A 114,342-nucleotide genomic window follows, 5' to 3' on the forward strand; every position below is an offset into this window, starting at 1 on the left:
GCTTCCTTCGAGACCGTTTCACCGGCCCCTCCGGGCTTTCCCTTCGTTGTCACCAGCTTATCAGACTCTTTCGGGCCCGATTCCCGCCGGCGGGGATTCTTGCTTTCCTGCTTTCCTGCTTTCGCGTTCCGGCCTTTCGACTTTCCCGCTTCACCGACTTTAGCAGATGCTTTCCGTCGGATTTACCACCCGAATACGAGGACACACGTTTCCGCAGTGACTCGTCCCGGGGGTTGTCCCAACCTAGTGGACCCGCCCGGTCGGAGCAAATCCGCTGCCCAGAGGTGTGGGGGGTCGGGAGGGGGTGGCAGACTAAGTGGTCTGGACCACTTGCAGGAGGCTTCACTATGACGACTGTTTCGGCGCCCCTGAGCGGGCGAGTCATCGGACTGGCCGCCGTGCCCGACCCCGTGTTCTCCGGCGCGATGGTCGGTCCCGGCACGGCGGTCGACCCCGTGCGCGAGCCGTCCACGGCGGTGTCCCCGGTCGACGGGGTGGTGGTCTCCCTGCACCCGCACGCGTTCGTCGTGGTCGACGCGGAGGGCCACGGTGTGCTGACGCACCTGGGCATCGACACGGTGCAGCTGGGCGGCGCGGGCTTCGAGGTGCTCGTCGCCAAGGGCGACACCGTGGCGCGCGGCCAGGCGATGGTGCGCTGGAACCCGGCGGCGGTCGAGGCCGCCGGCAAGTCCCCGGTGTGCCCGGTGGTGGCCCTCGAGGCGACGCCGGAGTCACTGTCCGGGGTCGTGGAGGACGCCGACGTGGTCGTCGGGGCCACCCTCTTCTCCTGGACGTAGCCTTTTCGGCAAGGCCACTCCCGACGCAGTTGAACAAGGAACGCGGTCGCGTACGTCCGCGACAACCGGAGACGGGTGAGATGGAGACAACGCTGCGAGGCGTCGGTGTCAGCCACGGTGTGGCGATCGGCGAGGTACGGCACATGGGCACCGCGGTGCTGGAGCCCCCGGCCAAGCAGATTCCGGCCGAGGAGGCGCCGCGGGAGCAGGCACGGGCACGGCAGGCCGTCGAGGCGGTCGCCAACGACCTGATCGCGCGCGGCAATCTGGCCGGCGGCGAGGCGCAGGCGGTACTGGAGGCCCAGGCGCTGATGGCGCAGGACCCCGAGCTGATGGCCGACGTGGAGCGGCGCATCGCGGTGGGGAGTTCGGCGGAGCGCGCGGTGTACGACGCCTTCGCCTCGTACCGGGCGCTGCTGGCGAACGCGGGTGAGTACCTGGCGGGCCGGGTCGCGGACCTGGACGACGTGCGGAACCGCATCGTGGCGCGCCTGCTCGGCGTGCCCATGCCGGGTGTGCCGGACAGCGACGAGCCGTACGTGCTGATCGCGCGGGACTTGGCGCCCGCGGACACGGCACTGCTGGACCCGTCGCTGGTGCTGGGGTTCGTGACCGAGGAGGGCGGCCCCACCAGTCACAGCGCCATTCTGGCCCGGGCCCTCGGGGTGCCCGCCGTGGTGGCGCTGCCGGGCGCGACGGAACTGACCGAGGGCACGGTCGTCGCGGTGGACGGCAGCACCGGCGACATCTTCGTCGATCCGGGCAAGGAGCGGCGGGCGGAACTGGCGAAGGCGGCGGCGGAGCGCAGGGCCGCGCTCGCGGCGTCGTCGGGGCCGGGCGCGACCTCCGACGGGCACATGGTGCCGTTGCTCGCGAACGTCGGAGGGCCGGCCGATGTCCCCGCGGCGGTCGCGGCGGGTGCCGAGGGTGTCGGTCTGTTCCGTACGGAATTCCTGTTCCTGGACGATTCGAAGAAGGCTCCTTCCGAGGAGAAGCAGGTCGAGGCGTACCGGCAGGTGCTGGAGGCCTTTCCCGAGGGCCGGGTCGTGGTGCGGGTGCTGGACGCGGGCGCGGACAAGCCGCTGGAGTTCCTGACGCCGGCGGACGAGCCGAATCCGGCGCTGGGCGTGCGGGGGCTGCGGACGCTGCTGGCCCACCCGGACGTGCTGCGGACGCAGTTGCGGGCGCTGGCCACGGCCGCCGAGGGGCTTCCGGTGTACCTGGAGGTCATGGCGCCGATGGTGGCGGACCGCATCGACGCCAAGGCGTTCGCGGACGCGTGCCGGGAGGCCGGTCTGCGGGCGAAGTTCGGTGCGATGGTCGAGATCCCGTCGGCCGCGCTGCGGGCGAGGTCGATCCTGCAGGAGGTCGAGTTCATTTCGCTGGGGACCAACGACCTGGCGCAGTACACCTTCGCGGCGGACCGCCAGGTCGGGTCGGTCTCGCGGCTCCAGGACCCGTGGCAGCCGGCGCTGCTGGACCTGGTGGCGGCGTCGGCCGAGGCGGCGCGCGCGGAGGGCAAGAGCTGTGGTGTGTGCGGCGAGGCGGCCTCCGATCCGCTGCTGGCGTGTGTGCTGACGGGTCTGGGCGTGACCAGTCTGTCGATGGGCGCGGCATCGCTGCCCTACGTCCGGGCGACGCTGGCGAAGTACACGCTGGCGCAGTGCGAGCGTGCCGCGGCGGCGGCGCGGGCGACGGACACGGCCGACGAGGCGCGCCGGGCGGCGCAGGCGGTGCTGTCCGGCGAGTGAGGTGGACGCGGTTCCGACGAGGGGCGTCCCGCCGGTGTGCGGGGCGCCCCTCGGCGCGTCGGCGGCGGCCGCGTGCGGTCAGTCCTCCGGTGGCGGGAGGGGGAAGCCGGGGCGGTGGACGACGCCCGGCTCGGGCGGGACGGGTTCGCCGGTCTCGGCGTCCGTGCAGTAGGCGTTGAAGACCTCGGCCTCGCTCAGCGGCCTGAGCCAGCCGTCGCGCAGCGTCCAGCCGCGGACCTCGTCGGGTGGCCCGTCCCCGGGGCCGCCCCGTCCCGCGGAGCCCGGGGAGAGGGCGGTGCTGCGCACGACGAGTCCGCCGGGGCTGTCCGTCGCCAGGCCGGCGGCCAGGACGGTGCAGCAGACCAGCGCCTCGGCCTCGGCGAGGTGGACCATGCCGTGCTCGTCGCAGCGGGCGTGCATCGCCGCGAGGAGGGTGGTGTCCTCGGTGGGGACGCTGCACACCACGTGGTGGCTGCCGGGGCCCGCGGTCTCCAGGAGGCGGGTCAGCGCGTGGGAGGCGCGGTCGAAGGAGGTGCGGGCGAGGTCGTCGCCGCAGCACGCGCAGTCCCCGGCGCGCGCGAGGATGTCGCCGGCGAGCTCCCAGGTCGCCTGGCGGGTCGTCTCGTACTCGATCTGCGTGACGAGGTGTTCCAGTGCCTGGCCCGCGTAGGGGACGGTGGGTCCGGAGGCGGTGACGTCCGCCGCGTAGCGCGCCCGGGCGCGGGAGGTGTCGGGGTCGCCGCCGGTGTCCGCGCAGTAGTGGGCGTACTCGCCCGGGTCGAAGACCCCGACGCGGACGTGGATGCCGCGGGAGGTCAGTGTGCGCAGCAGCCCCTCCATGCGGCGCAGGTACTCGGCGTGGTCGTGGAACCGGAAGCTGCGGTAGCCGCGCATGGCGGCGAAGTCCGCGGCGCAGGTCAGGAGTGCGACGGTGGTCGGGGCCTCGCGGCGCAGGGCGCGGCGGCCGGTCCTGACGGTGCGGCGGGCGGTCTTCGCGCGGTTCTTGGTGTGGGTCATGGCTCCCCCTGGGTGCGACGGTGCGACGCTGTGACGACCTGGCGGTCAATGCTCACTCACCGTAACCGAGGGCACTGACAGTGACGGTCCCGGCCGCGTCGGGGGCGGTGGGGGTCGCCCTGAGGCGGGCGGCCCCGGCCCGGTTTCAGCCGCGGGTGCGGGCCAGTTCCTCGTAGAACGCCAGGAGCCGGATGTCGTCGACGGAGCCGGGGTTGACGGCCTTGGCGAGCGGGGTGCCCTGGAGGAGTTTCTTGACGGGCACCTCGATGCGCTTGCCGGTGAGGGTGTGCGGGATGCCGGGGACCGGGATGATCTCGTCGGGCACGTGCCGGGGCGAGAGCTGCTCGCGGATGGTGCGCTTGACCTTGTCGCGCAGGGTGTCGTCGAGTTCGGCGCCCTCGGCGAGCTGGACGAACAGCGGCATCCAGTAGCCCCCGTCGGGCTGTTCGACGCCGATGACGAGGGACTCGCGGATCTCGGGGAGGCGTTCGACGGCCTCGTAGATGTCGGCGGAACCCATGCGGACGCCCTGGCGGTTGAGCGTGGAGTCCGAGCGTCCGTGGATGACCACCGTGCCGCGGGAGGTGAGGGTGATCCAGTCGCCGTGCCGCCAGACGCCGGGGTACATCTCGAAGTAGCTCTCGCGGTAGCGGGCGCCGTCGGGGTCGTTCCAGAAGTGGATCGGCATGGACGGCATGGGGTTGGTGACGATCAGCTCGCCGACCTCGTCGGTGACGGGTTTGCCGTACGGGTCCCAGGCCTGGAGGTCGGTGCCCAGGCAGGGCGCCTGGAGCTCGCCGATGTACACCGGGAGGGTCGGCACGCCGCCCGCGAAGCAGCTGCACACATCCGTGCCGCCGCTGACGGAGGCGATCCAGAGGTCCTCCTTGACCTCGTCGTGGATCCAGCGGAAGGCGTCCGGCGGGAGCGGGGAACCGGTGGTGGCCACACACGTGACGGCCGAGAGGTCGTGGTCGCGGCCCGGGTGCACGCCGGCCTTGCGGCAGGCGATGACGTACGCGGCGGAGGTGCCGAAGACGGTGGTGCCGGTGCGCTCGGCGACCCCCCACTGGGCGCCGGTGTCCGGGAAGCCGGGGCTGCCGTCGTACAGGACGATCGTGGAGCCGGCGAGCAGGCCGCCGACGAGGAAGTTCCACATCATCCAGCCGGTGGAGGTGTACCAGAAGAAGCGGTCCTGCGGCCCGAGGTCCATGTGGAGCCCGGTCTGCTTCAGGTGCTCCAGCAGGATGCCGCCCTGCGACTGGACGATCGCCTTGGGCAGGCCGGTGGTGCCGGAGGAGTACAGCACCCACAGCGGGTGGTCGAAGGGGACCTGCTCGTACGCCGGTTCCCGGTCGCCGGAGACCAGGGCGTCCCACTCCAGCGTCCCCTCGGGCGCCGCGGTGCCCAGCAGCGGGATGTGCACGACGGCGCGCAGCGAGGGCAGTTCGCCGCGCAGTTCGGCCACGACGGCGGTGCGGTCGTGCTCCTTGCCGCCGTAGCGGTAGCCGTCGATGGTGAACAGGACGACGGGCTCGACCTGCTGGAAGCGGTCCAGGACGCTGCGGGCGCCGAAGTCGGGCGCGCAGGAGGTCCACACACCGCCGACCGCGGCGGTGGCGAGCAGCGCGACGACCGCCTGCGGGACGTTGGGGAGGTAGCCGCTCACCCGGTCGCCGGGGCGGACCCCGAGGGCGCGCAGTTCATGGGCGAGGGAGGCGACCTGGCGGTGCAGTTCCGCCCATGTCGTCGCCCCGATGTCGTGCCGCTCGTCGAGGTGGAGCAGGGCGGGCTCACCCGCCCGGGCGGGGTCGCCGGCCGGACGCAGCGCGTGCTCGGCGTAGTTGAGGGTGGCACCGGGGAACCACCGCGCGCCCGGCATGGAGGCGTCGGCGAGCACCGACTCGTACGGGGTGGAGAAGCGCACGTCGAACCACTCGACGACGGCCTGCCAGAAGGCCTCCGGCGCGCGCACCGACCAGGCGTGCAGCGCGGCGTATCCCGCGACGGGGTCGGCGAGGTCGGCCGCGGGCGCGCCGTGGTGCCCGGCGGCCCAGGTCTGGAAGCGTGTCACCTGGGCGCCCGCGACGCGGTCGGGGCCGGGCTGCCACAGCGGCCGCACGGTCTCCGCGGGGGTGGCGGGCTCGGATGTGGTGCTCATGGGGCGGCTCCCGGACGTACGCGGCGCTGCGTGGTGTGCGGTCGGACCGCGGCGGGCGGAATGTCCCGGCGCGCGGATGGGCAGGACGATGCCACGTGATCGTCTTCGGCGCCAGGGCCCACCCCACACATTCGGGGGTGTCACCATGTGCCGGGCCCCCGCTGTGCCGGGGGCCCGCGGGCGGCGGGGCGGCCGGGAACGCTGAAAGGGTGGGGTTCATGGATGCTGGGGACCTGGTGCGGCAGGTGCGCGCGGTCGGATCGGCGAACGGGCTGCGGTCGGTGCGCGCCGCGTGGCGCCGCCACCGGACGGACGCGCGGGACCTGCCGCGGCGGGGCCCCGAGCGGGCGCGGGTGCCGGGGGCGGCCGAGGGCGCGGACCCGCTGCCGGGCGGCGGGCTGGTGCGCTTCGCCCGGTCGAGCCTGCGGGTGCGGGTCACGGCGGGCGGCGCGGTCTTCTGCGGCTGGGACGGGGCGGAGCCGGAGCCGTCGTACGCGCTGGCGGCCGGCTGCCCGGACGCGGACGTCCGGGCGGTGATGGAGCCGGACAAGGACGGCTGGCGGGTGGTGTCGGAGCGGGTCACCGTGACGGTGTCGCGGCACGGCGCGGTGGAGTTCCGCACCCCCGGGGGGCTGCTGCTGCGCAAGGACCTGCCGCCGCGCTGGTGGGACCCGATCGGTGCCCGGGAGGGCACCGAGGCGCGCTGGGTGCAGCGCTCGGAGACGGCGGCGGACGCGGCGGTGTTCGGGCTCGGCGGGCGGGCGTCGGGGCCGCGGCTGGGCGAGGGCTCGTACCGGCTGTGGAACACCGACCCGGACGGGGCCTTCGAGCCGGAGACCGATCCGCTCTACATCACCATGCCGGTGCAGTTGGTGGTGGCGGACGCGGGCAGCCACCTGGTGTTCCACGACAACACCTGGGACGGCCGGGTGACGCTGCGCGACGGCGAGGAGGGCGCGGGGTCGGGCCACGACCGCCCCGGGGGCTGCGAAGTGCGCGTGGACGGCGGCCCGCTGCGCTACTGGGTGATCCCCGGCACGCCGTCGCGCATCCTGACCGCGTGGACGGCGCTGACCGGACGGCCCGCGCTGCCGCCCCGCTGGGCGCTGGGGCACCAGCACTCGCGGTGGGGGTTCGGCTCGGCGGCCGAGGTACGCCGGGTCGTGGCCGGCTACCGGGAGCGGGGGCTGCCGCTGTCGGCGATCCACCTGGACATCGACCACTACGACGGCCACCGGGTCTTCACCGTCGACCGCGAGCGCTTCCCCGATCTGCCCGGACTGGCGGACGAGTTGGGAGCCGGCGGCGTGCGCCTGGTGTCGATCGTCGACCCGGCGGTCAAGGAGGAGCCGGGCAACCCCGTGCACGACAGCGGGGCGGCCGCGGACGCTTTCGTGCGCGACGCCCACGGCGAGACCGTCCGGGGTGTGGTGTGGCCGGGCGAGGCCGTGTACCCCGACTTCACCGACCCGCGTGTGCGCAAGTGGTGGGGCGGGCTGTACGCGGAGCGCCTGGCGCAGGGCTTCGCCGGGGTGTGGCACGACATGAACGAGCCGGTGTCCTTCGCGGCGTTCGGGGACGCGACGCTCCCCCGCTCGGCCCGGCACGCCCTGGAGGGGCGCGGCGGCGACCACCGCGAGGCGCACAACGTCTACGGCCTGGGCATGGCGCGGGCCGGTTACGAGGGGCTGCGCGAACTGCGGCCCGACAGCAGGCCGTTCCTCTTCTCCCGCTCGGGCTGGGCGGGCATGCAGCGCTACGGCGGCACGTGGTCGGGCGACGTCTCGACGGGCTGGCCGGGGCTGCGCGCCTCACTGTCGCTGGTGCTGGGCCTGGGGCTGTGCGGGGTGCCGTACTCGGGGCCGGACGTCGGCGGGTTCACCGGCAGCCCGTCGCCGGAGCTGTATCTGCGCTGGTTCCAGATGGCCGCGTACTTCCCCTTCTTCCGCACACATTCGGCGATCACGGCGGGCCGCCGTGAGCCGTGGGAGTTCGGGCCGCGGGTGCTGGAGGGCGCGCGGGCGGCGCTGCGCGAGCGGGAGCGGCTGATGCCGTACCTGTACACGCTGGCGCACGGGGCGCGGCAGTCGGGCGCCCCCTATGTGCGGCCGGTGTGGTGGGGCGACCCGGAGGACCGCAAACTCCGTTCGTGCGGGGACGCGTTCCTGCTGGGCGACGCGCTGCTGGTGGCCCCCGTGATGGAGCAGGGCGCCACCGAGCGGGCGGTGCGGCTGCCGCGCGGCGTCTGGTACGACACGGCGACCGGCGAGGCGTACCAGGGCCCCGGGCAGGTGCTGCTGCCCGCGCCGCAGGAGCGCATCCCGGTGCTGGCGCGGGCGGGGGCGGTGGTCCCGGTGGCGGAGGACGACGGGTCCGTGGTCCTGGAGGCGTGGGCCCCGCAGGCCGGGCGCACGGGCGGCGGCCTGCTGGTCACCGACGCGGGCGACGGCTGGGCGGAGCCGCGTACGGAGCGTTTCTCCTCCCGGCTCGCGGACGGCGCGGTGGTCGTGACGCGCCAGGGACACGACGAAGTGGGCCGGGCCGTACGGGTGCGAGGCGCCGCCGCTCAGTAGCGGCCGGCGAACCAGTTCCGCACGGCCTCCGTGTGCAGCGGGAAGGCGAGCGGGACGGGCGCGGTGAGGATCTGCCGGGAGTCGGTCTCGTCCGTGGGGACGTCCGGCGGCAGGTCCTCCTCGGCCCGTTCGGGCAGCAGGCCGAAGAGCAGCACATGGCCGGTGTCGCCGCTGAGGGCGTCCGCGAGCCGGACGTCGTCGACGGAGGCCTTGATGCCGGTCTCCTCGTCGAGTTCGCGGACCACGGCCTGCTGCCAGGTCTCGCCGTGGTCGACGAATCCGCCGGGAAGGGCGATCATGCCGCGTGCCGGCTCGATGGTCCGGCGGACGACGACCAGCCCCGTCGTGCCGTCCGTCCGCACGGGCAGCACCGCGATCGCGACCGGCAGCGGGTTGCGGTAGGTGACGTTGCCGCAGACGGGGCAGGTCCGCGGCCATCCGGCGCCGGGGCCGAACGCAGCACCGCAGTAGGAGCAGTGGCTGTCCTTCTGACGATTGGTCACCCGCGGACTGTACCCGGTCCGGTACGGCCTCAGGGTGTCGGCCGCCGATCCCTGTCCGACACGGCGGGTGACAGGGCAGACTGGCCTGCGTGACACCCGAATCCCTGCGAAAGGGCGCCAATCTCCCGGTGCCCGTACCGGCCGTGCGGGCCGTGCTTGACTGGTCGCCGGGCCCCGGCGTGCCCGACGTCGACGCCTCGGCGCTGCTGCTCACCGCCGAGGGGCGGGTGCGTTCGGACGGCGACCTCGTCTTCTACAACCAGCCCGTGCACGGCTCCGAGGCCGTACGGCACGTCGGGAAGCAGCAGGGCCCCGCGCTGGCGACAGACGCCCTCGACGTCGACCTCGCGCGGGTGGAGCCGACCGTCGAGCGCATCGTGCTCTGCGCGTCCGCGGACGGCGGGACCTTCGGGCAGGTGCCGGGGCTCCGGCTGCGCCTGCTGGACGCCCGCAACGGGGCGGAGATCGCGCGCTTCGACATGCGGGCGGAGTCGGAGACGGCGTTCGTCGGCGGGGAGCTGTACCGGCGTTCGGGCGTCTGGAAGTTCCGGGCGGTGGGCCAAGGCTGGGCGTCCGGACTCGCGGGGCTGGCCACCGACTTCGGCATCACCGTCGACGCGCCGGCGGCCCCCGCCGCCCCCGCGGCACCGCCGCCTCCCCCGTTCCCGGTGACGGCGCCCCCGCCCCCGCCCGCGCCGGTCGCGGCCGTACGGCTCACCAAGGGCGAGGAACACCTGCCGCCCGACATGCGCAAGCGCCTGAGCCTGCGCAAGGAGCAGGTGGCCGTCAGCCTGCGCAAGCACGGAGCGGCGGACGTCGTCGCGCGGGTGGTGCTGGTGCTCGACGCGTCCGGCTCGATGAGCGGCCTGTACGCGCGGGGCGTCGTCGCCGGGGTCGTGGAGCGCATGGCGGCGGTCGCCGCGCAGATGGACGACGACGGCGAGATGCAGGCGTGGACCTTCGCCTCCTTCCCGGCGCGTCTGCCGGACCTGCGCCTGGCGGAACTGCCGGAGTGGCTGCGGCTGCACGTGCGGGTCGGCGAGCTGAGCCTGTTCGGCCGGCCGAGAAAACCGCGCGGCGGCATGCAGCCGGGCCAGGTCGACATGCGGTTCGTCGGCATCCAGAACGAGGAGCAGAAGGTCATCGCGGAGGTCCGGGACTTCGTGCGGGCGAACCCGGCGCCGGTGCCGACCCTCGTGCTGTTCTTCTCCGACGGAGGCGTCTACCGCGACGCGCAGATCGAGCGGCAGCTGCGGGAGGCGGTCGAGGAGCCGGTGTTCTGGCAGTTCGTCGGGCTGGGCCGGGCCAACTTCGGTGTGCTGGAACGCTTCGACACATTGCCGGGCCGGCGCGTGGACAATGTGGGGTTCTTCGCCGTGGACGACATCGCGGCCGTGCCGGACGCCGAGCTCTACGACCGGATCCTGTCCGAGTTCCCGTCCTGGCTGACCGCCGCGCGGCAGGCCGGCATCCTGCGCTGAACCTCCCGCTTGTCGGCGGCGGTCGGCCCGTACGACTCCAGGACGACAGGGGCGCCCAGCGCCGCGCCGACCGCCTCCGACCAGGCGTCCGCGTCGGCGCCGGGAACGTCCCAGCGCGCGGGCCGGGCGGTCGCCAGTCGGGCGGTGAGTGCGGCCTGAGCGGTCAGGTCGCCGGTGCGGGGGACGGGCAGCCGGCTCTCCCCGGTGTCGTAGCCGCGGACGAGCCGGAGCTCCGGGCAGCGTGCGGGTGCGTCGAGGTGGGTCAGCGCGAGGGCGTCCACGCCGCCGCACACCTCGGCGGCGTAGGCGTGCGCCACGGCGTCGAAGTGGCCGACACGGAAGGCTCCCTGCCAGGCGCCCGTGCCGTTGTGGGGTTCGGGCAGGAAAGGGGCGAGCCCGGGGTCCTCGGTCATGTGCGGCCCGGGGCCGTGCCGCGTGGTGTACGCGCGGACGACCCCGAGGCGCCGCGCCGTCCGGCCCGACTCGGCCAGCAGGGCCGCGGCGTTGGCGAAGGTCGTCGTCGACCAGGTGGTGTACGGGTGGAAGCCGTGCCACTCGTCGAGGAGCACTCCCTGGGCGCCCTCGAACACCACGGGTCCGGTGCGCAGCACGCGGGCCAGGTGCGCGCCGTCGGTGAGGGTGACGGCGCGGGCGAAGGCGGTGAAGGCGTCGGCGCAGTGCTCCGGCGGCGGGGCGGGCAGGGCGCGCCCGAGCTCGTCGGCCAGGCGGTCGTGCAGGAGGCGCAGCTTGCGCAGGAGCCGGGGGCGGGAGACGCAGTCGCCGGCGGTGGGTGCGTCCTCGGGGTGCGCGAGGGCGTACGCCGCGGTCTCCCCGATGCCCATGCCGCACGAGCCGTGCCGCGCCGCCCCGCGCGCCCGCTCGCGCAGGCGGTTGGCGGCGGCGTGGTAGGGCGTGGTGAGGCGGGCCTCGCGGTCGACGGTCAGCAGGGCGTACGGCGCCGGGACGCCGAGCGCGGTGAGGTGGTCGGCCTCGGCGGCGAGCGCGAGCGGGTCGACCATCATGAAGCGGGACAGGTGCGTCGGCACCCCGTGCAGGGTGCCCGAGCCGAACTGGGCGAAGGTGTGGTGGCGTCCGTCGGCGGTGACGACGTTGTGGGCCGCCTGGGCGCCGCCGTTGAAGCGGACCACGGCGTGGACCGGCCCGGTGGCGCAGAGCCGGTCCACGACGGTGCCCTTGCCGGCGTCGCCGTAGCCGAGGTCGACGACGATGGTGTGCACGGTTCGGGGTCCCTCCGGTGGGGTGGTGCGGTTACAGGCGCGTCGTACCGCGGGAGTCGTCCGCGTCGTCGGTGCCGTCCGCGCCGTCGAGAAGCGACGTGTCCGTCACCGCCACGGCCGAGCGGTCGCGGTCCAGGGCGGCCAGGGCCTTGCCGACGGAGGCGGTGGCCGCGGAGCCGACGTCGGCGAGGTCGTCCAGGCCTTCGGCGAGGTCGATGGCCTCCTCGCCGAGACCGACGGTGAGGGCGATGGTCTCGCAGACGGCGTCGAGGTCGTCCAGCTCGATGACGTTCTGGCCGAGCAGCTTGCGCCAGGTGCCGAGGACCTCGGCGTTGCCGACGTACGAGGAACCCGCCGGCAGGATGTAGTACACGTCGAACTTCTGCCGGAGTTCGGCGACGATCCGTGTGACGGGGATGTCCTCGGGGAGGTCGTCGCCGAGCACCTCGTACACCTCGTCGGCCTTGACCTTGCCGTAGGGCAGCTCGTCGCCGACGAGGAAGAGGTAGCCGCGCCGGCCGCGCTTCTCGTGGCAGTCGAGGGAGGTGTGCCGGGCCATGGCGTAGAGGGCGAGCTCGTACGACTCGGTCATCTGGCCGCCGCCACCGCCCTCCAGAAGGATGTTGCCGAGGTCGTCGTCCATGCGGTTGTCGGACTCGAACTGGCCGAGCTGGAGCGGGACCCGGTCGCAGGTGGCGTCGCCGATCGCGCCGAAGAGGAGCTGCGGGTGCTCGGCGTAGCCCTTGCGCAGCAGCAGGCCGAACAGCTCGGGGAGCTTGGTCTGCAGCACCTGCGGGACGGTCCGCATGGAGCCGGTGACGTCGAAAAGAACGGCGATGGCCAGCGAGGTGGGGTGCTCGTCGGAGTCGCGGCTCTCGCGGACGCCGATGCCCTTCGGGTCGAGCGAGGGGTGCGCGGCCCAGGAACCGCGCGGTGCGGACGAGGTGACGCGGTCGCTGTAGGCGAAGGCGCCGGTGCCGGAGGCGGCGCGGTAGCGCGCGGCGGCGTCGTAGACGTTGGTGGACCAGCTTCCGCTGCCCATGGTGTTTCCCCCTTGGTGGGTCAGGTGCGGGTGCCCGGCATGGTGAACGGGCGGAAGGTGCGCGGGCCGTAGAGGCGTTCCAGGGCCTCGTCGAGCTCCGCGAGCAGCCGCCACGCGTCGTGCGGACGGCGGGCCTCGGCGGGGAGCGTGCAACCGCGGAGGAAGGCGCGCAGCGGCATGGGCGCCCGGTCCCCCATCAGGTGCGCGACGCACTGCGAGGCGAGGTGGATGTCGGTGGCCTCGGTGGCGGGACGCCGGCCGGTGACCTCGGGCGGGTAGAGCGCGCGATGCCGCTCGACGAGCGCCGGGACGGTCGCGCCGCGCTCGGTGGCGTAGCACCAGTCGATCAGGACGAGGCCGTGCCGCGCGGGATGGATCAGGACGTGCTCGGGCAGGACGGCGCCGTGGACGATCCCCGCGCGGTGCGCCCAGCCGAGGGCGACCAGCAGCCGGCGCCACATCCAGGCGGCGTCGCGCGGGTCCAGGCCGCCCGGGTGGAGGGCACGGACCTCGGCGAGGGTGTGGAAGCCGCGCAGCCGCTGGAGGGCGTTGACGCGGCGTTCGGTGCCGTCGGGGCCGCGGTGGCGGAACGACTCGACGAGACGGGGGGCGTAGGCGCGGTGCCGCGCCTCGGCCGCGGTGTGCAGCCGGGTGAGGGCGTCCGCCTCACGCTCCATCAGGTCGTTGTCGGCGGGGCGGCGCGGGATCTTCAGGACGGTGTCCGGGCCGCCGGCGCGCAGCACCGCCAGGTCGCCGGTGGCGAGCACACGGCCGAGCGGGTACGTGCCGCGTGCGGTGGTGAGCACGGGGCCGTCGCCGGTGTGCCGCCGCCACTGGGCGGTGAGCCGCACGAAGGCCGTCTCCGCCTCGGCCGCGCGGCCGGCCGGTGCCGTGTCGGGGTGGAGCAGCCGGGCGAGGCGGCGGTAGTGGCGGGCGGCCTCGGCGCTGTCGGAGGGGAACGGACGCCCCAGGGCGGCCAGCGCCTCGTCGAAGGTGCGCGGCCGGCGGGCGGTGGTGTTCATCGGACGCTCTCCTCCCGGTCGGGGCGGAGCAGTGCGGGATGCAGCAGGCGCGCGTCGCCCGCACGGTAGAGGCGGGCACGGGGGCCGCCCTTGGCACCGCCGCGCGCGGCGGTGGCGCCGGTCGACTCCACGAACCCGGGGACGGAGAGGATCTTGCGGTGGAAGTTCCCCGCGTGCAGGGTCCGCCCCCACACCGCCTCGTAGACGGAGCGGAGTTCGGTGACGGTGAACTCCTCGCCCAGGAAGGCCGTGGCCAGCGGGCTGTACTCGATCTTGGAACGGGCGCGTTCGAGGCCGTCGGCGAGGATCGCGCCGTGGTCGAAGGCGAGCGGCGTGCCGGTGTCGGACGGCAGGACTTCGGCGGACCGGCGGCCGGAACCACCCCCGTGGATCCCGGCCGGCCGGTCCTGCTCCATGGGACGCGGCGGAGCCGGGTCCGGGTTCCCCTCCGGGGCGAGGGACGCCACCGGGACCCACTCGGCCGCGGCGGCGTCGCTGCCGGCGCGGGCCTCGGGGAGGTCAGGGGCGAAGGCGAGATAGGCGACCGAGACGACATGCATGCGCGGGTCGCGGTCGGGTGCGCCGTAGGAGCCGAGCTGTTCGAGGTGGACGCGGCCGAGGCCGCGCTCCTCGTCCAGCCCGGTCTCCTCGGCGAGTTCCCGGGCGGCCGCCCGGTCCAGGGATTCACGGCCGGCCCGCACGAAGCCGCCCGGCAGCGCCCAGGCGCCCTCGAAGGGCTGCGCGCCGCGCCGCACCAGCAGCACGTGGAGCACTCCCTGACGCAGGGTCAGGGCGACGACGTCGACGGTCACGGCGATGGGGTCGAAGGCGCGTGGGTCATAGGCGGCGAGGAAGTCGTCCTCACCCTGCCGGTCCGCCATCCCCCGCCACCTCCGGGTCAGTTGTTCTCACTTCGAGTATTTCTCGCTTCGAGAAGAACCTAGCAGCCGGCCCCGACAGCGTCCAGCCTGTTTTCGTGCGGATTCCGGTCGATCCCGCGCGGACCCCCGCCCCCGCACGGGAGGGCGGCACGGACCCGCGCGACCCGGCGGACGTACGGCCGGACGGACGCCGGTAGGCCGCCGCGCCCGGCCGGCCCGACAGCGAGTAGCTGCGGATCACCGGCGGCCCGTCCGGGCTGGGCCGCATCCGCACGGTCAGGAACTGCCCGGGCAGCCCCGGCGGTACCGGCCGGCCGTCGGCCGCGGCGAGCGTCACCGGCGGACGTACGGCCGGACGGACGCACGGCAGGTCACGGGCGGCCGCGCGGGGGTGACGGCGCACCGGGCCCGTCCTCGACGGCGATGCCACGGCTCGTCGGTGGTCGTAATCAGGTGATCTGTCCGATAGCTTGACGGTTCATCACCCCAGGACAACACTTCCGGGTGGCGCGGAAGCCGGGCGGGAGGCGGGACCCTCTGCACCCGTGTCTCCGTGCGATTCTCTGGCCGGCGCACACCCGACACGTGCGCCCGCAGAAGGAGCCGCCATGTATTCCAACGGAGACGTCTTCGTCGGCGAGATCATCGGAACGGCGATCCTGGTCCTCTTCGGCGCCGGTGTGGTCGCGGGCGTGCTGCTCCACCACTCGAAGGCCCGGGCGTCGGGCTGGATCGTCATCTCCTTCGGCTGGGGGCTCGCCGTCCTCGCCGGCGCCTACACCGCCGGACCGCTGTCCGGCGGCCAGCTCAATCCCGCCGTGACCTTCGGGGTCGCCATCAGCTCGGGCAAGTGGACCCAGGTCCCGTACTACCTGGCCGGGCAGATCGTCGGCGCGATGCTCGGCGCCGTCCTGTGCTGGCTCGTCTACTTCGGCCAGTTCCGGGCCAACGCCGAGGAGGAGGCCCGGCAGCCCACCCTGGCGGTGTTCTCGACGATCCCCGAGATCCGCGTCTGGTGGCAGAACCTCGCCACCGAGACCATCGCCACCATGGGCCTCGTCCTGCCGATCCTGGCCTTCGGCCTGAGCAAGGGCCTCGGCGAGACCGGCACCGGCACCCTCATCGTGGCCCTCCTCGTCACCGGCATCGGCCTGTCGCTCGGCGGGCCCACCGGCTACGCCATCAACCCCGCGCGTGACCTCGGCCCGCGCATCGTCCACTCCGTCCTGCCCATCCCGTTCAAGGGCACCTCGGACTGGACGTACGCGTGGATCCCGGTGGCCGGCCCGCTGCTCGGCGGCGCCCTGTCAGGTCTCATCTACAACGCAGCGTTCAAGTGAGGCGGTCATGACCGAAACGTCCGACCAGGCCACGCGATACGTGGCAGCCATCGACCAGGGCACGACCTCCAGCCGGTGCATCGTCTTCGACTCCCACGGGTCGGTCGTCGCGCTCGACCAGCGCGAGCACCGCCAGATCTTCCCCAAGCCCGGCTGGGTGGAGCACGACGCGACGGAGATCTGGTCCAAGGTGCAGGCGGTGGTGGCTGGCGCGCTCGCCAAGGCACGGCTGCGCCCCGACCAGCTCAGCGCCCTCGGCATCACCAACCAGCGCGAGACGACCGTGCTGTGGGACCGCGCCACCGGCCGCCCGGTGCACAACGCGATCGTCTGGCAGGACACCCGGACGGCCGCGCTCTGCGCCCGGCTCGGCGGCACCGACGGCCAGGACCGCTTCCGCGAGTCCACCGGGCTGCCGCTGGCCAGCTACTTCTCCGGACCCAAGGCCGCCTGGCTGCTGGACAACGTACCGGGACTGCGGCGCCGGGCGGAGAACGGCGAGATCGCCTTCGGCACCGTCGACTCCTGGCTGATCTGGAACCTCACCGGCGGCACCGAGGGCGGCACGCACGTCACGGACGTCACCAACGCCAGCCGGACGATGCTGATGAACCTGGAGACGCTCCAGTGGGACCCGGCGATCCTCGCCGCGATGAACGTCCCCGAGGCGGTCCTCCCGGAGATCCGCTCCTCCTCGGAGGTCTACGGCACCGCGGTCGGCGCCCTCGCCGGCGTCCCGGTCGCCGCCGCGCTCGGCGACCAGCAGGCCGCCGTCTTCGGCCAGGCCTGCTACGCGACGGGCGACGCGAAGAACACCTACGGCACGGGCAGCTTCCTGCTGCTCAACACCGGCGACCGCCCGGTGCCGTCCAAGAGCGGGCTGATCACCACGATGGGCTACCGGCTGGGCAGCGAGCCGCCGGTGTACTGCCTGGAGGGCTCGATCGCCATCACGGGCGCCCTCGTCCAGTGGTTCCGCGACAGCCTCGGCATCATCAGGTCCGCCGACGAGATCGAACCACTGGCCGCCAGCGTCACGGACAACGGCGGTGCCTACATCGTCCCGGCCTTCTCCGGCCTGTACGCGCCCTACTGGCGCTCCGACGCGCGCGGGGTGATCACCGGCCTCACCCGGTACGTCACCAAGGCGCACCTGGCGCGGGCCGTGCTGGAGGCGACGAGCTGGCAGACCCGCGAGGTCGTGGACGCGATGTACCAGGACTCCGGGGTGCGGCTGACCGCGCTCAAGGTGGACGGTGGCATGACCGCCAACAGCCTGCTGATGCAGCACCAGGCGGACGTCCTGGGCGTCCCGGTGGTCCGGCCCCGGGTCCCGGAGACCACGGCGCTCGGCGCGGCCTACGCGGCGGGGCTCGCCACGGGTGTGTGGGACGGCCTCGACACCCTCAAGGCGCTCTGGCAGCAGGACGCGCAGTGGGAGCCGCGGATGGACGCGCGGACCCGTGAGCAGGGGTACCGCAGTTGGAAGAAGGCGGTCGAGCGCAGCTTCGGCTGGGAGGAGGAACCGACCGGCGCCGCGGGCGCCGGCGGGGACGACGATCTCGACGACCGTGAGGACGGCGTGCCCGTACCGGCCGTCTGAGCGGGCCGCGCGGCTCAGTTGGCGGCGGCCGCCCGCCGGACGCCCGCCTGCTGGGCCGCGTGCTCGACGACGGTGATGAGCACTTTCTTCGCCGAGGCGCGGTCCCGCGCGTCGCACATCAGCAGCGGCACCTCGGGGTCGAGGTCGAGCGCGTCGCGGACGACCTCGGGCTCGTGCTGCTCCGCGCCGTCGAAGCAGTTCACGGCGACGGCGAAGGGGATGCCGCGCCGCTCGAAGTAGTCGATCGCGGAGAAGCAGTCCTCCAGCCGCCTGGTGTCGGCCAGGACGACCGCGCCCAGGGCGCCCTGGGCCAGCTCGTCCCACAGGAACCAGAAGCGGTCCTGGCCGGGGGTGCCGAAGAGGTAGAGGACCAGGTCCTCGCGGAGGGTGATGCGGCCGAAGTCCATCGCCACGGTGGTGGTGCGCTTGGACTCGACACCGGCGATGTCGTCCACCGGACGGCCCGCCTCGCTCAGCGCCTCCTCGGTGCGCAGCGGCCGGATCTCGCTGACCGCGCCGACGAGCGTGGTCTTGCCGACACCGAAGCCGCCCGCCACCAGGATCTTGAGGGTGACCGGCTCGACGACGGAAGGACGGCGGTCAGAGCGCCCGAAGACCATCGATCACTCCTGGAATTGTCGGACGGTCGGCTCACGGCAGGGGGAACCCTACTACGATCCGACCGCCCAACTCGCCGCGGGCCCTGTGCCGTTGCGGCCCCGCTGGTTTTTCCCGGACAGCACCGTCGTCACAGAGCGCGCAGGCCCTCGATGACCTCGCGCAGCAGCCCCTCGTCGGGCAGTTCGGCCGGCGGCACCGGGCGGGTCACGTGGACGAGCCCGGCCTCCAGAACGTCACCGACGAGCACGCGGACGACACCGACCGGCAGATCGAGGTCGGCCGCGAGTTCCGCCACCGACGTCGGCTGCTCCCGGCACCGTTCCACGATGTCGACGTGCTCGGGCGACAGGGTGTGGTCGGCGTCCTCCTCGGCGTCCCCGGAACGGGACTCGGAGATCACCAGGGCGATCAGGTCGAGCCGGCTCTCGGCGGCATGGCTGGTACGCCCGCGCGTCATCGCGTAGGGCCGCACCACGGGCCCGGCGTCGTCGTCGTACCAGCGGTCCGCTTCGGAAGTCATCGCGCGCCCGTCACACCGCCCGGGCGTCTTCGTCGCGCGGCGCGGTGGCCAGGTGCACGCCCACCCGCTTCACCAGCAGCGCCATCTCGTACGCGATCTGGCCGACGTCGGAGTCGGCGTCGGCCAGGACCGCCAGGCAACTGCCGTCGCCGGCCGCCGTGACGAACAGGAAGGCCTCGTCGAGCTCCACAAGGGTCTGCCGGACCTGGCCGGCCTCGAAGTGCCGTCCGACGCCCTTGGCGAGGCTGTGGAAGCCGGAGGCGACGGCGGCCAGGTGCTCCGCGTCCTCGCGCGACAGTCCTTCGGACGCGCCCGTGGCCAGGCCGTCGCCGGACAGCACAAGGGCCTTGCGGATGCTGGCGACGCGGCCGACCAGCTCGTCGAGGAGCCAGCTCAGCTCGCGGGTCGGGCTCGATGGTGCGGTCATGGACCGTTCCCCTCAGTGGTGGTTCTGGTTGCGCTGTCTCCCCCCGGCTCCGCCGGGGCAGCCCCCGGGCGGGCGGGACGGGGGGCGTCTGGTTCGTCGAGGTGGTCCGCCCGGCCGCGCTCCCAGCCGCGCTGGAGGGAGGCCATACGGTCGCGCACCTCCTCGGGGGTCCGCTCACGGCCGCCGCCGTCCCCGGTCGCGCGGGCGGCGGGAACGGGCGTCTCCGTACTCGTGTCGGTGCGCAGTTGCGGGGCGAGGCTGGCCTGCCGCACCCGGCGCGGGAGCCCGCCGGAGGCGGCCGCGTCGGGTGCGGGAGCCTCGGCCGCGGGCGCGGGACGCTCCTTGGTGCCCGCGGCGACCGGCCGGCCGTTCTCGGAGACCAGCACCGGGGTGCGGCGGCGGCGCGGCAGGGCGCCCGGCTCCGGCGGTTCCGGCGCGGCCGCCGGAACCACGGACAGCGGCGCGGCCGCCGGGTCCGGGTCGTGCCTGCGGTGCTCGCGCGGCTCCTCGTCCGGCTCCGGGTTCAGGCCCCAGGTGCGGAAGCCGTGCTCGGTGGCGGCGGCCATGGCGTCGTCGCCCCCATCGGAGCCGCCGGGCTCGCCGAAGACGGCGTCCTCGGCACGGCCGCCCGCGCCGGCGGCGTCACCGCCGTCGGTCAGCAGCTCCGTGGGGACCAGGACGACCGCCGTGGTGCCGCCGTAGGGGGACTGACGCAGCGAGACGCGCACGCCCTGGCGCCGGGCGAGCCGGCTGACCACGAAGAGGCCGAGCCGGTCGGTGTCGGAGAGCTCGAACTCGGGGGTCTCGGCGAGCCGGAGGTTGGCCTCCAGCAGGGCGTCGGGGGTGAGCCCGAGGCCGCGGTCGTCGATCTCCAGGGTGAAGCCGTTGGCGACGGCCTCGCCGTGCACCTGGACGTGCGTGTGCGGGGGCGAGAACACCGTGGCGTTCTCGATGAGTTCGGCGATCAGATGGGTCAGGTCGGCGACGGCCGCACCCGTGACCGCGAGCCGGGGCAGCCGGCGCACCTCGACGCGCTCGTAGTCCTCGATCTCGGCGACGGCCGCGCGGACCACGTCCATCAGCTGGACCGGCTTGCGCCACTGCCGTGACGGCACCGCGCCGGAGAGGATGACCAGGCCCTCGGCGTGCCGGCGCATGCGGGTGGTCATGTGGTCCAGGCGGAAGAGGTCCGCGAGTTCCAGGGCGTCCTCGGTGCGGCGCTCCATGGCGTCCAGCAGCGTCAGCTGGCGGTGCAGCAGGACCTGGCTGCGGCGGGCGAGGTTGACGAAGACCTCGGAGACGCCGCGGCGCATCTCGGACTGGCGCACGGCCGCCTCGACGGCGGCCCGCTGGAGGGTGTTGACGGCCTTGCCCACCTGGCCGACCTCGTCGTCGGAGTAGTCCAGGCGCGGTGCCTCGGTCTCCACGTCGACCTCCTCACCGGCGGCGAGGCGGCGCATGACACGGGGCAGCCGGACCCCGGAGACCTCCTGGGCCTCCTTGCGCAGCCGCGACAGGTCGCGGATGAGGCCGCGGCCGATGCGGAAGGAGACGACGACGGAGGCGATCACCGCGACGAGGCCGAGACCGCCCGCGATCGCGGCGCTCGCCAGCAGCCGCATGGCGATCGGTTCGGCGCTCTTCTTGTAGAGGTCGCCGGCCGCGGTGCCGGTGCGGTCCAGGTCGCCGAGGGCGGCGGTGGCCGTGGACTGCCAGGAGGCGCGGTCGGCGGCCCTGGGTGCGCCGCCGGCCCCGGCGGCGATCACGGCGTCCTCGGCCGTGCGCAGGGCGCGTCCGGCCGGGCCCTCCCAGTAGTCCCGGTAGACGGCGCGCTCTGCCTCGGTCAGCAGGCCGAGGTTGTCGGCGAAGTAGGCGCGCTGCTCGGCCACGGCGAAGGTGAACGAGCGCATCTCCTGCGGGCTCATGCGGCCGGCCGTGACGGCGGCGGCCACGAGCGCGTCCTCCTGGCTGACCGCCTCGCGGGCCCGGGCGAGCTGGATGAGCGCGCGGCTCTGCTTGTCGATGGCCGCGTTGTTGAGCGGGTTGAGCGTGTCGAGGAAGTCGTAGCACGGGCGGAACAGCGCGCTGTAGGCGGCGAAGGCCTCATTGCGGCCCACGGTGCCCTTGACGACCTTGTCGCGCAGCGCGTCGACGGCGCCGAAGCCGCTGACGACGAGATCGAGACGGCGGCGCGCGTCCTCGGTCAGCGGGGCCCGGTTGGCGGGGGAGGCCGCGTTGGAGCGCAGTCGCGCGATCAGGTCGTCCGTCTCGCGCTCGCTGCGCAGCAGGACGCCGCGGGTGTCGGACCGGCGAGGATCGGCCAAGTACACCAGGGAGGCCCTGCGTTCCTGCTGAAGCGCCTGAACGGTGTCCTCGACCGGGTAGCGGAGTTCGTTGACCGTGCGCTCCACGCCGAACAGGCCCCACACCTGACGGCCCGTCAATGTGGCCGCGAAGGCCCAGATGGCCGTGAGGGACACCAGCGGAATGAGCAGCAGTGCCACGATCTTCCGCCGGATCGTCGTACCGCGAAAGCGCATGGCCTCCCCAACGTCGGACCCGGTCACGGGGCGTCCTGTTCCGGCAATAAACGGCGCGAGCCTACTACTGCAACCTGCCCCGTCCGAAAGCCCGCCTTCCTCTCTTGTCCCGGGACGACCCGATTCGTACGGATGAACGGCGGCCGTCGCTGGCCGAAATGCAGCGCATCGGGAACCACGGGCACCTGTCGTTCGTGATCGGGGCGGGGAGGGGCGCTCCGGAATGCGGGGGGCATTCATCGGCGGATACCGGGCAGCCACTCTGGAGTCGGACATCGGGGGTCCGGCACCGCACCACCCGGATCCCGCGAGGGAGCAGATTTCGTGGACGACCTTGTCGAGGACGCATTGGATCGGGACATTCCGGAACGCCGGAAGCGGCGCTCACTGTGGGTCGAGGAGCCGGTCGGGCGGCCACGCATGCCCGATCCGGTCCGCGTCTCGGCCGTGCGGGCCGTGCTCGTCGTGTCCTTCACGCTCATCGCGGCGGTGGTCGCGACACTGGGGGCGGCCGGACACTCGTGGATCGCGGCGCCCGCGACGCTCGCCGCGATAGGCAGCACCGTGGTGGCGACGTGGGCGGTGCTGGACGTGTGGATCACGCGCCAGGTGTGGAACCAGCGCAACGGCGTGATCTCCAGCCCCAGCAGCGCCGCCCGCGCGCTGCGCCGCGAACGGCGGCGGGAGCGGCGCCGGGCACGCCGCGGGACCCGCGGCACGGGCGGTGCCCGGACACTGCCTGGGCACCGGGCGCGGGTGGCTTCCTAGACCGCGGCTCCGACGGGCCCCGCGCTCAGCCGGCGTCCTGCGGGGCGGGCTGCTCCGCGGGGCGGCGGAACATCCGCGTCGCGGTGATCTCGCCGTGCACCGGCTCGGACTCCGGGTCCCGCTGCGGCAGTCCGGGGCGCAGGTGCTCCTCGACGCTGATGTACTTCAGGCCCGCCCGCAGGTCGGCGTCATTGCGCAGCCGGACCACCAGCGGGAACTCCGCGAGAGCGGTGGTGTCGAACAGGCCGGTGGTGTAGATCAGCTGGACGCCGAGCGCGTCGGCGACGGCGCGCTGCAACTCCAGCAGGTACGTGGCGTTGGCGCGGCCGATGGGGTTGTCCAGGAAGAGCGTGCCCGCGTGCCGGTGCCGGTCGCGGCCGCGGTCGTTGCTCCGCAGGGCCGCCATGGTGCAGTAGAGCGCGATGGCCGCGGTGAGCAGCTGGCCGCCGGAGAAGACGTCGCCCATCTGCCCGACGGGTACGCGCTCGGCGCGTAGCACGGCGTCCGGCTTGAGGATCTCCACGGCCACGCCCTTGGGCTCCAGCGCCGCGGCGACCGCGCTCAGCAGCAGGGACATCCCGTCGCGCCGCAGATCGGAGTTCTTGCGGACGGCGGCGCGGGTGGCCTCGTCGATCACCGCGCCGAGCCGCTCGCCGAGTACGGCGTGGTCCGGGTCCTCGAAGCGGATGCGCAGGAACTCCTGACCCGACCACTCCCCCAGCCCCTCCGGCAGCCGGGACAGCCGCTGCGCGGAGCGCAGGGTCGTCAGTGAGGACTCCACGAGGCCCCGCAGCCGGTCCACGATGCTGTCGCGGTTGCGCTCCAACTGCTCCAGCTCGTCGGTCAGTACGCGCAGCCGCGGCTCGAACGCCGTGTGCCACGCCGCCGCGTGCTCCGGCAGCGCCGAGGCCGGCAGCTCCCGGATCTGCTGCCGGGCGGGGGTCCTGACCTGCTCGTAGCGGGCGGCGTTGGCGTGCCGCACGAGGACGTCGCTCGCCTCGCGCAGCTGCGCGTCGGCGCCGGACAGGTCGGCGGCGCAGCCGCGCAGGCCGCGGCGGGCCTCGGCGGCGGCCGTCCTGGCCTCCTCCAGGGAGCCGGGGTGCGGCTCGGGCTCGTCGTCCTCCTCGTCCGCCTGGCGGTCGCCGTCGCGGAGCAGGTCCCGCAGGAGCGCGGCCAGTTCGTCGAAGCCGCTCGCCGCGTCCTCGGCGCCGCGGTGCGCGCGGACGAGGTCGCCGTGGGCGGCACGGGCCACCTCCAGCGCCTCGGTGCGCGCGGCGAGTTCGACGTTGGCGCCGCGCAGCAGTTCCTGGGCGTGCCCGGCGTCGCGGGGCTCCAGCTCCCCGGGCAGCGCGGTGTGCGCCTCGCCGTCCGCGGGGGCGTGCCGCTCCGCCTCGCCGCGCAGCCGGCCCAGCTGTTCGCTGGCGGTGGCGGCCCGGGAGTCCAAGGTGCCCACGAGTTGTTCGGCACGGGAGGCGGCGGCCTGCCGGGACGGGCCGTCGGCACCGTCCGGTCCCTCCAGCAACTGGGCGGCGCGGGTGCGGACCTTGTTGCTCAGGCGCTCCAGCTCGGTGAGGGCCGACTGCTCGCTGCTCTCGGCCCGCGCCTGCTCCGCGCGCAGGTCCGCGCCGACGCCGACCTTCTCGTACAGCTGCGAGGCCGCCCGGTACGCCTCGCGCAGCGCGGGCAGCGCCCCGGCGGGGCCCTCGGCGTCCCGTTCGCCGTCCGCGGCCGCGTCGTCGGGGGCGCCGGTGATCTCGGCGCGCTCCGCGCGCAGGACGCGGGCGGTACGGCGGGCGTCGTCCGCGGCGCGCTGGGCGGCGCGGCGGTCCTCGTCGGCGGCGCGGGCCCGTTGCAGGCACACCTCGGCGCGGGTCTCCGCCTCGGTGGCGTCCTCGGCCAGTTCGCGGGTCCGGCGCTGCCAGGTGGCGCGTTCGCGCAGCCGGAACGCCAGGCCGGCCAGGGCGTCGGCCGCGCGGCGGGCCAGCTGGGCCGCCTCCTGCCGCTCGTCCCGCAGCCGGGTGGCCTCGGCGGCGGCCTCGTCGGCCTCCACGCGCCGGCCGCGGGCCTCGGTGAGTTCGTCGCGGGCGGTCACCGCGGCCGTCCGGGCGGTCTCCACGGCCTCGCCGAGTTCGCCGAGGCGGCCCGGCGGGCAGCCGTCCCGCCACGACGACAGCCGCGCGGCGAGCGTACGGTCCTCGGCCAGCCGGGCGGCCAGACCCCGGATGTCCTCCTCGCGGGCACCGGCCCGCGCGCGCAGCGTGCGGCGCTCGCCGTCGGCGGCCAGCTCGTCGTGCATCGCCGGGTTCGGCGGCACGAGGAAGACCTCCGGCTCGGGACCGGCGGGGGCGGGCGGCGCGAGGAGGGCGGCGGAGGTGCCGACCGCCACCGTGGACCGGGGCAGCAGCGCCGCCTGCGCCAGCACCTCGCGGGCCCGTGCGTGGGTGCCCGGGTCCGTGACGACGACCCCGTCCACCAGCTCCGGCCGGGCGGCCAGCACCGCGGCGTGGTCCACGGGGTCGACGGCCTGGGCGAGGTAGCGCCAGCCCGGGAGGGCGGGGATGCCGTGCTCCCCCAGGTACTCCACGGTGGCCAGCACGTCCGGGCTGGGCGGCAGCAGACCGCCGTCGCCGAGGGCCGCCAGGATGCGGGCGTCGTCGGCCGCGGCGGTGCGCAGGTCGAACAGCTGGCGCTCGGCGGAGGCGACGGCGCCCTCCAGCATCTCCCGCAACGACTCGGCGAAGCCGTCGAGTTCGGCGGCGCTCAGCGGGCCGTCGGCGGGGTCGCGCGGTACGGAGTCCTCCGGGGCGGGGCGGCGTGCGCCGGTCGCCTGCGAGGGGATCGCGGCGGCCGGCTCACCGGCGGGACGGCCGCCGTCCGCGGCCGGCGGCAGGCTCAGCAGCTCCGCGAGGCGCGGCTCGGCGGCCAGCGCGTCGGCGACCCGCGTCTCGGCGGCGTGGGCCGTCTCGGCGGCCGCGAGGGCATCCGCGGCGCGGGCGGCGGCGAGTTCGGCACGGGACTCCGCGGCGGCGGCGACGCGGGCGAGGTCGCCGGTGCGGCGAGCGGCCTCACGGGCCGCCTCGGCGGCGCCCGCGGCGGCCTTCTCGGCGTCGGAGGCCTCCAGCGCGGCGCGGGCCGGATCGGCGTCGGGGGCGGAGTCGTCGAGCCATCCGGCACGGACCGCCTCGGTGGTCTCCTGCTCCACCTCGGCGAGGCGCTGCGCCAGGTGACCGGACTCGCTGCGGGCACGCTGGGCGGCGGTGGCCGCGTCGGTCGCGTCGCGATGCGCCGCCTCGGAGCGCGCCTGCAACTCCGTCGACCGCTCCTCCTCCGCGTCGGCGCGCTCGTCGGCGGTGTCGGCGGCGGCGTGCAGCGCCCGCACCAGGTCGCCCGCGGCCCTGGTACGGGCGGCGAGCGCGGGCGCGGCGTCGCGTTCCGCCTCGCGGATGGCGGCGGTGACGCGTGCGAGGCGGTCGGCGGCGGCGCGGTGCCGCAGCACGATCTCGGCGGCCTGCCAGGCGGACTGGAGCGTGCGGGCGTCGCCCAGTTCACGGCGCAGTGCCGCGGCGCTCTTCTCGCCGACGGCGAGCGCCAGCGAGGCGTGCCGGTAGGCGAGTTCGGCGGCGATCAGGGAGCCGCGGCCCCGGGCGGCGTCGGCGTCGGTGACGGTGTGCGCGGCCCGGGCCATCTCCTCGGCGAAGTCGGCGGCCCGGCCGCGTTCCTCGTGGGCGCGGGCCGACAGCCGCCGGGCCAGGCTCCGCGTACGGCGCTCGGACTGGACGTGCACGGCGCGGGCCCGGTCGCGGGCGGCCGTGGCGTCCACGATGCGGCCGAGGAGTTCGAGGGAACCCGCGGTGAAGTCGCGTTCCGCGGTGAGTTCGGCGCGGCGGCCGAGCTTCCCGGCGAAGCCGTGCACGAGGTCGGCGAGCCCGTCGGTGTCACGGGTGTCGGTCACGGCCCGCAGCAGCAGATCGGTGAAGTCGGAGTCCTTCTTGACCGCGAAGAGACCGGCCGCCTCGCCCTCGTCCGCGTTCATCTCCCGCTGGTAGCGGAAGAGTTCGGGGTCGAGGCCGAGCAGCCCCAGGTGCTCGTTCCAGCGGTCGTGGATCTCCTCCCACACCACGTCGAGGTGCGGGTAGAAGCGTCCGGCGTCGGTGAGGGCGTCGCGGAAGCCCTTCATCGTCCGGCGGCGGCCCCGCGCGCCCGAGGTGCCCTCGGCGGACGGCCGCACCGCGGTGGACTCGGCGACGGGCAGCGAGTCCAGGCCCAGACCGGGACCGGGCCGGAAGGAGTACCAGGCCTCGGCGAACCGCCGCGGGTCGGAGGAGACCTGGCGCCCCCGCCACTCGCTGACCTTGCCGACCACGACCAGTTCGCCGGTGACGGTGTGCTGCCACTCCAGCGCGACGTGCCCGCAGTCGTCCGCGAGCAGGAACTTGCGCAGCACGCCCGAGCTCGCGCCGCCCAGGGTGTTGCGGTGGCCCGGCAGCATGACCGAGAAGATCAGCTTCAGCAGGACCGACTTGCCGCCGCCGTTCTCCAGGAAGAGCACCCCCGCGGGCGCCGGCCGGCGCGGCGGCCCGGCCGGCTCCTCCTCGAAGAACTCCGCCTGGGCGGGGGCCGGCTGGGGCACGGGCTCGCCCACGCCGCGCAGATCCAGCACGGTGTCGGCGTAGCGTGCGCCGGCAGGCCCGATCGAGTAGAGGCGGACCCGGGACAGCTCGTACATGGCGGACTCTCGTGGTGGTGGTCAGGGATCGGGGACGGGGCGACGGAGGTCGGGGTCGGGGTCGGGGTGGGTGCGCGGGACGGGGCGGCGGCGGGGCTCAGGAGTGGAAGGGCAGACCCGCACCGGCGACGAGGTCCAGGTCCTCGCCGTCCTCGGGCGGCAGTAGCGCGGCGGAGCCGTCGGCCACCGGGACGATGCCCAGGTCCAGGAGCTCCGCCATCGCCGCGCTGCCGGCCATGTCGCGGACCTGCAACTGGTAGCGGGCGGTCGTGCGGAACGTGCCGCCCGACTCGTCACCCGTGCGCTGCAGGAAACCGGAGTCGACGAGGAATGCCACCGCCTTGCCGACGATGCCGGTCGTGGAGCCGGCGAGCCGGCGGGCGTCCTTGGTGGCGCCGGTCGAGCTGCGGCGCACATAGACCCGCCAGGCGGCCTCCAGGCCGGGGGCATCGCTCGCCGGGTCGGTGTTCTCGCCCTGCTCCTCGGCGCGTTGCTCCAGCCTGCGGCAGGCCTGCCGCAGAAAGCCGTCGATGCCGTTGACGGTGACCCGGCCGATGTAGGCGTCGTCGGCCAGGTCCTCCGGGCGGGGGAACGCCATGGCGGCGGTGGCCAGATGGGCCAGGCCGTGCAGGAAGCGGTCCCCGGCGTCGGAGGCGGCGCGGCGCGAGTAGTCCCCTATGCGCACGGCGAAGACCGAGTCCTCGCCCGCGGCCATCGCCATGCCCGCGCGGGGCGAGACCTCGAGCACGACGAGACCGAGCCCGGTGGCGACGGCGTCGGCGAGCCGGGCGAAGGGGGGGTCCTCGCGGTAGCGGCGGATCAGCTCGGCGTACTCGGCGTCGCGGGCGGGCAGCAGCTTCGGCTGGAGCCCGAAGGCCGCCAGGCGGGCGGCGTCCGCGGCGTCCGCGGGGGTGACGCCCCCCGTGCCGGCGGAGGGTGCGGGCTGGGGCGCGCTCTCGCCTTCGCGGTGGTCGCTCACGGGGTGGTCTCCTGGGGACGGACGGTCGTGCGGTGTGCGGTCGTTCGGGCGCCGGTGCGGCGCACGGGGGTGCCGGTCGTCACGCCACCTCCGAGCGTTCCGCCGCCATCCCGGCCGCGTCCAGCCGGGCGGTGCCGACGATGAGGTCGGCGCCGCCGAACTCGGGGTCCTCCAGCCGCGTGCCGTCGTCGACGGCGAACAGCAGGCGCTCCTCGCCCTGGCGGTAGGCGGTGCCGACCGGGGGGCTGGCGGCGTGCACGGCCAGCAGCGCGACCAGATAGGGCAGTTCGGGATCGCGGCGGCGGGCCTCGGCCAGCAGGCCGGACAGCCGGCGCGGGGCGTCGTGCGGCAGGTCGAGCAGATCGAGGGCGGACTCCAGCTGCTCGTCGCTGAAGCGGCTGTCGTCCGGGGTGGCGATCAGGTCGGGCTCGGGCATCTCGGCGCCCAGGTGCTCGCGTTCCACCGGCGGGGTGAGCAGCGCGTCCACGAGGTCGGTGACGCGTACGCAGGACGCCGTACGGAAGCCGGTGCCCCGGGCGAACCAGGCGTCCGTGACGCGCAGCGCACGTTCCACGGGGAGCGGGAGGACGGGGGCGACCAGCTGCCCGTACAGGTCGAGCACACCGACGAGGGCGCTGCCGCGCGGGGCGGCGAAGGCCTGGCGGTCCTGCTCGGCGCGGAAGATGGGCCCTGCCTCCAGCAGCCGCGACTGGAGCTGGGTGTGGCGGCGGATGCAGTCCTTGACGATGTCGACGAGCTCGGCGGCGCGGCGCTTGTTCTCCGGGTCCTCTGCCTCGTCGCGGGCCTTGCGGATGTTGGTGAGGATCGCGTTCTCGTGGCGGTAGCGGTCGGCGACGTGGGCCAGCGCCTCGTCGATCATGTCGGGCACGGTGCGCAGCCAGTCGACGGCGCGCACATTGCGCCGGGTGGCGTCCAGGGCGCGGCGCAGCGACTCGGCGTACTGCACCGTGCGGTAGCGGGCCTGCTCGGCGGCGAGCTGGGCGTCGGCGAGGCGGCCGCGGTTGACCAGCACCTCCAGCTTGACCTCGGCGGCGATCTGGGCGCTGGTGACGTCGGTGTCGAGGGCGCCGACCAGGACGTTGACGGCCTCGTCCGTGGTGCGCAGGTAGACCGTGCCGTCGCGGCCGGCCACCTCCTCGACGAGCTTGAAGTCGTAATCCCTGCGGACATAGGACCCGTCGGGCCCGAAAGTGCCGTAAACGGCTCGGAAGCCGCGGTCGACACTGCCGACGTTGATCAGGTTCTCCAGCACCCAGCGGCCCACCCGCTCGTGCTCGGCGGCGGAACGGCCGGGCGCCTGGGCGGCGACGCGGGGCAGCAGCCGGGAGATTATCTGGTCGTGGTCGGCCCCGGTGTCGAAGTCCATGTTGAGCGTGACCAGGTCGATGGCGGCCAGGGCGATCTCCGCCATCGCGTACACCGAGTACTCGCCCGCGAGGTTGGCCTTGCGCACGTCGAGGTCGTGCAGCGGCGCTGTGCAGGCCAGGGCCTTGAGCCGACGGGCCAGGCCCTCGTCGGCGGCGGGTCCCGGCGCGGGCCGGACACCGCCGCTGAACTGGTGCGGAACGGTGGTGGTCACGACGACAGACTAGGCGGTCCCACCGACATCGGCCGAAACGACGCGGACCGGCCGGTCCGTCCCGCTGCCGACCCCCTTGTCCCCTGTGCTCCTCACCCCGCCCTCGTGGTCTCCCCCGTCCCTCCCCGTGGCCCCGCCTTTCGTACTCACCGCCGCAGCCCGCGAACCGGCCCGCGCCCGCCCGGACGGGGGGCGCGGTCCCGGGTCACGTCGTCGTCGGCGTCACGCCCGAAAGGCGGGAGAGCGCCAGCTCGGTGGCGTGCCGGGACCGCAGGTCCAGCAGTCCGTCGGTGCCCGCGAGGCGGTGCCTCGCCTCCTGGCCGGCCAGCCGCATGAGGTCGGGCAGCAGGTCCGTGCAGCGGGCCACCACCCAGCGCGTGCCCTTGGTGGCCATCCACAGCACGCTCGCCGCGGTGCTGGGCCCAGGACCTCCGGGGACCGTGGACGGCGGCTCGCCGACCGGCAGTCCCTCCGCGACCAGCAGCTTGTGGAACTCGCGGGCCAGGAGGCGGTGTCCGAGCTCGCTGGGGTGCAGCTTGTCCGCGCTCCACGACGTGCGGTCGGCGACCCACGAGTGGCGGGCGGCGTGCAGATGCACCGTGCCGTACCGCTCCGACAGGGCGTGCACGACCGCGTTCAGTTCGGCCATGCGCCGTCCCAGCGGGCGGGCCAGCGGCCACGGCAGCCCCAGCATGCGCCCGGGGTCGGGCAGGCAGGCGGTGAGCACCACCGCTCCGTGGGCGCGCAGTTGGCTCACGACCACGTCGAGCCGCCGGGCGACGGTGCCGATGTCGAAGGAACCGCGGAGGGTGTCGTTGGCGCCGACCACCACGGACGCGATGTGCGGGCGGTGGCTGAGCGCCTCCTTCAGCTGCTCCTCGGCGACGTCCTTGGTGAGGGCGCCGCTGCGCGAGCAGTTGATCATCCGTACGTCCGAGGGCTCCGCCGCGAGACTCGTGGCCAGCAGCGCGGCCCAGCCGCGCCATCCGCCGGGGACGGGGTCGCCGAGTCCGGCGGTGAGGGAGTCGCCGAGCGCGACGAAGCGCACCTCGCGCGTGCCGAGTTTGGACACCATGGACGGTACGGACGTCCGCGCGGGCGGCGCGGCGGGGCCCGCCGGGACGGCAGGCGCGACCGGCGGGGCGACCGGCACGACGGCCGCGACCTGGGCGGCCGGCGTGCCCGGCGCGGCCGTCACGGAAGCCACAGCGGCCACGGGAGCCGGGGGTCCGGGCAGCTCGGCGGCGAGCGGTACGTCGGTGCCCGCCGCGGTCATGTCGCGACCTCCGGGCTGTACACCGGAGCGGCGTCGTGGGCGGCGAGGAAGGCGTTGACCGCGGTGGGCCAGCCGTACCGCTCGGCCTGGGCACGGGCGACGGCGCGCCGGATGTGCTCGGGCCGGGACAGCAGGTGGCTGACCGCGTCGGCGAAGGCGGGGCCGTCGTCCGTGGCGGCGGCACCGGCCGGGCCGAGGATGTCGGGCAGCGCGGACAGGGCGCTGGCGACGACCGGGGTACCGCAGGCCAGGGCCTCCAGGGCGGACAGCCCGAAGGTTTCCACGGGGCCGGGCGCCAGGACCACGTCGGCGGTGGCCTGGAGCGCGGACAGCGAGTGCCGGCCCGAGACGTGCCCGAGGAAGGAGACCGGCAGCCGGGCCTCGCGGGCACGCGCCTCCAGCCGTTCCCGCATCGGGCCCTCGCCGGCGACGACGAGCACCGCGTCGACGCCCTGGCGGCGCATGTACGCCAGCGCCTCCAGCGCGCGGCCGGGACGCTTCTCCGGCGACAGCCGCGAGCACATCACCATCAGGATCTCCGCACCGCCCGCGTACCTGGCCCGCAACTCCGGGTCGTGGTGCGAGGGGTGGCAGTTCTCCAGGTCGACGCCGAGCGGTGCGCGCACCACATTGCGGGCGCCGATCCGCTCGAACTCGGCGGCGGCCCAGCCCGTGGTGCACACGATGCGCGAGTAGTGGTGCGCGCTGCGCCGGTTGATGCGGTCGGCGGCGTTCTGTGCCATGGCGCTGGGCATGCCCCAGGTGCGCAGAACACCGTCGACGCTCTCGTGGCTCACCATGACGGCGCGCACCCGGCGGCGGCGGGCCCACTCGCCGGTCCAGCGCAGCGTCGTACGGTCGGAGACCTCCAGGCGGTCCGGGCGCAGCGAGTCCAGGAGCTGCTCCAGGCGCGGCCGTCCGGTCAGCACGCGGTAGCCGCCCGTGCCGGCGACCAGCGGGCCGGGGAGGGTGATGACGCGGCCCTGGGAGGTCATCTCGTCGGAGCCGGTGGCCCCGGGGACGATCAGGACGGATTCGTGGCCGGCGGCGACGTAGCCCTCGCCGAGGTGGCGCAGCGCGGTGCGCAGGCCGCCCGAGGTGGGGGTGACGAAGTTGGCCAGCCGGACGATGCGCAGGGGGCGGTTCACGCGGCCACCGCCGCACGGGCGTCGATCACCTGGGCGTAGTGGTCGAGCAGCATGTCCCCGACGGCGTCCCACGTGCGGGCGGCGACGTCGGCCCGGCCGGCGGCGCCGAACTGGTCGCGCATCGCGGGCGCGGACGCGAGGGTCCGTACGGCCTCGGTGAGCGCGTCCATGTCGCGGGGCGGCACCAGCAGGCCGGTGCGGCCGTGTGTGACCAGGTCCAGCGGACCGCCCACGGCGGGGGCGACGACCGGCAGGCCGGATGCCATGGCCTCCTGCACCGTCTGGCAGAAGGTCTCGAACGGGCCGGTGTGGGCGAAGACGTCCAGCGACGCGTAGATGCGTGCCAGGTCGTGGCCGGTGCGCCGGCCGAGGAAGACCGCGCCGGGCAGTGCCTCGCGCAGGCTCGGGGCGCTCGGCCCGTCGCCGACGACGATCACCTTCACACCGGGCAGCCGGCACGCGCCGGCGAGCAGCTCCACGTGCTTCTCCTGGGCGAGGCGGCCGATGTAGCCCACCAGCACCTCGCCGTTCGGGGCGAGCTCACGGCGCAGCTCCTCGTCGCGGTGCCCGGGGTCGAAGCGCGAGGAGTCCACACCGCGCGGCCACAGGTGGACCCGCGGCACCCCGTGCTCCTCCAGGTCGCGCAGCGACGCGCTCGACGGCGCCAGCGTGCGGTCCGCGGCGGAGTGCACGGCGCGGATGCGGCGCCACGCGGTGCTCTCGCCGAGGCTCAGGTACGTGCGGGCGTAGCCCGCCAGGTCCGTCTGGTAGACGGCCACGGCCGGGAGGTGCTGCCGGGTGGCGGCGGCCATGCCGCGCACGCCCAGGATGAACGGGCTGGCCAGGTGGACCAGTTCCGCACGGTGCGCGGCGATCGCCGCGGCGGTCCTGCGGCTCGGCAGCGCCACCCGGACCTGCGGGTAGCCGGGCAGCGGCAGCGACGGCACGCGGACGACGGGACACGGGTCGTCCCCGGGTGGTACCTCGTGCGGTCCTGCTGGCGCGATCACCAGCGGTTCATGGCCCTTTCGGACCAGGTGCTCGGCCGTACGCAGGGCGCAGTGGGCCACTCCGTTGACGTCGGGAGGGAAGGACTCGGTGACGATGGCTACTCGCATACGGACGTTGTCGGCTCTCTGGGCGTGTTCCCGGCCACGTGGATCTTTCACCTTGGGGAACGGGCCGTGAGCGTTGGCCCCTCACTGGGCCTTCCGCCCGAAGCGCCGGTCCCCGGGCGAACCGGGCCCAATTGATCGACTGCCCCGAAAGGTGCCGTCCTGCGGCTGTCATGCGGCGCTGCGAGTGCCGTCCGTGCAGGGAGAACGCCGCCGGTTCCCGGCGAGTTCCCGCACCTCGCGAATGTGTCCGAAAACCGGTGCGTGCCACGTCTGTTGCCGTGCCGCCCGCGACGGGGGACGGCCGACGGCCGTCAGTATCCGGCCGGGGGCCGGCGGCCCCGGGAGCCGGTCAGCCGGCAGGCTCGCCCGAGCGGGCCGCGGACAGCCGTCCGGACCTCCGCATCCTCCGCCGGGTCGGCGGCGAGCCGGCGAGCCGGCGAGGCTGGACGAGCACACGGACGTCGGTAGTCGTGGCCGCACGCGCGGCCTCTGTTGGAACGGTCGTCAGCATCCGGCCAGGGGCCGGCGGCCCCGGGAGCGGGTCAGCCGGCAGGCTCGCCCGAGCGGGCCGCGGGCAGCCGTCCGGACCTCCGCCCCCTCCGCCGGTCGGCGGCGAAGCTGGACGAGCACGCGCACGTCGCCAGTGATGGCCGCACGTGCGGCGTCTGCTGCTGGGCCGTCCGCAACGAGGAACGGCCGACGGCCGTCAGTATCCGGCCGGGGGCCGGCGGCCCCGGGAGCCGGTCAGCGGGCGGGCTCGCCCGAGCGGGCCGCGGACGGCCGTCCCGACCTCCGCCTCCTCCGCCGGGTCGGCGGCGAGCCGGCGAGGCTGGACGAGCACACGGACGTCGGCAGTCGTGGCCGCACGCGCGGCGTCTGCTGCCGGGCCGTCCGCGACGAGGAACACCATCCGGCCGGGGGCCGGGAGCCGCGCCCCCGGGAGCGGGTCAGCGGGCAGGCTCGCCCGAGCTGAGGCGGCCGCGGACGGCCGTCTGGACCTCCGCCTCCTCCGCCGGGTCGGCGGCGAGCCGACGAAGCTGGGCGAGCACGCGCACGTCGGCGGTGGTGGCCGCGCGCGCGGCGAGTTCGCGGGTGGTCTCCTCGCAGTCCCAGAGGCACTCGACGGCCAGGCCGGCGCCGAAGCAGGGGTCGGTGGACGCGAGGGCGTGGGCGGCGACGCCGCGCAGCTGGGAGGAGGAGGTCTCGCGGTAGATGTGGCGCAGCACGGGGGCGGCGCAGTCGATCCTCAAGCGGCCGGTGCCCTCGACGAGTTCGGCCAGTCCGTCGGCGTCGGCCCCCTCGTGCTGGACGAGGCGGCGCAGGGCGCCGAGGACGCGGTCGGCGTCCTCCGCGCCGCCGCGGCAGGCGAGCATCCGGGCCGCGGCGGCACCGAGCGCGTCCTCGCGGGCGGACCAGACGCGGGCCCGGGTGACGGCCGCGACGCTGCGCATACGGGCGAACGACTCGAGCGCGGCGCGGGCGACGATGTCGGAGGGACCGGCGGCGGCCGCCTCCACGAGATCGAGGGCGGCGCGGTCCTGGCGGTCGGCGAGGTGCCTGAGGGCGGCGGCGCGGGCCGCGTCGGGACCGCCGCGGGCGGCTTCGAGGAGCTCGTCGCGGTCCTCGGGTCCCGCGACGGCGGCGAGACAGCGGGCGGCGGGCGCGTCGCGGTGCTGCGGCGGGTTCTCGGCGAGGCCCTCCTCGGCCCAGTCGAGCACGGCGCGCACGCTCCACCCCGGGGTGGGGCCGGCCGGCCGCAGTTGGCGTTGCCATCGGTCGAAGGCGGTCTGCTCCGAGGCCTTGCGCACGCGTTCGGAGACCTCGGGATCCGCGTCCTCGGCCCACAGCCGCCAGGGCCGGGGCTCGTACGCCTCGCGCAGCGCGGCGGCCAGTCGCGCGTCCCCCTCGGGGGTGCGCGGGAAGCGGGCGAGGACGGCGGGACCGAGCGCGCGCAGCGCCTCGTCGTCGTCACGCACCGCTAGCTCGTCCAGGGCCCATTCCCAGTTGCCGCCGGAGGCGGCGTAGCGGCGGAGCAGCAGCACGGCGTCGCGGCGGCCGTAGCCGGCGAGGTGGCCGAGCACGGACAGGGCGAGGCCGCAGCGGTGCTCGTCGGGACTGCCGGTCCCAAGGGTCGCGTCGGTGCCGTCGGCCCCAACAAGGTCTTCCGGGGCGAAGAGATGCTGTTCGATGCCGTCGAGCGGACCCTCGAGTTCGGAGTACAGGCGCGCGTAATAAAGGGAGCGTGACTCCACGCGCCAGTCGTGGCGGGGGTCGCGCAGGACGCACTGCTCCAGCGCGGCGAGCGCGTCGGCTCGCTGCGCCGCGAGGGCATGCAGGGTCCCGTCTCCGCGTCCTCGCTGGAGGAGGCCGAGAAGGGTACCGCTGGGCGCTATGTCGGGGTCGAACATGAGGTCAGCATCCGGTGCGGGGGGTAGGTTGGCAACGGGATTTTCCGTTGCCGGCTGCGAGGTATCTTCGCAGATCGTCCCGGGTTCAAACCCTTCACCCAGGCCCGGGGCGGCCCGCGGGGCCCCCGCGGTCGACGGGCCGCAGCTTACCCGGACCGGGCGATTCCGCGGAGGGTGAACACGTCACGGTCCGCAAGGCTCCCGGCATATGTCGGAAGCACCACCGGATCGGGTATCGCCGAAACCCTTACGGGCCCTCACGCCTTGTGCAACAGTCGTGACCGGACCATCCGTACGGCCCCAGTTCGGCCGGCGTCCGCATCGGAGACATGTTCGGAGAGCGTCATGCCGCCCCATCTGCATGAGGATCGTGCCACCACGCAACCGGAGCCCGGTGCCGTGGACGCGCTCATCTCCCAGGCACGTCAGTTGCGTGGCAAGGTCGACGCCGTGCGCCGCGACGCGGCCGACGACACCGAGGACCCGCGACAGCGCTGGCAGCGCGCGCTGTGCGACCTGGCCGTCCACCAGCTGGACGACCTCGGCGAGCACCTCGGCCAGCTCCGCGAGGGGTTCCCCGAGTCCGACGCGGACTCCGACACCGCGACCGGACCCGGCGCCGGGACCGGCACCGCCGCCGCGCCGCCCGAGACCTTTCTCTCCGTCCCCGCTCCCGGGCGCGCCGCCGTGCAGGCCCTCGGCCGGGCCGGCAGCGCGGAGTGGGATCTGGTGACGGACGGTGTCGAGTGGTCCGAGGAGCTGTACCGCATCTTCGGGCGTCAACGCCACGAGGGACCGCTCACCCTGGACGAGCTGCCCACCTTCCTCTTCGCCGAGGACCAGGCGGTCCTCAGCACCGCCGTCACCGGCTGCCTGGTGGACGCCCGGCCGATCGACTGCGAGTTCCGCATCGTCCGCCCGGACGGTGCGGTGCGCACGGTGCACATGGTGGGCGAGCCGGTGCTCGACGCCGCCGGCGCCACCGCCTCGATGTGGGCGGTGCTCCGTGACGTCAGTGAACTGCGCCGCAGCCAGCGAACGCTGCGCGAGACCCGTGACTCGCTGCAGCGCGAGCGGCAGATCGCGCAGACCGAGCACCGGCTGGCGGTCGAGCTGCAGGAGGCCGTGCTGCCGCCGTGGCGGGGCTCCCTGCGGTTCCCGCAGAACGGCGGCCTGCCCGCGGTCGATCTGGCCGCGCACTATCTGCCCTCCGCGACCAGCGCCCTCATCGGCGGCGACTGGTACGACGCGCTGCAACTGCCCAACGGCTCGGCGCTGCTGACCGTGGGCGATCTCACCGGGCACGGGGTGTCCGCCACGTCCGGTATGGCGATGCTGCTCGGCGCGCTGCGCGGCATGGCCGTGGCCGGGCTGGAGCCGGGCCCGCTGATGGGGTGGCTCAACCAGATGCTGGACAGCTCCGCCCAGCCCGCGCTGGGCAGCGCGCTGTGCTGCCGCTACGACCCCGCCGACCGCAGCCTGCTCTGGTCGCAGGCGGGCCACCCCGCCCCGTTGCTCTTCCGCGACGGGACGGGGCGGCAGTTGGAGGCGCCGGAGGGTGTGCTCCTCGGCGCCACCGCGGGCGCGCAGTACGGCCAGGCGAGCCTGCGGGTGATGCCCGGCGATCTGCTGGTGCTGCACACCGACGGGCTCACGCCGCGCCGCCCGGGTCGCGGGTCGGCCACGGACGTCCCCGTCGGGGTACGCCGGCTGCTGGAGCTCGGCCCGAGGTTCGCCCAGGCCCGTACTCCTCAGGAGTGTGTGCGGATCGTGGTGGAGGAACTCGGCGCCCCCGAGCGCGAGGACGACGCCTGCGTGCTCATCGCCAAGTTCCACTGACCGACCCGGCCGTTCCACAGGGGACGGTCACGGCATGCGGTCACCCATTCCTCTTCACATGGACGCGCGGCCCGTTCCTCAGGGATGCCGGAAGCGCTCGGGAGAGCCGGCTCGTTCGGCGTCGAGTCGGCTGGTCCCGGTGCGGGGCACCCGGTCGGACGGTACGGGAGTCACGGCCGGATCAGATGGCGGTGCCACGGCGCTTCGGGGCCGGCAGTGAGTTCTCGATCTCCTCGCGCAGATCCTGGATCTTGGTGAAGTCGGCGTAGCGCGCCGTGAGCCGGTACATCTCCCGCAGCCGGTCCCAGGTGCGCTGCGAGGAGTTCTGCTGGATGGTGAGCAGCGCGAGCCGTGCGTAACGGTCCGCCTGCTCCGGGTCGTCGGCGATGAAGCAGGCCGAGGCGAGCGAGATGTAGTCGAAGATGTTGGAGCGCTCGCGGCCCTTGCCGCGCAACTCCAGTGCCCTGCCTGCGTGCATCTGCGCCTGCCGGGCCGCGAGCGGCTCGTACTCGGCGAGGGTGCGGTACGCCAGCGCCTGCATGCCGTGCAGGTCGGCCTCGTCGAACATCTGCATCCAGCTGGGCGGCGGGACGTCGCCGCGGTCGGAGGCGAACAGGTCCTCCGCCTCGCCCAGGGTGCGGCGCATCGCCTGGCCCCGGCCCATGGACGCCTGCGCCCAGGCCTCGATGGTGCAGAGCATGGCGCGGGTGCGGGGCAGGGTCTGCTCCCCCGAACCCGACTGCGCCAGCTTCATCAGGTCCAGCGCGTCGTCGGGACGGCCCAGGTGCACCATCTGCCGGGCGGCACGGGACAGCGCCTCGCCGGCCCGCGGCCGGTCGCCCCCCTCGCGGGCGGCGTGCGCCGCGATCACGAAGTACTTCTGGGCGGTGGGCTCCAGGCCCACGTCGTGGGACATCCACCCGGCCAGTACGGCCAGGTTGGCGGCCACGCCCCACAAGCGGCGTGTGAGGTGGGTCGGGTGGTCGTAGGCGAGCATGCCGCCCACCTCGTTGAGCTGGCCCACGACCGCCTTGCGCTGCAGCCCGCCGCCGCGGGCCGCGTCCCAGGCGCGGAACACCTCGACCGAGCGCTCCAGCGCCTCGATCTCCTGGGAGCCGATGGGGGCCGCCTCGTACCGGTCGTAGGAGGCGGCGTCGGCGGCGAAGGGGTCGCCGCTGGTCCGTGCTCCGGCGCCGGGCGCCGGATCGGTGTGGAGCCAGTCGTACATGGCGTTGCTGATTGCGGAGCCCGCGGCGAGCGCGGCGCCCGCGCCCACCAGACCGCGTCGGTTGAGCATGAGGTCCATTCCCGTGAATTCGGTGAGGACCGCGGCTGTTCGCTCCGGTGGCCAGGGCAGTCCGTCGGCGCTGACGGACTCCTTCTTTCCTGTACGCCGATGCCGGCCGAACCCGAGATCCTCGATGGTTACGACACGGCCGAGGCGCTCGGTGAACAGTGCGGCCAGCACGCTCGGGACGGGTTCGCGCGGGGATTCCCCGGTCTCGATCCAACGGCGCACGCGCGACGTGTCGGTCGCCAGCTGCGGGTGGCCCATGGCCGCCGCCTGCCGGTTGACCAATCGCGCGAGCTCCCCTTTGGACCATCCGGTGAGTGCGAACAGGTCCGCGAGCCGTGTGTTGGCTTCCTTGTCCATTCAAGCCCCCAGGTTCCTCGGCACTCTTGACACTAATGGCCGGTCACGGCCGCCGCGAGCATTCGCCAGGGTTCGCCAGGGTTCGCCAGATGGTCTGCCACCCGCGATCAGTGGTCAAGTAAGAACGCGCCACCCGGCCCGGCACCCGCCGGCTCGCGAACGGTCGCAATCGAGCATCTTTCGAAAAACGCCGATCAGCGTTGAACACCTTGAGATGCCGGTGCGTACTTGTCCGCGAGGGGGCACGGCGCGTGGAAGGAACGGACCGCCGGCCCGGACCCGCATTCCCCAGGATGCGGGAACGGCCCCGGCCCGGACCCGATCCGCTCCACGCGCCGGCCCGCCACCTCGTCAAGAGCTCGTTGGCACACGAAGGGATCTGTCTCCCCCTCATGTATTCAGCATCGTCCTCCGTGTCCGCACCGCCCCGGCCGACTCAGTTCCCGGGGTTCGCCGGGACAGGGACCGCCGTACGTCCGCGACCCGTGCTTCCCGCCCCCCGACGGGGCGCCCCGGGCGGTGTCTCCCATCCGCTCAGCGGGAGGCTCGACTTGACCGGCCCACAGGGCGCGCAGCTGCGCTCGGCCATCGCCTCTGTGCAGCGCATCGCCCCTGAGTTCACCCCCGTCCAGATGCTGCGCCGCAGCAGCCGCTCGGTGCTGCTCGTGGGCACCTCCGGGCGGGCGCCCGCCGTGGCCAAGTGCCTGCTCGACCACTCCCCCGGCTGGGTGGAGCGGTACCGGCACGAGATCGCCGCGTACCGGGCGTTCGTGCGGCACCGCCCGCCGGTCCGGGTCCCCCGGCTGATCGCCGCCGACCCCGAGAGCTGCACGCTGGTCCTGGAGCGCATGCCCGGACGCGTCGCCGCCCTCCAGCGGCACCCCTCCGAGGCGCCCCCGCGCGCCGACGTACGGATGGCGCTCGGCGCGATCTCCCGCCTCAACACGTGGCGGCCGCCGGCCGGTGTCTTCGACGCCCCCGTCGACTACGCGGCCCGGCTGTCCCGCTACCACGAGCTGGGGCTGCTCACCGACCGCGACATGGGCGATCTGCAGAAGATGCTGCACGGTCTGGCCCACGTCCAGGGGCAGTTCAACCACGGCGACGCGCTGCTGTCGAACGTGCTGCTCTCCCCGGCCGGCCCCGTGCTGGTCGACTGGGAGCACGCGGGCTGGTACCTGCCCGGCTACGACCTCGCGGTGCTGTGGATGATACTGGGCGACGACCCGATGACCCGGCGTCAGATCAGCCAGATGGCACAAGCCGCGGGACCCATCGCGCGTGACGCCTTCCTGGTGAATCTGATGCTGGTGATCACGCGGGAGATCCGCACCTACGAGACCGCCATGCAGCGCACCATGCGCAGCACCGTCCCGGCCGGTCCGGGCGCGGCGGAGGCCGGTGAGGAGCAGCGGTTGCTGCTGCGCCGGCTGCACGACGACGCCGGGCTCGCCCGGAGGGCCGTACGGGCCGCCGTCGGTACGAGGTGATCTGCGGGGCGGTTCGGGGCCGTTCCGCCCCCGCCCGGTGGCCGTGTGCCACCGTGCGACGGGGGCACACGCCCCGTCAGCCGGGACCGAACGGGCAGCGGCGGACCACTCCGCCGGCCCACCGCAGGCCACGGCGCCCGTGTCAGCGAGGACGTCGACACGGGCGCTGACATGCGCGAATGCACTTCTCCTCCGGTAGTTGACGGATGATCGGACGCGGGACACCGCTGTGGTTCCCGATCGGCCCCGTGCGTCACACAGGAGGCTTCAGTGCGAGGAGTCACCCCCCACCCCGCGAGACGCCCGCACCGGAAGACCGTCGATGCGGCCACGGCGCGTGTCACCGTGGGTGCCTTGGTGTCGGCGTTTTCGGTGGTCTCGGCGCTCTCGCCCGCGCCCGCCGCAGGGGCGACACCGCCGGAGCCACGCTCCCCGCTGCAACACGCCTTCGCGACGGCGGCCGAGCGCTACCACGTGCCCGAGAGCGTGCTGCTGGGCGTCTCCTACCTCGAGTCGCGCTGGGACAGCCACCAGGGGCTGCCCAGCGTCAGCGCGGGCTACGGGCCCATGCACCTGACCGACGCCCGCACGGCGCTCGCCGGCCTCCCTCAACGAGGTGACGGCGGGGAGGACCCGCGCGGCGACGAGCAGCGACCGCTCCACGACGTCGGCCTGCCGGCCCCGGCGACACGACCGCTGCCCCCGGCGCTCACCACGCTCGACCGCGCGGCCCGGCTCACCGGCCTGCCCGCCGCCGATCTGCGCGAACGCGCCGCGGCCAATGTCGAAGGCGGCGCGGCGCTGCTCGCCCAGGCACAGAAGTCCCTGGGCGCGCCGCTGAGTCGGGACCCGTCGCAGTGGTACGGGGCGGTCGCCCGCTATGCGGGCGCCGACGACACCTCGACCGCGGCGGCCTTCGCCGACGAGGTCTTCGAGCTGATCCGGGACGGTGCCCGCCGCACCACCGACGACGGCCAGCCGATGGCCCTGGAGGCGCACCCCGGACTGACCCCGGACAGCGCCCAGGTCCACACGCCCGGACGGCACGACGCCGACCGGGACGGCACCGACTGCCCGCTGACGGTGGCGTGCGCGTGGCTGCCCGCGCCCTACACGGAGTACGGCGACAAGAACTACGGCAACCACGACCTCGCCGACCGCCCCCACGACCAGTCGATCGACTACATCGTCGTCCACGACACCGAGGCCACGTGGGACACCTCGCTCCAACTGGTGCGCAAGCCCGACTACCTGGCCTGGCACTACACCGTCCGCTCGGCGGACGGCCGCATCGCCCAGCACGTGCGGACCAAGGACGTCGGCTGGCACGCCGGCAACTGGTACGTCAACGCCAAGTCGATCGGCGTCGAGCACGAGGGCTTCCTGACCGAGCCCGGCACCTGGTACACCGAGGCGATGTACCGGGCGTCGGCGCGCCTGGTGCGCTATCTCGCGCACCGGTACGACATCCCTCTGGACCGGCAGCACATCCTCGGGCACGACAACGTCCCCGGGGCCACGTCCGCCTCCGTCGCCGGGATGCACACCGACCCCGGTCCGTACTGGGACTGGGCGCACTACTTCTGGCTGATCGGCGCACCGTTCCACGCCACCTCGGGCCCCACGGGCGGCCTGGTGACCATCGCCCCCGACTACGACACCAACCGCCCGGCCTACACCGGCTGCGCGACCACGGGCGGCACATGTCCCGTCCGCGGCTCCGAGGCGTTGCGGCTGTACACCGAGCCGCGCGAGGACGCCCCCCTGGTGAAGGACATCGGCCTGCACCCGGCCGGCGACACCACGACCGGGGTCAACGACACCGGCGCCCGGGCGTCCACCGGCCAGCAGTACGCCGTCGCCGGGCGCCGCGGCGACTGGACGGCGATCTGGTACCTGGGGCAGGAGGCGTGGTTCCGCAACCCGCGCACCGATCCGACCGCCTTCGACGGCCGCGGCTGGGTGATCACCCCGAAGGACGGGCGCACCGAGATCCCGGTGTACGGGCGTGCCTACCCGGAGGCCGCCGCCTATCCGGCCGGGGTGCCGGTGCAGCCGGACGCACCGCTGCCTTACAGGCTTCTCGCGGGGCAGCGGTACGTGGTCGGGGGGACGACGCGCGGCGAGTTCTTCCGTACGACGACCTTCGACACCGCGCAGCACGTCGTGGTGCGCGGCCGACAGCTCTTCTACGAGATCCAGTTCGGCCACCGGGTGGCCTATGTGAAGGCCGAGGACGTGACCGTGCTGCCGTCCGAGGCGGGGCTCAGCCCTGCTGGAACATCTCCGCCGGGAGGGGCTTGAGCAGCTGGTAGAGGTCGTCGGTGATCGGCCGGTCCCAGGTGGCGATGGTGACCAGCACACCGTCGCTGCGGTCGAACTGGGTGCAGGACACACGCCCCTCGGAGAGCTTGATCCTGCGGACGATCAGCAGGTTGTCGCCGTGCATGACCGGGGTGTCCTCGGTGCCGACGACCTCGACCGGTTCCTCGTTGCCGAGCGCGTCGAGCAGCTGGGCCACCTCGAAGGGGGGCTGGCCCTCTTCGAGGTCGCGGGCCGGCGAGCCCTCGGGGAGGTTGCCGATCAGCATGGCGGGACCGCGGCCGCCGAACAGGTCGTAGCGCAGGAAGATGCCCTGGCAGGTGCCGTCCTCCCCGGGCAGCAGCCCGGCGCCCAGTTCGCCCGGCCAGTCGCCCGGGTCCATGGCCAGGACGTCGAATTCCGGCCCTGTGGGCGTTGCGGCATTGCGGCGGCGGAGGAACGACATGCGCCCATCGTACGGTCCCCGGGCCACGCACGTGCCCGGGGCCGCCGACCTACACCGACAAGGCCCGCGGCAGGCCCGCCAGGTCGGTGCCGATCTTGCGGTAGACCGCGGAGAGCAGGCGGGTGACGGTCTCGTTGTCGACGCCGAGTGCCGCCGCGACGCCGTCCTCGTCCATGCCGCGGGCGGCGTGGGCGGCGGCCGCCCGTTCCTGCGCGGTGAGGGCGTCGGTCTCCGTGGCACGCAGCCGGCGCGGTCGCAGCCCGGCGGCGGCCAGTTCGTCGCGGGCGCGCTCGGCGAGGGCGTCGGCACCGCAGTGGACGGCCGTCTCCAGTCCGCGGTAGAGCTGCTCGGCCGCTTCCTGGAGGTGGGCCTCGCGGCGCAGGGCGGCGCCGTGGTCGACCAGGGCACGGGCCAGTTCGTAGCCGGCGGGGGAACGCTCCAGGTGGCTGACGGCCTCTTGGAGCAGCTTGAGCCGTTCGGGCTCGGGAGCGACCTCGGCGGCCACCCGCAGGGCCTGGCCGATGGCGGAGGCGGTGCCGTACTGGCGGGCGCGTTCGACGGCCTCCGCGGCCGTGGCGCGCGCCCGGTCGGGGGTGTCGTGGGCCTCGGCCACGGCGAGGTGGAGCTGCCAGGGGCTCCACGCGGGGTTGCGCATGCCGCGCGGGTCGAGGCGGCGTCCGACGGTGCCCAGCTGGGTGATGGCGTCCCTGACCAGGCCGCGGGCGAGCAGGAGCTCGCCGTAGACGGTCTGGGCGTCGGGGAACGTGACGGCCGCCGGGAACGGCTCGCCGAACTCGTACTCCTCCGCGAGGGCGGTGGCCTCCGTCACCCGGCCGCGGGCCACCAGGATCGTGATGAGGATGGCGACGCTGTACCAGAGCACGGGGGTGCCCCGGCCGACGCGGTCGGCCAGGCGCAGTCCGTCGCGGGCGAAGTCCTCGGCCTCGGCGAGGCGGCCGCGGCGGTAGCGGACGTAGCCCAGCAGGGAGTAGCCGAAGGCGAGGTGGGCGCCGCGCCAGCCCTGGCGCTCGTAGTCGCCGATGCCGACGGCGAAGAGTTCCTCCGCCCGGCCCGGCCGGTCGGCGTACATGTACGTCATCGCGACCAGGACGGGCACCTCGAACCCGAAGTCCTCGCTGGCCCAGGGCAGGATGCCGGTCAGGGCGCGGTCGGAGTGGGCGAGGGCGCTCTCGGCGGGCTCGCCGCGCAGGGTGGCGTCCCAGGCGCGCAGGCCGATGATGTACCGCTCGGTGAGGTCGCGTCCGGTGAGCCGGTCGGCGAGGCGGGCCAGCCGGCGGGAGCGCGCGGGCGAGTCCTGCTCGTCGCTGCGGAAGGCGTCCCACATGAACTGCTCTTCCTGCATGCGCAGGCGGGTCCGGGTGTTGCCGGCCGTGCGGGCGGCCTGCCCGACGGTGTCGGCGGCCTCGCCCAGCCGGTCGGAGTGGGCGAGGGCCTGCGAGAGCCGGTAGATGATCGCGTCGCGCAGACCGGCGTCGGCGATGGGTTCCTCCAGCGCCGCGCGGAGGTGGTTGACGGTGGTGGCGGGCTCGCTCAGCAGTGAGGAGCAGCCGAGTTCGAAGAGGACCGCGGCCCGGTCGTCGTAGGCGGGGGGTTCCCGCAGGGCGCGGGCCAGGTAGCGGCGGGCGGCGTCCGGGGCGCCGGCGCGCGTGGTGTCGCGGGCGGCCTGACGGAGCTGCGCGACGACCCAGGGGTCGCCCTCGGGGTGCGTCTCCAGCAGGTGCCGTGCGGCCGCGGAGGGACCGAGGCCGGCGTCGACGACCGCCCAGGCGGCCTGCCCGTGCAGGGCGACGCGGATCGCGTCGGGGATCGCCCGGTAGACGGCGGTGGCGATCAGCGGGTGGACGAACTCCAGGGTGTCGCTGCCGGTGAGGATGCGGGCCTTGCGCAGCCGGTCCGCCGCGTCGGCGGCCTCCTCGCCGCCGAGGCCGGCCACGCCGGCGGCGATCGCCGGGGAGATGGACGTGCCCAGGACCGCGGCGGCCCAGGCCATGCGCACGGTGGAGGCGCCGAGCCGTTCCAGCCGGGAGATGAGTCCACTGCCCTTGGCGGCCGCGGCCAGGTCGCGCAGCAGGTGGGCGCTGGACTCCTCCGGGTTCAGCCGCCGGTCGACGACCTTGGCGGTGAGCTCGACGGCCTCGAAGGGGTTGCCCGCGGTGACGGCCCAGCACTCGCGGCAGAAGGCGTCGTCGGCGTGGTCGCCGACGGTGGCCCGCACCAACTGACCGATGGCCGCGGCACTCAGCGGCTCCAGGCCGATCGGACGGCTCCCGGAGCGGTCCGGCAGACCGCGGAACGCCTCGGCGGTGGCGGGCAGTTCGTCGGGCCGGTAGGCGACGACGACCAGCATGGGGAGCTCCTCGGCGCGGGGCGCGAAGGAGGCCAGCCAGCGCAGGGACTCGGGGTCGGCCCAGTGGGCGTCGTCGAGGACCAGGACCACGGGGGCGCGCCGCACCGCGATGTGGGTGAGGACCCAGTCGAGTCCGTCGCCGATGCCCTGGGGGTCCGGGGTCGCGCCGCCCTCGGCGGTGCACAGGCCGAGCGCGGGGCCGACGATGCCGTACCAACTGCCCAGCGTGTTGCGGAGTTCCGCCTCGCCGGCGCCGGCGAGCTGGGGCTGCAGCAACTGGCGGGCGACGTGGAAGGCGACGCCCTGCTCCTGGTCGCCGCCGCGCGCGAAGAGCACGGTGCAGCCGAGCTCGGAGGCCCGGCGGCGGGTCTCGGTGAGCAGGGTCGTCTTGCCGAGTCCGGCGGGGGCGGCGAAGGCGAGCAGCCCGCCGCGGCGCGGGCCGGTGTGCTGCCGCGCCCCCGGCTCGCCGTCGTCGGCCCTGATGCCGGTGAGTTCGGCCAGCGCCTCGTCGACGGCCACGAGTTCCGCTTCGCGTTCCAGCAGTGGCCGCCGGGACTTCGGCGTGCGCTGAGTCATGTGTGCACCCCCTGGCCCTGATGGCCCTGGCCCGGCGCGCGCCGGAGCGCGCCGTTGACGTCCGGACGCCTGTCCGGTGACGTCTCAGCGTACGCCCACGGGGACGCTGGGTGAGTGGATACATGCGAACTGGTGCTGCCTGTTCGCAAACGTTCGCGCCGCGACCGGCTCCGTCCGGGAGCGCGCGGGCGGCGGCAGCATATGACGCTCAAAGGCGCGTCACGCGGGGGCAGTTCGGACGGAACGCCACGTTGTGAGCGTATCGACGACATGACGGTCCGTCAAGGACGGCGCACCGTCCGGGCCCGCGGCCCGCCGGCCCGGACGGTGGTGTGCGCATGCGGGGGTCCACAGCGGACCCCGGGGGCGTACGGGCGCGGCGTGCGCGCCGCGGGGACCGTCAGGTCAGGTCGAACTCGCCGTCGCGGGCGCCGAGGACGAAGGCGCGCCACTCCGCGGGGGTGAAGACCAGGGACGGCCCCTCGGGGTTGCGGCCGTCCCGCATCGCGATGTAGCCCTCGACGAAGGCGATCTGGACATCGCCCGTCCCCTGGCTGCTCGACTGCCACTCGGCGTTCGCCAGATCCAGCTGCGGCTTCGTACCACCCGACAACGGCGATCCGATCGTGCTCTCGGCCACGTCCGTGCTCCTCCCGACTGCGTCGTCCGGGCCAGCCTAGCGAGGGTGCCGGGGCCCGGACAGGTCATGGGAGAACCTGCCCGGCCCCGGTACGGGTTCATGCCCGCGTCACCCTCCGGGGTGGCCGGATCCGACCGGTCGCCCGCGCCGGAGAGGGGTTCCGCCGCCCCGCGCGTGTCGCGGAAACCGCCCCTCCACCCCGCGCGCGGACGGGCGTACGCCCCGCGGGCCGCGGGCGGGGCTGCGGGCCCGTCACCACGGAATACGTGCCTCCGGCAGCCGATTCCCGGTTCGCCTGGTCAGGCCGCGGCGCGGGTGCCTAGGGTGTGCCCATGACGCGTCTCGACCCGCAGCGCACGGCACTTGTCGTGATCGACCTGATGGACCGCATCGTGGGGCTGCCGTTGGCCCCGCACTCCGGGCAGGAGGTCGTCGCCGCGTCCTCGGCGCTCGCCGCCGCGTTCCGCAAAGCGGGGGCCCCGGTCTTCCTCGTACGGGTCGAACGCCCGGGCGTCGACGAGCAGCCGCCCGGCAGCGACCTGGTGGCCGGCCTCGCCGAGGACGGCGACACCGTGGTGGTCAAGCGCTCGGTCGGCGCGTTCCACCGCACCGGCCTGGACGAACTGCTGCGCGGGCAGGGCATCGACACTTTGGTGCTGTGCGGTGTCGCGACCAACATGGGCGTGGAGTCCACCGCGCGGGCCGCCTCCGACCACGACTACGAACTCCACTTCGCCGAGGACGCGATGACCGCGCTGACCGCCGAGGAGCACAGCGCCGCCGTCACCCAGGACCTGCCGCGCTTCGGAAAGGTCGCCACCGCCGCCGGGCTCGCCGCCGCGCTGTGGAACTGATCGGCCGCGGCCGGGACGCGGACGTCTTCGCCCTGGACGGATTTCGTGTACTGCGCCGCTACCGGGACGGCGGCCCGGCGGGCGAGGAGGCGCGCCTCATGGCGTACCTGGCCGAGCACGGCTGCCCCGTGCCGCGGGTCCACGACGTGAGCGGCGCCGACATGGTCATGGACCGGCTCACCGGCCCCACCATGGCGCAGGACCTCGGGCGCCGCCCGTGGCGCGCGTACGCGCACGGGCGCACGCTCGGCCGTCTGCAGGCGGCGCTGCACCGCGTCCCCGCCCCCGGCTGGCTGCCGCGGCGCTTCCCCACCGGACGTACGGGCGACGAACGCGTCCTCCATCTCGACCTGCACCCCGAGAACGTGGTCCTCACGCCGGGCGGACCGGTGGTCATCGACTGGCGGAGCGCCGCGGCCGGCGATCCGGCGGCCGACGCGGCGCTGACCGTGGCCGTGCTGCGCGGCGTCGTGCTCGGCGGGATGCAGCGCGCCGGGGTCCGGGTGCTGCTGCGCGGATTCCTCCGGGACTGCGCGGTGGACCCGGCACCGCGCCTGGCCGAGGCGGTCGCCGCGCGGCTCGGCGACCCCAACCTGCGGCCGGAGGAGGCCGAACGGCTGCGCCGGCTCTCCCGCCGGGCGCCGGACGGCAATTGAGTCGCCGCCCGCGGTGGGCGGCGCCTAGCCTGGCACCATGGCTCCCCGCGTGATCGTGCTCAACGGCGGTTCCAGTTCCGGCAAGTCCGGCATCGCGCGCTGCCTTCAGGCGCTGCTCCTGCCGGACACCTGGCTCACCTTCGGCATCGACACCCTGATCGAGGGGATGCCGGCGGCGCTGCGCGCCTCGGACTCCGGCCTCGGCATCGCCTTCGGCGCGGACGGCGAGGTCACGATCGGACCGGGCTTCCGGGCGCTGGACGAGGCATGGGCGCGGGGCATCGGCGAGATGGCCCGAGCGGGGGCCAGGGTGATCGTGGACGAGGTGTTCCTCGGCGGCGCGGCGTCGCAGGACCGCTGGCGGCGGGCGCTGAACGGGCTGGACGTGCTGTGGGTCGGGGTGCGCTGCGCACCGGAGGTGGCCGCGGGGCGCGAGACCGCGCGCGGCGACCGCGTGCCGGGGATGGCCGTCGCGCAGTCCGGCCTGGTGCACCGCGGAGTGATCTACGACCTCGAAGTGGACACGACACACACGGAGTCCATCGACTGCGCGCGCACGATCACCGGTCGCGTCGTGCCCCTGTGACGAGTGCGCCAAGGGGCGCGACGCGGGCCGCGTCCTGTGGTTTCATGGGCTCATGCGCACGAACATCTGGAACCTGGGGCCGCTGTGGCCGGGCCGTCGTGCGCACCATTTCGACCAGAGCTGTCGCCGGGGCTGACGTCCGCCCCCTCCACACCGACCCCCGCGACACCTTCCCGCCGCGTGCGGGGCGTCGGGCGACCACTGCTCCGGAGCGATTCCCATGGCCCTGCACGACAGGGCGAGCGGTCCCACGCCGCTCGTCCTCCCCCAGTTGCGCGCCCTTGTCCGCGGCTACGCGCAAGCCGTCGAGGACGGCGCGCACCGGCCCGTCCACCTGCCGGAGGGCCGCTGGTACACGCGGCTGCACCAGGACCCGTACGTCGACGTCTGGCTGATCACCTGGCCGCGCGACACCTCCACCGAACTCCACGACCACGCGGGGTCGCTCGGCGCGCTCACCGTGGTCAGCGGTGTGCTCACCGAGCACCGCTGGACGTACGACCGCGAGGGCCGCGGCCGGATCACCGGCCGCGAACTGGCGGCGGGCCGCGGCACGGGCTTCCCCCTCGGGCATGTCCACGACGTCGTCAACGCCTCCGCGGCGCCCGCGGTGAGCGTGCACGCCTACTCGCCGCCGCTGACGGCGATGGCCTACTACGCGGTCGACGACACCGGCTCGCTGCGCCGTACCCGTACGGTGCTGACCGACGCGCCGGAACCGGCGGCCGTACCCGCACCGCTCCCGACCCCGTCCGCAGTCCTCCGGGAGGCCGTCCGATGACCGGGCCCGAACAAACCCCTGTCCCGTCCGGCATCGACCGGATGCTCGCCCGCGCCCGGGAACGCCTGCACAGGATCGGGCCCCGGGAGGCGGCGGCCGAACTCGCCGCCGGCGAGGCGCTGCTCGTCGACATCCGGCCGGCAGCGCAGCGGGCCCGGGAGGGCGAGTTCGCGGAGGCGCTGGTCATCGAGCGCAATGTGCTGGAGTGGCGGCTCGACCCGCTCAGCGACGCGCGCATCCCGCAGGCGACCGGGCACGAGGTGCGCTGGATCGTGGCCTGCTCCGAGGGCTACACCTCCAGCCTCGCGGCGGCCTCCCTCCACGACATCGGGCTGCCGCGCGCCACCGACCTCGAAGGCGGCTTCCAGGCCTGGCGCGCCGCGGGGCTGCCGGTCAGGGGCGGCGAGGATCCGCCAGGAACGGACTGACCTCGGCGAGGAAGCGCTCCGGGTCGGCCTCATGGACCAGGTGCCCGGCTTCGGTCGCCACCAGTCGCGCGCCGGGGATCCGGGCGGCGATCCGCCCGATCCCGTCCTGGGAGACATGGCTGCCCGGGCCGCCGGCGATCACGAGTGTGGGGCAGGCGATGCCGCCCAGCAGGTCCCACCAGCAGGGTTCGGGCGCGTTGATCCACCGGTTGACGGCCGCGATCACGCGCCAGTCGAAGGCCTCCCCGCCCTCCGGGCCGGTGGGCACCGCCCGCGGCGGCACCGCGGGGTCCGGCGGCACGGGCTCCTCCAGGACGAGTGCGGTCAGCCGCTCCGGGCGGGCGGCGGCCAGCAGATAGGCCACGACGGCGCCCATGGAGTGCCCGGCCAGGGCCACCGGTCCGGGGCCGAGCGAGTCGAGGAGCGCGGCGACGTCGTCCCGCATCGCCTCGAAGGCGTACTCCCCGGGCCACTCGCTGCCGCCGTGCCCACGCAGGTCGGGCGCGTACACCCGGTGGGTCCGCGCCAGCGCGGGGGCGACCGGCGCCCAGTCCGCGCCGTCCGACCCGCGCCCGTGCAGCAGGACCAGGGGCGGGGCCCCGGGGTCGCCCCAGGTGCGGTAGGCCAGCCGGACGCCGTTCACGTGTGCCGTACGGAGATCGTCCACGCGCCCGACGCTACCCCGGGCCCGCGGGCGTCATTCGTACGGGACCACGGCCACCGGGCAGGGCGCGTGGTGCAGCGCGGCGTGCGCGGTCGGCCCGAGGCAGGCGGGCTGGTGGCTGCGGCGGCCGACGACCAGCAGGCCCGCGCCCGCGGCGGCGTCGACGAGGGCCTGCGCGGCGTTGCCGGCGACGACCTCTTCCGTGATCTCCACGCCCGGCGCCTTCTCCCGCCAGGGCTCCATCGCGGCCGCCACCGCGTGCTTCTCGCCCGCCGCGATCTCCGCGCCGCAGGCCGGGTCCATCGCCGCGGGCGCGTACCGGTAGATCGGCGGGTACGACCAGGTGTGGACCGCCCGCAGCGGCGTACCCCCGCGCTGCGCGGCCTCCACGGCGAAGGCGGTCACGTCGGCGGCGCCCTGCCGCAGGGCCAGTCCCAGCACCACCGGCCGGGGGTCCCGCACCTCGGGGGCACCGCCGTCGCGGACCACCACGACGGGGCGGGTCGCCCGGGCCAGGGTGGCCTGGCCGACCGTCCCCACCACGTAGCCGGACAGCCCGCTCAGCCCCTGCGAACCCAGCGCCAGCAGCTCGCTCCGCCCGGCCTCCGCCACCAGCAGCTCCGCCGGCGGCGCGTCCGCCACGTCCGTGGTCACCGTCAGCCCGGGATGCGTGGCCGCCAGCTCCTCCGCGGCCTCGCGCAGCATCCCGTCCCCGTACGGATGGCCGCCCGCGTGCACGACCCGCAGCGGCACGTTCCGGCGCACCGCCTCGCACGCCGCCCAGCGCACCGCCGCACGGCTCTCCGGCGACCTGTCCAGGCCCACGGTCACGGGTCGGATCATCGGACGCGCCTCCCTCCACCCACCCCCAATGTAGGCGCCCCCGCCCCGCGGGGCGCTCCGGCGACGGCCCGCTCAGTTCGCAGGGGGGCTCCCTCCCAGTGCGGCGCCGTGCGTCCTGCGGCCCGGGGCCTCGCGGCGGGGGATCCGCGCCCCGGGGCGCGCGGCCCGCGCACCCCGGGCGCCGCCGCTCCTCGGCCGCGCTCGGCACTGCGCTGCAGGGCGTCTTCCTCGACCTCGCCCGTCTACGAGGAGGGGGATAGCCCGGGAGACCGCCCGCGCGGCACCGGCCGCCGACCGCGCAGGCGCCCGAACCGGTCCCGGCCCTGCTGCTCATCGATGCGGATGGCCTGCGCCCATGAACCGCGTTCCGGCCACGCGCGGTTCTGTGTCCCGCCGCGCATCCAGCGGCCCGGGGCCTCGCGGCGGGGGGGACCCGCCCCCCAGGGCGCGCGCCCCGCGCACCGCGGGCGTCGCCGCTCCCCCTTGCCGTCGCCTGCGTGCTCCGCGCCGAGCGCCCCGCCCCGACAGGCAACCGTGTTCCGCCGCACCGTCAGTCGGACTGGCCGACCGCGCTCCTCACGGCACTACTCCCCCCTCGGTGCGGCTGTCCTGCGCATCGGAACGGCCGACGCCCACGACACATTCGCGTGCAGGCGTCGGGCTGACACAAAGGGACGAACGTCGCCTGAGGTCCCGTCAGGTGACTTGGTCGCCCGCACGGAACGCCCGAACCGCTCACGGTGTGCGACTGGCTGTACGCCAGGACGGTCGGCCCAGGACATGTTCGCCCACCGACGCCGGGCCGCTCACGGCGACGTTCCTCGCCCGCACGCACGGCGGCGCCTTCGCGCGCCAACGCGGACCGGCGCGAAGGGGCGGAACACTTCCTGATGGATCGTCAGTTCATCTGGCCCGCCGCGGCACCCGCCGCCGACCGGGCGGGGCGGCCGAGCCGCTCACCGCACTGCTGCTCGTCGGCGCGGCTGGCCTGGGTGTCGGGGTGGGCGGCGCCCAGGACGCGTTCGCGTGCCGCCGCCACCTCTCCGTGCAGGGCAAGGGCCTCCTCCCACTGCCCGAGCCAGCCGAGCGCAACGGCGGCCTCGCGGCGGCTGACGAGGGTGTCCCGGTGGTCGGCGCCCAGCACCCGTGCACGGGCTTCCGCGACCGCGCGGGCCTCGGTCAGCGCGTCCTGCCAGCGCCCGAGGCGGCCCAGGTTGAGGCCGAGGCCGTGCCGGGCGCGCAGCGTGTCGGGGTGGTCCGGGCCGCTGACCCGGGCACGGGTCGCCGCCAGATCGGCGTAGAGCGCGCATGCCTCGGCGTACATGCCCATCCGGCCGAGGCAGGCGCCCAGTTCGTGCCGCGCGGCCAGGGTCTCGGGGTGCTCCGGGCCGAGCGCGCGGGCACGCGTGGCGGCGATGCGGTCGTACTCCAGGCGGGCCTCCGACCAGCGGCCCAGCAGGTCCAGCAGATGCGCGGTCTCGCCGCACGTGGTGAGCGTGTCGGGGTGGTCCGGGCCCAGCACGCGGGCGCGGGAGACGGCGACCTCGGCCGCCAGGGTGTGGGCGTCGGCGGTGCGGCCCAGGCGGCCCAGCGTGACGGCGAGGTTGTGCCGGCAGTGCAGCGTGTCGGGGTGGTCGGCGCCCTGCCGCCGTTCGCGGGCGGCGAGCACGGTGGTGTACGCGGCGTGCGCCTCGGTGTGGCGGCCGAGCCGGCCCAGGGTGTACGCCGCCTCCTGGAGCGCGGCCAGCGTGTCGGGGTGGTCCGGGCCGAGGCTGCCGGCGCGCGCGGCGGCGACGTCCTCGTAGGTCCGCAGCGCCTCGGCGGCGCTCGCCGGCGGCCGGTCCGCCGCCGCCGCCCGGGGAACGCGCGGGCCCGGCCGCAACCCGGCCTGCCGCGCCCACGAGGGAAGTTCCGTCCGGGCCTCCGTAACGGCGACGGCCACAGGAGCGGGAGCGTCCCGCAGCGGCGCCAGGCGCCCCGCCACGTCCGCCGCGCTCTGCGGCCGGTTCCCGGGCTCCTTGGCGAGGAGGTCGAGGATGAGCCGGTCCAGCCCGGCGGGGAGGTCGCTTCGGTGCTCACGCGGCGGCACGGGCGCCGTGTCGCGGTGGCCGACCAGCACGGCCCAGGCGTCGTCGAGGTCGAACGGGGGTGCGCCGGTGGCCAGTTCGTAGAGCACGCAGCCGAGGGAGTACAGGTCGCTGCGGTGGTCGATGGACTCGTCGGCGCCGATCTGCTCCGGCGACATGTAGTGCGGGGTGCCCATGGCGACGCCGGTCCCGGTCAGCCGGGAGGTGAACCCGATGTCGTGGCCGAGCCGCGCGATGCCGAAGTCGCAGATCTTCACGGCGCCGTCGGTGAGCCGGACGACGTTGGCCGGTTTCAGGTCGCGGTGCACGATGCCCCGGGCATGCGTGTACGCGAGCGCGTCGGCGATCTGCAAGGCGATGTCGGTGATGTCCGGTACGGGCAGCGGCTCGCCGCCGTTGTCCTGGAGCAGCCGGCGCAGGTCACGCCCCTCCAGCAGCTCCATGACGAGGAAGAGCACGCCCTCGTACTCGCCGAAGTCGTGCACGACGGTGATCCCGCGGTGCGGCAGCGCCGCGGCGACCCGGGCCTCGCGGCGGAACCGCTCCTGCAGCACCCGGCCCATCGACGGGTCCATGGCGGGGCTGAGCTGCTTCAGGCACTTGACGGCGACCTCCCGCCCCAGCGCCTCGTCCTCCGCCCGCCAGACCTCGCCCATGCCGCCGCGGCCGATGCGTTCCAGCAGCCGGTACCGTCCCTGCAGCACGGTGTCGCCTTCGTGTACCGCCTTCATGCCGCGCGCCGCCCCCGTCGTTCCCCGACTCTCCCCTCCCCCAGTATGGCCGCGCGGGCAGCCGATGGGCATATCGCCGCAGAGGGTATCGCCGTGGGGCCGGTCAGCTCCCGGCGCGTGCCCGCTCGCGCAGCCGGTACGCCGAGGGGTGCGTCCCGGGGCCCAGCCGGCCGACTGCCTTGAGGATGTGGCCGGGCGGCAACTGCCAGCGCAGGTACGACGGGACCGCCCGCAGTACGCGTCCCGTGGCGCGCAGCCGCCGCAGCGTCACCGGCACCGACGGCGCGGGCCGCCCGTACAGTTCGTGGGCGAAGGGCGGCAGCGCGCCGTACGCCAGGGCGGCCGCCTGCCCCCACAGGACCTCGCGCACCGGCAGCAGCGCGGCCGGCACGGGGGGCCTGCGCAGGAAGGCCTGGACCTCCAGGGCCTCGGGCGTGAGGGCCAGTTGGGGCCGGATCTTCTCGAAGTACGCGGACAGCTCGGCGGTGTCGGCCGGTACGCCCGCCGGGTCCAGGCCCACCAGGCGCGCCGCCTCGCGCTGTTCGTCGACGTAGGCGTCGGCCTGTGTGTCGCTCAGCCGGTAGCCGGAGCCGCGGGCGACCGACAGATAGGAGTCGATCTCCGCGCAGTGCACCCACAGCAGCAGTTCCGGGTCGTCGACCCCGAACCGGGCGCCGCTGTCCGGGTCCCGCCCCCTGAGCCTGCGGTGGATGCCGCGCACGCGTGCGCCGGCCCGCTCGGCCTCCAGGGTCGTCCCGTAGGTGATGGTGCCGACGAAGTCCGCCGTCCGCAGCAGCCGGCCCCAGGCGTCCTTCCGGAAGTCGGAGTTCTGCGTGACGCCCCGCACGGCCCGGGGATGCAGTGCCTGCAGATACAGTGCCCTGACTCCGGCGACCCACATCATGGGATCCCCGTGCATCTGCCAGGTGACCGATGCGGGCCCGAAGAGCCCGGGGTCCGTGTCGCGCATGGCGCTCTCCCCCTTCCGGATGGGGCCAGCATAGGACCGCGCGGTCCGTTCGGCGCGCTCCCGCACCGGGCCGCGGCCGGGCCGCGGCCGGGCCGCAGCGCCGCCGTCCCGGTTGCGGGTCCCCCGGGAGCCGGGAGAATGGGGCAAGGTATGTCCTTTACGTCACCATAAGCAACGCTCCGTGACGATCCGCCTCTCCGGCCGCGGCGCGGGCTCCCCGCCCGTCACCGCCCCCGGGGCGGCGGCGCCAGAAGGAAAGAGACCCCATGCCCAGCACCGTGATCCAGCACGTCCTGAACCGGCTGCACGACATCGGCGTGCGTCATGTCTTCGGCGTCCCCGGCGACTACGCGTTCCCCGTCAACGATGCCATCGCCCAGCATCCGGGCATCGAGTGGATCGGCAGCTGCAACGAGCTGAACGCCGCCTACAGCGCCGACGGGTACGCCCGGATCCACGGCATCGGCGCGGTCTGCACCACCTACGGCGTGGGCGAGCTCAGCGCCATCAACGGCATCGCCGGCGCCTACACCGAGCACCTCCCGCTCTTCCATCTGGTCGGGATGCCCAAGATGCCGGTCCAGGCGCACCACTCGCTGGTCCACCACACCCTGGGCAACGGCGAGTTCGACCTCTTCCGGAAGATGTCCGAGCCCGTGGTGTGCGCGAGCGCCATCATGACGCCGCAGAACGCCGCGGCCGAGACCGAGCGCCTGATCGCGGCGGCGCTTTACCACCGCCGCCCGGTCTACATGGCCTTCCCCGCCGACCTCGCGGAGATGCCCGTGGTCGGCGAGGCCCACCCGATCCCCGCGCCCGCCAGCGACCCGGCGCAGCTGAAGGCGGCCGTCCGGGCCGTGAGCGACATGCTCGGCCAGGCGGACAGCGCCTGCGCGCTGCCGGGCATCCTCACCGAACGCTCCGGCCTCGGCGCCGAGCTCCAGGGGTTCCTGGACGCCACCGGGCTGCCCTTCGCCACGATGATGGCCGACAAGGGCGTCCTCGACGAGGACCAGCCCGCGTACGCCGGCATGTACGACGGCAAGCTCATGAACGAGAGCGTCCGCCGCTTCGTCGAGGACGCGGACGTCGTCGTGATCGTCGGCGCGCTGATGCACGACTTCAACTCCGGGGCGTTCACGGCCCACCTGGATCCCGGCCGCACGATCAGCATCTGCCACCACCACGTCAGTGTCGACGGCATGACCTACCAGAGCGTGGAGATGAAGGACCTCCTCGACGCCCTGGCCCGCGAACTGCCCCGCAAGCAGTGGCCGCGCCCGACGTCGGAGGTCTCCCGCATGGCCCCGGCGGGCGGCTCGGCGGGCGACCCGATCACCGCGGAGAACCTGTATCCCCGCTGGGAGAGCTTCCTCAAGCCCGACGACATCCTCGTCGCCGAGACCGGCACCGTCTCCATGGGCCTGGCCTTCGCGCGGCTGCCCCGCGGCGCCACCTTCCAGAACCAGACCCTGTGGGGTTCCATCGGCTGGGCCACCCCCGCGGCGGTCGGCGCGGCCGTCGCTGCGGACGGCAGGCGCGTTGTGCTGATCACCGGCGAGGGCTCCCACCAGCTGACCGCGCAGGAGATCAGCCAGTTCGGGCGGTACGGCCTGCGGCCGGTGGTGTTCGTCCTGAACAACCACGGCTACCTGATCGAGCGCATGCTCTGCAAGCACCCGGACATCGCCTACAACGACCTGGCCAACTGGCGGTACTCCGAGCTGCCGAAGGCCCTCGGCTGCGACGACTGGTTCACCGCCCGGGTGTCCACCCTCGCCGAGCTCGACCGGGCCATGGAGGCGGCGGACAAGGCCGGCACCGGCTGCTGCATCGAGGTCATGACCGACACCTACGCCGCACCGCCGCTGGCCCACCAGCTCCACGACAATCTGGAGACGCTCTACTCCACATGAGCCCCACCGCTCTGCGCACACTCCTCAGTCAGCGCAGGAGGGTGAACCGCACCGGCAGGCCCGGTGCGGCTTGCGCCGCCGGCGCCAGGTGGCGTTCGGGGACGACACCGACGACGGGATAGCCGCCGGTGGTCGGGGAGTCGGCGAGGAACAGGACGGGCCTGCCGTCCGGGGGCACCTGGACCGCGCCGACGACCATGCCCTCGCTGGGCAGTTCACGTGCCACGGCCCGCTCCAGCGCGGGGCCGGCCGTCCGCAGCGCGATGCGGTTGCTGTGCGGGGAGACGGTCCAGTGCCCCGCGGTGAGGGTGCGCAGCGCGGCAGGGGTGAACCAGTCGTCGCGCGGGCCGAGGAGGACCGGCAGCACCAGTTCGCCCGGCGGCCCCTGCCAGGGCGGCAGATCGGTGTGGACGGGCGGGCCCGCGGGCGCGCCGAGCGGCAGCACGTCGCCGTCCGCGAGCGGCGCGGGGCCGAGTCCCGACAGCAGGTCGGCGGAGCGGCTGCCCAGCACCTCCGGTACGGCGACGCCCCCGGAGACGGCGAGATAGCTGCGCACGCCGCTCGTGGCGGGGCCGATGTCCAGGACGGCGCCGGCCGGGACGTGCACGGGCTCGGCCCACGCCGCCGGGCGGCCGTCCACCCGGACGGCCGCGGGGGCGCCGGTGACCACGGCCGTCAGGGGGCGGCCGGCCCGGACGGCGACCCCGGTCAGCGTGGTCTCCAGGCCGGCCGCTCCGGCGGGGTTGCCGGCCAGGCGGTTGGCCAGCCGGTGCGCGGGCGCGTCCAGGGCCCCGGAGCGGGCCACGCCGAGCGCGGCGTGCCCGTACCGGCCCAGGTCCTGCACCGTGGTGAGGGCCCCGGCGCGGACGACGACGAGGGTGCCGTGGCTCACGCGTCCGTCTCCCCCTGCGCGTCCCCGACCGGGGCGAAGCGCACGCGCGTCCCCGGTACCAGCAGGGCCGCGGGCTCCCGGCCGAGGTCCCACAGCCGGGCATCGGTCGTGCCGATCACCTGCCAGCCGCCGGGCGACGCCCGCGGGTAGATGCCGGTGTAGTGCCCGGCGAGCGCGACGGAGCCGGCGGGGACCGAGGTGCGGGGCTCGGCCCGCCGGGGGACGGCGTAGCGCTCGTCCATGCCCGTCATGTAGGCGAAGCCGGGTGCGAACCCGCAGAAGGCGACGCGGTGTTCGGTGCCGGAGTGCAGGCGTACGACCTCCTCCCGCGACACGCCCCACGTCTCGGCGACGACGCCGAGGTCCGCGCCGTCGTACCGGACGGGGATGTCCACCAGGGGCCCGCTGCCCGGCGGCAGCGACGGCACCGGGCAGTCGCGCAGCGCGGCGCGCACGGCGGGGAGATCGGGGACGCCGTCCAGCAGTACGGTGCGGTCCCCCGGCACGATCTCGCGCACGGGCGGGAGAGCGCCTTGGTCGCGGCGGCGCAGGAGTTCGGTGTGCCAGGCCTGGGCCTGCTCGGAGGAGTCGAGGTCGAGCAGGAGCGCGTCGTCGCCGACCGGCAGCAGCCTCATGCGAAGGCCTCCAGTTCCAGGCCGGCCTCGCCGAGGGCGGCGCGGACCCGGCGGGCGAGTCCCACGGCACCGGGGGTGTCCCCGTGCAGGCACAGGGACCGGGCGCGGACGGTGACGGTCTCGCCGGTGATCGCCGTGACCTGGCCGTCGCGGGCCAGGGCGACGGCCTGCCGGACGACCTGGCCGGGATCGGTGAGGACCGCGCCCGGTGTGCGGCGCGGCACGAGCGTGCCCTCCGCGGTGTAGGCGCGGTCCGCGAAGGCCTCCGCGACGGTGGGGAGCCCGAGTTCGGCCGCCGCCTGGTGCAGCGCGGAGCCCGGCAGGCACAGCACGGGGAGCGCGGGGCCGACGAGCCGGGTGCCCCGGGCGACCGCGAGGGCCTGCCCGGCGTCGGCGACCACGCGGTTGTAGAGGGCGCCGTGCGGCTTGACGTACGCGACGCCGGTGCCGGCGGCGCGGGCGAACACCTCCAGCGCGCCGATCTGGTAGCTGATCTCGTCGGCCAGTTCCTCCGGGGGCACCTCCATCGCCCGGCGTCCGAATCCGGCCAGGTCCCGGTAGGAGACCTGGGCGCCGATCCGGATGCCGGCGGCCGCGGCGCTGTCGCACACCCGCCGCATGATGGAGGGGTCGCCCGCGTGGAAGCCGCACGCGACATTGGCGCTGGTGACCACGGAGAGCATGGCCTCGTCGTCGGTCAGGGACCAGCGTCCGAAGCCCTCTCCGAGGTCCGCGTTGAGGTCGATCACGGTGTGGGTCATGGGTGGTGCGGCTCTCCTCGCTTCTCCTCGCGACCGTACGGGTGCCGTCTCACGCGACCTGCTGGTCGACGTCCCGTGTGTCGGTGATGAACATGTACCCCGGCGCGTGCGTGATGGCGAACGGCGGGCGCGAGGCCATCAGGGCGGCCTGCGGTGTCACCCCGCAGGCCCAGAAGACGGGCACGTCGCCGGGCTCGGCCTGCACGGGGTCGCCGTAGTCGGGGCGGGTGAGGTCCGCTATACCCAGGGCGGCCGGGTTGCCGATGTGGACGGGGCCGCCGTGGACGCCGGGCATCCGCGCGGTGACCCGGACCGCGGTGCCGACGAGCCCCGCCGGGACCGGCCGCATGGAGACCACGACCGGTCCCCACAGCCGGCCGGCGGGGCGGCAGTAGCGGTTGGTGCGGTACATCGCGACGTTGCGGCCCTGGTCGACGTGGCGCAGCGGCACCCCGGCACCGCGCAGCGCGGTCTCGAAGGTGAAGCTGCAGCCGATGAGGAAGGAGACCATGTCGTCGCGCCAGTGGCGGACGACGTCCTGGGGCTCCTCGACCAGCACCCCGTTCTCCCAGACCCGGTAGCGCGGGAGGTCGGTGCGCAGGTCGGCGCCGGGGGCGAGGGCGGTGCTCCGGGCGCCGGGCCCGGTGATGTCCAGCAGCGGGCACGGCTTGGGGTTGCGCCGGCAGAACAGGGCCACGTCCTGGGCCCAGTCGGCGGGCACGGCGATCAGGTTGACCTGCGTGTAGGCGGAGCACCAGCCGGTGGTGGGCCGGGCGGTGCCGTCCCGGAACATCGTCCGGGCCGCCGACGGGGTCAGAAGGGATTCCTTCACAGTTGCCACCCTAGATTCTCGTTGAACAATCCGACAAGGAACCTGTTGTCTCGTCCCCGGGTTTTCGGTTGACTGGGGCCCTGCGAGCCCGTGAGACGAGGGATGTGACATGGCAGCCGAGCTCGATCCGGCCGTCCTGGCCGGCGACCGCGCCCTGCTGGGGCGTTCCAGTACCGCCGACCGGGTCGCGGACATCCTGCGCACCCGGATCTCCGAGGGCTTCCTGTCCCCCGGGACGAAGCTCTCCGAGGACGCCATCGGTACGGCCCTCGGGGTCTCGCGCAACACGCTGCGCGAGGCGTTCCGGTTGCTGACGCACGAGAAGCTGCTCGTCCACGAGCTCAACCGGGGCGTCTTCGTACGGGTCCTGACCGTGCAGGACGTGGTGGACATCTACCGCGTGCGCCGCCTCGTGGAGTGCTCGGTGGTCCGCCATCTCGGCGCACCGCCGTACGATTTGACGCCCGCGGAGGCCGCCGTCGAGGAGGGCGGGCGGGCCGCCGGGGAGGACGACTGGCGGGCACTCGGCACGGCCAACATCCACTTCCACCACGCGGTGGTGGACCTGGCGCACAGCCGGCGGCTGACCGAGCTGATGACCGGCGTGCTCGCCGAACTCCGCCTGGTCTTCCACGCGATGGACAACCCGCGCGAGTTCCACGAGCCCTACCTCGGCCGCAACCGCGAGCTGCTCACCGCCCTGCGGGCCGCCGATCTGGTGAAGGCCGAGCTGCTGCTGGCGTCGTACCTGGACGACGCGGAGCGGCAACTCGTGCGGCGCTACTCGGAGTCCATCGCCCTGACGTGAGCGCGGCGCGCGGAGCGGCGGGCGTGGTCGTCGTTCACGGTCGGGGGGCGGCGCGGGGTTGCTGTCATGGCGACCTCACAGGGGCAGGCGGTGCTGCGGACCGGACGTGCCCACCAATGTAAGGATTGTTCAACGATCCCTCAAGAGGGCAGGACGCACTTTCCGTTGGAACGCCCGGGGCCCATGCCGCGGCGCGGAGGTCAGGCCAGCCCCGCCGCTATGGCGCGGCGCACGGCGTCGGCCCGGTCCCGGATCCCCGCCTTGGCGAAGAGGTTGTTGATGTGCGTCTTGACCGTGGCCTCGCTGATGAACAGCTTCTCGGCGATGGCCCGGTTCGGCAGCCCCCGGCCGATGAGCGTGAGCACCTCGCGCTCACGCGGGGTGATGTCCGCGGGCAGCGGCTGCGCCGGCTCCTGCGGACCGGGGCGCACCGTGGCGAGGAGCCGGTTCTGCACCTCGCGGTCGAGCACGGACTGCCCCGCGGCGGCCGCCACGATCGCCCGGAGGATGTCCTGCCGGCCGGCGTTCTTGGTCAGATAGCCGCGGGCCCCGGCGCTGAGCGCGGCCAGGATCGAGTCGTCGTCGGCGAACGTGGTCAGCACGACCACCGCTACGTCGGGGTACTCCTCGGTCAGCCTGCGGGTCGCCTCCGTCCCGTCCATCACGGGCATGCGCAGGTCCATCAGCACCACGTCCACCGGCCCCTCGGCGACGGCGGCCAGCACCTCGGCCCCGTTCGCCGCGGCCGCGACGACGTCGATGTCCTCGGACAGCGCGAGCACGGCCGCGAGCGGCTCGCGGACGGCGGCCTGGTCGTCGGCGACGACCACGCGCAGCGGCGTCCGGTTCCCGGTCTGCTCATTCATCGGGGATCACTGCCTCCACCTGCCAGCCGCCCTCGTCCGGTCCCTCGGTGACCGGACCCGCGGTGATGGTCCCGCCCAGCAGGGCGACGCGTTCGCGCATCCCGATCAGTCCCATCCCGCCCCCGGCACCCGCGGTCACGGTACGGGTCGCGGCACGGTTGCGGATCGTCAGCGCCGTCGAGGACGGGGCGAACGCCAGCTCCACGCGGACCTCGCCGCCGGGGGCGTGCCGGGCGGCGTTCGTCAGGGACTCCTGGGCGATCCGCAGCAGGTTCTGCGCCACCGGGGCCGGCACCTCGCGGACCGCGCCGGTGACGGCGAGCGCGTCACGGTGGCCGGACGACTCGACCATCGCGGACAGGCTCTCGACCAGCGGCAGGGCGTCCTCGCGCAGCGCGTGCACGGTCCACTGCGCCTGCTTCAGGCTGTCCTTGACCATGCCGTGCGCCTTGGTGGTGGCCTCGCGGACCTTGTCCAGGTCCCCGGTGTCGAGCAGCGCGTCGGCCAGTTCCAGCTGCATGTTGATCCCCGCGAGCGAGTGCGCCAGAACGTCGTGCACGTCCCGGGCGATCCTGCTGCGCTCGGTCAGCACGGCCGTCTGCGCCTCGGCCCGGGCGGCGCGTTCGGCGGACTCGGCCGCCGAGAGCGCGGCCCGCACGGCCTGGTGGTGGCTGCGGTTGAGTATCCCCGCCAGCACCGGGGCGCCGGCGGCGAGTCCGAGGGCCCAGGGCAGTACGTCGTGGCCCTGGCCCAGTCGGTAGTACAGGACACCGCCGCACAGCACGCTGCACAGCAGCGCGAGGCCCAGCGCCCACTTGGTCTCCAGCCGGTACCCGAGGTGGCCGCTGATGAAGAAGGCGAAGAGGTAGGTCGTCCCGCGGTCGCCGGCGCCGAGCAGCGCGGCCGCCGCGACGATGCCGAGCGTGAACCAGACCAGGGCGGTCCGCTGGGACATCGTGGTCTCGGGCAGCGTCCGGATCAGCAGCGCCGCGCAGTTGACCAGGAACAGCAGGAGCACCACCAGGCCCTGGCCGGCGAGGCCCATCGGCCGGATGGTCAGCGCCCCCGCGACGACGACGGCGGCCGGGATGATCCACTGCACCCGCAGGTCCCGCCCCGGAACCTGCCGCGGGCCGTCCCCCGGGGACGGGGCCGGCCCGGGCGAGGGGGGCGTGGCGGCGGGCATGGCCCGACCATAGCCCACCGGTGTTCCGGACAAGGTCACCGTCACACCACGTGGTCGAGGGCGGGCGCGGCCGGCGCGGTCTGCCGGGTGCGGACCACCATCCGGCTCCGGACGAAGATCGTGGCCAGCCGGGTCACCACCTCGGTGAGGGCCATGAGGACGAAGGCCGCGACCCAGGCCTGACTGCTGGTGATGTGGTGGGCCATGCTGAACCGGGCGACGTCGTCCGCGCCGCCGCCGTGCTCCACCCACATCTGGAAGCCCATCCGCGCGCCCATGCCGAGCACCCACAGGACCGCCGAGACCACGCCGGCCTTGATCAGGATGTGCTCGCCGGAGGCCCGGACCCGGGTGTAGACGCCGCCGGCGACCCCCAGCACGGCACCGACGCCGATCAGGGCGCCGATCAGGACCAGGTCGTTGCCGGCGGTGGGGATGGAGTCGAGGTAGGTGTGGGCCACGAAGGCCACGATCCCGAGCGGCAGGAGGAACGTCATGGGGCGCAGACGGGCTTCCCGCAGCTGCCGGAAGACGACGAGGATGAGGGCGATGTCGGTGATCCACTCGGTTGCTGTCATGCCCCCAAGAGTGCTGACGCGGGGCCCGCGACACCTGCACCCAAGGGTGGAACCGGGGGTGGAGATCGGCTACGGCTTGCCCTCCACCGCACGGCGGATCGCCGCCGCGAAGGGCCCCGGGTACTCCACGGGGGCGAAGTGCCCGACCCCGTCGACGAGTTCGAGGGTCACGTCGGTGAAGAACTCCGCCAGCCGGTCGGACCACTCACGGGGGAAGAGCGGGTCGAACTCGGGCCAGAGCACCGTGGTCGGCACGGTGATCCGCTCCTCCGCCGGGGGTGCCTGCTCCGCGACCGCGTTGGCCACGGGCCCACCGCCCGCCCGGTACCAGGCGAGGGACGCGGTGAAGGAGCCCGGCGGGCCGTAGGAGCCGACCAGGCGGTGCAGCCGCCCCTCGTCGGGGGTGAAGGACGGCCCGGACCAGTGCGTCCAGAAGTGCCGCAGGTAGGCGCGCACCGCCACCGGGTCCCCGTCGATCAGCTCCTCCGACAGGGGGAGCCGGTGGAACCACTGGTACCAGAACTCCCGCTGCGCGCCCGGGTCGAGCATGCGCCGCCCGCTGCCTGGCAGCGGCGGGGCGACGACGAGCGCGCGCACCGCGTCCGGGCGGTCGCGCGCCACGGTCTGCGCGACGCGGCTGCCGATGTCGTAGCCGGCCAGCACCGGCCGCTCCAGGCCGAGTTCGCGGACCAGCCCGAGGACGCTGCGGGCCTGGGCGGCCGTGCCGTACTGCTCCGCGGGCTCGGCGGCGTGCTTGTCCGAGCCGCCGAAACCGCGCAGGTCGGGGACGATCACATCGCAGAAGCCCGCCAGCAGGGGGACCAGGTCGTGGTAGTCGCCGCGGTCGCCCGGCCATCCGTGCAGCAGCACGACCGGCGCGCCCGCACCCCAGCGGTCGTAGGCGAGCCGGAATCCGTCCACCGGTGCGCTGTGGGGCATGCGAGACCTCCCGAACCGAGTCGATCACCGGGTGCCACGCTACCGCCCGGCGCATTACCTCCGGTAAATCTGCACACCGCACACGCCGACGACATATCGCGCCCGACCGGCCGTCCGGTCCGCCCTCCCCCACGCGGCCTTTGATCCGGAGTGCCCGGTTCCGCCGCGGCCGGTCCATCACTTCCGCGTGAAGAACCTGGCACCAAGCCGTGGGAATTCGGGACCCGACGTGAAGTCGACAATCCGAACCACATTCGAACACGCGCACCGGCAATTGGCTGGGCCACGCGGCCCCGTGCTTGGATCCTCAGCGGTGGCGGGAGGTCCTCCCTGATTCGCCACTCGATATCTGTCAGCACGAAGGGAAGCACCATCATGAACTTCACCCCGCAGGTCGAGACCCGCGAGATTTCCGACGCCGACCTCGACAACGTCTCCGGTGGCCTGGTGGGCGGCCTGGTCAGCAACGTGACCGGCACCGTCGACTCCATCGCCCCGGTCTCGGGCACCGTCGCCGGCGTCGTCGGCACGGTCGAGGGCCTCACCGGCCTGAACACCGGCGCGGTCACCGGCCTGGCCACCGGCCTCGTCGCCGGTCTCTGAGACGGCACCGCAACCGTGGGCCCCGGCAACCTCCCTTCCGGGGCCCACGGGCGTGCCCGCGGGCTGTACGCGTACAGCCCCGACGACCGACAACGAAAAATGTGGCTGAGGGAAGAGTCCCGTGCAGTTCCGACAAAAGGCCCTCACAAAGCTGCAATCGCCCGAGGAGCTCGATCTCCCGGTGCGTTTCGCAAAACCGCGGGGCGTGCTCGTGATGTCCGTCGCGATGGTCGCGACGGCCGCCGCCGCATTCTGGGCGGTCACCGGTTCCGTCGCATCGAAAATGGACGCCCCGGGAATTCTCACGCACGGCCAGGGCAGTTATGTGCTGCAAAGCCCGGTGGCCGGACAGGTCACCCGGGTGTTCGCCGAGGAAGGCGGGCGGCTGCCCGCCGACGCGCCTCTGCTCAAAGTGCGCACCCCGGACGGCGACGTCCTGATCCGCACCGTGGACGCGGGCCGGGTGACCGCGCTGGCGGCCGCCATCGGCACGGTCGTCACCGTCGGTACGGACGTCGCGGCCGTGGAGCGCGTCGCCCACGCCGGCGACCCGCTGACCGCCACCTTGTACGTGCCCGCGGGCAGCGCCTCCACCGTGCCGGTCGGCGCCGCCGTCGACCTGACCGTCGAATCCGTCTCCCAGCAGCGCTACGGCGTACTGCGCGGCCATGTGCAGGCCGTGGGGCGGACCGTGCAGACGGCCCGGCAGATCACCGCCTACCTCGGGGACGGCCAGCTCGCGCAGGCCTTCGCCCGCGGCGGGCGCCCCGTCGCGGTCCAGGTGCGGCTGGACACCTCGCGCCGCACCGCGTCCGGCTACGCGTGGTCGTCCTCCGACGGCCCGCCGTACGCCCTCGACTCCATGACCCTGGCCGGCGGCGCCGTGCACCTCGCCGCCCAGCGCCCGCTCGATTGGCTGCTCCCGTGACCGCGACCGCTCCCCCGCCCCAGGTCGGCCACCGGCGGGGCGACACCCGCCCCCGGCCCAAGTCCCGCAGGCCGCGCCGCTACCCGTCGGTGCGCACCCCCACCGTGCTCCAGATGGAGGCGGTGGAGTGCGGCGCCGCCTCCCTGGCCATGGTGCTGGGCCACTACGGCCGCCACGTGGCGCTGGAGGAACTGCGGATCGCCTGCGGTGTCTCCCGCGACGGCTCCCGGGCCAGCAACCTGCTCAAGGCCGCCCGCGGATACGGGCTGCGTGCCAAGGGCATGCAGATGGAGACGGCCGCGCTGACCGGCGTACGCGCTCCGGCCATCCTGTTCTGGGAGTTCAACCACTACGTCGTCTACGACGGCACGGGCCGCCGCCTCGGCCGGCGCGGCGTGCACGTCAACGACCCCGACAAGGGCCGCCGTTTCGTGCCGCTGGAGGACTTCGACACCAGCTTCACCGGTGTCGTCCTCACCTTCGAACCCGGTCTGGACTTCCAGCGCGGCGGCCGCAGGCCCGGCGTGCTGGCCGCGCTGCCCACCCGGCTGCGCGGCACCGGCGGCACCCTGCTGACGGCCCTGCTGGCCAGCCTGCTGCTGGTCGGGGTCGGCGCGGCGCTGCCCGCGCTCAGCCGCACGTACATCGATCTGTTCCTGATCGGGCAGCAGACCTCGCTGCTCGGCGTGCTGTTCGCGGGGATGGCCGCCATGGTGGCGCTCACCGCCGCCCTCACCGCGGTGCAGCAGTCCAATCTGCTGCACGGCCGCGTCATCTCCTCGACGCTGGGCAGCGCCCGCTTCCTGCGCCACCTGCTCCGGCTGCCGGTCGCCTTCTTCACCCAGCGCAGCCCCGCCGACCTGGTGCAGCGCCTGCAGTCCAACGACGCCGTCGCCGAGACCCTGGCCCGCGACCTGGCCTCGGCGGCGGTGGACGGGATCGTGGTCGTCCTCTACGCCCTGCTGCTGTGGAGCTACGACCCGCAACTGACCGTCCTGGGCGTGGGGATCGCGCTGCTCAACGTCGTCGCCATGCGGGTCGTGGTCCGGCTGCGGGCCACCCGGACGCAGAAACTGCGGGCCGACAACGCCCGGCTGACCAACACCGCCTACACCGGCCTCCAGTCGATCGAGACCATGAAGGCCACCGGCGGCGAGAACGGCTACTTCCGCCGCTGGGCGGGCCAGCACGCGGTCACCCTGGAGGAGCAGCAGCGGCTGGGGGTGCCGAGCGCCTGGCTGTCGGTGGTCGCGCCCACGCTCGCCACGCTCAACAGCGCGCTCATCCTCTGGATCGGCGGACTGCGGGCGGTGGAGGGGCACATCTCCATCGGCCTGCTCGTCGCCTTCCAGGCGCTGGTCACCCGCTTCACCGCGCCCGTGACCCGGCTCAACGGTGTCGCCGGACGCATCCAGGACTTCGCGGCGGACGTCGCCCGGCTCAAGGACGTGGAGAACTTCCCCGTGGACGCGCTCTACTCGCGGCCCGAGGCCGAGGCGGGCACCCGCCGGCTCAAGGGCCACGTGACGCTGGAGGAGATCACCTTCGGCTACAGCCCGCTCGACAAGCCGCTGCTGACCGGGTTCTCGCTCTCGGTCTCACCCGGGCAGCAGGTGGCCCTGGTCGGCGGCTCCGGCAGCGGCAAGTCGACGGTCTCGCGCCTCATCTCAGGTCTGTACAGCCCCTGGAAGGGCGTGATCCGCATCGACGGACAGCGCCTGGAGGACATCCCGCGCAGTGTGCTCGCCGCCTCCGTCTCCTTCGTCGACCAGGACGTCTTCCTCTTCGAGGGCACGGTGCGCGACAACGTGGCGCTGTGGGACCCGTCCATCCCCGACGAGGACGTGGTGACCGCCCTGCGCGACGCCGCCCTGTACGACGACGTGATCGCCCGCCGTCCCGGCGGCATCCACAGCCGTGTCGAGCAGGACGGCCGCAACTTCTCCGGCGGGCAGCGGCAGCGGCTGGAGATCGCGCGGGCGCTGGTGCGCCGCCCCAGCATCCTGGTGCTGGACGAGGTGACCAGCGCACTGGACGCCACGACCGAGCAGCTCATCATCGACAACCTGCGGCGGCGCGGCTGCGCCTGCGTGGTGATCGCGCACCGGCTCAGCACCGTCCGCGACAGCGACGAGATCGTGGTGCTCGACCACGGCTCCGTCGTGGAGCGCGGGCGGCACGAGGCTCTCGTCGCCGCGGGCGGGGCCTACGCCCAGCTGGTCAAGGAGCACTGACGTGATCCCCGTACAGCCCGCCGACGCCGCGGACGCCACCGGCGACCCGGTGATCGCGGCCCTCGGAGGCCTCGGCACGCCGGTGGACTGCGCGGGACTGCGCAGCCTGCCCCTGGAGGGGCCGCACGTCCTGTGGCTGGTCGTGGCCGGCTCCCTCGACCTGTTCGCCGTCGACGCGGCCCAGCAGGGGCACTGGCACTTCCTCGGCCGGCTGGAGGCGGGCACCCTGCTGCTGGGACCCGTCGATGGGCCGCAGCACACGCTCGTCGGCCGGCCGCTCCCGTCCTGCGTCCTGCGCCGCGTCCCGCTGCGCGAACTGCACCGCCCCGGGTACGACGGCGCCTGGGCGTACGACACGCGGGACTCCCAGGAACAGGCGCTGAGCCTGCTGGAGCAGGCGTTCGCGCTCGGCGTGGGCCGCAGCCAGCGTGTGCTGTACGAGGCCCCCCTGGACGGCCGCACCACGGCGGACGAGGCCGTGGCGGACGACGACATCCTCTGGCTGCCCGTCGCCCCCGGGAGCGTCCAGTACGGAGCGGCCTACAGCACCGAGGCCGCGGGCGACCTGCTGCTCGACGCCGCGATGTGGCAGGGCATGGTCAACCAGCAGTACCGCCTGCTGTCCACGCTCGACCGCTGGATCGAGCGGCTGGAGCAGGCCCACGAGGACCGCACCGCCGCGGGCATCCGGGCCGGCGAGGCCGTCCGCGAGCAGGCCGACCAGGCGCTCCTCGCGTCCATCGCCCGCTCCCGGAAGGCGCCGTCACGCGCCACGGCGGCCTCGGACGACACCACCTGGGCCGTCTGCCGGGTGGTCGCCCGCGCGGCGGGGATCACCCTCGCGTCCCCGTCCGCGAGCGGCGCGGCCGGCGACCGCGTCGACCCGGTCGAGCGCATCGCGGTCGGGTCACGGATCCGCACCCGCCCCGTGCGGCTCGACGGCCGGTGGTGGCGGGAGAACGCCGGTCCCCTGGTCGGGCACCGGGCCGCTTCGGGCACACCGGTCGCGCTGCTGTGGCGGCGGGGCGGCTACGACGCGGTCAACCCCGCCAGCGGCAGCCGCATCCGCGTCACGGCCGGCAACGCCGCGGAGTTCGCCCCGCAGGCGGTGATGTTCTACCGGCCGCTGCCCGAACACCCCCTGCGCCCCTGGCGGTTGCTGCGTTTCAGCATGCGCGGCACCGGCTCCGACCTGCGTGCCCTGATCCTCGGCGGGCTGATCACCGTGCTGCTCGGCGCGCTGGTGCCGATCGCCACCGGGCAGGTGCTCGGCCGGTACGTGCCCGGCGCGGAGACCGGGCTGATCGTGCAGGTCTCGTGCGCGATCATCGTCAGCAGCGTGGTGTCGGCGGCCTTCATGCTGCTGCAGAACCTCACGCTGCTGCGGGTGGAGGGCCGTATCGAGGCCACGTTGCAGCCCGCGGTCTGGGACCGGCTGCTGCGGCTGCCGACGTCCTTCTTCGCGGAGCGTTCGACGGGTGAGCTGGCGAGCGCCGCGATGGGCGTCAGCGCCATCCGCCGCGTCCTCGCCGGCGTCGGGCCGGTCGCCGTCCAGTCGGGCACCGTCGGCGCGATGAACCTCGTCCTGCTGCTGGTCCTCAGCGTCCCGCTGGCCCTGGTCGCGATCGGCATGCTGATCGTGATCGCCGTCGTCTTCCTCGGCCTCGGGCTGTGGCAACTGCGCTGGCAGCGGCAATTGGTGGAGCTGGGCAACAAGCTCAACAACCAGGCGTTCCAGACCCTGCGCGGGCTGCCCAAGCTGCGCGTCGCGGCCGCCGAGAGCTTCGCCTACGCGGCCTGGGCCCGCGAGTTCGCCCGCAGCCGGGACCTCCAGCAGCGCACCGGGCGGATCAAGAACCTCACGGGCGTGCTCAACGCGGTCTACCTACCGCTGTGCTCGCTGCTGCTGTTCGTGCTGCTGGCGGGACCGGCCCGCGGCTCGCTGTCCGCGAGCGGCTTCCTCACCTTCAGCACCGCCGTGACGATGCTGCTGACCGCGGTCACCCAGCTCACCGGGGCGCTGGTCTCGGCCGCCGCCGCGCTGCCGATGTACGAGCACATCAAGCCGGTGCTCGACCAGCTCCCCGAGGTGCGGGGCGCCAGCACGCAGCCCGGCGAGCTGTCCGGGGCGATCGAGGCCCGGGGGCTCTCCTTCCGCTGGTCCGCGGACGGCCCGCTGGTCCTGGACGACGTGTCCCTTCAGGTGCGGCCCGGCGAGTTCGTGGCGATCGTCGGCCCCAGCGGCTGCGGCAAGTCCACCCTGCTGCGGCTGCTCATCGGCTTCGACCGGCCCGCGGCGGGCAGCGTGCTGTACGACGGCCAGGACCTCGCGGCCCTGGACCAGGCCGCGGTGCGCCGGCAGTGCGGCGTCGTCCTGCAGAACGCCCAGCCCCTGACCGGCTCCATCCTGGACTGCATCTGCGGCGCCGAGACCTTCACGCAGGAGGAGGCGTGGGAGGCGGCCGCGATGGCGGGCCTGGCGGAGGACATCAAGCGGATGCCGATGGGCCTGCACACCATGATCTCCGGGGGCGCGACGGTCTCCGGAGGCCAGCGGCAGCGCCTCATGATCGCCCAGGCCCTCGTCCGCCGCCCGCGCATCCTCTTCTTCGACGAGGCCACGAGCGCGCTCGACAACGAGACGCAGCGGGTCGTCATCGAGAGCACCCGCGCCCTGCGCGCCAGCCGCGTCGTCATCGCGCACCGGCTCACCACGGTCATGGACGCGGACCGCGTGGTCGTCATGTCCGACGGCCGCGTCGTGGAGCAGGGGCGCCCCGCCGATCTCCTCGCGGACCCCGGGGGCCGGCTCCGCGAACTCGTCCGCCGCCAGTTGGCGTGATCCCGCGGTCCGGGCCGCGTGGCCGATCCGGAACTCTGTGCGCAATCGGCCCTGCCCCGGAGTCGGTGGATCGTAGGCTGATGTCAGCGATTGTTCGCCATGTGTACGAATCCCGTGCCCCGGAGGGACCGTCCGATGAAGATGCTGATCAATGTCCCCGAGACCGTGGTGGCCGATGCGCTGCGGGGAGTCGCCGCCGCGCATCCGGAGTTGGCGGTCGACATCGACAACCGGGTGGTGGTCCGCAGGGACGCGCCGGTCGCCGGAAAGGTCGGTCTGGTGTCGGGGGGCGGGTCGGGGCACGAGCCGCTGCACGTGGGGTTCGTGGGGCGGGGGATGCTGGACGGGGCCTGTGCCGGGGAGGTCTTCACCTCACCGGTGCCCGACCAGATGGTGCGGGCGGCCGCGGCCGTCGACAGCGGCGCGGGCGTACTGTTCGTGGTGAAGAACTACACGGGTGACGTGCTGAACTTCGACATGGCCGCGGAACTGGCCGAGGACGAGGGCATCCAGGTCGCCAAAGTCCTGGTCAACGACGATGTGGCGGTGACCGACAGCCTCTACACGGCCGGACGCCGCGGCACCGGCGGCACGCTGTTCGTGGAGAAGATCGCCGGGGCGCTGGCCGAGGAGGGCGCGCCGCTGGAGCGCGTGCAGTCCGTCGCACGGCAGGTGAACGAGATGACGCGGAGCTTCGGGGTGGCGCTGACCGCGGTCAGCACCCCCGCCAAGGGCAGCCCCACGTTCGACCTGCCCGCCGGGGAGCTGGAACTCGGCATCGGCATCCACGGGGAACCCGGCCGGGAGCGGCGGGCGATGATGACCTCGGGGGAGATCGCGGAGTTCGCGGTCGACGCGATCCTGGACGACCTGCGCCCGAGCGGGCCGGTGCTGCTGCTGGTCAACGGCATGGGCGCGACGCCGCTGCTGGAACTGTACGGATTCAACGCCGAGGTGCACCGGGTGCTGGCGGCCCGCCACGTCGCGGTGGCCCGCACGCTGGTCGGCAACTACGTCACGTCGCTGGACGCGGCCGGCGCCTCGGTGACGCTGTGCCAGGTGGACGACGAACTGCTGCGCCTGTGGGACGCGCCGGTGAGCACACCGGCCCTGTGCTGGGGCGCCTGAGAAGCAGGAGGAGCGCGACAGATGAGTGAGGGACCGTCCGGGCCGGCGGCGATCGACGCGGCCTTCATACGCCGCTGGCTCGCCTCAGCGGCCTCGGTGATCGAGCGGGAGGCCGACCGGCTCACCGAGCTCGACTCCCCCATCGGCGACGCCGACCACGGGGCCAACATGCGGCGCGGCTTCATCGCGGCGCGCACGGCCGTCGAGAAGGAGCCGCCGGACACCCCCGGCGGCGTCCTGGTGCTGGTCGGGCGGCAGCTGATCAGCACGGTCGGCGGTGCGTCGGGACCGCTGTACGGCACCCTCCTGCGCAAGACGGGCAAGGCGCTCGGGGAGGCGGAGCACGTCACCCCCGAGCAGTTCGCCCAGGCGCTGCGCGACGGGGTCGACGCGGTCGCGACGCTGGGCGGGGCCGCGCCGGGCGACAAGACGATGGTGGACGCGCTGGCCCCGGCCGTGGAGGCGCTGTCCTTCGCGCTCGACAAGGGCGCGGGACTGGCGGAAGCCCTGTCGGCGGCCGCGATCGCCGCCGACGAGGGCGCGACCGCCACCACGCCGCTGGTGGCGCGCAAGGGGCGGGCGAGCTATCTGGGCGAGCGCAGCGCGGGTCACCAGGACCCGGGGGCGACGTCCTCGGCGCTGCTCCTCGGCGTCCTCGCGATGACGTCGCGGGAGGGCGCGGAATGACCGTGGGCGTGGTGCTGGTGTCGCACAGCGCGACGGTCGCGGAATCGGTGGCGCACATGGCTGCCGGGCTGAACGGCGGTGGCGCCAAGGTGCCGGTGGCCGCCGCGGGCGGTACCCCTGACGGCGGTCTGGGCACCGACGCGGAGAAGATCACCGCGGCGGCGCGCTCCGTCGACCGCGGCGAGGGCGTGGCCGTCATCGCCGACCTGGGGAGCGCCGTGCTGACGGTCAAGGTCCTGCTGGCGGAGGAGGACGTTCTGCCGCCCCGGACCCGCCTGGCGGACGCGCCCTTCGTGGAGGGCGCGGTGGCCGCCGTGGTGACGGCCTCGGCCGGTGCGGATCTGGACGCCGTCGTGGCGGCGGCCCAGGAGGCGTACCGCTTCCGCAAGAGCTGATCCCTCCGGGAGGTGCCCCGGGCACGGCGACGGCCGCCGCGGTGGTCCGCGGCGGCCGTCGGTGCTCCCTGCTCCCCTGCTCCCGTGGTTCCCGGTCGCGGCGGCGTCAGCCGCGGGCGGCGGCGCGTCCGTAGCGGCGCTCGAAGCGCTCGACGCGGCCGGCGGTGTCCATGACGCGGGCGTTGCCGGTGTAGAACGGGTGGCTCGCCGCGGAGATCTCCACGTCGAACACGGGGTAGGTGGTGCCGTCCTCCCAGACGACGGTCTTGTCGCTGGTCAGCGTGGACCGGGTGAGGAAGGCGTGGTCCGCGCTGCGGTCGCGGAAGACGACCGGACGGTAGGCGGGGTGGATCGCGTGCTGCATGACGCTCCTCCAGTCAGGTGCGGTGGACGGACGGCGGTGAGGCTCTGTCCGGGAAGGCCCGGCGCCGGGTCAGCGTTCCTCGCGGAAGGGGACGTGGCGGCCGACGGCCGGGTCGTACTTGCTGAGGACCATGCGGTCCGGGTCGTTGCGCCGGTTCTTCCGGGTCACATAGGTGGTGCCGGTGCCGGCGGTCGACCGGAGCCTGATCACCGGGCGCTGCTCGCTGCGGGCCATGAGCGGGTCCTTTCTGCCATCGCAATGGTTTTCATTTCCATCGGATGTCCCACTCAACGCGGGGCACCCCCCGCTCATTCCCGCACTCCCCGCCCACTGCGGCGAAGATGGAACCAGGCGCCGCCGGCACCCGCCGGCGGCGGTGACAGGAGGGCTGACACCCATGGCCCGCGGCCCCGGCACCCCGCGCCCCCGCCCTTTGCCGCTGCCCCGGTGGGCCTGGTGGTTCCTCCTCGCCTCGTACGCGCTCATCGCGGCCTGCGTCGCCGTCGACATCATCAGCGGTCCGGAGACGACCGTGTCACCGGTCCTGGCGGCACTGCCGGTGCTGGCCGGGGTCAGGGCCCGCCGGGCCCGCGTGCCGCTGCTGGCGGGCGTCGTGGCGATCGGCCTGGTCTTCCTCCTGGCCGTGGTCGACCGAGGGGTCCCCGCCCTGGTGCACGTCACCTCCGGGATCGCCGTCCTGGCCGTGACCTTCACCATCACCGGGGCCGTCGTCCTCGTCACCGCCAGGGAACGCGAACTGGCGCAGGTCCGCGGCGTCGCCGAGGCCGCGCAGGGGGCGCTGCTACGGCCCCCGCCGCCGCGGGTGGGCGGGCTCCAGGTGGCCGTGCGCTACGTGGCGGCGGAGGCGGAGGCGCGGATCGGCGGGGATCTGTACGAGGTCGTGGAGACCGGGTTCGGCGTACGGGTCCTGCTCGGCGACGTGCGCGGCAAGGGCCTGGACGCCGTCAAGACCGCCGCCGACGTGCTGGGGGTCTTCCGCGACGCGGCCCGCGCCGAACCCGGCCTCGACGCGGTGGCGACCCGGCTGGACGGCGCGCTGGTACGCCGCGGCGGAGCCGAGGAGTTCGTCACCGCCGTCCTGCTGACCGTACCCCCCGCCGGTGACACCGCCGTCCTGGTCAACTGCGGCCACCCTCCGCCGCTGCTGTGCCGCGACGGAGGCGTGGCGGAGGTGGCACCGGAGGCGTACGCGGCGCCGCTCGGACTGCTGCCGCTCACCGGCGGCCGCTACCGTACGCAGTCCGTGCCGTACCGCCCGGGCGACCTGCTGCTGCTCTACACCGACGGTGTCTCCGAGGCACGCGACCGGCGCGACCGTTTCTACCCGCTGGCCGAGCGGGTCGCGGACCTGACCCCGCAGGACCCGCAGGCGCTGCTCGACCGCCTACTGATCGACCTCCGCACCTGGACCGGCGGCGGGCTCGGCGACGACGCGGCGCTGCTGGCCCTGCGGCGCCCGCACTGAACGCGCTGACCGCGCCGCGTGACGGGCCGGTCGGACCAGATCCATCAACCCGACCCCGGCCGGATGCCGCAGCCGGTCCTCGTCGGCCACGAAGCGCGCGACCGGCGCGGCCTCTTCCATCCGCCGGCCGAGCGGGTCGCGGACCTGACCCCGCAGGACCCGCAGGCGCTGATCGACCTCCGCACCCGGACCGGTGCCGGGCTCGGCGACGACGCACCGCCCGCACCGACCGCGCCGCGTGACGGGTCGGTCAGACCAGGTCCATCGTCCCGACCTCGGCCAGCGCCTCCCGGAGCCACCGCGTCCAGAACGTCTCCAGCTCGATACCCCCGCGCAGCACGAGGTGCCGCAGCCGGTCCTCGTCGGCCACGAGGCCGGGCGGGAAGTCGCGCCGCTCGATGTCCGCGTACTCGGCCAACTGGGCCTCGTGCAGCGCCAAATGCCTGCGCAGTTCCTCCGCGAGGCCGCGGCCCCCGACCACCGCCGCCGCGCGCATGCGCAGCAGCAGCGGGTCCCGGATCGGCCGGGGTTCGTCACCGGCGGCGACCCAGCCCGCCAGTTCCTCTCGCCCGGCGGGCAGCACCTCGTACTCCTTCTTCTGCCCCCGGGCGGGGTGCGCCGAGGGCAGCGCGCGGATCAGTCCCGCCTCCTCCAGCCGCCCGAGTTCGCGGTAGATCTGCTGGTGCGTCGCGGACCAGAAGTAGCGGATGGAACGGTCGAAGCGCCGCGCCAGCTCCAGGCCCGAGGACGGTTTCTCCAGCAGGGCGGTGAGGATGGCGTGCGGGAGCGACATGCCCGCATCCTACGGACGGGGCGCGGTCACAGCGCAGCGGCCAGTTCGGTGCCCTGGCGGACGGCCCGCTTCGCGTCGAGTTCGGCGGCCTCGTCGGCGCCGCCGATGAGGTGGACGGGGTACCCGGCGGCGCGCAGGGCGTCGTACAGGTCGCGGCGCGGTTCCTGCCCGGCGCACAGGACCACGGTGTCGACCGCCAGCGTGCGGCGCTCGCCGCCGACGGTGATGTGCAGCCCGTCGTCGTCGATCCGGTCGTACGCGGCACCCGCGACCATCGTGACGCCCCGGTGCTTCAGCTCGGTGCGGTGGATCCACCCGGTCGTTCTACCCAGGCCCGCGCCGACCTTGCCGGCCTTGCGCTGCAGCAGGTGCACGGTGCGCGGGGGCGTCGGCCGCTCGGGGGCCCGCAGACCGCCCCGGCCGGCGTAGCCGGTGTCCACGCCCCACTGCCGGAAGTACGTCTCCGGGTCCCGGCTCGCGCCCTCGCCGCCGTCGGTGAGGAACTCGGCCACGTCGAAGCCGATCCCGCCCGCACCGACGATCGCGACCCGCTCGCCCACCGGGGCGCCGTCGCGCAGGACGTCGAGGTAGCTCAGCACGCTGGGGTGGTCCACGCCCTCGATCCGCGGCGTGCGCGGCGCGACGCCGGTGGCGAGGACGACCTCGTCGAAGCCGGGCTCGTGCGCGGCCAGCGTCCCCGGCGTCACGAGGGTGTTCAGCCGCAGTTCCACGCCCTCCTCGGCCAGCCGGGTGCGGAAGTAGCGCAGCGTCTCGTCGAACTCCTCCTTGCCGGGGATCTTGCGGGCGATGTTGAGCTGCCCGCCGATCCGGTCGGCGGAGTCGAAGAGCGTGACGGCGTGGCCGCGTTCGGCCGCGGTGACCGCGCAGGCCAGTCCTGCGGGGCCGGCGCCGACGACGGCGACGCGCTTGCGCAACCGGGTGGGCAGGAGGACGAGTTCGGTCTCGTGGCAGGCGCGCGGATTGACCAGGCAGGAGGTCAGGCGGCCGCTGAACGTGTGGTCGAGGCAGGCCTGGTTGCAGCCGATGCAGGTGTTGATGGCCTCGCCGCGGCCCTGCCGGGCCTTGGCGACGAAGTCGGGGTCGGCGAGCATCGGGCGGGCCAGGGACACCATGTCGGCGTAGCCGTCGGCGAGCAACCGCTCGGCGACCTCGGGGGTGTTGATGCGGTTGCTGGTCACCAGCGGCACCGAGACCGCGCCCATGAGCCGCTTCGTCACCCAGGTGTACGCGGCGCGCGGCACGGAGGTGGCGATGGTGGGGATGCGGGCCTCGTGCCAGCCGATGCCGGTGTTGATGATCGTGGCGCCGGCCCCCTCGACCGCCCGGGCGAGGGCGACGACCTCCTCCAGGGACGAGCCGCCCGGGACCAGGTCGAGCATCGACAGGCGGTAGACGATCACGAAGTCGGTGCCGAGCCGTTCGCGGGTGCGGCGGACGATCTCCAGCGGGAAACGGGTGCGGTTCTCGAACGACCCGCCCCAGCGGTCCTCGCGGTGGTTGGTGGCGGGCGCGACGAACTCGTTGATCAGGTAGCCCTCGGACCCCATGATCTCGACGCCGTCGTAGCCGGCCGCGCGGGCGAGTTCGGCGGCCCGTACGAAGTCCTCGATCGTCCGCTCGACCTCGTCGCCGGTCAGGGCGTGCGGGACGTGGGGACTGATCGGTGCTTGGAGCGCGCTCGGGGCGACCAGTTCGGGGTGGTAGGCGTACCGGCCGAAGTGCAGGATCTGCATCGCGATGCGGCCGCCCTCGCGGTGCACCGCCCGCGTGACGACGGCGTGCCGGTCCGCCTCCTCCTCAGTGGTCATCCGCGCACCGCCCGGGTAGGGGCGGCCCGGGTCGTTGGGGGCGATACCACCGGTGACGATCAGCCCGACGCCGCCCCGGGCCCGCTCGGCGTAGAAGGCGGCCATGCGCTCGAAGCCGCGCTCGGCCTCCTCCAGCCCCACGTGCATCGAGCCCATGACGACGCGGTTGGGGAGCGTGAGGAACCCGAGGTCGAGCGGGCGCAGCAGATGCGGGTAGCGGCTCATCGAGGTCTCCTCGGGCATCGGCGCAGTGGGGTGCCCGTCCTTTCTAGACCGCGGGCCCCAATTTATGCAACTAGTTGCACAAGACGGCCCACGACCCTGCTGGGCCTCGCGACACGGGACGTCCCGACCGCCACGGGGCCGCCATCCGGTCGTCCCGCCCGCCCGCCACCACGGCGGGCCACCGGCACGCGGCTTGAGGAAACGCGGCGCCCGGCCGCCGTACCATCGCCCTCATGGCCGGTCAGGACACACCGCGGCGCGACACCCGGGGCATCGTCGGCGCCCCGGAGCTCTTCGCCCGCGTGCGCTTCCGGCGGCGGGCCCCTGCGCCGGAACTGCGGCCGTACCTGGAGCACTACTGGCTCATCGACTGGGACCTGGGCGAGCCGTACGCCTCGCACGTCGTGCCGCACCCCTCCGTCAACATCGTCTTCCAGCGCTTCGCGGGCACGCCGGACTTCGGGGAGGTCGCCGGCGTCGGACTGGGCCTGTTCACGCAGAAGTTGGAGGGCGCGGGGCGGGTGTGCGGGGTGCAGTTCCGCCCGGGCGGCTTCCGGCCGTTCGCCCCGGCGGTGCCGGTGTCCCACTGGACCGGACGCCGGGTCCGGCTGGACGAGGCGCTGCCCGGCCACGCCGCCGCGCCCGCTGCCGTGCTCGGGCCGGACGAGGAGGACGACCGGGTCGCCGCCCTGGACGCCTTCCTGCTGTCGCTCGCCCCCGCACCCGATCCCCAGGCCGCCCTGGCGATGGCACTCGCCGAGCGGATCCGGCACGACCGCGACATCCGGCGCGTGGCCGGGTTCGCGCGGTCCGAGGGGCTGTCCGTGCGCTCGCTGCAGCGCCTCTTCGCCGCCCACGTCGGCGTCAGCCCCAAGTGGGTCATCCTCCGCTACCGCATCCACGAGGCCCTGGAGCGCGCCGAGTCCGCGCAGGCCGTCGACTGGGCGGGCCTGGCGGCCGAACTCGGCTACAGCGACCAGGCCCATCTGGTCCGGGACTTCACGGCGACCGTGGGGGTCCCCCCGACCGCGTACGCGGGCTGAGCGCGAAGGTCCGCGGGTGCATGCCAAGAGTGACAGGGAACGCACCCAAATAGGGTGATTTCTCCTTGCCTGACATAGTCAAGAAACTTACGCTCATGTCAGCGGGACATTCACCCGCCTGCGGGAGAGCCGGCGTCACGGCGTCCGCTCCCGGCGACCACCTCCACAGCCACGGGAGGCCACCGTGATCATCGACTCCGCCACTCTTGATCCGACATCCGCCTACAAACTGCTCATCGGGAGCATCATTCCCCGGGCGATCGGCTGGGTGAGCACCGTGTCGGTGGACGGCGTCCCCAATCTCGCCCCCATATCGTTCTTCACCGCGGTCGGCCGCAAACCGCCGATGATCTCGCTCTCGCTGCAGCCGCGGGCCGACGGTGTCACGCTCAAGGACACCTTCGTCAACATCCGCGGCACCGGGGAGTTCGTCACCCATCTGGCCACCCTCCCCCAGGCGGACGCGATGCACCGCACCGCCGCCGAATTCGACCCCGGGGTCGACGAGTTCGACGCGGTGGGCCTGGAGAAGGAGCGGTGCGAGGTGGTGCGGCCGCCGCGGGTGAAGGGCGCGCCCATCGCCATGGAGTGCAGGGTCGAGCGCATCATCACGATCGGCGACCTCAACGACCACGTCGTCTTCGGGGAGGTCGTGCGATTCCACATCCGCGACGACATCTACCTCGACAGGGGCCGCATCGACACCAACGCCCTTCCCGCGGTCGGGCGGCTCGCGGCCGAGTACACCGCGGTCGAGAACGCCTTCACCACACCGCTGGACGGCGACATCCTCGGCGCCCGGCACGGACGCCGGGTGAGCCGGCTCGACGCCCGGCCCACCGACTGGTCGCCCATCGACGGCGACGCGTGGTCCCCTTCCGGATCGGTCAGGTCCTGAGCCACGGACACCAAGGAGGTTCTTCGCATGGCGGAACGCAAGGATGTCGAGTTCCAGGCCGAGGGCGGCGTGCGCCTGCGCGGCTGGCTCTTCCTGCCCGACGGGCCCGGCCCGCACCCCGCGATCACGATGGCGCACGGTTACGCGGGCACCAAGGACCACGGCCTCGAACCGTTCGCCCGGGCCTTCGCCGACGACGGCTTCGTCGTGCTCCTCCACGACCACCGGGGCTTCGGCGCGAGCGACGGCGAGCCGCGCCAGGACGTCGACCCCTGGGTCCAGATCGCCGACTGGCGGCGGGCGGTCTCGTTCCTCGAGAGCCTGCCCGAAGTCGATCCGCGGCGCATCGGCCTGTGGGGCACCAGCTACGCCGGAGGCCACGCGATCGTCCTGGGGGCGACCGACCGCCGGCTGCGCTGCGTGGTGTCCCAGGTGCCGACGATCAGCGGCTACGAGCAGGGCCTGCGGCGCGTGGCCCCGGAGGCGGTCGCCGGACTCGAGGAGTCCTTCGCGGAGGACGAGCGCGCCCGGTTCCGCGGGGAGCCGCACCGGCGGACCGCGATCGTGAGCGACGACCCCGCCGTTCCCGCCTCCTACCGCACCAGGGAGGCGATCGACTTCTACCTCCAGCCGCTGCCCGAAGGGGTCTGGACGAACGAGGCGACGGTCCGTTCCGGACGCGCCGCGCGGATGTACGAGCCCGGTGCGTGGGTCCCCCGGGTCTCACCGACCCCGCTGCTGATGGTGGTCGCGCTGAACGACACCGTGACCGTCACCGACCTGGCACTCGCCGCTTACGAGCGGGCCCTGGAGCCGAAGCGGCTGGTGACGCTCGCCGGCGGCCACTTCGACCCGTACGTCGCCCGGTTCGCGGAGGCGAGCGGTGCCGCCCGGGCCTGGTTCCGCGAGCACCTGGGCTGAGCCGAAGGGCTGCCAGGGGCGTACGTCCCTCACTTCTGTCGTTCATGAGGAGAAGGGCTACGGTGATGGCATGGCGTGGTCGGCGAGTGAGCGATACGAGGTACGGCCCGCACCGGGCGGACTCTTCCTGGTGCAGGAGCTGCTGAACACCTCGCCCGGCGGCCGGCCGCGCATGCCCGACCTGCTGGACACCCTCGCTTCCGCGCAGCCCTGGCTCGACGGCGTCATGGACGCCTGGGCAAAGGCCTCGGGCCGCGGCCGTGAGCGTGAACGCGTGGCGCTCATCGACGGCGACCTGGACGAGCTCAAGCGGCTGCGCACCCGGCTGCGGCAGGCCCTGTCCGCGGCCGGGCCCGAGGCGGCGGCCGGGGCGGGGGACGCGCTGCTGGCCGCGGAAGCGGTGACGCTCCGGCTGGCCGCGGATGCCACCGTCAGCGTGGAGCCCCGGGGCGACGGCGCCCGGCGCGTCACCTCCGCGGTGCTGGCGGAATGTCTCGTCGCCCAGACACGCGGCGTCTGGCCGCGCCTGAAGATCTGCCGGTACGACCGCTGCGCCGTCGCCTTCTACGACCACTCGCGCAACAGCAGCGCCGTCTGGCACGACGCCCGGGTCTGCGGCAACACCGTGAACCTGCGGGCCTCGCGCGAGCGCCGCCGCGCCCGGCCGCAGGGCTGATCCCCGCCGGGGCGGGCGGTTACCAACTCCTGACCTCCGAACACGCGTCGGGGGCACCCCTGAGCGGGCACACCCCTTGTGGAGGGCGCGAATACGCCCGTTTCCACCGAGGTACGCATGTGTCGTTGCATCCTGCGACAAGGGAGCCGAGCCCCGTGGCAGAGCATCCGATCACCCCCCGACTGACCCCGATCCCCATCGACGGAACGACTCCGTGCGGGCGCCTGGAGACCGGTGCCACGCTGCCCTGCGGAGGCCGGGCCGAGTGGCACGTGCAATGGCTGCCCGGGCACGGTTCGTTCGCGTGCAATGCGCACATGGCGGAGGCCCGGCGGCTGTTCGCCTGGATCGACCGGCACCGCGTCGGCTCGGACTGCAACATGCCGGGCGCGCTGTGGGCGCCGGGGCGCTGCGCGGTGCCCCGGAGCCAGGCGAAGGCCGCCTGACACCGGGGGCCGTGCGTCAGCCGGAAAAGGCGTCGAGGATGCGCCCGGCCGCGGAGGTGGCCGTCAACGTGCCCTCGCGGACCTGGCGTTCGACCTCCGGGGCCAGACGGCGGACCTCGGGGTGGTCCCGCAGCCGGCCCAGCAGTTCGTCGCGGACCATGTTCCAGGCCCACTCCACCTGCTGGTCACGGCGCTTGGCCTCCAGCCGCCCCCCGGAGTCCAGGAGCGCGCGGTGCTGCTCCAGCCGTTCCCACACGACGTCGAGGCCGGTGTCCTCGCGGGCGCTGCAGGTGAGCACCGGCGGGGTCCAGGCGGCGTCGGCGGACTGCATCAGCCGCAGGGCGCCGGACAGTTCGCGGGCGGCGGCACGCGCGTCGCGCTCGTGCGGTCCGTCGGCCTTGTTGACGGCGATGACGTCGGCGAGCTCCAAGACGCCCTTCTTGATGCCCTGGAGCTGGTCGCCCGTGCGGGCCAGCGTGAGCAGCAGGAAGGAGTCGACCATGCCGGCGACCGCGGTCTCGGACTGTCCGACGCCCACGGTCTCCACCAGGACCACGTCGTAGCCCGCCGCCTCCACGACCACCATCGACTCACGGGTCGCCTTGGCGACGCCGCCGAGCGTCCCGGCCGACGGCGACGGCCGCACGAAGGCCGCGGGGTCCACCGACAGCCGTTCCATCCGTGTCTTGTCGCCGAGGACGGAGCCGCCGGTCAGCGTGGACGACGGGTCCACGGCGAGCACCGCGACCCGGTGGCCGAGGCCGGTGAGCAGCGTGCCGAAGGCGTCGATGAAGGTGGACTTGCCCACCCCGGGGACGCCGCTGATGCCGATCCTGCGGGCCCTGCCCGCGTGGGGCAGCAGCTCGGTCAGCAGCCGCTGGGCGAGCTCCCGGTGGTCGGGCCGCGACGACTCCACCAGGGTGATGGCGCGCGCGATCCAGGCCCGGGAGCCGTCCAGGACTCCTTTGGCGTAGACATCCGGGTCGATGGGCTGACGCATGGGCTCACAGGTCGTGGCCGAGCGCGGCGGCGAGCCGCGTGACCAGGTCGTGGGCGGAGTCCGGGATGACCGTGCCGGGCGGGAAGACGGCGGCCGCGCCGGCCGCCAGCAGTTCGGGCACGTCCTGCGGCGGGATGACGCCGCCTACCACGATCATGATGTCCTCGCGTCCTTCGGCGGCCAGTTCCTCGCGCAGCGCGGGCACCAGGGTGAGGTGTCCGGCCGCCAGCGAGGAGACGCCGACGATGTGCACGTCGGCCTCCACCGCCTGCCGGGCCACTTCGGCCGGGGTCTGGAAGAGCGGTCCGACGTCCACGGTGAAGCCCAGGTCGGCGAACGCGGTGGCGATCACCTTCTGGCCGCGGTCGTGGCCGTCCTGGCCCATCTTGGCGACGAGGATGCGCGGGCGGCGGCCCTCGGCCTCCTCGAAGCGGCCGACCAGCGCGCGGGTGCGGTCCACGGACGGCGACTCCCCTGCCTCGTTGCGGTACACACCGGAGATCGTACGGATCTGCCCGGCGTGCCGGCCGTACACCTTCTCCAGGGCGTCGGAGATCTCGCCGACGGTCGCCTTGGCACGGGCCGCGTTCACCGCGAGCTCCAGCAGGTTGCCGCTGCCGCCGGCGGCGGCCGTCAGGGCGCTCAGCGCGTCCTGGCAGGCGGTCTCGTCGCGCTCCTCGCGCAGCCGGCGCAGCTTGGCGATCTGCTGGGTGCGCACGGAGGAGTTGTCGACCTTGAGGACCTCGATCTTCTCGTCGCTGTCCACCCGGTACTTGTTGACGCCGATCACCGGCTGCCGGCCGGAGTCGATGCGGGCCTGGGTGCGGGCCGCGGCCTCCTCGACGCGCATCTTGGGGATGCCCGCGTCGATGGCCTGGGCCATGCCGCCCGCGGCCTCGACCTCCTGGATGTGCTGCCAGGCGCGGCGCGCCAGGTCGTACGTGAGCTTCTCCACGTACGCGGACCCGCCCCACGGGTCGATGACCCGGTTGGTCCCCGCCTCCTGCTGGAGCAGCAGCTGGGTGTTGCGGGCGATGCGCGCGGAGAAGTCGGTGGGCAGCGCCAGTGCCTCGTCGAGGGCGTTGGTGTGCAGCGACTGGGTGTGGCCCTGAGTGGCGGCCATGGCCTCCACGCAGGTGCGCGTGACGTTGTTGAAGACGTCCTGCGCGGTGAGCGACCAGCCGGAGGTCTGCGAATGGGTGCGCAGGGACAGCGACTTGACGTTCTGCGGCTCGAACTGCCGGACCAGCCTGGCCCACAGCAGGCGAGCCGCGCGCAGCTTGGCGATCTCCATGAAGAAGTTCATGCCGATCGCCCAGAAGAACGACAGCCGCGGCGCGAAGGCGTCCACGTCCAGGCCCGCGCCGAGACCGGCCCGCAGGTACTCCACGCCGTCGGCGAGGGTGTAGGCCAGCTCCAGGTCGGCCGTGGCCCCGGCCTCCTGGATGTGGTAGCCGGAGATGGAGATGGAGTTGTAGCGCGGCATCCTCTGCGACGTGTACGCGAAGATGTCGGAGATGATCCGCATCGAGGGCTTCGGCGGATAGATGTAGGTGTTGCGGACCATGAACTCCTTGAGGATGTCGTTCTGGATGGTCCCGGCCAGCTTCTCGGGCGGTACGCCCTGCTCCTCGGCGGCCACGATGTAGAGCGCGAGCACCGGCAGGACGGCGCCGTTCATCGTCATCGACACGGTCATCCGGTCCAGCGGGATGCCGTTGAAGAGCTGCCGCATGTCGTAGATCGAGTCGATCGCCACGCCCGCCATGCCGACGTCGCCCGTGACGCGCGGGTGGTCGCTGTCGTAGCCGCGGTGGGTCGGCAGGTCGAAGGCGACCGACAGGCCCTTCTGACCGGCGGCGAGGTTGCGCCGGTAGAACGCGTTCGACTCCTCGGCGGTGGAGAAGCCCGCGTACTGGCGGATCGTCCAGGGCTGGTTGACGTACATCGTCGGGTAGGGGCCGCGCAGGTACGGCGCGATGCCCGGGTAGGTGCCCAGGAAGTCCAGGCCCTCCAGGTCGCGTCCGGTGTACAGCGGCTTGACGCCGATGCCCTCGGGCGTCTCCCACAGCAGGTCCTCGGCGGCGCGGCCGGTGGTCTCCTTGACCGCCGCGCGCCACTGGTCCTCGGTGGCGCCGCCGCCGGCGCCCGGTCCCAGCTCGATCTCGGAGAAGTCCGGGATCCGCATCACGCCACTCCGATCCGGTCGAGCACCGAGGTCAGGACGGCGACCGCGTCGCCGCCCGCGAAGACGAACGCGTCGACGCCCGCCTCCGTGAAGGCCGCTTCCCGCTCTCCCGGCCGCCCGGCCAGGAAGACCGGGCCCGCGCCCACGGCCTTGAGGGCGGCGGCCACGCCGGCGGCCTGCTCCTCGTACAGCGCGTCGCTGGAGCACAGGCACGCCACATGGGCGCCGCTGCGGGCGAAGGCGCCGGCCACCGACCCGGCGTCCACCGAGAGCGGGTCGTGGACCGGCTCGATGCCGCCGGCCTGGAAGAGGTTGGCGGCGAAGGTGACCCGGGCGGTGTGCGCGGCGGCCGGACCGAGGGCGGCCAGGAACACCCGGGGACGGGCCCCGGTGGCGGCCAGATGGGCGTCCGAGCGGGCGCGCAGCGCCTCGTACGCCTCGTCGCGGCGGACCTTCGGCAGACCGCCGGAGAGCGCCGCGGGCGCCGGGTCGCGCTCGACCGGTGCCTCGGAGAGCAGCGGGAACTCGCTGACGCCCGTGACGGGCTCGCGGCGCTTGGCCAGCGCCTTGGCCCGCACCTGCCAGGTCGCCGCCAGCCGCTCGCCGACCAGGCCGGAGGCCAGCGCCGCGGCCTGGCCGCCCGCGCGCTCCAGTTCCTGGAACCAGGACCAGGCGGCGTCGGCGAGTTCCGCGGTGAGCCGTTCCACGTACCAGGAGCCGCCGGCCGGATCGACGACCCGGGCCAGGTGGGACTCCTCCATCAGGATGGCCGAGGTGTTGCGGGCGATGCGCCGGGCGAAGGCGTCGGGCAGGCCGAGCGCGTGGTCGAACGGCAGCACCGTGATCGAGTCGGCGCCGCCGACACCGGCGGCGAGCGTCGCGACGGTGGTGCGGAGCATGTTCACCCACGGGTCGCGGCGGGTCATCATCACCGGCGAGGTGACGACGTGCTGGCGCTGCGCCGCGGCGGCCGCGGTCGCGCCGCACACCTCGGCGACCCGGGACCACAGGCGGCGGGCGGCGCGCAGCTTGGCGATCGTCAGGAACTGGTCCGCGGTGGCGGCGTAGCGGAACTCCAGCTGCCCGCAGGCCGCGTCGACCGGCAGCCCGGCCCCGGTGAGCGCGCGCAGGTAGGCCACGCCGGTGGCGAGGGAGGCGCCGAGCTCCTGCGCCGCCGAACCGCCGGCCTCGTGGTACGGCAGGGCGTCCACGGTCAGGGCGCGCAGCCCCGGGTACTCCTCGTGGGCGCGCAGGGCGAGCCGCGCGGCCTCGGCCGTGTGCTGGTCGAGCGCCCCGGGGTCGCCCGTGCGGGCGACGTGCCCCAGCGGGTCGGCGCCGAGGTTGCCGCCGGCGGCCTCGCGGGCCACACCCCGCTCCTCGTACAGCGCGAACAGCGCGTCGGCCGCCGCCCCGGTGTCCGGGCCGGCGTCGAGCACCACGGGCGCGAGGTCGAGGAGGACTCCCCGCAGCGCGGTGCCGAGCGCGGCCGCGGGAACTCCCCGGTCGCCGACGGCGAGCCAGAGGGAGGTGACCCCGTTCTCGAGGTCGCTCAGCACGGCCTCATTGGTGCGGAGCGCGTCGGGCCGGGTGTGGCGCTGGCGTACGTCCCAGCCGCCGGCCACGGCACCCGCGGGCGCGGCGCCGCGGGTGAAGGGCGCGAAGCCGGGGAGTCCGACCGCGTCGCCGAAGGCTCCGGGCGCGTCGGGCGCGGTGTACAGGGGGCGCGTGGTGAGCCCGTCTTCGAGGGTGGTGGACAGCGCGTCCTCCACCGCCTCTCCCGACACGTCCTTGCCCGCCTTGCGCAGCACACCCTCGACGAGGGACTGCCATTGCGCGCGGCTCGCGTCCGGGAATTCGGCGGCCAGAGAAAGCCCGTCGTCAGGCAGGACCGTCATGCCTCAAAGGTTAGTGGGCGTTCGCAGGCGCGCAGCAGGGGCAACGCCTGTGACCTAGCCCATTCCGGGGCGTCTTGATCGGTTCCACTCCGATGCCCTATCCGGCGCCCGCCCCGCGGGCCGGTTCCGGCGCTTCGGGGGCGGTGCCGTGCCGCGCGCCGCCCAGTTCGGCGACCTCGCGCCGCAGCTCCTTGACCTCGCGCAGCAGTTCCTCGGTCAGCTCCTGGAGGATCCGGCCCTCCTCCTCGTCCTCCTGGAAACGGGCCAGGAACCAGGCGGCGATGTTGGCCGTGACCACACCGAGCAGGGCGATCCCGGACAGCATCAGGCCGACGGCGATGAGCCGGCCGACGCCGGTGGTGGGGGCGTGGTCGCCGTAGCCCACGGTCGTCATGGTGGTGAACGACCACCACAGCGCGTCGCCGATCGTGCGGATGTTCCCGTGCGGCGAGTGCCGCTCGGCCTCCAGGACCGCGACCGAGCCGAAGGCGAGCAGCCCCAGCACCGCGCCCACCACATAGGTCGTCAGCCGTACCTGCGCGGCCAGCCGCACCCGCTGGCCCACCAGGAAGAGCGCGGAGACCAGCCGCAGCAGGCGCAGCGGTTCGAGCAGCGGCAGCACGACCACGGCCAGGCTCAGCGGCTGGCGCCTGATGAACTCCCACCGCTGCTCGCTCAGCCCCAGGCGGACCAGGTAGTCGCCGGCGAAGAGCGCCCACACACTGCGCTCGGTCCAGTGGGCGGTGGTGATGAGCGCCGGATCTGCGCCCGGCACCAGGATCGGCAACGCGTACGCCGCGCCGAACACCAGCGCCAGCGCGAGCAGCGGCGCCCTGGTTGCCTGCTCCCAGCGTTCGAGACGGTTCATGCGGGCAGTATCCCGTGGGCTCCGGGCGCGGCGGGCGTCCGAGCGTCCGGCCGGGTGTCCACCGTTGACCTGTGGCGACGTACGGTCCGCGGGAGGCGGACGGAACGGCACGGAGCGACGCTCAACTACGCCTGTCGCAAGCGGTGTTGCCCGGCGGAAGCCGCCTCTGGCGGCAGCGGGTTGGCGCAGGCTTCGCGACTGCTTCTCCTCGCCGCCAACGGGAGTTCGTGCGGGCCTGGTGACACTGGCCACCCCTGTTACGGCCGCGGACATCCCGGGAGACAGGCCTTACATGAACGCCATCGACCGCAGACGCTTCATGCAACTGGCGGGCGGTACCGCCGCCTTGTCGGTGCTCTCCACCAGCATCGCCCGAGCGGCGGAGATCCCGGCGAACCGCAGGACGCGTTCGCTCCAGGACATCGAGCACATCGTCGTCCTGATGCAGGAGAACCGCTCCTTCGACCACTACTTCGGCACGCTGCGCGGTGTCCGCGGTTTCGGCGACCCCCACCCGGTGACGCAGCCGAACGGCAAGCCGGTCTGGTACCAGTCCGACGGCAAGAAGGACGTCCTGCCCTTCCGCCCCGACCACGACGACCTCGGGCTGGCGTTCCTCCAGGACCTGCCGCACAGCTGGAACGACGGCCACGCCGCGGTCAACCAGGGCAAGTACGACAAGTGGGTGCCCGCCAAGTCCGCCACCACCATGGCGCACCTGACCCGCGAGGACATCCCGTTCCACTTCGCGCTCGCCGAGGCCTTCACGATCTGCGACGCGTACCACTGCTCGTTCATCGGCTCGACCGACCCGAACCGCTACTACATGTGGACGGGTTACACGGGCAACGACGGCAAGGGCCGCGGCCCCGTCCTCGGCAACGAGGAGGCGGGCTACGCCTGGACCACGTACCCGGAGCGCCTGGAGCAGGCGGGCGTGGACTGGAAGATCTACCAGGACATCGGCGACGGCCTCGACGCGGCCGGCGGCTGGGGCTGGATCCAGGACGCCTACCGGGGCAACTACGGCGACAACTCGCTGCTGTACTTCGACCAGTACCGCAACGCCAAGCCCGGCGATCCGCTGTACGACAAGGCCCGCACCGGCACCGACGCCAAGAACGGCCAGGGCTTCTTCGACATCCTGCGCGCCGACGTCACCGCGGGCAAGCTCCCCCAGGTCTCCTGGGTCGTGGCGCCCGAGGCGTTCACCGAGCACCCCAACTGGCCGGTCAACTACGGCGCCTGGTACATCGCGCAGGTCCTGGACGCCCTCACCTCCAACCCGGAGGTGTGGAGCAAGACGGCGCTGCTGATCACCTACGACGAGAACGACGGCTTCTTCGACCACGTCGTGCCGCCGTTCCCGGCCGCCTCCGCCGCGCAGGGCAAGTCCACCGTCGACGTCTCCGGCGACCTGTACGCGGGCTCCGCCGCGCACCCGGCGGGCCCGTACGGGCTCGGCCAGCGCGTGCCGATGTTCGTGGTGTCGCCGTGGAGCAAGGGCGGCTACGTCTGCTCGCAGACCTTCGACCACACGTCGATCATCCAGCTGATCGAGCGCCGCTTCGGGGTGACCGAGCCCAACATCTCCCCCTGGCGGCGCGCGGTCTGCGGCGACCTGACCTCGGCGTTCGACTTCCGGCACAGCGACACCGACGCGGCGGAGCTGCCCGACACCAGCGGCTACCTCCCGCCGGACAACAAGCGCCACCCCGACTACGTGCCGACCCCGCCCGCCAAGGGCGCGCTCCCCCGCCAGGAGGGCGGCATGCGCGCGGCGCGGGCCCTGCCGTACGACCTGTCCGCGGACGGCCGGGTCAGCACCGCCACCGGAACGCTGCGGATCGACTTCGCCTCGCACGGCACCGCGGGGGCCGGCTTCCTCGTGACGTCGGCGTCGCACGCCGCCGGCCCGTGGACGTACACCGTCGAGTCCGGGCGCTCGCTGTCCGACACCTGGAGCGTCGCCGACGACGCGCAGGGGGGCTACGACTTCACCGTCCACGGCCCGAACGGCTTCCTGCGCCGCTTCGCCGGCGGGGTCACCGGCGCGGGCCCCGAGGTCAGCGCCCGCCATGACGGCGGCCTCGGCATCGTGCGGCTGGTGCTGACCAACGACGGCCCCGCCACGGTGGAGTTCACGGTGGCGGACGGCTACGGCAAGGAGAAGACGGCCACCTACAAGCTGCGTCCCGGCGCCCGCGTCGTGCACTCCGCGGAGACCAAGCGCAGCCAGGGCTGGTACGACCTGACCGTCACCGCGGACCACGACGCCGGCTTCGCGCGCCGCCTGGCCGCCCACGTGGAGAGCGGCTACACGAGCACCAGCGACCCGGCCATCGCCGCCCGCTGACGCTCCGTCACCCCGGCCCGTCCCGTCGGCCGCGGCCCGGCATCCCGCCGGACCGCGGCCGGCGCCGTCACGGCGCGGCGGGCGCGGGGCCGCCGGGGCCGCGGTACGGGAGGGTCTGCCGGTAGACCACGCTGGTGGTCGTGCTCCCGAAGCCGGCCAGTTCGTCCATGACCTTCTCCAGATGGGCCATGGAGGTGGCGGCGACCTTCAGCACGTAGCAGTCGTCGCCCGTGGTCCGCAGGCACTCCAGGATCTCCCGCCGCTCGCCGAGCAGGCGGTGCAGCGGCTCGTGCCGGCTGCCGGGGTACTTCAGCCGGACGACGGCGAGCACCGGGAAACCCGCCCGCTCCAGGTCCACCTCGGCCCGGTAGCCCGTGACGACGCCCAGCGACTCCAGCCGGCGGACCCGCTCGGTCGTCGCCGACGGGCTCAGGCTGACCCGGCGCGCGAGTTCGGTGAAGGGGACGCGCCCCTCGCGTTGCAGCTCGTCCAGGATCGCCCAGTCCGTCCCGTCAAGAGTCTCGGCCATCCACGCAGAATACCGGTGGATCCACGGCGACTTGCCCGGCAGACCGGGAGGAATGCCTTACGGCCGGCCGCCCGTGGTGGATAGCCTGACCGTTGTGCGCCTTGGTGTGAACGTCCCGAATTTTGGACCGGGTACCGACCCCGGTGTGCTGCGCGACTGGGCGCGGACGGTGGAGGGGCTCGGTTTCGAGCTGCTGATGGTCTCCGACCACCTCGTGGTGACCCCCGATGTGGCCGAGCAGTACCCGGCCCCGTTCTACGAGCCGTTCACCGCGCTCTCGTGGCTGGCCGGGGTCACCGAACGGGTGAGCCTGGGGACCACGGTGCTGATCGTCCCGTACCGGCACCCGCTCGCCGTGGCCCGGATGGCCGCCAACCTCAACGCGCTCAGCGGCGGGCGGCTGGTACTGGGGGTGGGGGTCGGCTGGGCGCGGCAGGAGTTCGAGGCGCTCGGTGTTCCCTTCGAGCGGCGCGGCCGGCTGACGGACGACCACCTGGGGGTGATCCGGGCGGCGTGGCGGAACGCGGCCGACTACGCCGGCGGCCCGATCCCGCTGTGGGTCGGCGGCAACAGCGACGCGGGCATCCGGCGGGCGGTCCGGCTGGGCGACGCCTGGCATCCGCTGCGCGCCACGATGCCGTGGCTGCGTGGCGGACTCGACCGGCTCGTCTCGGCGGCCCGGGAGGCGGAACGGCCGGTCCCGGCGTTCACTCCCCGGATCCTCCTGCGGCTCACCGACGCCCCGATCGCCACGCCCGACCGGCGTGCCGGTGAGGGCACGCTCGACCAGATCCTGGACGACCTGCGTCAACTGCGCGTGATGGGTGCCGAGTCGGTGGTCCTCGACCCCTTCGGCGGCGACCCCCGCGAGACACTGCACCCGCAAGGAGCCTGGCACGCGCTCGCGGCGCTGGCCGCCCGGCGCACGGAGACGGAGACGGAGACGGAGTGACCATGGACGACGAGACGACACGCCTGCTGCGCAGGGCCGTCGCGCTGGCTGCCGAGGCCCGCGCGTCGGGCAACCCGCCCTTCGGCTCGCTGCTGGCCGGCCCGGACGGCACGGTGCTCGCGGAGGAACGCAACAGCAGCATCACCGACGACGACATCACCGCCCATCCGGAACTCAAGCTGGCCCGGTGGGCGGCGCGGGAGCTGGACCCGGCGACCGCGGCCGCCACGACGATGTACACCAGCTGCCAGCCCTGCGGCATGTGCGCGGGGCCCTGGAGCGGTCCGGCCTCGGCCGGGTGGTGTTCGCCCTGTCCGGTGAGCAGCTCACGGGCCTGAAGTCGCCGGCCGCGAAGGCCGGGTTCCCGCGGGTTCCGCAGGAGGGCCCGGCCCTCTACGACGAGGCCCGCGTCCCGGTCGAGGGCTACTACTGACCGGGACGCGGGCAAGGGGCTCGCTGCCCGCTACTCCTGCTTCTCGCCGGAGGCGAAGCGGGAGATGATCAGGGCGACGATGATGATGGCGCCGTTGAGGAACTGGTTCCACAGCGGCGGCACGCCCGCCAGCGTCATCACGTTGACGACGAGTTGCAGGGTGAGCACACCGGTCAGCGCCCCGAACAGCGTGCCGCGGCCGCCGTTGAGGCTGACGCCGCCGATGACGGTCGCGGCGAAGACCTGGAAGATCCAGCCGCTGCCCTGGTCGGCGGAGATCGAGCCGTAGTGCCCGCTGTAGAGGATGCCCGCGAAGGCCGCGAGCACCCCGCCGATGATCAGGACGACCCAGGTGATCCGGTCCACGCGGATGCCCGCGGTGCGGGCGGCCTCGGCGTTGCCGCCGATCGCGTACAGCGCCCTGCCGTGGCGCAGCCAGGCCAGCGCGCAGCCGCCGGCGGCGAACAGGACGGCGCAGACCCAGATCGCGGCGGGCACCCCGAACCAGGACGCGTGCCCCAGATAGGTGAACGAGCCGGGCAGCTCGACAATGGAACGCCCCTCGGAGATGGCGATCTGCAGACCGCGCAGCATGGTGAGGGCGCCGAGGGTGACGATGAAGCCGTTCAGGCGCAGCTTGAGGATCAGGAATCCGTTGATCGCGCCGATCACCGCGCCGACCAGCAGGCACAGCGGGATCGCCGTCCACACGGGAAGGAGTTCCAGGCCGGTGAAGCGGCCGCCGGAGGAGGGCAGTACGAGCCATACGGCGATCACCGGGGCGACGCCGATGGTGGACTCCAGCGACAGGTCCATGCGCCCGGCGATGAGGATCAGCGCCTCGGCGAGCACCAGCAGGCTCAGCTCGGTGGACTGCTGGGCCACACCGATCAGGTTGTCGGAGGTCAGGAAGGCGGGCGAGACGATGAACCCGATGACCCCGAGCACGAAGATGGCCGGCACGAGGGAGAGTTCACGGAAGCGCGCGAGGCCGCCGGGCCCGCGGCGCGGCTCGTCCGCCGCGGAGTTCTTCGCGGCGGGCACCGGGGGTTCGGTGACGTCGGTGGTGGCGGACATGACTACCTTTCCTGCTCTGAGGGGCCGGCGTCACCGGCGGTGCCGGACGCTCCGGCGGACGGGGCGCGGGACACGCCCTCCATGGCGGCGACCAGTTCCTCGTCCCGCCAGCCCCGGTCGAACTCCGCGACGACCCGGCCGTGGAACATCGCCACGATCCGGTCGCAGGCCCTCAGGTCGTCCAGTTCGTCGGAGATGATCAGTGCCGCCCGGCCCGCGCCGGCGACCTGGCGGATCCTGCCGAGCAGGAACTCCTTGGACCGCACGTCCACGCCGTTGGTCGGGCGGACCGCCACCAGGACGTGCGGGTCGGTGGCGAGGGCGCGGGCGACCACGACCTTCTGCTGGTTGCCGCCGGACAGCGCGGCGACGGGCGTGGCGAAGCCCGGGGTCCTGATGTCCAGGTCCTCGATCATCCGTTCGGCGAAGTCCCGTGTGCGCGAGGGGAGGACGGTGCCGAACGGCCCGAGCTGGTCGGTCACGGTCAAGGTGGCGTTCTCGGCCACGCTGCGGTTGGCGACCAGTCCCTGGTGGTGCCGGTCCTCGGGCACCAGGCCCACGCCCGCCGCGAGGGCGTCGGGCACCCCGCCGGCCCGCACCGGGCGCCCGGCGACGGCGATCCGCCCGGTGTCGGCGCGGTGCAGTCCGGCGATCGTCTCGCCGAGCCGCACAGCACCGCTCGCGGTGGCTCCCGCGAGGCCCACCACCTCGCCGGCCCGTACCGAGAAGTTGACGTCCTCGTACGCCCCGTCGAGGGTCAGTCCGGCGACGGAGAGCAGCTCCGGCCCCTCGTCGCCGGCCGCGGCAGCGGAAGCGGGGGCGGTCCCGGCGGCCCACGGCTGCGCGGCGCCCGCGGACTCCCCCGTCATCGCCTCCACCAGGGCGTCGTGGCCGATCTCGGCCACGGGCGCGGTGACGATGTGGCGGGCGTCCCGGTACACGGTGACGGTGCTGCAGAGGTCGTAGACCTCCTGCAGGTGGTGGGAGATGAACAGGAAGGCGACGCCCTGCCGTTGCAGGTCGCGGAGCTTGTCGAACAGGCGCGAGATACCGCGGGCGTCCAGGCGCGCGGTGGGCTCGTCCAGGATGATGAAGCGCGCGCCGAAGGACAGGGCGCGCGCGATCTCCACGAACTGCCGCTGCTCGACGGTGAGATCGCGGGCCCGGGCGGCGGGGTCGATGTCGACCCCGTACTCGGCGAGCAGGTCCTGGGCCCGCTGCCGCAGGGTCCTCCAGCGGATGGGCCGCAGGGCGCCGGGGCTCTGCCGGTTGAGGAAGAGGTTCTCGGCCACCGACAGCTCCCCGATGACCGTGGAGCGCTGGTAGACGCAGGCGACCCGGGCGCGCCAGGCGTCGGTGTCCCCGAACGAGGGAGCCGGCGCGCCGGAGAAGCGCAGGCTCCCCGCGTCGGGCTGGTACAGGCCGGTGAGGATGTTGACGAGGGTGGACTTGCCCGCGCCGTTGCGGCCGACGAGTGCGTGCGACTCGCCGGCGGCGACCGAGATGCGGGCGTCGCGCAGCGCCACGGTGGCGCCGAAGCGTTTGCCGATCCCGGTCGCCTCGGCCACGGGGGGCGGCGCGGTGGCGGGGTCCGCCATGGTGGATTCCGTTCTGCGGATGCGGTGCGGGCGGGTGCGGTGCGTGTGTGCGTACGGGTGGGCGGCGGGCGGGGCCGGACCGGGCCGGTGCGGCCGGGCCGGCCCCGGGCCGCCGTGGATCAGCCGATGTTGTTGCCCCACAGGGCCTTGTCGTCGACGTTGTCCTTGGTCACCAAAGGCGCCGGGAGCTGGTCCTCCAGGCCGTTGGGGATGGCGATGATGGTGGAGTCGTGGTCGGTCGGGCCGGCCTGGAAGGTCTTGCCCTCGGCCGCGGCCTTGGCGTAGAAGAGCGCGTACTTGGCGTACAGGTCGGCGGGCTGGGAGACGGTGGCGTCGATCTCGCCCTTGCGGATCGCGTCGAACTCCTGCGGGATGCCGTCGTTGGAGATGATGAAGATGTGGCCCTTCTGCCCGGCCGGCTTGAGCAGGCCCTTCTGCTTCAGCAGGGCGAGGGTGGGCTGCAGGAAGACGCCGCCGGCCTGCATGTAGATGCCGCCGAGGTCGGGGTGCTGGGCGAGCAGGCTCTGCAGCTTGGCCGACGCCACGTCACCCTTCCAGTCGGTCGGCAGCTCGAAGACCTGGATCCCGGGGAACTTCTCCTTCATGCAGGCCGCGAACGCCTCGGAGCGATCGCGTCCGTTGATGGAGTCCAGGGCGCCCTGGAACTCGGCGATCTTGCCCTTGCCGCCCATCTGCTCGCCGAGGAACTCGCACGCCTTGGTCCCGTACGCCTTGTTGTCGGCGCGGACGACCATGTAGACGTCGCCCTTGTCGGGGCGGGTGTCCACGCTGACGACCGGGATCTTCTTGCCGGCCAGGGTGTCGAGCGTGGAGGCGATCGCGCCGGTGTCCTGAGGGGCCATCACGACGGACTTCGCGCCGGTGTTCTCGAAGACCTGGACGTTGGCGACGAGCTTGGTGACGTCGTTCTGCGAGTTGCTGCGCGGCAGGGCGTTCAGGCCGTCGTCCTTGATGCCCTGCTCGATGTACTGCGCGTAGGAGTTCCAGAAGTCGGAGTCGGAGCGCGGGAGGTCGATGCCGATGGCGGGCTTCTTGTCACCACCTGCCCCGGCGGTGCTGTCGCTGCCGCGGTTGCAGGCGGTGGCGAGGGCGGCCAACGCAAGTGCGGCCGCGGCAACCGCGGCGGTGGAGCGCGTACGGGCGAGCTTCATGGCCGTGTTCTCTCCTTGCCCAGGGCGGGGGCGATTCATCCGAGGTATCGCGGACGAGAAGGAAAGTAAGTCCGTCGTGCTGTCATGACAACCCCCTGTACGGACACGATCGGACGAATCCGTTGCCCATCGAGCGCGGCACACCCATCCGTCACAGACATCCGAGGAATGGATTGCCAGCCCCGGCCGATGGCGCTTACAGTCACCCTGGCGCGAGACCTCCGATGTCTCGCCCATGGCCGAGCGTGAAAGGCAGCCAGTTGTCCGCGACCTCCGCCTGTATCACCGCGATCGACACCCATGACATCCGCTTCCCCACCTCACGGGAACTGGACGGGTCCGACGCGATGAACCCGGATCCCGACTATTCCGCCGCGTACGTGGTGCTGCGCACCGACGCCGGCGACGGCCTGGAGGGGCACGGCTTCGTCTTCACCATCGGACGCGGCAACGACGTCCAGGTCGCGGCGATCGAAGCGCTGCGCCCGCACCTGATCGGCCGCCCGGTGGACGAGGTGTGCGCCGACCCCGGCTCGGTCGCCCGCGACCTGATCGGTGACAGCCAGCTGCGCTGGCTGGGCCCCGAGAAGGGCGTGATGCACATGGCGATCGGCGCCGTCGTCAACGCCGTGTGGGACCTGGCCGCCAAGCGCGCCGACAAGCCGCTGTGGCGCTTCCTGGCCGACGCCGAACCCGAATGGCTGGTCTCCCAGGTCGACTTCCGCTACATCGCCGACGCCCTCACCCCCGAACGCGCCCTGGAACTGCTGCGGCGCGGCAAGGAGGGCGCCGACGCCCGCGCCGCCGGGCTGCGGGAACGGGGCTATCCCGGCTACACCACCTCACCCGGCTGGCTCGGCTACTCCGACGAGAAGCTGACCCGGCTCGCCAAGCAGGCGGTCGCCGACGGCTTCACCCAGATCAAGCTGAAGGTCGGCGCCGACCTGGAGGACGACGTCCGCCGGCTGCGCGCCGCCCGCGCCGCCGTCGGCCCCGACGTGCGCATCGCGATCGACGCCAACCAGCGCTGGAACGTCGGCGAGGCCGTGGCCTGGGTGAACGCCCTCGGCGAGTTCGAGCCGTACTGGATCGAGGAGCCCACCTCGCCCGACGACGTCCTCGGCCACGCCGCCGTCCGCGAGGCCGTCGCCCCGGTGCGGGTCGCCACCGGCGAGCATGTGCAGAACCGCATCGTCTTCAAGCAGTTGCTGCAGGCCGGGGCGCTCGACGTGCTCCAGATCGACGCGGCGCGCGTCGGCGGCGTCAACGAGAACCTGGCCATCCTGCTGCTGGCCGCCGCCTTCGGTGTGCCGGTCTGCCCGCACGCGGGTGGCGTGGGGCTGTGCGAACTGGTGCAGCACCTGTCGATGTTCGACTACGTGGCGCTGTCCGGCACCACCGAGGACCGCGTCATCGAGTACGTGGACCACCTCCACGAGCACTTCGTCACCCCGGTCGTCATCCGGCACGGCCACTACACCGCACCCGTGGAACCCGGCTTCTCGGCGCAGATGAGACCGGAATCGATCGACGAATTCCGCTACCCGGACGGTACGTTCTGGGTGGCCGACCGGGCAGCGCAGGAAGGACAGACGGCATGAGCGAACTGGACGGGCTGAGCGGGCTCGCCGCCCTGGTGACGGGCGGCGCCTCGGGAATCGGACTGGCCACCGCGCGGCTCCTCGCGGCGCGCGGCGCCCGGGTCGCCGTGCTCGACCTCGCGCCCGGCGCGCTGCCGGAACCGCTGCTGGCCTTCAAGGCGGACGTGTCCGACGACGTCTCCACGCGGGCCGCGGTCGACGCGGCGGCGCAGGAGCTGGGCGGTCTCGACATCGTGGTCAACAACGCCGGGATCGGCGCCGCGGGCACCGTCGAGGACAACCCCGACGAGCAGTGGCACCGCGTGCTCGACGTCAACGTCCTCGGCATGGTCCGCACCACCCGCGCGGCCCTCCCCCACCTGCGGCGCTCCGCCCACGCGTCGGTCGTCAACACCTGCTCGATCGCCGCCACCGCGGGGCTGCCCCAGCGCGCCCTGTACAGCGCGAGCAAGGGCGCGGTCCTGTCGCTGACGCTGGCGATGGCGGCCGACCACGTCCGCGAGGGCATCCGCGTCAACTGCGTCAACCCCGGCACCGCCGACACCCCGTGGGTGGCGCGCCTCCTGGACGCCGCCGACGACCCCGAGGCCGAGCGCGCCGCGCTGCGGGCCCGGCAGCCCATGGGCCGCCTGGTGACCGCGGACGAGGTGGCGGCCGCCATCGCCTACCTGGCGAGCCCCGCCGCGGCCTCGGTCACCGGCACCGCGCTCGCGGTCGACGGCGGCATGGCCGGGCTGCGCCTGCGCCCGGCAGGGCAATGAGGGGAGCGGGGATGCGACGCAACACCCTGGGCCGCAGCGGCGTCCCCGTGACCGCGGTGGGCTTCGGCGCCGCGGCCCTCGGCAACCTGTTCACGCCGGTCACCGACGAGGCGGCGGCGCAGGCCGTGGACGCCGCCTGGGACGCGGGCATCCGCTTCTTCGACACCGCCCCGCACTACGGCCTGGGGCTGTCCGAGCGCCGGATCGGCGCGGCCCTGCGCGACCGGCCGCGCGAGCAGTACACCGTCTCGACCAAGGTCGGGCGGCTCCTGGAGCCCGCCGGGGACGGCGGCGCGGCCGGCGACGACCTGGCGAACGGCTTCGCCGTCCCCGCCGACCACCGCCGGGTCTGGGACTTCAGCGCCGACGGCGTACGCCGCAGCATCGAGGACAGCCTGCGGCGCCTCGGCCTCGACCGCATCGACGTCGTCTTTCTGCACGATCCCGACGACCACGCCGAAGAGGCCTTCGGCCAGGGCTACCCCGCCCTTGAGAAGCTGCGGTCCGAGGGAGTCGTGGACGCCATCGGCGCCGGGATGAACCGGACGGGCATGCTCGCGCGCTTCCTGCGCGACACGGACGTGGACGTGGTGCTGATGGCGGGCCGCTACACGCTGCTGGAGCAGGAGGGCCTGGCCGAGGTGCTGCCGGAGGCTGCGGCACGCGGGAAGAGCGTGGTGGTCGGCGGGGTCTTCAACTCCGGCCTGCTGATCGACCCGCGCCCGGACTCCCGGTACGAGTACGCGCCGGTCCCCGCCCCCGTCCTGGCCCGTGCCCGCCGACTCCAGTCCGTCACCGGCCGCCACGGCGTCCCGCTGCGCGCGGCGGCCCAGCGCTTCCCCGCCGCGCATCCTGCCGTGGCGAGCGTGCTGCTGGGGCTCCGCTCGCCCGCGGAGGTGCGCGACGCCGAGGCGATGCACAACCACCCGCTGCCGGCCGCGCTCTGGGACGACCTGCGCGCCGAGGGACTGCTCGGCGCCGATGCGCCGGTACCGGCCGGGGAGGCGTGGTGAAGGTCGCGCTGCACACCACGGTCCGCGCCGACCGGATCGAGGCGTACGAGGCGGCGCACCGCGAGGTGCCCGAGGAGCTCACCACCGCGATCCGCGCCGCGGGCGTGCGCGCGTGGACCATCTGGCGCAGCGGAACCGATCTGTTCCACCTCTTGGACGTCGACGACTACCCGGCGATGATCGCCGCCCTGGAGCAACTGCCCGTCAACATCGCCTGGCAGGCGCGGATGGCGGAACTCCTGGCCGTCGCGCACGACTACTCGGCGGACGGCGCCGGGGCGACCCTGCCGGTGGTGTGGGAGCTGTGACCGTGCCGCACGGCGTCGTGGACGCCCACCACCACGTCTGGGACCTGGCCGTCCGCGACCAGGACTGGCTCACCGGCGAGCGGCTGGCCCCGCTCCGCCGTTCGTTCTCCGTCGCCGACCTGGAACCCGAGGCGCGGGCGGCGGGCGTCACCGCCACCGTCCTCGTCCAGACCGTCAGCGTCGCCGAGGAGACACCGGAGTTCCTCGCCCTCGCCGCGCCGGGCGGTCTCGTCGCCGGGGTCGTGGGCTGGACCGACCTGACGGACCCCGCGGTCGCCGACCGGCTCGCGGCCCTGCGCGAACTGCCCAGCGGGGAGCGCCTGGTGGGCATCCGGCACCAGGTGCAGGGCGAGCCCGACCCGGAGTGGCTGCTCCGCGCCGACGTGCAGCGCGGGCTGCGCGCCGTGGCCGACGCGGGTCTGGTGTACGACCTGGTGGTGCTGGCCGGGCAGCTGCCGGCGGCCGCCAAGGCGGCGGCGCTCCTGCCGGAGCTGGTCTTCGTCCTGGACCACCTGGGCAAACCCCCCATCGCCGCAGGCACGTTGCGCCCGTGGGCGGACGACGTGCGGGCGCTGGCCGCGCTGCCCAACACCGTCTGCAAGCTGTCCGGCATGGTCACCGAGGCCGACTGGGACTCCTGGACCACCGCCGACCTCGCGCCCTACGCGGGCACCGTGCTGGACGCCTTCGGCCCGGACCGGTTGATGTTCGGCTCCGACTGGCCGGTCTCGCGGCTCGCCGCCTCGTACGCCGAGGTCGTCGACGCCGCCCGCACCCTGACCGACGGCCTCGCCCCGGCCGAGCGGGACGCGGTGTTCTCCGGGACCGCCCGCCGCGTCTACGGCATCTGACCCGGCGGGTGCGCGGCCCGGGGACCTCGGGCCGCGCACCCACCCGGTCACGGCGGCAGTGACTAGACTCCCACCCCTGGCAGGACGAGGGACGGGCGTGATCGCGTGGGCGACGACAGACCGGACGCACCCCCGCCGCACACGGCGGGTCGGCTGACCGTGCGCGACGTCCTGGACCTGGACCTCGTCACACCCTGGGGGCCGGAGGTCGTCGCCGGCTCCGCGCACCTGCACCGCGCGGTGCGCTGGCTGCACGTCGCCGAGGCGCTGGACGTCGGGGTCATGCTCAGCGGCGGGGAGATGGTGCTCACCACCGGTCTGCTGCTGGCGGGCGACGAGCGGGCCCAGCGCGAGTACGTCGAGTCGATGCAGCGGGCCGACGTCGCCGCCGTCGTCCTGGGCCTGGGCCGCGCCTTCCGCACCACGCCCGAGCCGATGCGGCGGGCGGCCGAGCGCTGCGGGGTGCCGCTGATCGTGCTGCACCGGCCCGCGCCGTTCGCCCGGCTCACCGAGGAGGTGCACGCGCGCCTGGTGCACGGCCGGTTCGCCGCCCTCGACCTGTCGGAGCGGATACGGTCCTCGCTGACCGTGCTCAATCTCTCCGGCGCGACGCTGCAACGGGTGCTGGACGAGATCGCCGCGCTCAGCGGCTGCCCGGCGCTCGTGGTGAACCTCGCGCAGCGCGTGCTGGCCTCGGCCGGTGACCAGGGGTCGCTCAACGGCCTGCTGCGGGACTGGGAGCGGGTCTCCCGGCAGGTGGCCGAGCTCGCGGGGAGCGGGGCGGTGACGGTCGGACCGGACGGCTGGATCGTGGCGCCGCTGGAAGCCCGGGGGCAGCAGTGGGGCCGGCTGGTGCTCGTCGGCCACCAGGGCACGGAGGAGTCGGGCCGGGTGCTGGGGGCGCGCGCCGCCGAGGCGCTGGCCATGCACCGCCTGCTGGGCGACCGCGACCGGGGCTGGGAGGACCAGGCCGCCGAGTCGCTGCTGCTCGACCTGGCCTCGGGCACCGCCCGCCCCGAGCAGTTGCTGACCCGGGTGCGCGCGGCGGGGCTCCCGGTCAACCGGCGCGTCTTCGTGCCCGTGGTGGTACGCCCCCTCGGTCCGGCGCCGGACGGCAGGGACGACCTTCCCGAAATGATCGAGCACGCGCTGGCCGAGCATCCGGACGTGGCGGGCCTGGTGGCCCGGATCGGCCCGGCGGGCACGGCGGTGCTGCTCAGCGTCCCGTACGGGCAGGACACCGACGCCGCCGTGCGTCGGGTCGCGGTCCGGGTGCACGAGGAACTGGCGGCCCGGGGCCGCACGGCGGTCGCCGGGGCGGGGTTCGGCTGCCGCGAACTGGACGAGGTGCGGCGCTCCTTCGTCGAGGCGGTGCACGTCGCGGACGCGGCGGTGGCCGGGCCCCCGGCGTCCCCCGTGGCCCGGCTGCGGGACGTACGGCTGCGCGGCCTGGTCCGCCTGCTGCGGGACGAGCCGGAGCTCCAGGCGTTCATCGGGCGGGAGTTGGGCCCGCTGCTGCGGAACCCGGCGCTGCTGGAGGCGCTGCGCGCCTATCTGGACACCGGCCGCAACAAGTCGGCGGCGGCGCAGATGCACCACGTCAGCCGGCCGGCGTTCTACCGGCGGCTGCAGAGCATCGAGGCCCTGCTCGGTATCGACCTGGACGACTGGGAGCAGCTGACCTCGCTGTACGTCGCCCTCCTCGCGCACGAGGCGCAGCGCGCCGCGGGGCCCGGGGCCGACCGCTGAGGCGGCCGGGCCCGGGCCCCGCGCACGGGCGGCCGGGGTCAGCTCCTGCGGTCGGGGGCGAGCCGGGTCAGCAGGAGGTAGACGACGAGGGACGCGGCCAGGCCGACCGCCCAGCCGTAGTCGGCGAGCGGCTTGAGGAACGGGATCATCCCGTCGACGGGGAACGGGCCCTGCTTGACGCCCTTGGCGTCGAGCCCGGAGTGCGAGCCGCCGATGGCGAGGACACCGCCGGCCGCGAACGCGACCAGCGCCCGCCAGTTCCAGCCGCCGTCGTACCAGTAGCGTCCCTCCGTGCGGTAAAGGTCGGCGAGTTCGAGCCGGGTGCGGCGGACGATCCAGTAGTCGGCGATGAGGATGCCGGCCACGGTGCCCAGCAGACCGCCGACCGTGCCGAGCCAGGTGAAGATGTACGCCTGCGGGCTCGCCAGCAGCTTCCAGGGGAAGATGACAACGCCCACCACGGCGGTGATCAGGGCGCCGGTGCGGAAGCTGATCCGGCGCGGCGCGATGTTGGACAGGTCGAAGGCGGGCGAGACCACGTTGGCCGCGATGTTCACCGACAAGGTGGCCACCAGGACGGTGATGAGCGCGAAGAGCACCGCGGCCCAGTTGTCGAGCTTGGCGGCCAGCGCCACCGGGTCCCAGATCGGTGCGCCGTAGACGGCCTGGGAGCCGGAGGTCACCAGCACCGACAGCAGGGCGAACAGCGTCATCGTGGTGGGCAGGCCCAGGGACTGCCCCCACAGCTGGGCGCGCTGCCCGGCGGCGTAGCGGGTGAAGTCGGGGATGTTGAGGGAGAGGGTCGACCAGAAGCCGATCATGCCCATGAGGGCGGGGAAGAAGACCTTCCAGAAGTCCCCGCCCCAGCCGAGCGCGGACGGCTGGTCGAGCAGCGGGCCCAGGCCGCCGGCCTTGTTCGTCATCCAGATCAGCAGCGCGACGGCGCCGACGATGACGAAGGGCGCCGCCCAGTTCTCGAAGCGGCGGACCATCTCCATGCCGCGCACGATGATCGCGACCTGAATGATCCAGAAGACGACGAAGGACAGCCACTGCGTCCACGGGTATCCGCCGATCGTCCCGGCGTTCGCCCACGAGTCGCCGAAGAGCTTCCCGGCGAGCAGGAAGATGCCGGAGCCGCCGATCCAGGTCTGGATGCCGAACCACACGCAGGCGACCGCGGCCCGGACCAGAGCGGGCAGGTTGGCCCCGCGCACCCCGAACGACGCGCGGGCGAACACCGGGAACGGGATGCCGTACTTGGGGCCGGCGTGGCCGGTGAGCAGCATCGGCACCAGCACGATGACATTGGCGAGGGCGATGGTGAGGACCGCCTGCTTCCAGTCCATGCCGAGGGCGACCAGGCCCGAGGCGAGGGTCCAGGAGGCGACGTTGTGGGCCATGCCGACCCACAGGGCGGTGAAGTTGTACGTGGTCCACTTCCGCTGGGCGAGCGGTACCGGAAGCAGGTCCTCGTTGGCGTAGGGGCCGGAAGGTATCGCGTCGGGCGCGAGCTCGACGCGGCCGTCGGCCCCGGCTCTGCCGGCCGGCGGTGGAGCGGTGGCTGTCATGGCAGCCCCCTTCGTTCGAGGCGGGGATCGGGGATCGAACGTGCCGTGCGGGGGGATGAAGGGGCCGGGGTCAGCCGCGGAGTGCGGGAATGACGGTGGAGCCGTAGACGTCGATCACGGACTCCTTGGCGTCCTGCATGTCGTACAGGGCGAACTGGTCGACGCCGAGGGCCTTCAGGGCGCGCAGTTTCTCGATGTGCTGCTCCGCGGTGCCGATGAGGCAGAAGCGGTCGACGATCTCGTCGGGGACGAACGCGGTGTCGGGGTTGCCGGTGCGGCCGTGGTGCGAGTAGTCGTACCCCTCGCGGGCCTTGATGTAATCCGTCAGCTCCTGGGGGACGGCGGCGGACACCTCCCCGTACTTGGCCACCAGGTCGGCGACGTGGTTGCCGACCATGCCGCCGAACCAGCGGCACTGCTCGCGGGCGTGGGCCAGGGCCTGCGGCGAGTCGTCCTCGGTGACGTAGGCGGGCGCGGCCACGCAGACCTTCACCGCCGACGGGTCGCGGCCGGCGGCCACCGCCGCGTCCTTGACCGCCTTGACCATCCACTCCGTCAGATAGACGTCGGCGAGCTGCAGGATGAAGCCGTCCGCCTTCGCCCCGGTGATCGCCAGTGCCTTCGGACCGTACGCCGCCATCCACACCGGCAGTTCGGCACCGGGGCGCACCCAGGGGAACTTCACCACCGTGCCGCCGCCCAGGTCCGCCTCGCGTCCCTCGGCGAGTTCCCGGATGACGTGCATGGCCTCCTCTATACGGGCGAGGGTGTTGGGCCTGCGGCCCGCGACCCGCATCGCGGAGTCGCCGCGGCCGATGCCGCAGATCGTCCGGTTGCCGAACATCTCGTTCAGCGTCGCGAAGGTGGAGGCGGTCACCTCCCAGGTACGGGTGCCCGGGTTGGTGACCATCGGGCCGACGACCAGCCGCTCGGTCCGCGCCAGGATCTGGCTGTAAATGACGAAGGGCTCCTGCCACAGCACGGTCGAGTCGAACGTCCAGCCGTGGGTGAAGCCGTTGCGCTCGGCGCGCCGCATCAGCTCCACGACCCCCGACGCGGGCGGGTCCGTCTGCAGGACGAGACCAAAATCCATTGCTCTGCTCCCTGGGGTGGCTGGACGGGCTAGACGAGGTACTGGCAGGTCGCGCGGGTCTGGTAGCGGCCGTGGCCGGCCCGGCCCAGGTAGCGGTCCTGGTCGACGACCACGGTGCCGCGGGAGATGACGGTGCGGGCCTTGCCGCGCACGCGCTTGCCCTCGTAGGCCGAGTAGTCGACGTTCATGTGGTGCGTGCCCGCCGACATGACCTGCTCGGCGGCCGGGTCGTAGATCACGATGTCGGCGTCCGCGCCCGGCGCGATGGTGCCCTTGCGCGGATACAGCCCGAACATCCGCGCCGGGGTGGCGCAGGCGATCTCGATCCAGCGGCGGCGGCTGATGTGACCGTCCACCACGGCCTGGTGCAGCAGGTCCATCCGGTTCTCCACCCCCGGCAGACCGTTGGGGATCTTCGAGAAGTCGCCCCGGCCCAGTTCCTTCTGCCCCACGAAGCAGAACGGGCAGTGGTCCGTCGACACCACCTGCAGATCGTTGGTGCGCAGGCCCTTCCACAGCTCGGCTTGGTGCTCCCTGGGACGCAGCGGGGTGGAGCAGACGTACTTGGCGCCCTCGAAGTCCGGCTCGGCCAGGTTGTCCGTGGACAGGAACAGATACTGCGGGCAGGTCTCGGCGAAGACGTTGAGACCGCGGTCGCGCGCGGTGGCCAGTTCGGCGACGGCCTGCTGCGCGGAGACGTGGACGACGTAGAGCGGCGAACCGGCGACCTCCGCGAGCCGGATGGCGCGATGGGTCGCCTCCGCCTCCAGCAACTCCCGCCGCACCTCGCCGTGGTAGCGGGGATCGGTCTTCCCCGCCGCGAGCGCCTGCTCCACCAGCACGTCGATGGCGATGCCGTTCTCCGCGTGCATCATGATCAGGCCGCCGTTGTCGGCACCGCGCTGCATCGCCCGCAGGATGCGGCCGTCGTCGCTGTAGAACACCCCCGGATAGGCCATGAACAGCTTGAAGGATGTGACGCCCTCGTCCACGAGGAGGTCCATCTCCTTGAGGCTGTCCTCGGTGACATCGGACATGATCATGTGGAACGCGTAGTCGACGGCGCAGTTGCCCTCGGCCTTGGCGTGCCAGGCGTCGAGCCCGGCGCGCAGCGACTCGCCCACGGACTGCACGGCGAAGTCCACGATCGTGGTGGTCCCGCCCCACGCGGCGGCCCGCGTTCCCGTCTCGAAGGTGTCCGAGGCATGGGTGCCGCCGAAGGGCAGCTCCATGTGCGTGTGCGCGTCGACGCCACCCGGGATGACGTACATGCCCGTCGCGTCGATCACGGTGTCCGCCGTCCAGCCCTCGGCGACGGTGCTGCCGGCGGCGGCCAGGGCCACGATCCGCTCGTCCTCGACGAGGACGTCGGCGTGGGTCTCCTCGGCGGCGGTGACGACCAGTCCGCCGCGGATCAGGATCCGGCTCATGTCCCGCGTCCCTCCCCTCAGGCCTCGGTCAGCGGGCCGTAGGCGTCGGGACGGCGGTCCCGGTAGAAGGCCCATTGCCGGCGCACCTCCTCGATCTGCCCGAAGTCCAGGTCGCGGACGACGAGTTCCTCCTCCTTGTCGGAGGCCACGTCGCCGACGAACTGGCCGCGCGGGTCGACGAAGTACGAGGTGCCGTAGAAGTCGTTGTCGCCGTACTCCTCCTGGCCGACGCGGTTGATCGCGGCCACGAAGTACTCGTTGGCGACGGCGGCGGCCGGCTGCTCCAACTGCCAGAGGTAGGCCGACAGCCCGCGGGAGGTCGCGGAGGGGTTGTAGACCAGTTCGGCCCCGGCGAGGCCGAGGGCGCGCCAGCCCTCGGGGAAGTGCCGGTCGTAGCAGATGTAGACGCCGACCTTGCCGACCGCGGTGTCGAAGACGGGCCAGCCCAGGTTGCCGGGCTTGAAGTAGAACTTCTCCCAGAAGCCCTTGACCTGCGGGATGTGGTGCTTGCGGTACTTGCCGAGGTAGGAGCCGTCGGCGTCGATCACGGCCGCGGTGTTGTAGTAGAAGCCCGCCTGCTCGACCTCGTAGACCGGCACGACCATGACCAGGCCCAGTTCCTTGGCCAGCGCCTGCATGCGCCGCACGGTCGGGCCGTCCGGCACGGGCTCGGCCCAGCCGTAGTGCTCCGGCTCCTGGACCTGGCAGAAATAGGGGGCGTTGAAGACCTCCTGGAAGCCGATCACCTGCGCCCCCTGGGCGGCGGCCTCACGGGCGTACCGCTCGTGCAGGTCGATCATCGATTCCTTGTCGCCGGTCCACCTGGTCTGCACGAGTGCTGCGCGCACAACTCGACTCATCGGTCTTCCCTCCGACAGCGCGGCGATGAGCGGACCCCGGAGACGGGCTCCGGGCCGCTTGTCGGCTGACATTAGGAGCCGGGGGGCGCGGGGTGGAGTACCACGCTGTAACGCGCTGGGGGCCCGGGCGTTCCGTCGCGTCACCTGCGTGGATGCCGATCAGAGCGATGTCACGGGTGCTCGCCCGTCCGGTGAAATCGGCGTTTCGTCCCTGCCTGCGCGGTGACCGGCGGGTGTCGAGGAGTGGCCGACAAGGCGATGAGTCTGGACAAAAATAATGTTCGGTGAGAGTCTGGGGCCATGTTGGACGTGACCGTGATCGAGGACTCCGCGGCCGCCGCCGCCTCCCTGGACCCCGTACGGGCCCGGCTCCTGGCCGAGCTCGCCGCGGGTCCCGCGTCGGCGACGATGCTCGCCGCGCGGGTCGGGCTGCCCCGGCAGAAGGTGAACTACCACCTCAGGGCGCTGGAGACGCACGGCCTGGTGGAGCTGGCCGGGGAACGCCGCAAGGGCAATGTCACCGAGCGCCTGATGCAGGCGACCGCCGCCTCGTACGTCATCTCACCGCTGGCGCTGGCCGCCGTGCAGCCCGACCCCGGCCGGTTCCGCGACCAGTTGTCCGCCCGCTGGCTGCTGGCCGTCGCCGCCCGCCTGGTGCGCGACGTCGGCACCCTGATCACCGGCGCGGCCAAGGCCCGCAAGCGGCTCGCGACGTACGCCCTGGACGGCGAGGTGCGCTTCGCGTCCGCCGCCGACCGGGCCGCCTTCGTCGAGGAGCTGACCCGCGGCGTGAGCGCGCTGATCGCCCGGTACCACGACGCGGACGCCGAGGGCGGCCGCGAGCACCGCATCGTCGTCGCGCTCCATCCCACCGTCAAGGACCCGGTGACCGCAGGGCAGTCCACGCCCGAAACCCCGCCGGCCGTCGAGGAACAGGCGTAGGAGCCGCGCCCGCACCGCACCGCCACAGCGCCGCACCGCCTCCGCACACCACATCCGCCCCGCACGTCCGCGGGCACGAGGAGAGAGCACCCCCATGGGCAAGGAATTCGAGATCGTCCGCGAGTTCGAGGTCGAGGCGGCACCGGAGGAGGTCTGGGAGGCCGTCACCACCGGCTCGGCGGGCTGGCTCTGGCCCCAGGAGTTCGAGCCCCGCCAGGGCGGCGCCGCGCCCTTCGGCGGTGTCCTCACCGTCTGGGACCCGCCGCACCACCTGACCGCCCGCGCGGAGTTCCCCGACGGCGTCGGGAACCAGGCCTTCAACCAGCTCGAGCACGTCATCGAGGCCCGCGAGGACGGCGGTTGCCGGGTCCGCTACGTGCACAGCGGCATCTTCGTCGACGACTGGGACAACCAGTACGACGGCGCGAGCAAGCACACCGACTTCTACCTGCACACCCTGCGCCAGTACCTGACGCACTTCGCGGGCCGCCCCGCCGCCTTCGCGACCGTCAACGGCCCCGCCGCCTCCACCGCGCCGGACGCCCTGGAAGCCGTCAGCCGCGCCCTCGGCGTACCCGACGACGCCGCCGAGGGCGCCGGCGTCCGCCTGCGGCTGCCCGGCGTGGCGGCGCCCGTGGACGCCGTTGTGGACTTCCGCAACCCGTACTTCGTCGGCGTGCGCACCACCGACGCCATGTACCGGGTCTTCGGCCGCAACCACTTCGGCGCGCCCGTCGGCATCAGCGTGCACGACTTCTCGGCGGACGCCGACGGCAAGGAGACCGGGGAGCGCTGGCAGCGCTGGCTCGACGGCGTCTTCGCCTGACGCGCGCCGCACAAAGCGAACCGCCCCGGCTGGTCCTCCAGCCGGGGCGGTTCGTTCGCGTACGAGAGGGTCGGGTCAGCCGAGGATCGCCAGCGCCTCGTTGAGCGTGGCCGACGGGCGCATGACGGCCGCGGCCTTCACGGCGTCGGGCTGGTAGTAGCCGCCGATGTCGGCCGGGGAGCCCTGGACGGCGATCAGCTCGTCGACGATCGTCTGCTCCTTGTCCGACAGCGTCCGGGCGAGCGGGGCGAAGGCCTTGGCCAGCTCCGGGTCGTCCGTCTGCCCCGCCAGCTCCTGGGCCCAGTACAGGGCCAGGTAGAAGTGGCTGCCGCGGTTGTCGATGCCGCCGAGCTTGCGGCTGGGCGACTTGTCCTCGTTGAGGAACGTGCCGGTGGCGCGGTCCAGGGTGTCGGCCAGGACCTGCGCGCGGGCGTTACCCGTGGTGGTCGCCAGGTGCTCGAAGCTGACCGCGAGGGCCAGGAACTCGCCCAGGCTGTCCCAGCGCAGGTAGTTCTCCTTGACCAGCTGCTGCACGTGCTTGGGCGCGGAGCCGCCCGCGCCGGTCTCGAAGAGGCCGCCGCCGTTCATCAGCGGGACGACCGACAGCATCTTGGCGCTGGTGCCCAGCTCCAAGATCGGGAAGAGGTCGGTCAGGTAGTCGCGCAGCACGTTGCCGGTGACGGAGATCGTGTTCTCGCCGCGGCGGATGCGCTCCAGGGAGAACTTCGTCGCCTCGACCGGCGACTTGATCTCGATCTGCAGGCCCTCGGTGTCGTGCTCCGGCAGGTACTGCTCGACCTTGGCGATCAGGTTCGCGTCGTGGGCGCGCTCCGCGTCCAGCCAGAACACCGCCGGGTCGCCGGTCGCGCGGGCGCGGGTGACGGCCAGCTTGACCCAGTCCTTGATCGGCGCGTCCTTGGTCTGGCAGGCGCGGAAGATGTCACCCGCGGAGACGGCCTGCTCCAGCACGACGTTGCCGGCCCGGTCGACCAGGCGGACGGTGCCGGTGTGCTGGACCTCGAAGGTCTTGTCGTGGCTGCCGTACTCCTCGGCCTTCTGCGCCATCAGGCCGACGTTCGGGACCGAGCCCATCGTCGCCGGGTCGAAGGCGCCGTGCGCGCGGCAGTCGTCGATGACGGCCTGGTAGATGCCGGCGTAGCTGCTGTCCGGCAGCACCGCGAGGGTGTCGGCCTCCTGGCCGTCCGGGCCCCACATGTGGCCGGAGGTGCGGATCATGGCCGGCATGGAGGCGTCGACGATGACGTCGCTCGGGACGTGCAGGTTGGTGATGCCGCGGTCGGAGTCGACCATCGCCAGCGCCGGGCCCTCGGCGAGCTCGGCCTCGAAGGACGCCTTGATCTCCGCGCCCTCGGGCAGCGCCTCGGCGCCCTTGAGGATGCCGCCGAGACCGTCGTTCGGGGTCAGGCCGGCGGCCGCGAAGGCCTCGCCGTACTGCGCGAAGGTCTTGGGGAAGAACGCGCGCACCACGTGGCCGAAGACGATCGGGTCGGAGACCTTCATCATCGTGGCCTTCAGGTGCACGGAGAACAGCACGTCCTCGGCCTTGGCGCGGGCGACCTGCTCGCCCAGGAACTCGCGGAGCACCGCGACGCGCATGACGGAGGCGTCCACGACCTCGCCCGCCAGCACCGGGACCGACTCGCGCAGCACCGTGGTCGTGCCGTCGTCGCCGAGCAGCTCGATGCGCAGGGAGCCGTCCTCGGCGATGACCGCGGACTTCTCGGTGGACCGGAAGTCGTCAGCGGTCATGTGCGCGACATTGGTCTTGGAGTCGGCCGACCAGGCGCCCATGCGGTGCGGGTGCGCCTTGGCGTAGTTCTTGACGGACGCGGGGGCGCGGCGGTCGGAGTTGCCCTCGCGCAGGACCGGGTTGACGGCGCTGCCCTTGATCTTGTCGTAGCGGGCGCGGACGTCCTTGTCCTCGTCGGACTTCGCCTCGTCCGGGTAGTCCGGCAGCGCGTAGCCCTGCTCCTGCAGCTCCGCGATCGCGGCCTTCAGCTGCGGGATCGAGGCCGAAACGTTCGGCAGCTTGATGATGTTGGCCGCCGGGGTCTTCGCCAGCTCGCCGAGCTCCGCGAGGGCGTCCGGGATGCGCTGGCCCTCCTCCAGGTACTCGGGGAAGCTCGCGATGATCCGCCCGGCCAGGGAGATGTCGCGGGTCTCCACGGCGACGCCGGCCGTGGAGGCGTACGCCTGGATCACGGGCAGGAACGAGTACGTCGCCAGCGCCGGCGCCTCGTCGGTGTGCGTATAGATGATGGTCGAGTCAGTCACCGGGTGCTCCGCTCCACGTCTGCAACATTGCAACATTGCTCGACATCAAGATATCTCGTGACCGCACCCCTCTCGACGGGACCCTGCCCACGGCGGCGGCACCCACCGCCCGGATGCCGCCGCCCGCCTCCCGGCGCCCCCTTGCCGGCGCGATTCCGGCCTGCCCCTCAGCCGTGCCGTGGTGCCCGCGCGCATATCCCGCACATTAACTATGGTGTCCCACCACATGGGCCGGTGACCTGCGTCTTCCTACGTTGTGCCGACACGGAAACGTCCCCGACAACCGCCTGGAAGTGGTGCACATGGCTTCCCCCGCAACCGCTCCCCCACCGCCGGCCGGCCTCCGGCGGATCGTCGCCGCGAGCCTGGTCGGCACGACCATCGAGTGGTACGACTTCTTCCTCTACGGGTCCGCCGCCGCCCTCGTCTTCAACAAGCTGTTCTTCCCCGGCTCGGATCCGCTGGTCGGCACCCTCCTGTCGTTCCTCACCTACGCGGTGGGCTTCGCCGCACGGCCCATCGGCGCGCTGGTCTTCGGGCACTACGGGGACCGCCTCGGGCGCAAGCGCCTCCTGGTGCTGAGCCTGCTGCTCATGGGCGGCGCGACCTTCTGCATCGGCCTGCTGCCGACCCACGCCACCCTGGGCTCGGCCGCTCCCGTGCTGCTCACCGCGCTGCGCCTGGTGCAGGGGTTCGCGCTGGGCGGCGAGTGGGGCGGCGCGGTGCTGCTGGTGTCGGAGCACGGGGACGCCCGGCAGCGCGGCTTCTGGGCCTCCTGGCCGCAGACCGGCGCACCCGCGGGACAGCTCCTTGCCACCGGCGTGCTGTCCGCCCTGACCGCCCTGCTGTCCGACGCCGCGTTCACCTCCTGGGGCTGGCGCGTGCCCTTCCTGCTGTCCGGCGTCCTGGTGCTGGTCGGCCTGTGGATCCGGCTCTCCGTGGACGAGTCGCCGGTCTTCAAGGAGGCCCTCGCGCGCGCCGAGGCCCGTAAAACCGAGACTGCGGCAGTGGAGCGGATGCCGCTGGTCGCCGTACTGCGCGACCACTGGCGCGACGTCCTGGTGGCGATGGGCGCGCGCATGGCCGAGAACATCAGCTACTACGTGATCACCGCCTTCGTCCTGGTGTACGCGACGACACAGGCGGGCCTCGGCAAGCAGACCGCGCTCAACGCCGTGCTCATCGGCTCCGCCGTGCACTTCGCGGTGATCCCGGCCTGGGGCGCGCTCTCGGACCGGATCGGCCGCAAGCCGGTCTACCTGCTGGGCGCCGCCGGGGTGGGCCTGTGGGCGTTCCCCTTCTTCGCCCTGATCGACACCAAGAGCTTCCCGGCGCTGCTGCTGGCCGTCACCGTCGGCCTGGTCCTGCACGGAGCCATGTACGCGCCGCAGGCCGCCTTCTTCTCGGAGATGTTCGCGACCCGGATGCGCTACTCGGGGGCCTCGATCGGCGCCCAGTTCGCCTCGGTCGCGGCCGGCGCCCCGGCGCCGCTCATCGCGACGGCCCTGCTCGCGGACTACGACAGCGCCACACCGATCGCCCTGTACGTCATCCTCGCCGCCATCATCACCCTGGTCGCGGTCTCCGTGGCCAAGGAGACCCGCGGACGCGACCTCGCGGCCGTGGAACCGCAGGCCGCCGACGAGACGCCGCTGGCCCGGTCGGCGCCCGCGAGCTGAGGTCGTCCTGCACGGATGAAGAGAGCCGGCCCGGACCCCGTCACCGTCGTGGTGGCGGGGTCCGCGCCACGCCGCAGAGGGGGATCAGTCCTGGCCCGCGGAGAGCCGGTGCAGGCGCAGCGCGAGCTGGATCTCCAGCGCGCGGTCCGGCGACTGCCAGTCGGGGCCGAGGAGTTGGGATATCCGCTCCAGGCGCTGGGCGACGGTGTTGACATGCACGTGGAGGGCGTCCTTGGTGCGCACCGGGCTCATGCCGCTGGAGAAGTAGGCGTCGAGGGTGCGGACGAGCTCGGTGCCCCTGCGCACGTCGTAGTCGGCGACGTTCCCGATGGTGCGGTGGACGAAGCCGTCGACGTCCCGGGCGTCGGTGAGCAGCAGGCCGAGGAATCCGAAGTCGGCCCCGGCCGCGCCCTCTCCGGCGCGGCCGAGGGCCCGCAGGGCGTCGCCGCAGCGCTGGGCCTCGGCATAGGCGAGTGCCACGGATCCGGGGCGGGCGGCCGGCGCGGCGACCGGGTTGGACGCCCCCACGGTGACGGCGGCCCGCACCGCGCTGCCGAGTTCGCGGGCGATGCGGCGCGCCGTCGACGAGGCGGTCGGTGCGGTCGATGCGTCGGTGTGCCGTTCGAGTGGGAGCAGCAGCACGGTGCCGCCGTCCCTGGCCGCCGCCAGGCCCCGGTGCGTGGCCGCGATGTGGGAGGCGGCGGACCACAGGCGCAGCCGGTCGGAGCTGCCGTCGGTCTCGTCGTCGATGCGCGCCGCCAGCACAATGTGCGGGGCGTCCAGGTCGGCGCGGAGCCGTGCGGCGCGCTCGCGCAGCAGCCGGGGGTCGCGGTGCGGGGCGTCGAGCAGGTCGTCCAGCAGTTCGCCGCGGAAGCGCTGTTCGGCCTCGGCGGCGTTGCGGCGGGCGAGC

Annotated in this window: 93 protein-coding genes and 1 pseudogene (1 of these 94 only partly in view); 42 read left to right on the forward strand and 52 right to left on the reverse strand. The window is 73.8% G+C overall.

The features are described from left to right. The first annotated feature begins 347 nt into the window (after positions 1–347). A complete protein-coding gene (locus tag ABZ883_RS30140; RefSeq protein WP_360911631.1) occupies positions 348–797 on the forward strand; it encodes a PTS glucose transporter subunit IIA in 450 nt (149 codons plus the stop codon). A gap of 80 nt (positions 798–877) precedes the next feature. Then, entirely contained in the window at positions 878–2,548 is a 1,671-nt protein-coding gene (gene ptsP, locus ABZ883_RS30145) for a phosphoenolpyruvate--protein phosphotransferase (RefSeq protein ID WP_360911635.1), read from the forward strand. A 78-nt stretch (positions 2,549–2,626) separates the two neighbouring features. Here the strand turns inward: ptsP and ABZ883_RS30150 are convergent, their stop codons facing one another. Next, on the reverse strand, positions 2,627–3,565 hold the full coding sequence (locus tag ABZ883_RS30150; RefSeq protein ID WP_360911637.1) for a hypothetical protein: 939 nt from the start codon (positions 3,563–3,565) through the stop codon (positions 2,627–2,629). Between the two features lie 145 nt (positions 3,566–3,710). Continuing rightward, the gene (locus ABZ883_RS30155; RefSeq protein ID WP_360911638.1) at positions 3,711–5,726 is read right to left on the reverse strand and encodes an acetoacetate--CoA ligase; all 2,016 of its coding nucleotides are present in this window, start codon (positions 5,724–5,726) and stop codon (positions 3,711–3,713) included. A 218-nt stretch (positions 5,727–5,944) separates the two neighbouring features. On the opposite strand from ABZ883_RS30155, the gene ABZ883_RS30160 reads away from it, so the two are divergent. After that, positions 5,945–8,299 (forward strand): glycoside hydrolase family 31 protein, encoded by a 2,355-nt coding sequence (locus tag ABZ883_RS30160; protein WP_360911640.1) that lies wholly within the window; start codon positions 5,945–5,947, stop codon positions 8,297–8,299. Here the strand turns inward: ABZ883_RS30160 and ABZ883_RS30165 are convergent. Then, complete coding sequence (locus ABZ883_RS30165; protein ID WP_360911642.1) at positions 8,293–8,802, reverse strand: NUDIX domain-containing protein; 510 nt, start codon at positions 8,800–8,802, stop codon at positions 8,293–8,295. The genes ABZ883_RS30160 and ABZ883_RS30165 overlap by 7 nt on opposite strands. 89 nt (positions 8,803–8,891) lie before the next feature. Between ABZ883_RS30165 and ABZ883_RS30170 the strand changes: the two genes are divergently transcribed. Then, positions 8,892–10,283, forward strand: a complete 1,392-nt coding sequence (locus ABZ883_RS30170; RefSeq protein WP_360911644.1) for a VWA domain-containing protein — start codon at positions 8,892–8,894, stop codon at positions 10,281–10,283. Here ABZ883_RS30170 and ABZ883_RS30175 read toward each other — a convergent pair. Genes ABZ883_RS30175 through ABZ883_RS30190 form a run of 4 tightly spaced genes read right to left on the reverse strand, consistent with a single transcriptional unit; the run spans position 10,214 to position 14,466 of the window. Continuing rightward, complete coding sequence (locus ABZ883_RS30175) at positions 10,214–11,521, reverse strand: adenylosuccinate synthetase (RefSeq protein WP_360911646.1); 1,308 nt, start codon at positions 11,519–11,521, stop codon at positions 10,214–10,216. The two genes, ABZ883_RS30170 and ABZ883_RS30175, sit on opposite strands and share 70 nt — an antisense overlap. A 31-nt stretch (positions 11,522–11,552) precedes the next feature. Beyond that, positions 11,553–12,563, reverse strand: a complete 1,011-nt coding sequence (locus tag ABZ883_RS30180; protein WP_360911648.1) for a hypothetical protein — start codon at positions 12,561–12,563, stop codon at positions 11,553–11,555. Between the two features lie 20 nt (positions 12,564–12,583). Next, positions 12,584–13,585 carry a molecular chaperone DnaJ gene (locus tag ABZ883_RS30185; RefSeq protein ID WP_360911650.1) on the reverse strand — a complete coding sequence of 334 codons (1,002 nt, stop codon included), beginning with the start codon at positions 13,583–13,585 and terminating at the stop codon, positions 12,584–12,586. Continuing rightward, the gene (locus ABZ883_RS30190) at positions 13,582–14,466 is read right to left on the reverse strand and encodes an NUDIX domain-containing protein (RefSeq protein WP_360911652.1); all 885 of its coding nucleotides are present in this window, start codon (positions 14,464–14,466) and stop codon (positions 13,582–13,584) included. The genes ABZ883_RS30185 and ABZ883_RS30190 overlap by 4 nt, the downstream gene beginning before the upstream one ends. A 608-nt stretch (positions 14,467–15,074) precedes the next feature. Between ABZ883_RS30190 and ABZ883_RS30195 the strand changes: the two genes are divergently transcribed. Next, a complete protein-coding gene (locus ABZ883_RS30195) occupies positions 15,075–15,806 on the forward strand; it encodes an MIP/aquaporin family protein (protein ID WP_360911654.1) in 732 nt (243 codons plus the stop codon). A 7-nt stretch (positions 15,807–15,813) separates the two neighbouring features. Beyond that, positions 15,814–17,409: a glycerol kinase GlpK gene (gene glpK / locus ABZ883_RS30200; RefSeq protein WP_360911656.1), complete on the forward strand. Its 1,596-nt coding sequence runs from the start codon at positions 15,814–15,816 to the stop codon at positions 17,407–17,409. A gap of 14 nt (positions 17,410–17,423) precedes the next feature. Here the strand turns inward: glpK and ABZ883_RS30205 are convergent, their stop codons facing one another. The 4 genes from ABZ883_RS30205 to ABZ883_RS30220 all read right to left on the reverse strand — a co-directional run bounded on the left by ABZ883_RS30205 (position 17,424) and on the right by ABZ883_RS30220 (position 21,517). Next, a complete protein-coding gene (locus ABZ883_RS30205) occupies positions 17,424–18,029 on the reverse strand; it encodes an ATP/GTP-binding protein (RefSeq protein WP_360911657.1) in 606 nt (201 codons plus the stop codon). 128 nt (positions 18,030–18,157) lie between these two features. Continuing rightward, positions 18,158–18,550, reverse strand: coding sequence for a DUF742 domain-containing protein (locus tag ABZ883_RS30210; RefSeq protein WP_360911658.1), 393 nt, complete (start codon positions 18,548–18,550; stop codon positions 18,158–18,160). Positions 18,551–18,560: 10 nt separating this feature from the next. Further along, complete coding sequence (locus ABZ883_RS30215) at positions 18,561–18,977, reverse strand: roadblock/LC7 domain-containing protein (protein WP_360911660.1); 417 nt, start codon at positions 18,975–18,977, stop codon at positions 18,561–18,563. Continuing rightward, on the reverse strand, positions 18,974–21,517 hold the full coding sequence (locus ABZ883_RS30220; RefSeq protein ID WP_360911662.1) for a nitrate- and nitrite sensing domain-containing protein: 2,544 nt from the start codon (positions 21,515–21,517) through the stop codon (positions 18,974–18,976). Before ABZ883_RS30220 ends, ABZ883_RS30215 begins: the two co-directional genes overlap by 4 nt. Before the next feature lie 324 nt (positions 21,518–21,841). On the opposite strand from ABZ883_RS30220, the gene ABZ883_RS30225 reads away from it, so the two are divergent. After that, on the forward strand, positions 21,842–22,285 hold the full coding sequence (locus ABZ883_RS30225) for a hypothetical protein (protein ID WP_360911664.1): 444 nt from the start codon (positions 21,842–21,844) through the stop codon (positions 22,283–22,285). A 25-nt stretch (positions 22,286–22,310) separates the two neighbouring features. Here the strand turns inward: ABZ883_RS30225 and ABZ883_RS30230 are convergent, their stop codons facing one another. The 7 genes from ABZ883_RS30230 to ABZ883_RS30260 form a co-directional block, all read right to left on the reverse strand. Beyond that, the gene (locus ABZ883_RS30230; RefSeq protein ID WP_360911666.1) at positions 22,311–27,011 is read right to left on the reverse strand and encodes a hypothetical protein; all 4,701 of its coding nucleotides are present in this window, start codon (positions 27,009–27,011) and stop codon (positions 22,311–22,313) included. Positions 27,012–27,108: 97 nt separating this feature from the next. After that, positions 27,109–27,990, reverse strand: coding sequence for a hypothetical protein (locus ABZ883_RS30235; protein WP_360911668.1), 882 nt, complete (start codon positions 27,988–27,990; stop codon positions 27,109–27,111). A 79-nt stretch (positions 27,991–28,069) separates the two neighbouring features. Continuing rightward, complete coding sequence (locus ABZ883_RS30240) at positions 28,070–29,590, reverse strand: hypothetical protein (RefSeq protein WP_360911670.1); 1,521 nt, start codon at positions 29,588–29,590, stop codon at positions 28,070–28,072. Between the two features lie 205 nt (positions 29,591–29,795). After that, positions 29,796–30,866 (reverse strand): SGNH/GDSL hydrolase family protein, encoded by a 1,071-nt coding sequence (locus ABZ883_RS30245; protein WP_360911672.1) that lies wholly within the window; start codon positions 30,864–30,866, stop codon positions 29,796–29,798. Beyond that, a complete protein-coding gene (locus tag ABZ883_RS30250; RefSeq protein WP_360911674.1) occupies positions 30,863–32,014 on the reverse strand; it encodes a glycosyltransferase in 1,152 nt (383 codons plus the stop codon). Before ABZ883_RS30250 ends, ABZ883_RS30245 begins: the two co-directional genes overlap by 4 nt. Further along, positions 32,011–33,132, reverse strand: a complete 1,122-nt coding sequence (locus ABZ883_RS30255) for a glycosyltransferase family 1 protein (protein WP_360911676.1) — start codon at positions 33,130–33,132, stop codon at positions 32,011–32,013. The genes ABZ883_RS30250 and ABZ883_RS30255 overlap by 4 nt, the downstream gene beginning before the upstream one ends. 947 nt (positions 33,133–34,079) lie before the next feature. Further along, positions 34,080–35,540 carry a HEAT repeat domain-containing protein gene (locus tag ABZ883_RS30260; RefSeq protein WP_360911678.1) on the reverse strand — a complete coding sequence of 487 codons (1,461 nt, stop codon included), beginning with the start codon at positions 35,538–35,540 and terminating at the stop codon, positions 34,080–34,082. 345 nt (positions 35,541–35,885) lie between these two features. Here ABZ883_RS30260 and ABZ883_RS30265 point away from each other — a divergent pair, with 345 nt between their 5' ends. Then, positions 35,886–37,379, forward strand: a complete 1,494-nt coding sequence (locus tag ABZ883_RS30265; RefSeq protein ID WP_360911680.1) for a SpoIIE family protein phosphatase — start codon at positions 35,886–35,888, stop codon at positions 37,377–37,379. 181 nt (positions 37,380–37,560) lie between these two features. On the opposite strand, the gene ABZ883_RS30270 is transcribed toward ABZ883_RS30265, so the two are convergent. Beyond that, positions 37,561–39,033 carry a hypothetical protein gene (locus ABZ883_RS30270; protein ID WP_360911682.1) on the reverse strand — a complete coding sequence of 491 codons (1,473 nt, stop codon included), beginning with the start codon at positions 39,031–39,033 and terminating at the stop codon, positions 37,561–37,563. A gap of 392 nt (positions 39,034–39,425) precedes the next feature. On the opposite strand from ABZ883_RS30270, the gene ABZ883_RS30275 reads away from it, so the two are divergent. Next, on the forward strand, positions 39,426–40,523 hold the full coding sequence (locus tag ABZ883_RS30275) for an aminoglycoside phosphotransferase family protein (RefSeq protein ID WP_360911683.1): 1,098 nt from the start codon (positions 39,426–39,428) through the stop codon (positions 40,521–40,523). A gap of 354 nt (positions 40,524–40,877) precedes the next feature. Then, complete coding sequence (locus tag ABZ883_RS30280) at positions 40,878–42,827, forward strand: peptidoglycan recognition family protein (protein ID WP_360911685.1); 1,950 nt, start codon at positions 40,878–40,880, stop codon at positions 42,825–42,827. Here the strand turns inward: ABZ883_RS30280 and ABZ883_RS30285 are convergent. The 3 genes from ABZ883_RS30285 to ABZ883_RS30295 all read right to left on the reverse strand — a co-directional run bounded on the left by ABZ883_RS30285 (position 42,790) and on the right by ABZ883_RS30295 (position 46,874). Beyond that, the gene (locus ABZ883_RS30285) at positions 42,790–43,290 is read right to left on the reverse strand and encodes a hypothetical protein (RefSeq protein ID WP_360911687.1); all 501 of its coding nucleotides are present in this window, start codon (positions 43,288–43,290) and stop codon (positions 42,790–42,792) included. The two genes, ABZ883_RS30280 and ABZ883_RS30285, sit on opposite strands and share 38 nt — an antisense overlap. Before the next feature lie 49 nt (positions 43,291–43,339). After that, positions 43,340–46,234: an AAA family ATPase gene (locus ABZ883_RS30290; protein WP_360911689.1), complete on the reverse strand. Its 2,895-nt coding sequence runs from the start codon at positions 46,232–46,234 to the stop codon at positions 43,340–43,342. A 400-nt stretch (positions 46,235–46,634) separates the two neighbouring features. Next, entirely contained in the window at positions 46,635–46,874 is a 240-nt protein-coding gene (locus ABZ883_RS30295; RefSeq protein ID WP_360911691.1) for a DUF397 domain-containing protein, read from the reverse strand. A gap of 332 nt (positions 46,875–47,206) precedes the next feature. On the opposite strand from ABZ883_RS30295, the gene ABZ883_RS30300 reads away from it, so the two are divergent. From ABZ883_RS30300 to ABZ883_RS30320, 5 genes are all read left to right on the forward strand, one after another. Beyond that, the gene (locus tag ABZ883_RS30300; RefSeq protein WP_360911693.1) at positions 47,207–47,728 is read left to right on the forward strand and encodes an isochorismatase family protein; all 522 of its coding nucleotides are present in this window, start codon (positions 47,207–47,209) and stop codon (positions 47,726–47,728) included. Then, the gene (locus ABZ883_RS30305) at positions 47,719–48,384 is read left to right on the forward strand and encodes a phosphotransferase (RefSeq protein ID WP_360911695.1); all 666 of its coding nucleotides are present in this window, start codon (positions 47,719–47,721) and stop codon (positions 48,382–48,384) included. The genes ABZ883_RS30300 and ABZ883_RS30305 overlap by 10 nt, the downstream gene beginning before the upstream one ends. Before the next feature lie 37 nt (positions 48,385–48,421). After that, entirely contained in the window at positions 48,422–48,970 is a 549-nt protein-coding gene (gene cpt / locus ABZ883_RS30310; RefSeq protein ID WP_360911696.1) for a chloramphenicol phosphotransferase CPT, read from the forward strand. Between the two features lie 220 nt (positions 48,971–49,190). Next, a complete protein-coding gene (locus tag ABZ883_RS30315) occupies positions 49,191–49,751 on the forward strand; it encodes a cysteine dioxygenase family protein (RefSeq protein WP_360911699.1) in 561 nt (186 codons plus the stop codon). Further along, complete coding sequence (locus ABZ883_RS30320) at positions 49,748–50,179, forward strand: rhodanese-like domain-containing protein (RefSeq protein ID WP_360911700.1); 432 nt, start codon at positions 49,748–49,750, stop codon at positions 50,177–50,179. The genes ABZ883_RS30315 and ABZ883_RS30320 overlap by 4 nt, the downstream gene beginning before the upstream one ends. On the opposite strand, the gene ABZ883_RS30325 is transcribed toward ABZ883_RS30320, so the two are convergent. The 4 genes from ABZ883_RS30325 to ABZ883_RS30340 form a co-directional block, all read right to left on the reverse strand. After that, positions 50,145–50,846 carry an alpha/beta fold hydrolase gene (locus tag ABZ883_RS30325; protein ID WP_360911702.1) on the reverse strand — a complete coding sequence of 234 codons (702 nt, stop codon included), beginning with the start codon at positions 50,844–50,846 and terminating at the stop codon, positions 50,145–50,147. The genes ABZ883_RS30320 and ABZ883_RS30325 overlap by 35 nt on opposite strands. Before the next feature lie 30 nt (positions 50,847–50,876). Continuing rightward, entirely contained in the window at positions 50,877–51,686 is an 810-nt protein-coding gene (locus tag ABZ883_RS30330) for a universal stress protein (RefSeq protein ID WP_360911705.1), read from the reverse strand. Positions 51,687–52,584: 898 nt separating this feature from the next. Then, positions 52,585–54,504 (reverse strand): tetratricopeptide repeat protein, encoded by a 1,920-nt coding sequence (locus tag ABZ883_RS30335; protein WP_360911707.1) that lies wholly within the window; start codon positions 54,502–54,504, stop codon positions 52,585–52,587. A 103-nt stretch (positions 54,505–54,607) separates the two neighbouring features. Continuing rightward, positions 54,608–55,474: an oxygenase MpaB family protein gene (locus ABZ883_RS30340; RefSeq protein ID WP_360911709.1), complete on the reverse strand. Its 867-nt coding sequence runs from the start codon at positions 55,472–55,474 to the stop codon at positions 54,608–54,610. A gap of 266 nt (positions 55,475–55,740) precedes the next feature. On the opposite strand from ABZ883_RS30340, the gene ABZ883_RS30345 reads away from it, so the two are divergent. Then, positions 55,741–57,390 (forward strand): thiamine pyrophosphate-binding protein, encoded by a 1,650-nt coding sequence (locus ABZ883_RS30345; protein ID WP_360911711.1) that lies wholly within the window; start codon positions 55,741–55,743, stop codon positions 57,388–57,390. A 28-nt stretch (positions 57,391–57,418) separates the two neighbouring features. Here the strand turns inward: ABZ883_RS30345 and ABZ883_RS30350 are convergent, their stop codons facing one another. The 4 genes from ABZ883_RS30350 to ABZ883_RS30365 are packed head-to-tail and all read right to left on the reverse strand — an operon-like array spanning position 57,419 to position 60,471. Beyond that, positions 57,419–58,282: a biotin-dependent carboxyltransferase family protein gene (locus ABZ883_RS30350; protein WP_360911712.1), complete on the reverse strand. Its 864-nt coding sequence runs from the start codon at positions 58,280–58,282 to the stop codon at positions 57,419–57,421. Next, positions 58,279–58,917, reverse strand: a complete 639-nt coding sequence (locus tag ABZ883_RS30355; RefSeq protein ID WP_360911714.1) for an allophanate hydrolase subunit 1 — start codon at positions 58,915–58,917, stop codon at positions 58,279–58,281. Before ABZ883_RS30355 ends, ABZ883_RS30350 begins: the two co-directional genes overlap by 4 nt. Next, complete coding sequence (locus ABZ883_RS30360) at positions 58,914–59,678, reverse strand: 5-oxoprolinase subunit PxpA (RefSeq protein WP_360911716.1); 765 nt, start codon at positions 59,676–59,678, stop codon at positions 58,914–58,916. The genes ABZ883_RS30355 and ABZ883_RS30360 overlap by 4 nt, the downstream gene beginning before the upstream one ends. Positions 59,679–59,727: 49 nt before the next feature. Next, complete coding sequence (locus ABZ883_RS30365) at positions 59,728–60,471, reverse strand: putative hydro-lyase (RefSeq protein ID WP_360911885.1); 744 nt, start codon at positions 60,469–60,471, stop codon at positions 59,728–59,730. A 148-nt stretch (positions 60,472–60,619) separates the two neighbouring features. On the opposite strand from ABZ883_RS30365, the gene ABZ883_RS30370 reads away from it, so the two are divergent. Further along, positions 60,620–61,318 (forward strand): GntR family transcriptional regulator, encoded by a 699-nt coding sequence (locus ABZ883_RS30370; RefSeq protein ID WP_360911718.1) that lies wholly within the window; start codon positions 60,620–60,622, stop codon positions 61,316–61,318. 200 nt (positions 61,319–61,518) lie between these two features. On the opposite strand, the gene ABZ883_RS30375 is transcribed toward ABZ883_RS30370, so the two are convergent. The 4 genes from ABZ883_RS30375 to ABZ883_RS30390 form a co-directional block, all read right to left on the reverse strand. Then, positions 61,519–62,184, reverse strand: coding sequence for a response regulator transcription factor (locus ABZ883_RS30375; protein WP_360911720.1), 666 nt, complete (start codon positions 62,182–62,184; stop codon positions 61,519–61,521). After that, positions 62,177–63,286: a histidine kinase gene (locus tag ABZ883_RS30380; protein ID WP_360911887.1), complete on the reverse strand. Its 1,110-nt coding sequence runs from the start codon at positions 63,284–63,286 to the stop codon at positions 62,177–62,179. The genes ABZ883_RS30375 and ABZ883_RS30380 overlap by 8 nt, the downstream gene beginning before the upstream one ends. Before the next feature lie 125 nt (positions 63,287–63,411). Further along, on the reverse strand, positions 63,412–63,948 hold the full coding sequence (locus tag ABZ883_RS30385; RefSeq protein WP_360911722.1) for a hypothetical protein: 537 nt from the start codon (positions 63,946–63,948) through the stop codon (positions 63,412–63,414). A gap of 69 nt (positions 63,949–64,017) precedes the next feature. Then, positions 64,018–64,887 (reverse strand): alpha/beta hydrolase, encoded by an 870-nt coding sequence (locus tag ABZ883_RS30390; protein ID WP_360911724.1) that lies wholly within the window; start codon positions 64,885–64,887, stop codon positions 64,018–64,020. 375 nt (positions 64,888–65,262) lie between these two features. On the opposite strand from ABZ883_RS30390, the gene ABZ883_RS30395 reads away from it, so the two are divergent. The 7 genes from ABZ883_RS30395 (at position 65,263) to dhaM (ending at position 73,704) form a co-directional block, all read left to right on the forward strand. After that, positions 65,263–65,490, forward strand: coding sequence for a type A2 lantipeptide (locus ABZ883_RS30395; protein ID WP_360911726.1), 228 nt, complete (start codon positions 65,263–65,265; stop codon positions 65,488–65,490). Between the two features lie 121 nt (positions 65,491–65,611). Then, complete coding sequence (locus ABZ883_RS30400) at positions 65,612–66,418, forward strand: HlyD family efflux transporter periplasmic adaptor subunit (RefSeq protein ID WP_360911728.1); 807 nt, start codon at positions 65,612–65,614, stop codon at positions 66,416–66,418. After that, a complete protein-coding gene (locus tag ABZ883_RS30405; protein WP_360911730.1) occupies positions 66,415–68,652 on the forward strand; it encodes an NHLP family bacteriocin export ABC transporter peptidase/permease/ATPase subunit in 2,238 nt (745 codons plus the stop codon). The genes ABZ883_RS30400 and ABZ883_RS30405 overlap by 4 nt, the downstream gene beginning before the upstream one ends. Before the next feature lies 1 nt (position 68,653). Continuing rightward, positions 68,654–71,494 carry an NHLP bacteriocin export ABC transporter permease/ATPase subunit gene (locus ABZ883_RS30410; protein WP_360911732.1) on the forward strand — a complete coding sequence of 947 codons (2,841 nt, stop codon included), beginning with the start codon at positions 68,654–68,656 and terminating at the stop codon, positions 71,492–71,494. A 135-nt stretch (positions 71,495–71,629) separates the two neighbouring features. Continuing rightward, positions 71,630–72,622 (forward strand): dihydroxyacetone kinase subunit DhaK, encoded by a 993-nt coding sequence (dhaK, locus tag ABZ883_RS30415; RefSeq protein WP_360911734.1) that lies wholly within the window; start codon positions 71,630–71,632, stop codon positions 72,620–72,622. A gap of 21 nt (positions 72,623–72,643) precedes the next feature. Continuing rightward, positions 72,644–73,309, forward strand: a complete 666-nt coding sequence (gene dhaL, locus ABZ883_RS30420) for a dihydroxyacetone kinase subunit DhaL (RefSeq protein ID WP_360911736.1) — start codon at positions 72,644–72,646, stop codon at positions 73,307–73,309. Then, positions 73,306–73,704, forward strand: coding sequence for a dihydroxyacetone kinase phosphoryl donor subunit DhaM (gene dhaM / locus ABZ883_RS30425; RefSeq protein ID WP_360911738.1), 399 nt, complete (start codon positions 73,306–73,308; stop codon positions 73,702–73,704). The genes dhaL and dhaM overlap by 4 nt, the downstream gene beginning before the upstream one ends. A 106-nt stretch (positions 73,705–73,810) precedes the next feature. Here dhaM and ABZ883_RS30430 read toward each other — a convergent pair whose 3' ends face one another. Both ABZ883_RS30430 and rpmG read right to left on the reverse strand, forming a co-directional pair. After that, positions 73,811–74,068 (reverse strand): type B 50S ribosomal protein L31, encoded by a 258-nt coding sequence (locus ABZ883_RS30430; RefSeq protein ID WP_360911740.1) that lies wholly within the window; start codon positions 74,066–74,068, stop codon positions 73,811–73,813. 69 nt (positions 74,069–74,137) lie between these two features. Further along, a complete protein-coding gene (rpmG, locus tag ABZ883_RS30435; protein WP_319664230.1) occupies positions 74,138–74,302 on the reverse strand; it encodes a 50S ribosomal protein L33 in 165 nt (54 codons plus the stop codon). Positions 74,303–74,465: 163 nt separating this feature from the next. Between rpmG and ABZ883_RS30440 the strand changes: the two genes are divergently transcribed. After that, on the forward strand, positions 74,466–75,554 hold the full coding sequence (locus ABZ883_RS30440) for a PP2C family protein-serine/threonine phosphatase (protein ID WP_360911742.1): 1,089 nt from the start codon (positions 74,466–74,468) through the stop codon (positions 75,552–75,554). 250 nt (positions 75,555–75,804) lie between these two features. On the opposite strand, the gene ABZ883_RS30445 is transcribed toward ABZ883_RS30440, so the two are convergent. Both ABZ883_RS30445 and ABZ883_RS30450 read right to left on the reverse strand, forming a co-directional pair. Then, positions 75,805–76,347 carry a PadR family transcriptional regulator gene (locus tag ABZ883_RS30445; protein ID WP_360911744.1) on the reverse strand — a complete coding sequence of 181 codons (543 nt, stop codon included), beginning with the start codon at positions 76,345–76,347 and terminating at the stop codon, positions 75,805–75,807. 26 nt (positions 76,348–76,373) lie between these two features. Continuing rightward, complete coding sequence (locus ABZ883_RS30450; RefSeq protein ID WP_360911890.1) at positions 76,374–78,401, reverse strand: NADPH-dependent 2,4-dienoyl-CoA reductase; 2,028 nt, start codon at positions 78,399–78,401, stop codon at positions 76,374–76,376. Positions 78,402–78,634: 233 nt separating this feature from the next. Between ABZ883_RS30450 and ABZ883_RS30455 the strand changes: the two genes are divergently transcribed. The 5 genes from ABZ883_RS30455 (at position 78,635) to ABZ883_RS30475 (ending at position 82,385) form a co-directional block, all read left to right on the forward strand. Beyond that, entirely contained in the window at positions 78,635–79,444 is an 810-nt protein-coding gene (locus tag ABZ883_RS30455; RefSeq protein WP_360911746.1) for a helix-turn-helix domain-containing protein, read from the forward strand. 184 nt (positions 79,445–79,628) lie between these two features. Next, a complete protein-coding gene (locus ABZ883_RS30460) occupies positions 79,629–80,342 on the forward strand; it encodes a flavin reductase family protein (RefSeq protein ID WP_360911748.1) in 714 nt (237 codons plus the stop codon). A 27-nt stretch (positions 80,343–80,369) separates the two neighbouring features. After that, entirely contained in the window at positions 80,370–81,263 is an 894-nt protein-coding gene (locus ABZ883_RS30465; protein ID WP_360911750.1) for an alpha/beta fold hydrolase, read from the forward strand. Between the two features lie 70 nt (positions 81,264–81,333). Further along, positions 81,334–81,939 carry a CGNR zinc finger domain-containing protein gene (locus ABZ883_RS30470; RefSeq protein ID WP_360911752.1) on the forward strand — a complete coding sequence of 202 codons (606 nt, stop codon included), beginning with the start codon at positions 81,334–81,336 and terminating at the stop codon, positions 81,937–81,939. 155 nt (positions 81,940–82,094) lie between these two features. After that, positions 82,095–82,385: a hypothetical protein gene (locus tag ABZ883_RS30475; protein ID WP_360911754.1), complete on the forward strand. Its 291-nt coding sequence runs from the start codon at positions 82,095–82,097 to the stop codon at positions 82,383–82,385. Positions 82,386–82,401: 16 nt separating this feature from the next. Here the strand turns inward: ABZ883_RS30475 and meaB are convergent, their stop codons facing one another. The 4 genes from meaB to ABZ883_RS30495 form a co-directional block, all read right to left on the reverse strand. Beyond that, positions 82,402–83,385 (reverse strand): methylmalonyl Co-A mutase-associated GTPase MeaB, encoded by a 984-nt coding sequence (gene meaB, locus ABZ883_RS30480; protein ID WP_360911756.1) that lies wholly within the window; start codon positions 83,383–83,385, stop codon positions 82,402–82,404. 4 nt (positions 83,386–83,389) lie between these two features. Beyond that, positions 83,390–85,573, reverse strand: coding sequence for a methylmalonyl-CoA mutase (scpA, locus tag ABZ883_RS30485; RefSeq protein WP_360911758.1), 2,184 nt, complete (start codon positions 85,571–85,573; stop codon positions 83,390–83,392). Next, on the reverse strand, positions 85,573–87,468 hold the full coding sequence (locus ABZ883_RS30490; protein ID WP_360911760.1) for a methylmalonyl-CoA mutase family protein: 1,896 nt from the start codon (positions 87,466–87,468) through the stop codon (positions 85,573–85,575). The genes scpA and ABZ883_RS30490 overlap by 1 nt, the downstream gene beginning before the upstream one ends. 97 nt (positions 87,469–87,565) lie before the next feature. Further along, complete coding sequence (locus ABZ883_RS30495) at positions 87,566–88,336, reverse strand: potassium channel family protein (protein ID WP_360911762.1); 771 nt, start codon at positions 88,334–88,336, stop codon at positions 87,566–87,568. A gap of 292 nt (positions 88,337–88,628) precedes the next feature. On the opposite strand from ABZ883_RS30495, the gene ABZ883_RS30500 reads away from it, so the two are divergent. After that, complete coding sequence (locus ABZ883_RS30500) at positions 88,629–90,692, forward strand: phosphocholine-specific phospholipase C (protein WP_360911764.1); 2,064 nt, start codon at positions 88,629–88,631, stop codon at positions 90,690–90,692. A 67-nt stretch (positions 90,693–90,759) separates the two neighbouring features. On the opposite strand, the gene ABZ883_RS30505 is transcribed toward ABZ883_RS30500, so the two are convergent. Beyond that, on the reverse strand, positions 90,760–91,221 hold the full coding sequence (locus ABZ883_RS30505; RefSeq protein WP_360911767.1) for an Lrp/AsnC family transcriptional regulator: 462 nt from the start codon (positions 91,219–91,221) through the stop codon (positions 90,760–90,762). Between the two features lie 94 nt (positions 91,222–91,315). Between ABZ883_RS30505 and ABZ883_RS30510 the strand changes: the two genes are divergently transcribed. Next, positions 91,316–92,173, forward strand: a complete 858-nt coding sequence (locus ABZ883_RS30510) for a TIGR03619 family F420-dependent LLM class oxidoreductase (RefSeq protein WP_360911769.1) — start codon at positions 91,316–91,318, stop codon at positions 92,171–92,173. Between the two features lie 2 nt (positions 92,174–92,175). Then, positions 92,176–92,606 (forward strand): annotated as a pseudogene (locus ABZ883_RS30515) (nucleoside deaminase). Between the two features lie 30 nt (positions 92,607–92,636). On the opposite strand, the gene ABZ883_RS30520 reads toward ABZ883_RS30515, so the two are convergent. From ABZ883_RS30520 to ABZ883_RS30530, 3 genes are all read right to left on the reverse strand, one after another. Further along, on the reverse strand, positions 92,637–93,683 hold the full coding sequence (locus ABZ883_RS30520) for an ABC transporter permease (RefSeq protein ID WP_360911771.1): 1,047 nt from the start codon (positions 93,681–93,683) through the stop codon (positions 92,637–92,639). A gap of 2 nt (positions 93,684–93,685) precedes the next feature. After that, positions 93,686–95,281 carry a sugar ABC transporter ATP-binding protein gene (locus ABZ883_RS30525; protein ID WP_360911773.1) on the reverse strand — a complete coding sequence of 532 codons (1,596 nt, stop codon included), beginning with the start codon at positions 95,279–95,281 and terminating at the stop codon, positions 93,686–93,688. A gap of 119 nt (positions 95,282–95,400) precedes the next feature. Beyond that, positions 95,401–96,453 carry a sugar ABC transporter substrate-binding protein gene (locus ABZ883_RS30530; RefSeq protein WP_360911775.1) on the reverse strand — a complete coding sequence of 351 codons (1,053 nt, stop codon included), beginning with the start codon at positions 96,451–96,453 and terminating at the stop codon, positions 95,401–95,403. A gap of 260 nt (positions 96,454–96,713) precedes the next feature. Between ABZ883_RS30530 and ABZ883_RS30535 the strand changes: the two genes are divergently transcribed. From ABZ883_RS30535 to ABZ883_RS30560, 6 genes are all read left to right on the forward strand, one after another. Beyond that, the gene (locus tag ABZ883_RS30535; protein ID WP_360911777.1) at positions 96,714–98,054 is read left to right on the forward strand and encodes an enolase C-terminal domain-like protein; all 1,341 of its coding nucleotides are present in this window, start codon (positions 96,714–96,716) and stop codon (positions 98,052–98,054) included. Continuing rightward, positions 98,051–98,815 (forward strand): SDR family oxidoreductase, encoded by a 765-nt coding sequence (locus ABZ883_RS30540; protein ID WP_360911779.1) that lies wholly within the window; start codon positions 98,051–98,053, stop codon positions 98,813–98,815. The genes ABZ883_RS30535 and ABZ883_RS30540 overlap by 4 nt, the downstream gene beginning before the upstream one ends. 11 nt (positions 98,816–98,826) lie before the next feature. Continuing rightward, on the forward strand, positions 98,827–99,828 hold the full coding sequence (locus ABZ883_RS30545; protein WP_360911781.1) for an aldo/keto reductase: 1,002 nt from the start codon (positions 98,827–98,829) through the stop codon (positions 99,826–99,828). Further along, entirely contained in the window at positions 99,825–100,136 is a 312-nt protein-coding gene (locus tag ABZ883_RS30550; protein ID WP_360911783.1) for an L-rhamnose mutarotase, read from the forward strand. Before ABZ883_RS30545 ends, ABZ883_RS30550 begins: the two co-directional genes overlap by 4 nt. Next, on the forward strand, positions 100,133–100,987 hold the full coding sequence (locus tag ABZ883_RS30555) for an amidohydrolase family protein (RefSeq protein WP_360911785.1): 855 nt from the start codon (positions 100,133–100,135) through the stop codon (positions 100,985–100,987). Before ABZ883_RS30550 ends, ABZ883_RS30555 begins: the two co-directional genes overlap by 4 nt. 105 nt (positions 100,988–101,092) lie before the next feature. Then, positions 101,093–102,736 carry a PucR family transcriptional regulator gene (locus tag ABZ883_RS30560; RefSeq protein ID WP_360911787.1) on the forward strand — a complete coding sequence of 548 codons (1,644 nt, stop codon included), beginning with the start codon at positions 101,093–101,095 and terminating at the stop codon, positions 102,734–102,736. A gap of 38 nt (positions 102,737–102,774) precedes the next feature. Here ABZ883_RS30560 and ABZ883_RS30565 read toward each other — a convergent pair whose 3' ends face one another. The 4 genes from ABZ883_RS30565 to ABZ883_RS30580 form a co-directional block, all read right to left on the reverse strand. Further along, complete coding sequence (locus ABZ883_RS30565) at positions 102,775–104,307, reverse strand: NCS1 family nucleobase:cation symporter-1 (RefSeq protein WP_360911789.1); 1,533 nt, start codon at positions 104,305–104,307, stop codon at positions 102,775–102,777. Positions 104,308–104,377: 70 nt separating this feature from the next. Next, entirely contained in the window at positions 104,378–105,400 is a 1,023-nt protein-coding gene (locus ABZ883_RS30570) for a TIGR03842 family LLM class F420-dependent oxidoreductase (RefSeq protein ID WP_360911791.1), read from the reverse strand. Between the two features lie 29 nt (positions 105,401–105,429). After that, positions 105,430–106,830: a dihydropyrimidinase gene (gene hydA / locus ABZ883_RS30575; protein ID WP_360911793.1), complete on the reverse strand. Its 1,401-nt coding sequence runs from the start codon at positions 106,828–106,830 to the stop codon at positions 105,430–105,432. A 17-nt stretch (positions 106,831–106,847) separates the two neighbouring features. Continuing rightward, complete coding sequence (locus ABZ883_RS30580; RefSeq protein ID WP_360911795.1) at positions 106,848–107,690, reverse strand: nitrilase-related carbon-nitrogen hydrolase; 843 nt, start codon at positions 107,688–107,690, stop codon at positions 106,848–106,850. Positions 107,691–107,990: 300 nt separating this feature from the next. On the opposite strand from ABZ883_RS30580, the gene ABZ883_RS30585 reads away from it, so the two are divergent. Together ABZ883_RS30585 and ABZ883_RS30590 are read left to right on the forward strand one after the other, a co-directional pair. Further along, positions 107,991–108,632 carry a winged helix-turn-helix domain-containing protein gene (locus ABZ883_RS30585; protein WP_360911796.1) on the forward strand — a complete coding sequence of 214 codons (642 nt, stop codon included), beginning with the start codon at positions 107,991–107,993 and terminating at the stop codon, positions 108,630–108,632. Positions 108,633–108,726: 94 nt separating this feature from the next. Beyond that, positions 108,727–109,458, forward strand: coding sequence for an SRPBCC domain-containing protein (locus ABZ883_RS30590; RefSeq protein ID WP_360911798.1), 732 nt, complete (start codon positions 108,727–108,729; stop codon positions 109,456–109,458). Positions 109,459–109,533: 75 nt separating this feature from the next. Here the strand turns inward: ABZ883_RS30590 and ABZ883_RS30595 are convergent, their stop codons facing one another. Beyond that, a complete protein-coding gene (locus ABZ883_RS30595) occupies positions 109,534–111,753 on the reverse strand; it encodes an NADP-dependent isocitrate dehydrogenase (RefSeq protein ID WP_360911800.1) in 2,220 nt (739 codons plus the stop codon). Positions 111,754–112,055: 302 nt separating this feature from the next. Between ABZ883_RS30595 and ABZ883_RS30600 the strand changes: the two genes are divergently transcribed. Next, positions 112,056–113,432 carry an MFS transporter gene (locus ABZ883_RS30600; protein ID WP_360911802.1) on the forward strand — a complete coding sequence of 459 codons (1,377 nt, stop codon included), beginning with the start codon at positions 112,056–112,058 and terminating at the stop codon, positions 113,430–113,432. Between the two features lie 84 nt (positions 113,433–113,516). On the opposite strand, the gene ABZ883_RS30605 is transcribed toward ABZ883_RS30600, so the two are convergent. After that, a protein-coding gene (locus tag ABZ883_RS30605; RefSeq protein WP_360911893.1) for a helix-turn-helix domain-containing protein crosses the window boundary here: on the reverse strand, positions 113,517–114,342 show its final stretch. It continues 1,091 nt past the right edge of the window; only the last 826 of its 1,917 coding nucleotides appear in the window; the start codon falls outside the window, past its right edge; the stop codon is at positions 113,517–113,519.

The sequence above is a fragment of the Streptomyces sp. NPDC046977 genome (assembly GCF_040644455.1).
In the GTDB taxonomy this organism is placed as follows: domain Bacteria; phylum Actinomycetota; class Actinomycetes; order Streptomycetales; family Streptomycetaceae; genus Actinacidiphila.

Excerpts from the sequence above, each read along its gene's own strand:
- ABZ883_RS30140 (WP_360911631.1), top strand. The coding sequence starts at position 348 with ATGACGACTGTTTCGGCGCCCCTGAGCGGGCGAGTCATCGGACTGGCC.
- ptsP (WP_360911635.1), top strand. The coding sequence starts at position 878 with ATGGAGACAACGCTGCGAGGCGTCGGTGTCAGCCACGGTGTGGCGATC.
- ABZ883_RS30150 (WP_360911637.1), bottom strand. The coding sequence starts at position 3,565 with ATGACCCACACCAAGAACCGCGCGAAGACCGCCCGCCGCACCGTCAGG.
- ABZ883_RS30155 (WP_360911638.1), bottom strand. The coding sequence starts at position 5,726 with ATGAGCACCACATCCGAGCCCGCCACCCCCGCGGAGACCGTGCGGCCG.
- ABZ883_RS30160 (WP_360911640.1), top strand. The coding sequence starts at position 5,945 with ATGGATGCTGGGGACCTGGTGCGGCAGGTGCGCGCGGTCGGATCGGCG.
- ABZ883_RS30180 (WP_360911648.1), bottom strand. The coding sequence starts at position 12,563 with ATGGGCAGCGGAAGCTGGTCCACCAACGTCTACGACGCCGCCGCGCGC.
- ABZ883_RS30185 (WP_360911650.1), bottom strand. The coding sequence starts at position 13,585 with ATGAACACCACCGCCCGCCGGCCGCGCACCTTCGACGAGGCGCTGGCC.
- ABZ883_RS30190 (WP_360911652.1), bottom strand. The coding sequence starts at position 14,466 with ATGGCGGACCGGCAGGGTGAGGACGACTTCCTCGCCGCCTATGACCCA.
- ABZ883_RS30195 (WP_360911654.1), top strand. The coding sequence starts at position 15,075 with ATGTATTCCAACGGAGACGTCTTCGTCGGCGAGATCATCGGAACGGCG.
- glpK (WP_360911656.1), top strand. The coding sequence starts at position 15,814 with ATGACCGAAACGTCCGACCAGGCCACGCGATACGTGGCAGCCATCGAC.
- ABZ883_RS30205 (WP_360911657.1), bottom strand. The coding sequence starts at position 18,029 with ATGGTCTTCGGGCGCTCTGACCGCCGTCCTTCCGTCGTCGAGCCGGTC.
- ABZ883_RS30210 (WP_360911658.1), bottom strand. The coding sequence starts at position 18,550 with ATGACTTCCGAAGCGGACCGCTGGTACGACGACGACGCCGGGCCCGTG.
- ABZ883_RS30215 (WP_360911660.1), bottom strand. The coding sequence starts at position 18,977 with ATGACCGCACCATCGAGCCCGACCCGCGAGCTGAGCTGGCTCCTCGAC.
- ABZ883_RS30220 (WP_360911662.1), bottom strand. The coding sequence starts at position 21,517 with ATGCGCTTTCGCGGTACGACGATCCGGCGGAAGATCGTGGCACTGCTG.
- ABZ883_RS30230 (WP_360911666.1), bottom strand. The coding sequence starts at position 27,011 with ATGTACGAGCTGTCCCGGGTCCGCCTCTACTCGATCGGGCCTGCCGGC.
- ABZ883_RS30245 (WP_360911672.1), bottom strand. The coding sequence starts at position 30,866 with ATGACCGCGGCGGGCACCGACGTACCGCTCGCCGCCGAGCTGCCCGGA.
- ABZ883_RS30255 (WP_360911676.1), bottom strand. The coding sequence starts at position 33,132 with ATGCGAGTAGCCATCGTCACCGAGTCCTTCCCTCCCGACGTCAACGGA.
- ABZ883_RS30260 (WP_360911678.1), bottom strand. The coding sequence starts at position 35,540 with ATGTTCGACCCCGACATAGCGCCCAGCGGTACCCTTCTCGGCCTCCTC.
- ABZ883_RS30265 (WP_360911680.1), top strand. The coding sequence starts at position 35,886 with ATGCCGCCCCATCTGCATGAGGATCGTGCCACCACGCAACCGGAGCCC.
- ABZ883_RS30270 (WP_360911682.1), bottom strand. The coding sequence starts at position 39,033 with ATGGACAAGGAAGCCAACACACGGCTCGCGGACCTGTTCGCACTCACC.
- ABZ883_RS30275 (WP_360911683.1), top strand. The coding sequence starts at position 39,426 with ATGTATTCAGCATCGTCCTCCGTGTCCGCACCGCCCCGGCCGACTCAG.
- ABZ883_RS30285 (WP_360911687.1), bottom strand. The coding sequence starts at position 43,290 with ATGTCGTTCCTCCGCCGCCGCAATGCCGCAACGCCCACAGGGCCGGAA.
- ABZ883_RS30290 (WP_360911689.1), bottom strand. The coding sequence starts at position 46,234 with ATGACTCAGCGCACGCCGAAGTCCCGGCGGCCACTGCTGGAACGCGAA.
- ABZ883_RS30300 (WP_360911693.1), top strand. The coding sequence starts at position 47,207 with ATGACGCGTCTCGACCCGCAGCGCACGGCACTTGTCGTGATCGACCTG.
- cpt (WP_360911696.1), top strand. The coding sequence starts at position 48,422 with ATGGCTCCCCGCGTGATCGTGCTCAACGGCGGTTCCAGTTCCGGCAAG.
- ABZ883_RS30315 (WP_360911699.1), top strand. The coding sequence starts at position 49,191 with ATGGCCCTGCACGACAGGGCGAGCGGTCCCACGCCGCTCGTCCTCCCC.
- ABZ883_RS30320 (WP_360911700.1), top strand. The coding sequence starts at position 49,748 with ATGACCGGGCCCGAACAAACCCCTGTCCCGTCCGGCATCGACCGGATG.
- ABZ883_RS30330 (WP_360911705.1), bottom strand. The coding sequence starts at position 51,686 with ATGATCCGACCCGTGACCGTGGGCCTGGACAGGTCGCCGGAGAGCCGT.
- ABZ883_RS30335 (WP_360911707.1), bottom strand. The coding sequence starts at position 54,504 with ATGAAGGCGGTACACGAAGGCGACACCGTGCTGCAGGGACGGTACCGG.
- ABZ883_RS30340 (WP_360911709.1), bottom strand. The coding sequence starts at position 55,474 with ATGCGCGACACGGACCCCGGGCTCTTCGGGCCCGCATCGGTCACCTGG.
- ABZ883_RS30345 (WP_360911711.1), top strand. The coding sequence starts at position 55,741 with ATGCCCAGCACCGTGATCCAGCACGTCCTGAACCGGCTGCACGACATC.
- ABZ883_RS30355 (WP_360911714.1), bottom strand. The coding sequence starts at position 58,917 with ATGAGGCTGCTGCCGGTCGGCGACGACGCGCTCCTGCTCGACCTCGAC.
- ABZ883_RS30360 (WP_360911716.1), bottom strand. The coding sequence starts at position 59,678 with ATGACCCACACCGTGATCGACCTCAACGCGGACCTCGGAGAGGGCTTC.
- ABZ883_RS30365 (WP_360911885.1), bottom strand. The coding sequence starts at position 60,471 with ATGTTCCGGGACGGCACCGCCCGGCCCACCACCGGCTGGTGCTCCGCC.
- ABZ883_RS30370 (WP_360911718.1), top strand. The coding sequence starts at position 60,620 with ATGGCAGCCGAGCTCGATCCGGCCGTCCTGGCCGGCGACCGCGCCCTG.
- ABZ883_RS30375 (WP_360911720.1), bottom strand. The coding sequence starts at position 62,184 with ATGAATGAGCAGACCGGGAACCGGACGCCGCTGCGCGTGGTCGTCGCC.
- ABZ883_RS30385 (WP_360911722.1), bottom strand. The coding sequence starts at position 63,948 with ATGACAGCAACCGAGTGGATCACCGACATCGCCCTCATCCTCGTCGTC.
- ABZ883_RS30390 (WP_360911724.1), bottom strand. The coding sequence starts at position 64,887 with ATGCCCCACAGCGCACCGGTGGACGGATTCCGGCTCGCCTACGACCGC.
- ABZ883_RS30395 (WP_360911726.1), top strand. The coding sequence starts at position 65,263 with ATGAACTTCACCCCGCAGGTCGAGACCCGCGAGATTTCCGACGCCGAC.
- dhaK (WP_360911734.1), top strand. The coding sequence starts at position 71,630 with ATGAAGATGCTGATCAATGTCCCCGAGACCGTGGTGGCCGATGCGCTG.
- dhaL (WP_360911736.1), top strand. The coding sequence starts at position 72,644 with ATGAGTGAGGGACCGTCCGGGCCGGCGGCGATCGACGCGGCCTTCATA.
- dhaM (WP_360911738.1), top strand. The coding sequence starts at position 73,306 with ATGACCGTGGGCGTGGTGCTGGTGTCGCACAGCGCGACGGTCGCGGAA.
- ABZ883_RS30430 (WP_360911740.1), bottom strand. The coding sequence starts at position 74,068 with ATGCAGCACGCGATCCACCCCGCCTACCGTCCGGTCGTCTTCCGCGAC.
- rpmG (WP_319664230.1), bottom strand. The coding sequence starts at position 74,302 with ATGGCCCGCAGCGAGCAGCGCCCGGTGATCAGGCTCCGGTCGACCGCC.
- ABZ883_RS30440 (WP_360911742.1), top strand. The coding sequence starts at position 74,466 with ATGGCCCGCGGCCCCGGCACCCCGCGCCCCCGCCCTTTGCCGCTGCCC.
- ABZ883_RS30445 (WP_360911744.1), bottom strand. The coding sequence starts at position 76,347 with ATGTCGCTCCCGCACGCCATCCTCACCGCCCTGCTGGAGAAACCGTCC.
- ABZ883_RS30450 (WP_360911890.1), bottom strand. The coding sequence starts at position 78,401 with ATGAGCCGCTACCCGCATCTGCTGCGCCCGCTCGACCTCGGGTTCCTC.
- ABZ883_RS30455 (WP_360911746.1), top strand. The coding sequence starts at position 78,635 with ATGGCCGGTCAGGACACACCGCGGCGCGACACCCGGGGCATCGTCGGC.
- ABZ883_RS30465 (WP_360911750.1), top strand. The coding sequence starts at position 80,370 with ATGGCGGAACGCAAGGATGTCGAGTTCCAGGCCGAGGGCGGCGTGCGC.
- ABZ883_RS30470 (WP_360911752.1), top strand. The coding sequence starts at position 81,334 with ATGGCGTGGTCGGCGAGTGAGCGATACGAGGTACGGCCCGCACCGGGC.
- meaB (WP_360911756.1), bottom strand. The coding sequence starts at position 83,385 with ATGCGTCAGCCCATCGACCCGGATGTCTACGCCAAAGGAGTCCTGGAC.
- scpA (WP_360911758.1), bottom strand. The coding sequence starts at position 85,573 with ATGCGGATCCCGGACTTCTCCGAGATCGAGCTGGGACCGGGCGCCGGC.
- ABZ883_RS30490 (WP_360911760.1), bottom strand. The coding sequence starts at position 87,468 with ATGACGGTCCTGCCTGACGACGGGCTTTCTCTGGCCGCCGAATTCCCG.
- ABZ883_RS30495 (WP_360911762.1), bottom strand. The coding sequence starts at position 88,336 with ATGAACCGTCTCGAACGCTGGGAGCAGGCAACCAGGGCGCCGCTGCTC.
- ABZ883_RS30500 (WP_360911764.1), top strand. The coding sequence starts at position 88,629 with ATGAACGCCATCGACCGCAGACGCTTCATGCAACTGGCGGGCGGTACC.
- ABZ883_RS30505 (WP_360911767.1), bottom strand. The coding sequence starts at position 91,221 with ATGGCCGAGACTCTTGACGGGACGGACTGGGCGATCCTGGACGAGCTG.
- ABZ883_RS30520 (WP_360911771.1), bottom strand. The coding sequence starts at position 93,683 with ATGTCCGCCACCACCGACGTCACCGAACCCCCGGTGCCCGCCGCGAAG.
- ABZ883_RS30525 (WP_360911773.1), bottom strand. The coding sequence starts at position 95,281 with ATGGCGGACCCCGCCACCGCGCCGCCCCCCGTGGCCGAGGCGACCGGG.
- ABZ883_RS30530 (WP_360911775.1), bottom strand. The coding sequence starts at position 96,453 with ATGAAGCTCGCCCGTACGCGCTCCACCGCCGCGGTTGCCGCGGCCGCA.
- ABZ883_RS30540 (WP_360911779.1), top strand. The coding sequence starts at position 98,051 with ATGAGCGAACTGGACGGGCTGAGCGGGCTCGCCGCCCTGGTGACGGGC.
- ABZ883_RS30545 (WP_360911781.1), top strand. The coding sequence starts at position 98,827 with ATGCGACGCAACACCCTGGGCCGCAGCGGCGTCCCCGTGACCGCGGTG.
- ABZ883_RS30565 (WP_360911789.1), bottom strand. The coding sequence starts at position 104,307 with ATGACAGCCACCGCTCCACCGCCGGCCGGCAGAGCCGGGGCCGACGGC.
- ABZ883_RS30570 (WP_360911791.1), bottom strand. The coding sequence starts at position 105,400 with ATGGATTTTGGTCTCGTCCTGCAGACGGACCCGCCCGCGTCGGGGGTC.
- hydA (WP_360911793.1), bottom strand. The coding sequence starts at position 106,830 with ATGAGCCGGATCCTGATCCGCGGCGGACTGGTCGTCACCGCCGCCGAG.
- ABZ883_RS30580 (WP_360911795.1), bottom strand. The coding sequence starts at position 107,690 with ATGAGTCGAGTTGTGCGCGCAGCACTCGTGCAGACCAGGTGGACCGGC.
- ABZ883_RS30585 (WP_360911796.1), top strand. The coding sequence starts at position 107,991 with ATGTTGGACGTGACCGTGATCGAGGACTCCGCGGCCGCCGCCGCCTCC.
- ABZ883_RS30590 (WP_360911798.1), top strand. The coding sequence starts at position 108,727 with ATGGGCAAGGAATTCGAGATCGTCCGCGAGTTCGAGGTCGAGGCGGCA.
- ABZ883_RS30600 (WP_360911802.1), top strand. The coding sequence starts at position 112,056 with ATGGCTTCCCCCGCAACCGCTCCCCCACCGCCGGCCGGCCTCCGGCGG.